We start from the raw sequence: 115,343 nt of genomic DNA, 5'->3' as shown, positions 1-115,343 counted from the left end.
TTCGCGTAGCCATTAAAGGAGAAGATGTGCCTAAGGTCATCTTTCTCAGCGCTCGGAACAATCTGGAGCATACCTATGCCGGTTTGGAAGGGTTGCCGGTCGCTTTCGTCCGTCGTCATGAACCGGACGTTATGGCGGATCTTTCCGGTGATGTGAAGCGCCAATGGGTCGTCAAGCACTACGGGCTCCAGGTGACACCGACCCTTTCTGTCGATGAAAATACGACGATCTATGTCACACCGAAAACGGATTTTTATGACATCCGCGGCGGTGCCTATCTCGATGTGGGCCGCAGGAACAGTGATGACGATGATACCGTTCTCATGGCCCATCTGGGCCGGAAAATCGGCAGTCACCACGAAGTGTACGGCGAGGTCAAATTTATGCCTTCGCAGCTTGAGTGGAATATCATTCCCGGGTACTTCTACCGTTTTACGGCCGGTACCGAGATGGGCTATCAGTTTGAAAGCCTCGACGACAGCCATCACCTGTGGTTTCGGCAGCCCCTTGGCAGCCGTTGGGCCCTGCGGTATGACCGCGATATGACGCATACCGAAAATGAAATAGGTCTTCAGTATCGTGTGGACGATTACGTCGGCTTAGAGTATGTCGTATCCGACCATGATCATTGGCTTCGAATCATAGGTTATTTGTAAGATAAAGGAGATTTTCTATTATGATGTCTGAAATGGGTAAGAAACGCAATATTAAAATTTTCTCGGCAGTCATTGCCGCTATCTTTGTATTCAGTATCGCCGGTCTTGCTATCATGCAGACGGGCAATCCGGTAAATGCAGCGCCTTCGAGCAATATCGGCGTCGTCGATACCAGCAAAATCATTACGCCGGATAACCAGGATGCCGTTGAAGTACAGAAACAGCTCCAGCAGGCCGAAGCAGATATGCAGAAACAGTTTGAACAGCAGTCGGCCAACATGGATGATCAGCAGAAACAGGAACTCTTCCAGAAGATGCAGGGCGAACTGACTACGAAACGTCAGGAACTCTTTAAAGGCCTGAAAGATAAGGTTGATACGGCTGTCGGTAATGTAGCCCAGACGAAAGGCCTCAGCCTGGTTGTTGAAAAGAGCGTCGTTCTCTATGGCGGCACGGATATTACCGATCAGGTTACGAAAGAACTGAACCAGAATTCGAGTGCTTCCTCCAGCAGCACCAGCAACAATCAGTAAGGAGTTCTTATGAAACGGATATATGCGGCAGCCGGTGCCGTGGTTCTCTTCGTTTGCCTCTTGGCCGGCTGGTGGTTTTTCAACCATCGGGATCAATCCGTGCCAGCGGCAGCAGCGACGCCGGTCTATGCCTATGCAGACTTGGAACACGTCGTCATGAGCCATCCGCGCTACAGCGAGTATCACCGGTTAGAACTGGAATACAATGCCATGGTTGCCCAATATCAGTTTGAACAATGGAATTATTCCCGTAAGGCTCAAGCCGAAGGCGTGTCGATGCAGCAGTTTGCGGCTGTCGATGCAGCCGGTACGGCGGCTCTCAATCAGGAATTACAGGCTAAAGTCGCCATCAAGCAGGACGAGCTCAACAACCGTTTAAAACAGCAGTATGACGCCCTCGTCGAAGAAAAGAAAAAGACGACACCGGTCATATCAGATGCCGATGCCTTAAAAATCGTCAATCTCCAGCTGAAGCTGAAGACCTTAGACCTTTCAAAAGAAGAGCGGGCAGCGACGGAAGAACAGCTGCAAGCCCTCTTGAGAGGCAGTAATGCAGAGGTGTTGGTGACTGGCAGTACGGCCAATGAAATCGCTGCGGCTATGGAGCCCTACAAGGCTCAGGCTAAGAAGGAACTCGAAGACTATGCCCAGCAGGTCAAGACCGACCTTGAAGGGCGCAAACTTCAGAGTCAAGCGGTTTTCCAACAGCAAATGGGGGAACTGAAAAATCGGCCCGAACCGGCTGTGTGGAATAAAGAGTGGAAAGATAAGCTCGATGCAAAAGAAAAAGAAATGAACGATGTGAAAGAAGCCATCATGGCAGATATCCGTGATAAGGCGGCTGCCGTTGCTCAGGAACAGGGCATCGACATGATCTTTTCCGACTATGAAGGTGTCGGTACAGCCGCCGATGTGACTGATGATATCATTGCCAAATTGGCATAACAGGAGGCTTTTAGGAATGAAAAAAGTTTGGAAGCGCTTTGGAATCGTCGCCGTCATGGTAGCCCTTACAGGGGCTCTTGCCGGCTGCGGCGGTAAAGATAATGTAGGTGTTGTCGATATGTCGCGCATACAGAAAGAAGCGCCCCTTGTTCAGCAATATAAGCAGAAGACGGAAGATAAGCAGAAGGCTATCGATAAAGAACTGCAGGATGCGAAACAGACCATGTCTGCTGAAGATTTTCAGAAGAAGCAGCAGCAGGCTCAGCAGGAACTCAATATTTTCGGCGCCAGCATGCAGCGTCAATTCATGTCGGATCTTGAAAGCCGGTTAGGTGATATCGCTAAGGATAAAAACGTCGGCATCATCGTCATGAAAGAAGCCGTTCCTTCCGGCGGCATCGATGTTACCGATGATCTTATTGCCAAAATGCAGTAAAAAGGGGTTGTATATAGTGAATAAAACAGTACAGGAATTAGCAGTATTGCTGGGCGGGACGGTCATCGGCAACGGTGATGCCGTCATTGGTGACGTAAAAAGCCTGGAAGAAGCAGGTCAAAACGATATTACCTTTGCCGTTGATCCGTATACGGAATATTTGCCGCAGGTCCATGCCGGCGCCGTCATTGTCGACAAAGAAGTACCGGCCGGTGATAATACACTGGTCATCGTAGAAAATCCCCGTTTGGCTTTTTCGCAGCTCCTGGTCTTGTTTCACCCCCGTCAGTCGATTACGCCCGGTATTCATCCGACGGCTATCGTCGATGAGACTGCTGTCATCGGGGAAGATGTCTCCATCATGCCTTATGCCGTCATCGGCAAAAACGTTGAAATCGGTAAGGGGTCTGTCATTTATCCCTACGTCTTTTTAGGTGACCATGTCAAAATTGGCGAAGGCTCGGTCCTCTATCCCGGCGCCGTCATCCACGAACACTGCGTCCTCGGCAAAAATGCTGTTATCCGGGCTCATGCCGTCATCGGTGGCGAAGGCTTCGGCTTTGCCACGGAAAAAGGGAAGCATACCCGCATTCCGCAGATCGGAAACGTCATCCTCGGTGACGACGTCGAAATTGGCGCCTGCACCTGCTTGGACAATGCGACCCTGGGGGCGACGAAGGTTGGTAGAGGTACTAAAATCGATAACCTGGTCCACCTGGGGCACAACGTTGAAATCGGTGAAGATTGCTTTATCATTGCCCAGTCCGGCATTGCCGGCAGTACCAAGGCCGGCAATCACGTTATCTTTGCCGGACAGACGGGCTGTACGGGCCACGTTACGATTGGCGACAACGCTGTTTTTGCCGGTAAGTCAGGAATTATCGGCAATATCAAAGGCAATCAGACCTATGCCGGGTTCCCGGCACGGCCTCACATGGAATGGAGCCGCACCCAGGTATTTTTGAAGCATTTACCGGAAATGGCCAAGACCATCAAGGACCTGCAGAAAAAGATTGCCCAGTTAGAACAGAAATTAGAACAGCAGTAAGAGGACAAGCTTATGTACACCTTCATGAAATGTCTGAGCTGGATTATCTGCCATCTTCCTGACGGCTGCTGCCGCAGCCTGGGCATTTTTTTAGGTTCTTTTTTCTGGACTTTTGTCCCGAAAAAACGAAAAGTATTGGCTCAGGAGCAAATTTTGAAATGCGGCATTACCGACGATCCGAACGAGGCCATGGCTATTGCCAAAGCCAGTACACTTCGCTTTGGTCCGATGATCATAGAAGTCTTACGGTATCCGGTCTATACGAAGGAAACCCTCGATGAGAAAGTCTCCTTCGTCGGCCGCGAGCATTTAGACGCGCTCAAGGAAAGCGGTGACGGAGCCATCATCATGGCTTCCCATGCCGGAAACTGGGAGCTCCTCGGAGCCGTCCTTGCCATGAACGGCTATCCCCTCATTTCCGTGGCTCAGGAGCAAGACAGTCATAGTGCCGATAAGTTCATCAACGAATATCGGGCTATGATGAAGCAGCACGTTACCTATAAGACGGGCATTCGCGATATGGTGAGGCTCCTCCGGGACGGTCACTATATCGGCCTGCTCATGGATCAGGACCCGGGATATACGGGTATCATGGTTAAATTCTTTGGCCTCGATACGCTGACGGCTGACGGGCCGGCCAAGATGTCCGGTATCGCCAACTATCCCATCGTACCTATCTTTATCCGGGAAGACAGGCCGTACCATCACGTCGTTGAAGTACAGCCGCCGCTGCGCCCTTATACGGCAGATCACAAGCTCTCAAAAGAAGAAAAAGCGCGTATCATGTACGAAACGACACAGGAACTCAATGACCGTTTAGAAGCCCATATCCGTCAATATCCGGAAGACTGGTTCTGGTTGCACAATCGCTGGAAATGGACGAAACGTTATAAAGAAAAGCAAGCTGAAAAAGAAGCTGCCCAATAGTGAACTGACCCTCTGACGTCGGATTTTTGGTCCCACGTTAGGGGGTCAGTTCCCAGGCAGCTTCTTTTTTTGGTAAATATTAACAGAATGACGACAAATGTCCGGGAAATATGGTATGATTAACAAAAGAGAATCTTTATACGGAGGAGGCAATATTATGCGCGTTCTTATGTTTTTTATAGCCCTTCTTTGTTTCGTAACGGCAGGGATCCTGGAAATTACCAATATCCCGGGCATTCTTGCTTTAATCGTCGGTCTTGTTGCCCTTCGGTTTGCCTTTCGGGGGAAGAAGTTCAAGCCTAAAGTCGTCGTTTCCAGCGGCAATGAAGAACTCGATAAACTCAACACAGACCTCTTTAAGCGGGCCGTCGAAGACTTCAATACCCTTGATCGGGAAATGAAGACCTTAAGCGATAAGGAACTGCGTAAGCAGGTTGGCAAGATGCAGGGCATTGCTAAAAATTTTTTGACGTATCTCCAAAGTCATCCGGAACGAATCAGTCTGGCACGCCGCTTCGTCGATTATTACCAAGATCGAGCCATTTTGTTGGTACAAAAGTATAAAGAACTGGAACAGACCGGCCTTGACGCTGCGGAAGTACAGCAGTCTAAGCTTCAGATTAAACGACTCTTGAATAATTTTGATGAAGCCTATGCCGACCAATTTTCTAAGGTCCTCAATGCCCAGCTCATGGACCTCGATGCAGAAATGAAGGTTATGAAGGACAATATGGCTGCCGACGGCTTAAAGCCTGAAATTCCCGAAAGCCGAAAAATTCCGGAACGCAATAATGATTTGGTCAACTCAATCATTGATTTGACGGATAAATTTTTAAATACGAAACGAAAGTAGGGTGTTATTATGGCGGAGATTAATTTGAACGACCTTTTGGATAAAAAACAGTCCGATGAGGGCACTCCCAAAAGCTATGAAAAGAAGGAACTGGTCAATTTTAATCGTCAGGTGGAAACGCTTACAGCCGAAGAACGGAAACAAGTCGATACCATCAAAGAGTCGATAAACTTGGTAACGGCCAATGCCATTGCCCAATACGGCATTGCTGCCCAAAACAATATCGCGTCTTTCTCCAACAGCATCTTATCGACCGTAAAGAGTACTGATCAGACGGCAGCCGGTGACCTTCTCAACGACCTGGTAAAGAAAGTTCACGATTTTGAAGAAGAACAAGATGGCCCTAAGGGATTCTTGGCGAATATCCCTGTCGTCGGGTCCTTATTTAAAAAGGTGCCGGCATTGCAGCAGTCTTATTTGACCTTGTCGGCTCAGATCGACAATATTCAGGCCGGTCTCGACAAGCAGAAGATGATCCTCATGAAGGACGTAGCCATGTTCGACGGGCTGTACGATAAGAATTTGGAATATTTTAAGCAGCTCCAGCTCTACATCCAGGCCGGGGAAGAAAAAATTCAGGAATTGAATGAAACGACGATTCCTCAATTGGAAGCCCAGGCTCAGGCCTCAGACAACCCGATGGCGACACAGGTTGTCCAGGATTTTAAAAATTCTGTCAGCCGCTTTGAAAAGAAGGTTCATGACCTGAAAATCAGTAAGACCATTGCCATTCAGACGGCGCCGCAGATCCGGATCATCCAGGACAATGACAAAATCCTCGTCGATCGGATTCAGAGTGCTATTTATAATACGATCCCCCTGTGGAAGAACCAGATGATCCTGGCCCTCGGTCTTAGTCGGCAGAAGGAAGCCCTCCAGATGCAGCAGGCTGTGTCCAATACGACGAATGACCTCTTAAAGCGCAATGCCGCCATGCTCAAGCAGAATTCTCATGACACGGCCGTTGAAAATGAACGGGCCATCGTCGATATCGAAACGGTAAAACAGGTCAATGACGATTTGATTGCTACCATTGAAGATACGCTTCGCATTCAAAGTGAAGGCCGTCAGAAGCGGCAGGCAGCCGAACAGGAACTGCTTCAGATCGAAGACCGGCTGAAAGATGCACTCCTTAAAGGGGCCGGCCGGAACGATCCCTTATAACCAGCCGAATTTTTTACAGGCCTTTAAAATGCCGCCCTTGTCGTGGTCGTCTGTGATATAGTCGGCTCGCTCTTTGAGGGCCTCCCGGGCTGCCCATGGCGATGGCGAAGAATGGCTTTTCGAACATGGTGATGTCGTTGAATCCGTCACCGAATACGACGGCGTCCTCCGGCTTTCCGCCGACGCGGGACAGCATGCGCAGGATGCCGCGGCGCTTATCCGTCGGTTCGATGAGGTATGTATGGTCGATATATTCCAAGTGAGGCAGACCGTATGAATCGGGTTCATCATCTTTTTTCTCCGGCCGGGCGTACATGATTTTATAGACCGTCGTCAACTCGTCGATATCGATGGGTTTGACGACGGTTTTCATATAGTTGCGCGGGTCGGCGTGAGGAAAGGTCTCATAGGGGGTGTAACGATGGATCGTGTTGTCGGTGACGACGGCCCAGGCAAAGCCGCGCCGATCCAATTCGTGTAAAAGGGATTTGCAGTTTTCAAGGGGAAGGCCGGTCATTTCGAACACGTCTCCGTTTAAGGACAAGCTGTTGCCGCCGTCGGCTACGACGGCCGGTATCCCATAGCGGTCGGCAAAGGTCTGAGCATCGTGCTGTAATCTTCCCGAGGCGATGGATACAAAATGGCCGGCCTTCATGAGGCGGCGCAGGCAATAGAGGCTGTCAGCCGGAATGATGCTTGAAATTCCAAGACCCAGGGTCCCGTCAATGTCAAAGAAAAAGTATTTTTTAGTCATGATCCTATCCTTTCTATGCGAAATATACAGGCCTTTTTATTATAGCATAATTCTTTTTGGCTATCCTAAATGACAGCCAAGCGAATGAATTCATATTCGAAAAGACATTTTGCCATTGACAGGACAGTCCTTTTTTTACATAATAAAGTGTAAATGTTTATTTATATTTAACGAACCTAAAAAGGAGCGATTTGACTAATGAGCACCATTGATACGACTTGTGTAAATGCCATTCGTGTATTGTCGGCGGATGCAATCCAAAAGGCAAATTCCGGCCATCCCGGACTGCCCTTGGGGGCTGCTCCGATTGCCTATGAACTTTGGGCAAATCACATGAACCACAATGCAAAAGACCCGAAATGGGCGAACCGGGACCGCTTTATCCTCTCAGCAGGCCACGGCTCGATGCTGCTGTATTCGCTGCTTCACTTGTATGGCTACGGCCTTACCCTGGATGATATTAAGCAGTTCCGTCAAGACGGCTCCTTGACACCGGGCCATCCGGAATATGCCCATACGACCGGCGTTGAAGCTACGACGGGTCCTCTCGGTGCAGGCCTTGGCATGGCTGTCGGCATGGCTATGGCCGAAGCTCATTTGGCGGCTGTTTTCAATAAACCGGACTATCCCGTCGTCGACCACTACACCTTTGCTCTTTGCGGCGACGGCTGCCTGATGGAAGGCATTTCGTCCGAAGCCCTTTCTTTGGCCGGAACCCTCGGTCTGTCCAAGTTGGTCATCCTCTATGACAGCAACAATATTTCCATTGAAGGCAACACGGATCTGGCCTTCACGGAAAATGTCCAGGCCCGCATGGCTGCTTTCGGCTTCCAGACGATTACTGTCGAAGACGGAACGGACACGGCTGTTATCGGCAAAGCTATCGAAGAAGCAAAAGCCGATAAAGAACATCCGTCGTTCATTACCATTAAGACCCAGATCGGTTACGGCTGCCCGGCTAAACAGGGTTCTGCCGATGCTCATGGCTCGCCTCTCGGCGAAGAAAACGTCGTCGCTATGAAGAAAAACCTCAACTGGCCGAAGCCGGAAGAAACCTTCTACGTTCCCGACGAAGTCTATGCACATTATGAAGAACTGAGCAAAAAAGCAGCAGCTGCTGAAAGTGATTGGCAGAAACTGTTCGACGCTTACGCTGCAGCCTTCCCGGATATGAAGGCTAAATGGGATGCTTACCATTCCGATATCGATGCCAACGCCCTCTTAAACGATGAAGAATTCTGGGCTTATGAAGATAAACCGCAGGCAACGCGCAGCCTGTCCGGCACGATGATCAACCGCTTGAAAGATCGTATGCCGCAGCTCTTTGGCGGCAGTGCTGACCTGGCTCCGTCGAACAAGACGGAAATGAAGGGCGAAGGTTCCTTCAGCAAAGCCGATTACAGCGGCCGCAACATCCACTTCGGTGTCCGCGAACTGGCTATGGGTGCCATGACCAACGGTCTTGCCCTCCACGGCGGCGTTCGCCCCTATGCCGGTACCTTCTTCGTATTCAGTGATTACATGAAACCGATGATCCGCTTGGCTGCCCTCATGGGACTTCCGACGACGTACGTCCTGACCCACGACAGCATCGGCGTCGGCGAAGACGGCCCGACACATGAACCGATTGAACAGCTGGCTATGCTGCGCTCCATTCCCAACGTCAACGTCTTCCGTCCGGCCGATGCTACGGAAACGGCTGCCGGTTGGTATTTGGCTGTTACCAGCCAGAAGACGCCGACGGCTTTGGTCCTCACGCGTCAGAACCTGCCGCAGCTTTCCGGCAGCAGTAAAGATGCTTTGAAGGGTGCTTACGTCATTGCCGACGCTTCGAAAGCCGTTCCCGATGCCATCATCATGGCCAGCGGCTCTGAAGTTGAATTGGCTGTCAACGCTAAAGCAGAACTGGCTAAGGCCGGTATCGATGTCCGCGTCGTCAGCATGCCCTGCCTCGAACTCTTCGAACAGCAGGATGAAGCCTATAAAGAACAGGTACTCCCGAAAGCCGTACGGGCCCGTGTCGCTGTAGAAGCCGCTTCCGATTTCGGTTGGGGCAAATACGTCGGCCTCGACGGTGCTACGGTTTCCATGAAGTCCTTCGGTGCTTCGGCCCCGGCAGGCACACTGTTCAAAAAATTCGGCTTCACGACAGAAAATGTCGTCGAAACGGTTAAAAAGGTTGTAAAATAAGACCGATTTTCATCGGTGTCATAAAGTCGTTAACAGGTCCTTCCGGGCCCTGCTAAGGTCTTGAAAAGGGGATGCTGTATGGGCAGCAGCCCCTTTTCACATTGTCAAGGCTTGATTTTTCTTGAGTATTTTATTATACTATGTACAAGAAGAAACCCTACTGTGTACGTAAATGGTCTCGATGTTTTGAACCAACACTTTTTACATTGGGAGTTCGGTCTCTATATTGCGAGGCAATGCCTTCACTGGACTGTCGACCCATATAGGAGGACACCCACCTGCTTAGGCAGGCTCAAAACTCGGTTTATAAACGGCATGGTGGGGCTCTTTTCTTGTTCACGAATGTATGTATGTTTCCGCCGCTAAGAACCTCTTGGCGGCGTTCTATTTAGTCTGGAGAGCAAACAAATGAGCGGAGACGATTTATTTTCCATGGCCGATGAACGGAGCGGCAGGGAGTATGCGCCGCTGGCCGTCCGCATGCGGCCTGAATCATTGGATGACGTCTATGGACAGGATGAATTGATAGGTCCGGGGAGTTTCCTTCGGATGATGATCGAACGGGATACGATTCCGTCGCTCTTGTTCTATGGCCCGTCCGGCGTCGGTAAGACGACGCTGGCCCATGTCATCGCAACGGAAACGGACAGCCGCTTTGTGACCTTGAATGCCGTAACCGCCGGGACGGCAGAGCTGCGAAAAGTGATTGCAGCTGCCAAGGAAGCGGTTCATTTATATCAAAAGCGGACGATTCTCTTTATCGATGAAATCCACCGCTTCAATAAGAGTCAGCAAGACGTGCTCCTGCCTTATGTCGAAGACGGGACGGTCATTTTGGTCGGGGCCACGACGGAAAATCCTTATTTTGAAGTCAACCGACCTTTATTATCCCGGCTGCGGGTCATTTCCCTTCAGCCCTTGTCAGAACAGGCCGTCGTGTCTGTGCTGCGCAGGGCCCTGACCGATACGGTGAAGGGATTGGGAAACCTCGGCATTGAAGGCAGCGACGAAATGCTGGGAACCATTGCCCGCCTGGCTGATCGCGATGCCCGCGTCGGCCTTAATCTGTTGGAACAGGTTGCCATGGTCGTTCCTGTCGGCGGGAAGTTGACACAGGAAGCCATCGAAAAAGTAGCCGGTCATAAGGTGTATACCTATGATAAGAAAGGCGATGCCCATTATGATACGGTATCGGCCTTTATAAAAAGCATGCGCGGTTCTGATCCCGATGCGGCCCTGCATTACCTGGCCCGCATGATCGAAGCCGGCGAGCAGCCGTCCTTTATTGCCCGCCGCCTGGTCATCTGTGCTGCTGAAGACGTCGGCCTTGCCGATCCCCAGGCCTTGGTCATCGCCAATGCAGCGGCCCAAGCCGTTCAATTTGTCGGCTGGCCTGAAGGACGGATCATCTTGTCGGAAGCCGTCATCTATGTTGCCTGTGCACCCAAGAGCAACAGCGCTTACCTTGCTGTCGATGCGGCCCTCAGCGATGTGCGCCGTAAAGACTGCGGCGACATTCCGGCTCATTTGCGGGACAGTCATTACAGCGGAGCCGCCAAGTTGGGGCACGGTATAAATTATCAGTATCCTCACGATTTTGACGGCGCCTGGGTCGATCAGCAGTATTTGCCGGAGGCCCTGAAAGGTGCGTCGTATTATCAGGAAAGACCTTATGGCCATGAAAAAGATATGGCCGCTGCCTGGCATAAACGCCGCAGTGACAAGTAATCTATTAGTGGAAGGTGAACTATTTTGGCAAACGGAAGGACCCCTAAAAGCCCCCGCCGCAAGCGGACGACCCGGCGGACTCGGACTGCCAAACGGGCAGAGAAGTCGCCCCTTTTAAAATATGAGATTATCGGTATTTTCTGCATCTTATTCGGCGTCTTCGCGACCGTCGGGTTTATGGGCATCGATACCGGTCGTATCGGACATAATGTGGACAATGTCTTATCGTATATCTTTGGCTTGGGACGGATTGTTGTCAGCCTGTCTTTGGTCGTTCTGGGGCTGAAGTATATTGTCGTTCGCAAGGCCTGCCCCGTATCGCGGTCCTGGCTCATCGGCACTTGGATTTATGTGCTCCTTTTGGGGCTTATTCATTTGTTGGTCATTCCGGAAGGGACGGAATTCCTGCCGTCCAGCTTGTCTGTCGGAGGAGGTATCATCGGGGCCGTCGTATCCTCGGTGCTGCAGCAGTTTCTCGGCTTTTTTGGGGCCTTTATGGCCATTGTGGGAGCGGCTATCGTTACCTTTCTGATTTGGAAGAATTGGTCGATTTCTCAACCTGTAGCCGTCGTAGCCGATAAGGCCGGCCAGGAAGCGGCCCGCGTTTCCGGAAAAGCCGTCGAAGGCCTGCAGGATGCCTCCCAGTCCCTGCGCCAATGGCATGAAAAGCGGAAGATTTTCGATTTTCAAGCTCTTGATCAGGCTCCCAAGGAAGAGCCGGACAAGGCACCGACTGCCGTTCCGGAAGCACAGACCGAGGGCATTCAGATTTCCGATGCCCGGGATCTTGGAAACGGTGTGGAAGAAGTCAGCTTTGATTCTCGTCCTATCGAGGAAAACCTGTCTTCAGAAGAGGCAGATGATTATTGGGATAACATCCTTGAACAGGGCGTAGACGATATGGAAGAGGCTCCCGATTACAGTCAGATCCATGAAACCGTCGTTTCCGATGCGGAACCGACGGCGCACGACGTTCAGCCGACCAAGGCTCCGTCCTTAGCCGAAGAACGGGATGTCCTCAGTCACGATATGGACGATATCAAACCGATTGAAGTCGAACAGAGCAGTGTGGCTGTCGAACTCAGTGATGAAGGCAGCAGTGCTGTGCCTAAAGCGGAGGGCAAGAAACTGTACCGCCTGCCGTCTGTTTCCATTCTGAAGCCAGGTCCCCAACATACGGTCGGTCTCAGTGACGAAGTTCGGGAAAATGCTGCTATTTTAAAAGAAACCCTGCAGAGCTTCAACATCGATGCCAAGATTTTAAATGCCAGCCAGGGGCCGTCCATTACACGCTATGAACTGGAACCGGCTGCCGGTGTCAAGGTCAGTAAAATTGTCCACTTGGCCGATGACATTGCCCTTAAATTGGCAGCGACGGATATCCGTATCGAAGCGCCGATTCCCGGCAAGGCTGCCGTTGGCATTGAAGTGCCGAATAAGAAACTGACCGGCGTCAACCTGCGCGACGTCATCGAAAGTGAAACCTTCCAAAAGGCCGCAAGAGGCGTTCCTGTCTGCTTGGGGAAAGATATTGCCGGCAATCCCATCGTAGCCGATTTGACCAAGATGCCGCACCTTCTGGTGGCAGGGTCTACGGGTTCCGGGAAGAGTGTCTGCATCAATACCTTCATTGCCAGCATCCTCTTTAAGCAGCGGCCGGAAGATGTAAAATTGATCCTCATCGATCCGAAAGTCGTTGAATTATCAAACTACAACGGAATTCCTCATTTGCTGACCCCGGTCGTGACCGATCCCAAGAAGGCTGCCAGTGTCCTGCGCTGGGCCGTTCGCGAAATGGATGACCGTTACAAGCGATTTGCCCTCACCCATACGAGGGATATTTCTCGTTATAACGAACTTCATCCTGAGGAAACGATGCCCTTTATCGTCATCATCATCGACGAATTGGCTGACCTCATGATGATGGCCTCCGATGACGTCGAAAAGTCGATCATCCGCCTGGGCCAGAAAGCCCGTGCCTGCGGCATGCACTTAGTCCTGGCCACGCAGCGTCCGTCGGTAGACGTCCTGACCGGCCTTATTAAGGCCAATGTGCCCAGCCGTATTGCCTTTGCCGTATCGAGTCAGGTCGATTCTCGGACGATCCTGGACATGGCCGGCGCCGATAAACTCATCGGTAAAGGGGATATGCTCTTTTATCCGCTCGGTGCTTCCAAACCGCTTCGCGTCCAAGGAGCCTTTATTTCCGATTCGGAAATCGACGAGATGGTCGAATTTATCAAGGGGCAGGACGGACCTCATTACGACGAGTCGGTCCAAAAGGCACAGTCTGAAAACGCCGAAGACAGCGTCGATTTTTTTGAAGATGACCTCATGCGTCAGGCCATCGATATGGTTCTCGAGACCGGCCAGGCTTCAACGTCTATGCTCCAGCGCCGCTTCCGCATCGGCTATACGCGGGCTGCCCGCATGATCGATATGATGGAAGCTATGCACATCGTCGGCCCCAATAACGGCAGTAAGCCGCGGGATATTTTGATGACTGCCGACGAAGTCCAACAGAAGTATTTGGGCTGAACCCCTGTACCCTTTGTCGTATCTGTTATATAATAAAGGATACGATTATAGTAAATAGGGAGAGAAAGACAGTGAAGGAATCTTCGATCGGTGACGTATTACGATTAGCGAGAGAACAACAGGGTCTGACCTTACAAGACGTATCGGAGGCCCTCAATATAAAGCGGGAATACTTGGAAGCCTTGGAAGCCAATGAATATGATGCCATTCCCGGCGCCGTATTCGTCAAAGGCTTTATCCGAAACTACGGCAATTTTTTGGAACTGGACGGCATTGCCTTGGTCCAAGAATATAAGGCCTCCGTTGAAGAACGGACGCCAAGACCCGAAGTGCGGACCATCGTTCCTGCCAAACATCAAAAAAATAGGAAAGACAGTAAGAAGAAAAAGACGCGGCAGGGAAATTGGCCGGAAATTACGATTGTGGCCGGCATCATCATTTTTCTGTTGCTCATCATTTGGATTTTAATGTAAATAAGGAGCCATATGCGCGAGAATTTCTTAGTAACCAGTCGGGAAGATATGAAAAGACGCGGCTGGGATCAACTTGATTTTGTCTACATCAATGGCGACGCCTATGTCGATCACCCCGGTTTTGCCGCAGCCCTTATCGGCCGCGTCCTCGAAAGCCGGGGCTATCGTGTCGGCCTGATTTCCCAGCCTGACTGGCACAGTGCAGACGCCTTTAAAGCCTTAGGCCGTCCGCGGCTGGCCGCTTTGATTACGGCAGGCAACCTCGATTCCATGCTCAATGAAAAGACGGCGGCTCGAAAGTTCCGCAGTCGCGACAGTTATTCACCGGGTGGGGAAACGGGGCATCGGCCGGAACGGGCGACGATTGTCTATGCCAATCGCATGCGCGAGGCCTATAAAGACGTGCCCCTCATCATCGGCGGTATCGAGGCCAGCCTGCGCCGCTTTGCTCATTATGACTACTGGTCCGATAAGGTGCGCCACTCGATACTCCTCGACAGCAAGGCCGATATCCTCAGTTATGGCATGGGGGAACACTCCATTGTAGAAATCGCCGATGCCCTGGCTGAAGGTAAGTCCGTCGCTGAGATGTACGACATCCGCGGCATCTGCTACGTGACCGGGAAACCGCCTATTTCGGACAAGACCGTCGTCTGCCCGTCTTATGAAGAGGTCCGGGCCGATAAAGCGGCTTTTGCCAAGGCTTTTAAAATGCAGTATGAAGAGCAGGATCCTTTTTACGGAAAGACCATCATCCAGCCGTCAGAAAACCGCTTCGTCGTCCAGACGCCGCCGGCACTGCCCCTTTCGACGGAAGAGATGGATGCCATTTACGAGCTGCCCTTTCAGCGTCGCTGGCATCCTGATTACGATGCTGCCGGTGGGGTTCCGGCTTTGCAGGAAGTACAGTTCAGCCTGACCAGTCAGCGCGGCTGTTTCGGCCACTGTCATTTCTGCGCCATTGCCAGCCACCAGGGACGCATCATCCAGCACCGCAGCCAGGAATCCCTCGTTCGCGAGACCGAACGGATGACGAAGCTTCCGGGCTTTAAAGGCTATATCCACGACGTCGGCGGTCCGACGGCCAACTTTCGTCACGTGGCTTGTCAAAAGCAACTGACTGACGGCGTCTGCCGCAATCGCCACTGTATCGGCAGTGAAACCTGTCAGAACCTCAATACGTCCCATGACGATTATCTGCAGCTCCTGCGGAAAATTCGTCATGTAAAAGGCGTGAAGAAGGTCTTCGTTCGCTCCGGCCTTCGCTATGATTACGTATTGGCCGACGGCAACAAAGAATTCGTTAAAGAACTCTGCCAGTATCACGTCAGCGGTCAGCTGAAAGTCGCGCCGGAACACGTCGTCAAACACGTGACCGACCTCATGGGAAAGGCCGATGTCAACGCATTTCTGACCTTTAAGGACTGGTTCGATGAAGCCAATCGGGAACTGGGCAAGAAACAGTACTTGGTCCCCTATTTCATGTCCAGTCATCCGGGCTGTACCTTAAAAGATGCCGTAGCCCTGGCCGAATTTCTGCGGGACATGCATATGCAGCCTGAACAGGTCCAGGATTTTATCCCGACGCCGGGCAGTTTGTCGACGGCCATGTATTATACCGGTATCAATCCCTTGACCGGGCAAAAGGTCTACGTGGCTCGCAGGGCAGAAGAAAAGCAGATGCAGCGGGCCCTTATGCAGTACAAGAACCCGGCGAATTATGATATTGTCTATAAGGCCTTATGCCTGGCGGGCCGTCGTGACCTCATCGGTTACGGGCCGAAGTGCCTCATTGCACCACGGCGTCATCAAAGTCAGTCAGGCCGTCCGCCTGTCCGTTCCGGACAAAGGCGGAAGGATTTGAATCGAACTAGAAAATTCAGGTGAATACAATGAAGAAATACGTGCCTTTTGTCGTGCTCAGCGTCTTCGTCATCTTACTGTTGGGTCTGGCGTGGCCCATCTTGATGAAGCACCAGCAGGAAGAAGCACAACGGGCTTATGAAGCCGGCCGTCATCTCGTCATCTTTTCGGATTTGCCCCAGGATGTCAATGACGGTTTGGCCCGAGAATTTTATAAGCAGAAGCATTTGCGGGTGCAGATTTATTCTAAGACCGACAGCGATATGCGCCAGTCGCTGGGGAATATCAACGGTCCTAAGCCGGATATCCTCATCGCTTCGGAAGATGATTTGCGCACGCAAAAGCAAAATGGCATTCTCCAGCCGTATGAGTCGGCCTATACCGACAATATCCCGTCGTCCATGAAAGATGTCGATGGCATGTGGAGCGGTTTATGGTACAATCCGATGGTCTTTGTCGTCAGTCGATCTTATTATGAACGGCGAGGCCAGCTCCTTTCTACTTGGGATGACCTGTTGACCGATCCTCAGATGCTGCTGGCCTTTCCGGACCTGGCTGCCATGGATATGGCCGGCGAATTCCTCTGTTCTTTCGTAGAGATGAAGGGCCTCGATGAAAGTGAACGCTACCTGCGTGCCTTGCAAAGTCACGTCGCTTCCTATTCGAAATCGATGTCGGTTAACGTCCGCCGCGTTGCCAGCGGGGAAGCCGATATCGGCGTAGCCGATGCTTCGTCTGCCACGCAGTATCGAAATGACGGAGCGCCTATTTATATCATCTATCCCCAAGACGGTACGTCGTACTGGCTGACGGGGATAGCTGTCACTAATTGGTGCGAAGACGGAGAATTAGCCAATGCTTTTGCCGATTGGATCTATTCTCCGGAGGCTAATGCCGTCTTACAGCAAAAGCACATTTTCATGAGCGATGCCCTGCCGCAGGCTCAGCCTGAGCTCGATGCCAACGGACGGGGACTCGTCTTATTCCCGGTAAAAAAATTATATTCTGATGAAGGCCGCCGCAGCTTACAGTCATGGTGGATCAAATCAATTCGCTTCGGAAAGGAAAAATAACGATACATGGAAAAGATCGGATTTGTCAGCTTAGGCTGTTCTAAAAATCTCATCGATACAGAAGTCATGCTGGGCATCCTCCGCGACCGCCACATGGAGATCACAGAGGATCTCTCCCAGTCTGACATTATTATCGTCAATACCTGTACCTTTATTGAAAAGGCAAAGCAGGAATCCATCGATACCATCTTGCAGGCAGCCCGCTATAAAACGGAGGGCAACTGCAAGATTCTCATCGTAACGGGCTGCCTCAGCCAGCAGTATAAAGAAGAACTGATGAAGGAAATGCCGGAAATCGACGCCCTCTTGGGTACCGGTTCATGGGACCGCATCTGGGAAGCCATCGATACCGTCAAAAAGGGCCGTAAAGCCTGCTTCATCGACGATGTCAGTCATTTGTACGATCAGCATACGAGCCGCATGCGGACGACGCCGACGTATAGTGCCTATGTAAAAATCGGCGAAGGCTGCAACAACGGCTGCTCTTTCTGCATTATTCCTCACGTTCGGGGGAAATTGTACAGTCGTCCCATCGAATCGATTGTAGCTGAAGTGCAGCAGCTGGCTGCCGACGGCGTAAAGGAAATCAACCTCATCGCCCAGGATACGACGAGTTACGGCGTCGATATTGCCGGCCATTCCCTGCTGCCGGATCTCCTGCGTAAATTGGTTCCCATCGAAGGCATCCGCTGGATCCGTCTGTTCTATCTCTATCCCCATTACTTTACGGATGAATTGATGGATCTCATCGTGAAGGAAGATAAAATCTGTCCCTATGTCGATTTGCCGCTCCAACACATTGCCGAACCGGTCCTGCGCCGCATGAACCGCCGCGATTCGGAAGACGATGTGCGCCGCCTCATTAAAAAACTGTGCAGTCACGGCCGCAAGCTTACCCTGCGCTCGACCTTTATCGTCGGGTTCCCCGGTGAAACGGAAGCTGAATTCCAAGCTCTCTGCGACTTTGTAAAGGAAACGGAATTTGATGACGTCGGCGTCTTTACCTATTCTCAGGAAGAAGGGACGCCGGCGGCCACCATGGACGGCCAGATCCCGAAAGAGATAAAAGAAGAACGTTATCACCAGCTCATGGCCATCCAGGCCAAGGTGTCGGAAATCCGCAACCAAGAACTGGAAGGTTCGGTGCATACGATGTTAGTCGAAAAAGTAGAACAAGAAAAAGGTGTGACCCAAGCCGTCGGACGCATTGAAATCCAGGCGCCCGATGTCGATGGCCTGACCTATTTGGAAGATGCCGAGGGTGTACAGCCCGGGGACATGATCCCGGTCCGCATTGCCCAGGGCTTTGCCTATGATCTCGTGGCTGAACGGCTCGATTAACCGAGGTGATTGGGAATGATAGTAGAACTTGTTACGACGGGCTCTGAATTATTGCTGGGTGAAATTACCAATTATAATTCGGCCTACTTATCGAAACAGCTCAATGAAATGGGATACTTCGTCGTCTATCATACGACGGTCGGCGATAACCCGAAGCGTATGAAAGACGTCTTGAAGACGGCCCTTTCCCGGGCCGATATCGTCATTACGACGGGCGGTCTCGGGCCGACACAAGGCGACATGACCAAGATTATCGGTGCCGAATTGATGAATTGCCCCCTGGTTTATGACCCGGCCATTGCCGATGCGGTCCAAGCCTGGGTGACAGCCCATCACGGTACGGTGACGATGACCGAAAACCAGAAGCGTCAGGCCATGATTCCTGAAGGCGCTGATGTCTTTGACAACGAGGCCGGCACTGCGCCGGGCGTTGCCATGCAGGGCGGTGGTAAGACATTGGTCCACTTGCCGGGACCGCCCAGTGAAATGCGATGGATGTATGAAAATCGGCTGAAACCATGGCTTCTTCAGACTTTTGGCAGCCAAGGGTCCATCCGCTCTCTCTATATCAAGATTTATGATATGGGTGAAGCTTTTATTGAAGAACGGCTGATGGATCTCGTCAAAGACCAGTCGAATCCGACCTTGGCCATGTACGCCCGCCCGGGATTCGTCGAAGTCCGCCTCACGGCCCGCGCCGACAGTGAAGAACAGGCCGAGGAGCTTCTCTTACCGCTCGAAGAAGAAGTACGCCGCCGTCTCAATGACCAAATCGTCAGTTTTAATGATGAGACGATGGCTGACGTCCTGGGACGAGAAGTCCGTCAGGCGGGCTATATCGTCAGTGCGGCCGAATCCTGTACGGGAGGCTTGGTCGGGTCCCTTATTACCGATGTCCCCGGTGCTTCCGACTATTTTCGTGGTTCGGCCGGAACGTACTGCAATGAAATGAAAGAGAAACTCCTCGGTGTCTCTCATGAGACACTGGAACGATATACGGCCGTCAGCTCGGAAACCGCTGCTGAAATGGCGGACGGAAGCCGCCGCCTTTATGGGAGCGACATCGCTGTCAGCACGACGGGCATTGCCGGACCTGGCGGCGGTACGGAAGAACAGCCTGTAGGCCTTGTCTATACCGGCGTCAGCGGCCCTTGGGGGACTTTGGTCCACCGTGACGTCTATCACGGGGGCCGTGCTGAAATCAAGCGCCGAGCTGCCGTACGGGCCATCTATTATGTAGTGCGCTATCTTGTGAACCATAAAAACAAATAACCGTTAGGAGGAATGATTTTGGACGCGAAACAGACAGCACTTGAAAATGCAATGCGCAAGATTGAAAAAGACTTTGGTAAGGGCGCTATCATGCGCCTCGGCGACATTGCTGACAAGATGAACTTAGAAGTTATCTCCTCGGGTTCCCTGGCCGTCGACTTGGCCGTCGGCGTCGGCGGATATCCCCGGGGACGAGTCATTGAAATCTATGGCCCCGAATCGTCCGGGAAGACGACCCTGGCCCTGCACGCCATTGCGTCAGCCCAGAAGAACGGCGGCATTGCAGCCTTTATCGATGCTGAACACGCCCTCGATCCGGTCTATGCCCGCCATCTCGGCGTCGATACGAACGAGCTGCTCATTTCCCAGCCGGATAACGGCGAACAGGCCCTTGAAATTACGGAAGAACTCGTCCGTAGCGGCGCCGTTGACGTCATCGTCGTCGACTCCGTAGCCGCCTTGGTTCCGAAAGCCGAAATCGAAGGCGAAATGGGCGACTCCCACGTCGGCCTCCAGGCCCGCCTCATGAGCCAGGCTTTGCGTAAATTGACGGGGATCATTTCCAAGTCGAAGGCCATGGTCATCTTCATCAACCAGCTCCGTGAAAAAGTCGGCGTCATGTTCGGCAACCCGGAAACGACGACCGGCGGCCGGGCTTTGAAATTCTATGCCTCTATCCGCATGGAAATTCGTAAAGGGGAAGCTATCAAATCCGGCGGCGATGTCATCGGCAACCGAGCTCGGGTCAAAGTCGTCAAAAATAAAGTGGCACCGCCCTTTAAACACTGCGAATTCGATATCATGTACGGTCAGGGCATTTCCCGTGAAGGGACGGTCCTTGACTTGGGCACGTCCATGGATATTATTGAAAAGAGCGGCACCTGGTACTCTTACAAAGGAGAACGACTGGGACAAGGCAAGGAAAATGTCAAGATTTTCATGAAGGAACATCCGGAAATCACGGACGAAGTCGAAAAGATCATTCGCGATACCCTGGCGGCAGAACCGGAAAAATTCGACGATGTCATGGATGAAGAAATGATGGAATCGGCCGCTGAAGCCGTACCGGAAAGCGACGAAGCGGAATAAATGACCTATAGTGAGGCCTATGAAAAAGCCCTGCAGCTGCTCAATGTCCGCTTCTTAAGTGAAGGCGAACTGCGCACCAAGCTGCGGCGACGGGACGTCAGAGACGACGTCATCGACGAAGTAATGGCTATGCTGAAAGAGGAACACTTCATCGATGATGACCGCCTGGCTCGTCAGGTCTATGCCTATTATGTACGGAAAAAGCAGTACGGCCATCTGTATATCGCCAATTGCCTTCGACGCCGTCAACTGACGGTGCCGGACGATATTGAACGTCCTGATGAATACACCTTGGCAGAAAATCTTGCCGAGCGAAAGTTTTCCCGCCGGTACGATGAAAAGAGAAAGGCGGCGCGATATCTCCAATACCGCGGTTTTTCTCCCTCCGTCATCGCCGAAGTCATCGCTTCCTTTACGGTTGGCGACGAGGGTTGACAATCGGTCAAAATAGGGTCGGAGACGCCAAGTCCATCTTGACATTGATATGAAAAAAAATTACAATTAAAGGAGCCGGTTTGATACACTGGTCCATATTTTGCATAATTGTAGGTTTTTTGAACATGAAGTAAATTTTACATACTCATAAAAAAAGCCGGACGGTAAGTTCGGCTTTTTTTTGTGAAGGGGAGGTGAATTTGTTACTATGCTGACTACTACTATGGCTGCTGTCGTAGCCATTGTTTGTATCCTCATCGGCGTCGGTGCCGGTTATGTCTATCGCAAGAAAATTGCTGAAGGCAAAATCGGCCAGGCTGAAGTCGAAGCGCAGCGGATCATTGCCACAGCCCAGCAGAATGCGGAAGCTCGCAAAAAAGAACTGGTCCTTGAAGGCAAGGAAGAAATCCATAAACTGCGAAGCGATGCCGAGCGGGAGAACAAGGAACGTCGCACGGAATTACAGCGCTTTGAACGGCGTTTGATGCAAAAAGAAGAACATTTAGACAAAAAGTCCGATTCCATGGAAAAGAAGGAAGACGTCTTGCAGCGCAAAGAAGAAGAAGTGACGCGCATGCAGGAAAAAGTCGAAGCCATTCACGAACAGAAGATGGCCGAATTGGAACGGATTTCCGGCTTGACTTATGAAGATGCTAAAGAACTGCTTTTGAACAACGTTCAAAGTGAAGTAAAACATGAAACGGCACAGATGATCAAGATGCTTGAAGAACAGGCTCATGAAGAGGCCGAAAGCAAGGCTAGGGAAATTATTTCCGTGGCTATCCAACGCTGTGCTGCCGACCATGTCGCTGAAACGACGGTGTCTGTCGTGTCCCTGCCGAACGATGAAATGAAGGGCTGTATCATCGGCCGTGAAGGGCGAAACATCCGGGCTATTGAAATGCTCACCGGTGTCGACCTCATCATCGACGATACGCCGGAAGCCGTCATCTTGTCGTGCTTCGATCCGATCCGTCGGGAAATCGCCCGCATTGCCTTAGAAAAACTGATTGCCGACGGCCGTATTCATCCGGCACGGATTGAAGAAATGGTCGAAAAGGCTCGTAAAGAAATCAACCAGAAGATCCGCGAAGCCGGTGAACAGGCGACGTATGAAGCCGGGGTTCACGGACTCCATCCGGAACTCATTAAGATTCTCGGCCGCTTGCGCTACCGCACCAGCTATGGCCAGAATGTACTGCGCCATTCTATCGAAGTTTCCCAGCTGGCAGGCATTATGGCTGCTGAATTGGGGGTCGATGAAAAGCTGGCTAAGCGAGCCGGCTTGATTCACGATATCGGGAAAGCCTTGGACCACGAACTGGAAGGGACACACGTCTCTATCGGTGTCGAAATCGCCAAGAAATACGGCGAATCGAAGCTGGTTGTCAACGGCATTGCCGCCCATCACGGCGATGAAGAAGCACAGAGTGTGGAAGCCGTCTTGGTCGCTGCTGCTGACGCTGTATCGGCCGCTCGCCCGGGCGCCCGTCGGGAAACGTTGGAAAACTATCTGAAACGCTTGACGAAGCTCGAAGAAATTGCTGAGTCCTTTGATGGTGTCGAAGACTGCTTTGCCATCCAGGCCGGACGTGAAATCCGGGTCATGGTCAAACCGGATAAATTGGATGAATCCGATTGTGTCCTCTTGACCCATGACATCATTAAACGTATTGAAGCTGAACTGGAATATCCGGGACAGATTAAAGTTGTCGTCATTCGCGAAACGCGGATGGTCGATTATGCAAAATAACCTTATATGACTTGCAGGGCCGCCGTATAGGCGGCCTTTTGCATGATGCGGCAAGGCGTAGAAGCACGGATCGAAATGTCAGGCCGAATTGTCTCGAGTGTCCTGATTGGTATTGCAATTAATCCTCTGAAAAAATATTATTGAATTTAAAAAATAATACTTGCCAAAGTCATCGTTTTGTAGTAGAATAGTTTTTGTTCGAGGCACTAAGAAATACCGAGACAGCCCCGAAGAATGAAAGCAAATGGCCCCGTGGTGTAGCGGTTTAACATGTCGCCCTGTCACGGCGAAGATCGTCAGTTCAAATCTGATCGGGGTCGCCAAATGCTCAGGTAGCTCAGTCGGTAGAGCAGGGGACTGAAAATCCCCGTGTCGGCGGTTCAATTCCGTCCCTGAGCACCACCAATGCGGAAGTAGCTCAGTGGTAGAGCACCACCTTGCCAAGGTGGGGGTCGCGAGTTCGAGCCTCGTTTTCCGCTCCATATATGGCGGCATAGCCAAGCGGTAAGGCAGAGGTCTGCAAAACCTTCATCCCCAGTTCGATTCTGGGTGCCGCCTCCATATTTTTCTTTCGTCATGCCGAGGTGGCGGAACTGGCAGACGCAACGGACTTAAAATCCGTCGGATAGAAATATCCGTACCGGTTCGATTCCGGTCCCCGGCACCAAATCAACAACGTGTAAGCGGCGTTGGCCGTGGCCGAAGTCCTTGCAAAACAAAGGAGCTGTCTTTGGACAGCTCCTTTTCGCAGTCCGTTTAAATTATCTGAAAAATGGGTTATAATGAATCATGACTGAATACAAGTATAGAGTATCTGATTTTGAAGGACCTTTAGATCTGTTGCTCTATTTGATTGAAAAGAACAAAGTCGACATTTATAACATTCCTATCGTTGACATTGCCGATCAGTTCAATGCTTATGTAGCTGACATCGACGCCTTTGATGTCGACTATGCCAGTAAGTTTTTTGTCATGGCAGCGACCCTTTTGCAGATAAAATCGCGGCTGCTCCTGCCGAAACAGCCTAAAGTGGTTGACGACGAAGAAGACCCGCAGGAAGTCTTGGTCCGGCAGCTCGTAGAGTATAAAAAGATGAAGGCCCTGTCTCAGGCCATGGGCAGTTTGTGGGACGCCCGCAGCCTGATGATGGGACGCCTGCCGGCGCCTATGCCTTATGAAACCCGCTTCGAAGGCCATATCGACACCAAGGCCCTCTACGACGCCTTTCAGCAAGTATGCCAGGCCCTGCCGGAACCAGAAGCCGTAGAGATACGGATTCAGAAAGAAATATACAGCGTCGGCGAATGCATGCGCCGCGTCACCTACGCCCTGCGCCGGGCCAAGGGGACGATGACGGCAGCTGCCATTTTTCAGGCCTGTCGATCCCGCGTCGAACTTGTCGTAACCTTTTTGGCGGTTTTAGAATTGCTCAAGGTCGGTCAATGTATGACCGTCGCTGAGGGAAAGGATGGGAATACCATTGCCTTACGATACACGCCAAAAGGATAACCGCGAGCCGACGGCACTTCTGGAAGCCCTCCTCTTTTTGAGCGGCGACGCCATGACCGAAGCCGATATCAGTGAACACCTGGGATGGCCTTTGGAAGATGTTGAGAAAATTGCCGAGCGCCTGCAGCATCTTTTAGAAGATCAGCGGCGAGGGCTGCGTCTCATCCGCGTTGCCGGCGGCTATCAGTTAGTGACCCGGCCGGATCTTCACGATGCCCTGCAGTGGGTCCGGACGGGGAAGAAGGAACTGTCGCCTATGGCCCTTGAAGTACTGGCCATCATCGCCTTCAAACAGCCTGTGACGCGGGCTGATATTGAAAAGCTGCGCGGCGTTTCGTCAGAAAGGGTCCTGACTTCTTTGGTGCAGCAGGGATTGGTCATCGACCTCGGCCGCAAGGACAGTCCGGGACGGCCGATTTTATACGGGACGTCTGCTTATTTTTTGGAATGTATCGGCATGGATTCCCTTGCTGATTTAGCCGGCCGCTTGTCGGTAGATACTACGGAGGATGGACTTGATGGAAGAACGGTTGCAGAAAGTAATGAGTAACTGCGGAGTCGCTTCACGGCGTGCTTCGGAAAAGCTGATATTAGAAGGACGAGTCCGCGTAAACGGTGTCGTCGTCCGGGAATTAGGCACCAAGGTCAATCCTGATAAGGACCGCATTGCCGTCGACGGCAAGACCCTTGAAATGCAGGCCAAGCATTACTACCTGTTTAATAAGCCCAAGGGCGTCATTACCACATCGAGTGACGATCAAGGACGGACGACGGTCATGGACTACTTCAAGAAGGAAAAAGACCGTATCTATGCCGTCGGCCGTTTGGACCAAAATACAGAAGGCTTGCTGCTCATGACCAATGACGGCGAACTGGCTAATATTCTGATGCATCCCAGCCGCCTCGTCGATAAGACGTATGAAGTCAAGGTCAAAGGGCAAGTTGCCGATTCGATTCTGCAGCATTTAGCCGACGGAGTCGAACTGAAAGACGGGATGACGGCACCGGCTGATGTCGTCTACGTCGACTACGATCCTCGGACGAACCTGACCAGTCTGGAAATCACCATTCACGAAGGCCGCAATCGCCAGGTCCGCCGCATGCTGGAATACTTTGGCTTTCAGGTTCACAACCTGCGCCGTATCCAGTATGCCTTTTTGACCCTGAGCGGCGTCAAGCGCGGAGCCTATCGCTCCTTGACCCGTGAAGAAGTGGCCGAACTCTATAAATATAAATAATAGGAGTCTTTATGAAGGAAATACTCGTCATCGGTGCCGGTGCGGCCGGCATCATGGCTGCGCTGGCTGCTGCTGAATCGGGAGCCAGAGTACATTTATTTGAAAAAAATGATATTGTCGGTAAGAAGATGGGAATCACCGGTAAAGGACGCTGCAACTTGACAAACTCCTGCAGCATGGCCGATTTCATCGCCCATACACCGGGGCACGGAAAATTCCTGTTCAGTGCTTATCAGCAGTTTACGAACCTCGATTTATTGGATAAACTGAACGGCTGGGGCCTTCTGACAAAAGAAGAACGAGGCGGCCGTATTTTCCCCCAGTCTGACAGCGCCATCGAAGTGCGAAAGCTCTTTTATCACAAACTGTGCCGCAAGAGCATCGAACTACATTTGAAGGAAGGCGTTAAAGCCGTTAAATCTTGGGGACATCGCTTTGTCGTCCAAACGGATTCGAGAACTTATGAAGGCGATGCCTGTATCATCACGACAGGCGGCATGTCCTATCCTGTAACCGGTTCTACCGGCGACGGCTACGGCTTTGCAAAATCGCTGGGGCACGAGGTGACGGAACTCAAGCCGTCGCTCATCCCTTTTACGACGGCCGAATCCTGGCCTCATGACTTGTCGGGACTGTCCCTGAAAAATGTCGAAGGGTCACTATGGCGCCGTGGGAAAAAAATCGATGCCCACTTCGGGGAAATGCTGTTTACCCACTTTGGCGTTTCCGGGCCGATTATCCTGATGCTCAGTACGGCAGCGGCCCATAAAAAGAGCGCCGCTTTCCCCTTAGAACTTCGCATCGACTTAAAACCGGCCTTATCGAAGGAAAAACTCGATGCCCGCCTGCGTCGGGATTTTGAAAAATATATCCGCAAAGAAGCTGTAAACGGCTTAAAGGATCTGTTGCCCCAGCGACTCATTCCGGTCATCCTTCATGAAGCCGGGATTGCAAAAGACTGTCCGGTCAATCAGATTTCCCGGGAACAGCGCCAGCACTTGGTCGAAGCCTTTAAGGCCCTGCCCCTTACGGTGACCGGGACGAGGCCCATCAGTGAAGCCATCGTCACCGCCGGCGGCGTATCGGTCAAGGAAATAGACCCTAAGACGATGGAGTCGAAACTCGTTCCGGGCCTTTATTTTGCCGGGGAAGTCATCGATATCGATGCCTTTACGGGCGGATATAATTTACAGGCAGCCTTTTCGACAGGGTTTGTAGCCGGAACGGCCGCTGCTAAGGAGGGCTGACTATGAAAAAATTAACGATTGCCATCGACGGCCCGGCAGGAGCCGGAAAAAGCAGTGTGGCTAAACTTTTGGCCAATAAAGTCGGCTATTTATACATTGATACCGGGGCCATGTACCGAGCCTTTACTTGGGCGGTGCTGGAAAAAGGCGTCGATATCGCCGATGACAAGGCCGTCAAGGCCTTAGTGGACAGCGTGGATATCCGCCTTGAACCAATGGCCGACCTGTGTCGGGTCTACGTCGGAGATACGGAAGTCACCGAGGCCATTCGGACGCAACGCGTATCCTCTCATGTTTCTTCCGTCGCAGCTCTTGCAGTCGTACGGCAAAAACTGGTAAAATTACAAAAGGCCATGGCCAAAGAAGGCGGCGTCATCCTCGACGGCCGCGATATCGGGACCGTCGTCCTTCCCGATGCGGATCTCAAAATATTCCTTACGGCGTCTGTCGCATCCCGGGCTCAGCGCCGCTATTTGGAAGTAAAGGCCAAAGGCGGCAGCGAATCGTATGAGGACATCGCCGCCAGCATCGCCGCTCGCGATGACATGGATTCCCACCGCAAGGTGTCCCCTTTGAAAAAAGCCGATGACGCTGTCGTCGTCGACAACAGTGATCTCGATTTACAACAGACGGCCGATGTCATTCTCGGCCTTATGAAGGAGCGAGGCTGATGCATGAATTTATGTATAATACGATCCGCAGGATCTTCAATGTCGCAACGTACGGCTTCTTGGACATGGAAGTCATCGGCGAAGAAAATATACCTGAAAAAGGGCCTTTTATCGTAGCCTGTAATCATGCCAGCAACTTTGATCCGCCCCTTTTGGGAACGGCTATGCGTCATCATCTCATCCACTTTATGGCCAAGGAGGAACTCTTCCGCAATCCGGTCATGGGCTGGTTCCTGCGTTATGTCCATACCTTTCCGGTCCATCGCGGCCGCATCGACCGCAAGGCGGTTATGGAATCCTTTAAGGTATTGAAAAATGGTGCCGTTTTGGGGATTTTCCCGGAAGGGAAGCGGACCCGAGGCGGCTCGGTCGGCCCCTTTCATGAGGGCTTTGCCGGTATCGCCATTAAGGCCAAGGTGCCTGTGTTGCCGGCAGCCATCGTCAATTCGGAATTTCTGCCGAAAAAGACGGGGCCTGTTCGAGTCATTTTTGGAAAACCCATCATGGCTCCGGCCGGAAAAGCCTCGGATCACGACGTAGTCACGGCCTTTTCCGAAGAAATTCGCGATTCCATCGTGACTATGCAAAATCAGTATAAAGGGGACGAAAAATGAAAGTAACTCTCGCCGCAGCCTGTGGCTTCTGCTATGGTGTCCGACGAGCCGTTGAACTGGCCGGACAGGCTGAAAAAGGAACACACACCTTGGGCCCTATCATCCATAATCCGCAAGTTGTCGGGCGTCTCGCCGAACAGGGCGTGTCGCCGGTAGACTCTTTGGATGAGGTAGAAAAAGGGGCTGTCGTCTTAATTCGGTCTCATGGCGTCGGACCGGAAATCTATGAAAAAGCCGACGATCGAGAACTAAAAGTCATAGATGCCACGTGTCCGCACGTTAAAAAGGCCCAACAAGACGCCAAAAATATCATCGAAAAAGGTGAAAAGCTTATAATCGTAGGCGAAAAGGCCCATCCCGAAGTAATTAGTATTTCACAATGGGGGGCAAATCGTGCTATTATAATAGACAGGGAAGAAGAGGCTCAACAAATTCCCTTTTGCGATTCTATGGGAGTCGTCGTACAAACGACGTTCTCTCAAGAGCAATTCAAGCGTATCGCCGCTATCCTGCAACAAAAGACTAATCATCTCGATGTGCATATGACCATATGCACGGCGACGCAGCAGCGTCAGCAGGCAGCGATAGAATTGGCAGGTCAGGTGGACGCCATGATCGTCATTGGCGGCAAGAACAGCGCCAACACCGGCCGCCTCGCGCAGGTATGCCGTGAACAGGATTGCCCGACATACCACATTGAAACAGCAGCCGAATTGGATACGGACTGGTTCAGTGGTATGAATCATATAGGCATTACAGCCGGCGCTTCTACGCCGGATTGGATAATACAGGAGGTTGTTAAGATTATGGAAAATTTGCAAGCTGAAGGCACAGAAGTAATGAGTGAAGAATTGTTGGACAAGTATGACTATGAAGAAAATCCAAAGAAAGGTGACGTGGTCAAAGGCACGGTTATTTCTGTGAATGATGATGCTGCCTATGTTTCCATCGGTACGAAAGCGGAAGCAATTCTGCCGAAAAAGGAAATGGCTGTTCCCGCTCCGGAAAAAGCAAGTGACTTTGTCAAAGTCGGCGATGAACTGACCGTTGAAATTGCCAACAACATCAAAGAAGAAGGAGCTATTGTCGTTTCCCTCGTCAAGATGAAGAAAGTCGAAGACTGGAAAGAAGTTCGCGAAGCATTCGAAAATGATCAGCTCGTCGAATGTGTTGGTAAAGAAACGAACAAGGCTGGTCTTGTCGTTTCTATCAAATCTCTCCGCGGATTTATCCCCCTCTCTCAGGGCGATATCAAATTCGTGAAGTCTTTGGACTACCTCGTCGGTGAAACCTTCCAGGTCAAAGTCATCGACATTGACGAACACAAAAACCGTCTGGTCCTGTCCCGTAAGGCTGTACTTGAAGCAGAACGCGAAGCAAAACGCGAAGAAGCCCTCAAACACATTGAAGAAGGGGCTGTCATCAAAGGTACTGTCGTTAAGATCATGCCCTATGGCGCATTCATCGATCTCGGCGGCGTAGAAGGCCTGCTTCACATTTCTGATATTTCTTGGAAGCGCATCAATGCTGTCGAAGACGTTCTCCAGGCCGGAGAAGAACTCGAAGTCCTTGTTCAGAAGTTCGATCAGGAACGGAATCGTATTTCCCTCTCCTTGAAAGCACTTCAGAAGAACCCCTGGATTGCAGCTATCGAAAAATTTGAAGTCGGCGATATCGTAAAAGGTGAAGTTAAGAAACTCTTGCCTTTCGGTGCTATCTTAGCTATCGATCCGGAACTGCAGGGCTTGCTCCATATTTCTGAATTAACTGAAAAACGCGGCGTGGCTGTCAAAGACCTGGTCGACATCGGCGATGTCATGAACGTTAAGATCATCGGCATCGATACAGATAAGAAGAAGATTTCTCTCAGCGTTCTGGCTATTCAGAAAGATGAAGAAGAACAGGAAGTTCGCGACTACCTCGCTAACCAGGATAACGAAGAAGAAAACAACTAAGGCTTTGTAAAAAGAGGATAGCCGGGCTGTACCGGTTATCCTTTTTTCGTTTATAGAAAGGATAATGCCATGTATAAACCCTTAGTCGCCGTCGTCGGTCGGCCGAATGTCGGCAAATCGACGCTGTTTAACGCGATTGTCAAGAAACGAATTTCCATCGTTGAAGATATTCCCGGCGTTACGCGCGACAGAATTTATTTTGATGCCGAATGGCTCGGTCGGGAATTTACCATGATCGATACGGGGGGCATTGAATTCGTTGATTCCAATGACCACATCTTCACCAGCATGCGCTATCAGGCAGAACTGGCCATTCACGAAGCCGACGTCATCTTATACGTCGTCGACGGGAAAGTCGGGATCCAGCCTCAGGATGAAGAAATTGCCCATATCCTGCGTTCCTGCGGGAAACCGGTCATCTTGGTCGTCAATAAGATCGACAGTGTCGAACAGGAAATGAACATCTATGAATTTTATAATCTCGGCTTGGGTGACCCCATCGGGATTTCAGCCGTCAACTTGATGAATCTCGGCGACCTCCTCGATGAAGTCCTGAAGAATATCAAAGAAGTACCGGCCCTTGAAGAAGATGACGATACGATTCATATCTCCCTCGTCGGCCGTCCGAACGTCGGCAAGTCGTCGCTCACCAATGCCCTCTTAGGGCAGGATCGGGTCATCGTCAGCAACGTGCCCGGTACGACCCGCGACTCTATCGATACACATTGGTCTTATGAAGGAACGGACTTCGTCCTCATCGATACGGCCGGCATGCGCCGCAAGGCCAAAATCGACATGCCTGTCGAACGGTACAGCGTCGTCCGGGCTCTGCGGGCCGTCGATCGGTCGGACATTGCCGTCCTGGTCATCGATGCGACGGAAGGCGTTACCGAACAGGATACGAAGATCGCAGGCTACGTCCACGAAGCGGGCAAAGGCTGCATCATCGTCGTCAACAAGTGGGACCTCGTCGAAAAGGACAGCAAGACGAGCCATAAGTTTGAAGAAGACATCCGTCGAGAACTGGCCTTCCTCCAGTACGCGCCCATCCTCTTTGCTTCGGCCCTTACGAAGCAGCGTATCAATCGCCTGGCCGATATGGTCAAATTCGTATCGGAACAGCAGCATATGCGCGTATCGACGAGCGTCTTAAATGAACTCATCGAAGATGCCCAGCTTACCAATCCGCCGCCGGCTAAAGGCGGGCGACTGCTGAAAATCTATTATATGACCCAGGCTTCGGTCCAGCCGCCGACCTTCATCCTTTTCGTCAATGAGCCCCAGCTCATGCATTTTTCGTATCTGCGCTTTTTGGAAAACCGACTGCGCGAAACCTTTGGTTTTGAAGGCACTCCCATCCGGCTTATCCTGCGTGGTAAGAAGGATGGTGACCGCTTATGATGACCGGTATCCTCTTCTTGGTTCTGGCTTATCTCGCAGGCTCCATTCCGAGCGGCCTTATCATCGGCAAGGTCCTGTATCATACGGATCCTCGTGAGTACGGCAGCCATAATACGGGAGCGACCAATGCCTACCGGGTCTTCGGCGCTGTCGGCGGCCTTTTGGTCCTCCTCTGCGACGTCGCGAAAGGCATGCTCGGTGTCTACCTGGGGCAGCTTGCTTCCCAGGCCGGCATCGGCACTCCGGCTGATCAGATTTATCTCATGATTGCCGGCGGGCTGCTTTCCATCGTCGGTCATTCGTGCTCTGTTTTTCTGAAATTCAAAGGTGGTAAAGGCGTTGCCACCGGCCTTGGCATCATCTTGTTCTTGGCGCCGTGGGAAACGCTCATCGTCTTTGCCGTCTGGGTCGTCATCGTTGCCATTACGCGCATCGTCTCCCTCGGCTCCATCGTAGCCGCTATTTTGGTGCCGATTCTGATGTACGTCTTTGGCGAGCCGCTGCCGCTGACGATTTTCGGCCTCCTGGCCGCCATTCTCGTCGTCGTTCGTCATAAGGATAATATTATCCGCTTGATACAGGGACGAGAACTGAAGGTCGAACGAATTCAGAAAAAATAGATTGATATGTACTAAAAAACGTGTATAATTGATTATGTACGAGCAGGTGATCTTATGAGAATCATATCGGGTAGTGCCAGAGGGCGAATTTTGAAGTCGCCGAAAGGAATGCTGACCCGGCCGACCTTAGACCGCACGCGGGAAAGTCTTTTTAATATGCTTGAAAGCAGAGGCAGTCTGGCCGGGGCAAGGGTTCTCGATATCTTTGCGGGTACAGGTGCCTTGGGATTAGAAGCCTTGAGCCGCGGTGCCGATTCTGCCGTCTTCATCGACCATTATACGCAGGCCCTCATTCGTCAGAATGCGTCGCTCTGCGGCTTTGATGAACGCGCTGAGGTCCTTCGGCTCCCGTCGGCAAAAGCTTTGGCACGGCTGAAAGGGCGGCAGTTTGATTATATCTTTGCCGACCCGCCGTATAACAAAAATTTGGTGAACGATACAATTGTTTTGATAGGTCAATACGATTTGTTGGCTCCTGGTGGATTGATTCTGATGGAATACAGCCGGAATGAAGGCATAACGGAGAACACATTGTATGAGGTCATCAGAGAAAAATCCTATGGAAATGACACGCGGATTGCTTTTATCCGTCGTCGCCGGGAAGGAGTTTGAAAGAAGTGCGAATCGGTATTTGTCCGGGCAGTTTTGATCCTGTTACCAATGGACACATTGATATTTTTGAACGAGGGAGCAAACTAGTCGATAAACTTATCGTTGCTGTTTTTGAAAATCCCGTAAAGAAGCCGTTGTTTACGATGGCCGAACGAGAAGAGATGCTGAGAGAAACGACGCGGCATATTCCCAATATTGAAGTCGTCAGCTTTCACGGCCTTCTCAATGAATACGCTATCGATCACGGTGCGACCGTCATTATTCGCGGCCTCCGGGCCCTGAGTGATTTTGAATATGAATTCCAACGGGCCCTGCTCATGAAAAAAGTGGAGCCACGCATCGAAACGGTATTCATCATGACGAGTACCCAGTATTCATATATCAGCTCGACGGGCATCCGCGAACTGGCCTGCTTTGGCGGCAAGCTCGATGATATGGTTCCCGATTACGTTGAAAAGAAACTAAAAGTGAAGTTTGCAGACAAGTACAATGCTTAGGAGTGGAGACTACATGAATTCGGATAAACTGTTAGAAGATTTGGAAAGCTTAGTAATGAACGCTTCAAAAGTTCCCTTTACTAACAAAAAAATGGTAGAAGAAGAAGAAATCCTTCAGATCATCGACGATTTGAAAGAATCCATGCCGGCTGAATTGGAACAGTCCAAAAAGATATTGGCCGAAAGAGACAAGGTCATTGCCGATGCCCAGCATCACGCTGACGGCATGGTAGCTCAGGCGAAAGACTACATCGCCAAATTGACCGAAGAAAGTGAACTGGTACGGCAGGCTCAGGAACGTGCCAACCAGGTTATCCAAACTGCCAATGACTCGTCGGAACAGCTGAAAAACAGCTCCATTACCTATGCCGGCGACGTCCTCAAATACGTTGAATCAACATTGGAAAAGACCTTATCCAGCATTCAGCAGAATCGCGAAAGCCTGCTGAAGAACAATGGACATCAGGATACGCCGGATCAGCAGTAGTGATGGCTTATGAGGTCCTGTCGCTCGTGCGGCAGGGCCTTTTTTTCCATGTTGATGACAGGAGGTACTATGAACGAAATTGTGTCCCGCGATAACCAGTGGGTAAAGATGGCCTGCTCCTTGAAGCAGAAAAAAGGCCGTCAAGCTCATCAGCGCGTCTTTGTCGAAGGCCTGCGGGTCATCGGTGATGCCGCTGTTATGGGGATTCCCGATGCCATTTGCTTTGTGTCGCCTAAAGGACGGGAACTTGCCGGCTTTGACGAAGTCTATGCCAGAGGCCTTGAATTAGGATGGACTTTTTATGCCGTTACCGACAGCGTATACGATAAATTAAAGGATACCAAGACGCCTCAAGGGCTGGCTGCTATGCTGCCCTTTTTTGCCTATACCTTTGACGCCTTGCCGGCCGTTGCTCCGGAAAAGGCCGTCCTCTATCTGCGCTCCGTCCAGGATCCGGGTAATTTAGGGACTATCCTCAGGACGGCTGCAGCAGCTAACGTCGGAGCTGTCCTTCTCAGTGAAGGCTGTGTCGACGTCTACAACGATAAGACGGTCCGCAGCGCCATGGGGGCGATTTTTAAAGTGCCTGTCGTCCAAGATGTAACCGATGAACAGCTCGACCAATTCTGCAGCGATGAGGACCGGAACATCTATGGAACGGCAGCCGAAGGGACCGTATCCTATGTCGAAGCCGATTACGACCGGCCGGTTATTCTGGCTTTTGGCAACGAAGGGAACGGCTTGCCCGATGAATTTTTGGAATGCTGTGACGACGTACTGACCATCCCCATGCGGCCTGATACAGAATCACTCAACTTATCTATGGCCGTCGGCATCGTCTTGTATAAGGCCTGGGAAAAAAATGGTTTTCACGTATAGTCTGGAGGCGTAATCATGGAAGAAAATAAGGACACCCTTGATCTTGGTTTTGCAAAACTCGACTTACAGCGTCAAGAGCGCTGCGGCTTTCCGGAAGTCGTCTATTGTGCCGGGAAGACGACGGACCAGTCCGTACGGATTTTAGAAATTTTGATGGAAAAATATGACAATGTCATCGGCACGAGGGCTTCGAAAGAAATTTTTGACATCTTATCGGCTAAGTTTCCGGCTGCCCAATACGACGAGCTGGCCAAGATGGTCTATCAGCACAAGGATAAGACCATCATCAACGGCGATCGCCTCATTTCCGTCATTACGGCCGGTACCAGCGATATTCCCGTCGCTGAAGAAGCGGCGCTTACGGCAGAAATTATGGGAAATCAAGTGGAACGAATCTACGATGTCGGCGTTGCCGGCATCCACCGATTGCTGGCACGAGTCGACGATATCCGAAAAGCCAATGTCAACATCGTCGTTGCCGGCATGGAAGGGGCTCTGGCCAGTGTCGTCGGAGGTTTAGTAGACAAGCCGGTCATCGCGGTACCGACCAGTATCGGATACGGTGCCAATTTCCACGGTCTTTCGGCCCTTCTGGCTATGCTCAACAGCTGCGCTGCCGGGATATCTGTCGTCAACATCGACAATGGTTTCGGCGCCGGCAGACTGGCCGATACGATGAACAGTCTGAGGTGAGCCGATGGAAACCTTATGGCAATTGGAAGCCAATATCGACGATATGAATCCTCAAAATATGGAATACGTCTTTTCACAGATTCTCGACAAGGGGGCCAATGACGTCTGGGCTATGCCGATGATGATGAAAAAAGGGCGGATGGCATCGATGCTCTGTGTTCTTTGCCGAAAAGAACTCCTCGACGATATGATTGAAACGATCGTTAAAGAGACGACATCTATTGGCGTTCGCTTTTTTCCCGTGAGCCGCATGGCCTGTGACCGGATCATTATGACAGTCTGCATTGACGGCAGGGATCTTCACTGTAAAATCTGCCGGTACGGCGGACAGATTGTCAATATTTCCGCCGAATACGACGACTGTCGGGCGGCGGCAGAAGCGACGGGCATCCCTTTGAAAGAATGGCAGCGCAAGGTGAAGGAAGCGGCATACCGCCAATTTGCCGAATAGTCCCGGGGAGGATATTGTCAAAATACGATTGTCCGTGTATAATAGTCATTAAGCCGATGTGCAGTGCATCCTGAAAGGACAGGGAGCGTAAAAGATGAATAGAGTCATTATTAATGCCGATGATTTCGGAATTCATACGGAAGTGAATCATGCCATTATTGAGGCTTGTGAACAGGGCGTTCTGACCAGTACGTCCTTATTGCCAACGGGGCCGGCTTTCGAAGAAGCCGTCTCGCTGGCTCGGACTTGTCCCCGTCTCGGAATCGGGATCCACTTATGCCTCGTCGGGTCGTTGCCCACCGTTTTGTCCCCGCAGGAAGTACCTACCCTGGTGACTGACAGTGGACGGGTACCGGACAGTTATCCTGAAGTCATTAAACGGGCCTGTCAGGGCCGGCTCGATTACGGTCAGGTTTACCGGGAACTCGATGCTCAGATGGAAAAAATCATGGCTACGGGACTTCCCATCGATCACATCGACAGCCATCAGCATCTGCACGTCCTGCCGCAGATCTGGAACATCGTCCAGTCGCTGATGATGAAGTACGGTATCCACCGAGTACGCATTCCGAGAGAAGCTTATTCATATAAGCTGTTTTCGGCCAATCCCGTGCGCATCGCCGGCCGCGACGGCCTGACCTACTTGTCCCAGAAGGCCATGGATGCCGTGAAACGCCTTCATTTTACGACGACAGATTTCTTTTGGGGCATGGTAGACGGCGGCAACATGAACGAAGGCAACTTGAAGTATCTCATCGACCGGCTGCCCTTCGGAGTCCATGAAATCATGATGCATCCGGGACGCAGTACGACGGTTCTTAGCCGGAGCTTTTCCTGGGAGTACCACTGGCAGGATGAATTTCAGGCACTTTTGTCGCCGGCGATCCGCCGTCAAATCGAAAAAAGAGAGATTCAACTCATTACCTACGGCGATTTGCCGTAAGGTCCGGGAGGACTTGCCTTGCATATTTTAGTTACGGGAGGTGCCGGCTTTATCGGGTCCCGCCTTGTCAAAGCCCTGCTTGAAGCAGGCCATGAGGTTACGGCCTTTGATAACCTTTCCAAAGGAACCTTTGCTCAGGTTCCCGACGAAGCCCGCTGCATCGAAGGCGACATCGGTGATGAAAAGGCCGTCGCTTCAGTGTTTTCCGAAAAGCCCATCGATATCGTCTTTCATGAAGCACCGCAGCGGAGGCTTTCCGATTCGCAGGACTTTTCTGAGAACGATGTCATAGGGAGCCTTACAGGTCTTAAGGTTGTCCTTGACCAGTGCTGCCGTCACGGTGTGAAGAAATTCATTTTTTCCTCGTCAGCTGCCGTCTACGGCGAGCCCGTCCGCGTTCCCGTTCGCGAAGAAGATGAGCTTAGCCCCATCAACTTTGACGGACAGGCTAAGGCAGCTGCGGAAGATTGTATCCGCCGGTATCATGAAGCGTACGGCCTGTCATATGTCATTTTGCGCTATGCCAATGTATATGGTGAGGGTGAGGAGAACAGCGTTGTCAGCCGTTTTACCCGGGCTGTGGCTTACGGCGAAGATATGACCATCTATGGCGACGGTGAACAGTCCCGCGATTTCATCTACGTCGACGACGTCGTCCGGGCCAATCTGGCGGCCATGGCGGATGAGGGGCCGGCTGAGACGTATAATATCGGCACGCAGATGGAGACGACGATCAACGCACTGAAAGTCATCCTGCTGTATTTTACCCATGCCGGTATTTCTATCTCTTATGAAGATGCACGCCCAGGTGATGTACACTGTTCGGCACTGCATAGTGAAAAAGCCGAGAAAATACTCAACTGGCGTCCTAAAATGAAACTGATGCCCGGCCTTATGGCGATGTATCAATATTTTTGCGAAAGGGAAGATGCCAAGTGAAAGACGATAAGGAGCACAAGTTTTACTTAGTCCGCGAAGATATTTTGCCTGAAGCGATCAAGAAGACCATCAAGGTCAAGGAAATCCTCAAGCGCCATCAGACGCGGACCATCAATGAAGCCGTCCAGATGATGGATTTGAGCCGCAGTGCGTACTATAAATATAAGGATTACGTCTCTCCTTTTTATGACGTTACGCAGGGCAAAATCGTCACCTTGTCGGTCATGATTTTTGACCGTCCCGGCGAATTATCCCAGGTTCTCAACACGGTTGCTGCCAACAATGGCAGTATCCTGACCATCAATCAGGGCATTCCCCTGCAGGGCATGGCAGCGGTCAGCTTGTCCATTGAAACGAAGGATATGACCGTATCGGTCGAAGACTTGATGAAAACGTTGGAAAAACTGTCCGGTGTCAGCAAGGTAAATATTATCGGACAAGCGTAAGTAAAAAAGAGGGGGTAGGTCCATGAAAAGCGTTTCTATTGCTCTATTAGGCTGCGGTACTGTTGGGAAAGGCGTCGTCGATTTATTGGCGATGAACGGTCCGCTTATTGAAGAACAGCTCGATACGAAAATCAATATCAAGCGTATCCTTATCCGTGATTTGAACAAGTATGAAAAGATGGAAGGCCTGCCCGATTCCATTCGGCTCACGACTGATTTTAACGACATCATCAATGATGATGAAATCGAAATCGTCGTTGAAGTCATGGGCAGCGCCGACTTTGCAAAAGACTGCATCGAACAGTGCTTCCGGCGCGGAAAGAGCGTTATCAGCGCCAATAAAGACCTCATCGCAGACTATGGGATTCCTTTATTGACCTTATCCTATGAGCATGACGTCGACTTCCAGTTTGAAGCCAGCGTCGCCGGCGGTATCCCTATCGTTCGTCCCATGTATTCATCGCTTAACAGCAACCGCATCGAAGAAATCATTGGCATCATGAACGGGACGACCAATTTTATTTTATCGAATATGACCGCCCATGGTTCGTCATATGAAGAAGTATTGAAAGAAGCTCAGGAAAAAGGCTATGCCGAAGCCGACCCGACCAATGACGTCAGCGGCTATGATGCAGCTCGTAAAATCGCTATTTTGGCAACCTTAGGCTTCCATTCAGCCGTTACCTTTGACGACGTTGCCGTTGAAGGCATTGAAAATATCTCCAAGGAAGATATTGAACATGCGACGGAAATGGGATACGTCATCAAGCTTCTGGCCATTGCCCGTCAGGACGACGACGGTATTTCACTCAACGTCCATCCGGCCTTTATTCGTGAAGACCATCCCTTGGCCCATGTCGACGGTGCCTATAATGCCGTTTGCGTCCGCGGCAACGGCGTTGGCAACGTCATGTTCTACGGCCCGGGTGCCGGATCGCTTCCGACGGCCAGTGCTGTCGTCAGCGACGTCATGAACGTCATCCTCCACCGCAATTTGAAGATGACCGGTAAGCGCGGTTATGTATGGCACGAAGCGAAATTGAAGCCTCAGGCTGAAATTTGCTCGCCCTACTATCTGCGAATGATCGTCAACAATGCGCCTGGTGTCTTGTCGTCGGTATCAAAGGTCTTGGCTGAACACAATATCAGTATCCGCTCTCTGATTCAAAAGGATGAAACGACAGAAATTGCTGAAATCGTCATCCTTATCGACAAATCGGCCGATGGTCTGGTCCAGGCATCGCTCCAGAAAATCGAAGGATTGTCATGCGTTCGCGAAATTGAAAATGCCATTCGTGTAATTGAGGTGTAAGAAATGACAAAAACATTGCATGCACAGATTCCTGCAACATCCGCTAACGTCGGCTCCGGTTTCGATGCCGTCGGTATTGCGCTGAACTTGTACAATGACATTTATTTTACGGAAGAACCGGGCAAAGACACGATTACCGTGGAAATTGAAGGACTCGGAGCCAACAAGCTGCCCAAGGTTTTTGACGAAAATATGGTCGGCCATGCTATGAAGGCCGTCGCCGTCAAGAAGCGTCAGTCCCTTCCTAAGGGCGGCACGCTGAAACTGGTCAATGCCATTCCGCCGGCCCGCGGTCTCGGAAGCAGCTCGGCAGCCCTTGTCGGCGGTATCCTCATCGGTGACGCCTTGACCGGCAGTACCATGAGCCGCGACGAAATGCTGTCCCTGGCAACGGTCCTCGAAGGTCATCCGGACAATGTGGCGCCTGCCATTTACGGCGGCTTATCCGTTTCTGTCATGGTCGACGGCAAAACGCTGACCAATTCAATTCCCCTTGATGATGAATTGTCTTTTGTGACGGTCAGCCCGGAAATCGAAATTTCTACAGAAGAAGCGAGAAAAGCCCTGCCCAAGACGATTGATTACCAAAACGCCGTCTTTAACGTCAGTCGCGTCAGCTTCCTGGTATCGTCTTTATTTACGAAGCAATACGACCGCATCGCTTATGGCCTGCAGGATAAGCTCCACGTACCTTATCGGTTGAGCCTCATTCCCAGCGGTGATCTGGTCTTGAAGAAGGCTGTGGAAGCCGGTGCCCTTGGGGCTACGATCAGCGGTTCCGGTTCGACGCTCATCGCTTTTGCTACGGGCAATGAAGGAGCCATCATGGAATCCATGATCAATTGCTTTAACGACCACGGCATTGAGGCAACGGGTCACGTGTTGAAATGCAGCAATGAAGGGGCGAAGCTCGTCTGATGATTCAAGATATCGGAGATCATACGTATCATGTCGAATACCGTCCGGTGCCGTTGGCACGGGATGGTATTCTCTTGTCTTATCGCGGGCGGGAGATATTGGTAAAGCTGACCGGGGAGAAATCTTTCACCTATCCGACTTACAGCGATTATGCCGACATGGGAGAAGACCGGTTCCGCTGGCTCTTTGCCGAAGACCGTCAGCAATTCTATTTGGCTGAGGAAGCCTTGCCGGAAAAAGACGGCTTTGCTTATGTCAATATTTTCTTTATGAGGGGTGCGTCACCGCGGCATCTGGCCTTTGCCGGCGTCGTCGGCCTGTCCCTGTCCGTCTGGTACAGCAACCATCGCTTCTGCGGCCATTGCGGACGCCCGATGAAACATAGCGACAAGGAACGGATGGTTCATTGCGACGCCTGCCATACCATGATTTATCCGCGCATCTGCCCGGCCGTCATCGTAGCCGTCCGCCATGGTGACAAGCTCCTGGTCTCGAAATACGCCGGCCGGGAATACAAGAATGTCGCCCTCTTGGCAGGCTTTGCCGAAGTCGGCGAGTCCATTGAGGATACCGTCCATCGTGAAGTCATGGAAGAAGTGGGCATTAAGGTCAAGAACCTGACCTTCTATAAGAGTCAGCCTTGGTGCTTTACGGATACACTCCTCTTGGGATTTTTCTGTGATCTTGACGGCGATGATACGCTGAAAGTCGATCACAGAGAACTGGCAACGGCTGAATGGATTGACCGACAGGATATTCCTGATGACGTAGAAAAAGCCAGCCTGACCATGGAAATGATGACCCTTTTTAAAAAAGGAATCTATTAATGAGAACCTTGGATGACGATTTTTCCGCCATTCAAGGTTCTTTTTTTGAGGGAGACAGAAACGCTGACATTCCTGTGTTGGCGGGACGTGAGCTATGACGGTCACGTCTTTTTTTGCCTTCAGGGCCTCAGGGATATCGTGTAGAAATCATGTAGGGCTGGTGATGATTCGAATTCCTTAGAAACGTCGGGAACTGTCAGGCAGCGAAAAAATGAAAAGGGAGCGACCGTGGGAATGAGCGCTGTTAGGGGGGAGTAGTGGTTCAAAAATCGACTGTATAGATGCGAAAAGACGGCACGAAATGATTCGTGCCGTCTTTTAATATGAGTAGGCTTTTACATGTCAAAGGGATTTTCGTTGGGATAGAGCATGCCTTTTGGCTGGTTGAAGGCGATGTCTTCAATGCCCAGGTACTGGAAGATGGAGAAGAGGACTTTTCCGATGTGGGCAAAGGCGACGGCGCCGTGATGAGGATACTGCTTGGCGATGAGGACGTGACGGTAGAAGCGGCCCATTTCGGGGATGGCAAAGATGCCGATGCCGCCGAAGGATTGGGTAGCAGCCGGAAGGACTTCACCTTGGGCGATGTAAGCCCGGAGCTGTCCGCCGGCCGTGCTCTGAAGTCGGAAGAAGGTGATCGGGCTTTCGGCAATGTCCCCTTCGAGGGTGCCGCGAGTGATATCAGGTGTGCCGCCGTCTTCTAAGAGACGGTTTTGGATGAGCTGATATTTTACGCCGCCCTTTTTCAACTTGCACAAAGGTGTGTTGCCGCAGTGGAAGCCCATGAAGGTATCTTTCTGGGTATAGTTCGTCGTCGGTTTGATATCCGATTCGTAGAGATCGCGGGGGACGGAGTTGTTGATGTCGAGCAAGGTGACGGTGTCGCCGCTGGCACACATGCCGATGTATTCGCTGACGGCGCCGTAGATGTCGACTTCGCAGGCGACAGGGATGCCGCGGGATACGAGACGGCTGTTGACGTAGCACGGTTCAAAGCCGAACTGGGACGGGAAGGCCGGCCAGCATTTATTGGCAAAAGCTACATACTGACGAGAGCCTTTGTGAGCTTCAGCCCAGTCGAGGAGGGTCAGTTCGTACTGTGCCATGCGGGGCAGGAGGTCCGGCCAGGGGTTGCCGTCTTTGCCGAGTTCTTCCGTCATATCGGCGACGACGTCGGCAATGCGCGGGTCGTCTTTGTGAGCCTGATACGATACGAGAAGGTCGAGTTCGGAGTTTTCTTCGATTTCAATGCCTAAGTCGTAGAGCGGTTTGATCGGTGCGTTGCAGGCAAAGAAGTCCTGAGGACGCGGGCCGAAGGTAATGATTTTTAACTGGCTGAGGCCGATGAGCGTGCGGGCCATGGGCTGGAAGTCGGCAATCATGGAAGCGACTTCTTCAGCGGTTCCTACGGGGTATGACGGGATATAGGCTTTTAATTTGCGAAGGCCTAAGTTATACGAACAGTTGAGCATGCCGCAGTAAGCATCGCCGCGGCCATTGATGAGGTTTTTGCCTGTTTCTTCGGCAGCAGCGGCGTACATGACCGGACCGTCGAAGTATTTAGCGATTAAGGTTTCCGGCGTTTCGGGACCGAAGTTACCTAAGAAGACGACGAGGGCATTGCAGCCGGCGGCTTTAGCTTCTTCAACGGCTTTGAGCATATCTTTTTCGTTTTCTACGACCGTCGGCACTTCGTAGAGGTCGCCATATTTTTTCGTATAGGCATCGACGATGGCCTTGCGACGGTTCTGGGATAAAGAAATAATAAAGCAGTCACGGCTGACAGAAATAATACCACATTTCACTTCGGGAATATTCATAATAAGGTCTCCTTTCCCATGTAAGGGTTACTTGTAATTTTTTTGAGTGCCTAGGCACATTTCGTTAAGGGAATGATAGCACGCTTGTCAAATTTCTGTCAATACATAGTTTGACATTTTTTTACGAAAGGCAGTATTATGCAGAAAAAATACAGGTAAACCCTGAAATATAGCAAAAGTGCATGTATGAAGATTCCCGTTGACCATCTAATTTTGTCATGGTATACTTCAAACGTAGACATGTGCTTAGGCACGCAATAAGGCGCAAGGACCTCGAAATAAATGAGGCACATTAGGGAGGAAGATATATGAAGTATGTAATGGGAATTGATATTGGTACGTCAGCGACCAAAACAGTACTCTTCGACGATACCTGTCAGGCTGTGGCTATGGCGTCCTGTGAGTATCCCTTGTATCAGCCCCAGAACGGTTGGGCTGAACAGAAGCCGGAAGATTGGTATCAGGCTGTTGTACAGACGATACGGGAAATCTTGGCAAAGTGCACCGTAGAAGCGAAAGATATCGTCAGTATCGGCTTATCCGGTCAGATGCACGGCCTGGTCATGTTAAATGAAAAGAACGAAGTCATTCGGCCGGCTATCATCTGGTGTGACCAACGGACGGGGAAAGAATGCATCGAAATCACCCGGACCGTCGGTGCTGAAAAGTTGATGGATATTACGGCCAATCCGGCATTGACCGGTTTTACGGCGTCGAAGCTTCTCTGGGTGCGCAACCATGAAGCGGAACACTATCGCCAGTGCCGCCATATTCTGCTTCCGAAAGATTATGTCCGCCTGCGCATGACCGGTCAGTATGCGACCGACGTTTCTGATGCCAGCGGTATGCAGTTCCTTGACGTACGTCACCGCTGTTGGTCCGATGAAATCCTGGATCTCCTCGACATCGATCCGGCATGGCTGGCTAAGGTCTATGAATCACCGGATGTGACGGGAACACTGACACCGGCCTTTGCCGCAGAAACAGGCCTCCTTCCGCAAACCATCGTCGTCGGCGGTGCCGGCGATAATGCCGCTGCTGCTGTCGGAACCGGCATCGTCAGTGACGGAAAGGCTTTTACAACCATCGGTACCAGCGGCGTCGTCTTCGCCCATACGAGCGATCTCCACATCGACCCTAAAGGCCGCGTCCACTCGTTCTGCTGTGCCGTGCCCGGGTGTTGGCACGTCATGGGTGTAACCCAGGCTGCGGGCTTGTCACTTCGCTGGTTCCGTGATACGCTGGGACATGACTACTTAAAAGAAGCCGAACAGGCCGGTCTTGATCCTTATGTCGTCATGGACCATCACGTTGAACACGTACCCATGGGCAGCCGGCGCCTCCTTTATTTACCTTATCTTATGGGAGAACGGACGCCGCACCTCGACCCGGATTGCCGCGGTGTATTCTTCGGACTATCGGCCATTCATACGCAGGACGATATGCTCCGGGCCGTCATGGAAGGCGTTGGCTATTCTCTGACGGACTGCCAGGATATCCTTCGCGACATGGGAATCGTCGTTCAGGAAATGATGGCCTGCGGCGGCGGCGGACGAAGCCAATTGTGGCGTCAGATGCTGGCCGATATGTATAATTGCGAAGTCAAAACCGTATCTTCTAAGGAAGGCCCTGCCCTGGGGGCAGCTATCCTGGCCGGCGTCGGAGCCGGATTGTTTAAGAGCGTTGTCACGGCTTGCCGCGATTTCATCGATACCAATACCTATTGCCAGCCCGACCCGACAGCTCACGCCTATTATGAAAAAGGCCACGCTTTATATCAGAAATTATATCGGCAATTAGCCGGATGTTATCAAGATTTGGCGACTTTATAAACGCCGTTAGGAGAGATGTGACCATGATGAATCAAGAAGCAGCCATGATTTGTGACGACAAGGCATTAGCAAAGTCTCACGCTTCACGAGTACGAAAGTTCATTTATTTTACGGCTGGTATGGCCGGTTTGTTGTTCGGCCTCGACCAAGGGGTTATCGCCGGTGCCCTGCCTTTTATTACGGCTGAATGGGGGCTCAACAGCGCCGCTCAGGAACGGGTCGTCAGCTGTATGATGGTAGGCGCTGCCATTGGTGCCTTATGTGCCGCTTTTATGACGGCTCGTATCGGCAGAAAGCGCAGTCTCCTTACCGGTGCCGCCCTGTTTATCGTAGGTTCTGTCGGTTCCGGCTTGGCCGTTAACGTCGACATGCTCATCGGTTTTCGTTTGATTTTGGGCCTGTCCGTCGGGATTGCTTCGTATACGGCGCCGCTCTATTTAGCGGAAATGGCCGATAAAGACTCACGAGGTCAGGTTATTTCAGGCTATCAGTTTATGGTTACCGTCGGGATTCTGTCGGCCTTCCTGTCCAATACCTATTTCAGTTACAGTGGTTCCTGGCGGATGATGCTGACGGTCATTGCCATTCCGGCTGTCGTCTTGATTCTAACCGTATTCGTACTGCCCGAAAGCCCGCGCTGGTTGGCTGCCAAGGGGCGTTTTTCGGAAGCCGAAAAGGTTTTGCAGACCCTCCATGCCGATGTTTCCCTAGCAAAATCGGAATTAAATGATATTAAAGATACGCTGAAAGTAAAACAAGCCGGCTGGTCCTTGTTGAAATCGAATAAAAACGTACGTCGTGCCGTATTCCTCGGCGTCCTGTTACAGGCCATGCAGCAGTTTACCGGTTTTAATGTCATCATGTATTATTCGCCGAAAATCCTCAGCCTTGGCGGCTTTTCCAGTACGGAAGATCAGATGATCGGCACGGTCATCAACGGGATTGTCTTCGTCCTGGCAACCCTCATTGCTGTCTATACCGTCGATAAGTCCGGACGTAAGCCGGCGTTAAAAGTCGGTTTTGCCGTCATGGCAGCCGCCATGGTTGTCATGGGGCTTTGCATGGCCGTCATTGAAGGCGGGAATCCCGCTCCTTGGGTTTGCTACCTTTCGGCTATTATGACCATGATCTTCATCGCCGGTTTTGCCATGAGTGCCGGTCCGATCGTTTGGGTTCTTTGCTCGGAAATTCAGCCTTTGAAGATGCGTGAATTCGGCGTTGCCTGCTCGACCATGACCAACTGGATCACCTGTGCTGTCGTCGGTGCTACCTTCCTCAGCCTCATCGATGCCCTCGGTTCTTCCATGACTTTCTGGATGTACGCCGGTTTGAATGCCGTATTCATCGCCCTGACCTTTGCCTTTGTTCCGGAAACGAAGAATGTTTCTCTGGAACAGATTGAGAAGAATTTGATGTCCGGCATGAAGTTGAAAAATATTGGGGTTCACGGAGGTAATCAGTAATGAAACAAGTAACGGATAAAGAATTTGCCGTCTACGGACGGGTCCTCGATGTTGATGTCAAAGAATTTGTGGACGTAATGAAAGAAGTTCCCGTTGTGTCGGAAGGGACGATGTATGAACCCTCTGTCGGGGCATTTGAAGAACTGCCTTTGGCGAAAACCCTGGAAGAGGAATCCTTCGGCTTCCTTCCCATTGAATTTGGCCATTGCAGCGGCTATAATAATAAGCTCAATGCCTTAGAATATCATCGGTCTTCGGAAATTGACATCGCTGCGACAGACCTCATCTTATTAGTCGGCCGACAGCAGGATATCGATTTATCCTCTTATACCTACGATACGGCACGGGTCGAAGCTTTCTTCGTTCCGGCCGGAACGGCAGTCGAACTCTATGCGACGACCCTTCACTTTGCACCGTGCAGTGTCGACGGAAAAGAATTTCGCTGCGGCGTCGTCCTTCCGAAAGGAACCAACGAGGCTTTGCCGGAAACGGTTGACAACAGCGGCGAAAATGCCTTGCTCTTCGCCATCAATAAGTGGCTCATCGCTCATGAAGAGAGCGGGCTGCAAAAGGATGAGGCCTGGATCGGTTTAGTGGGAGAGAATATACAGATTTAAAAGATGAGGAACTATTTATAAAGTGCGAACTTTATCGATAGTTCCTTTTATCATGCCGCGATGTTTGGTACAATAGAGAAGATCAGTTAACCTTGAATATGGGGATAAGTGAGGGAGAAGAATGGTAACGATTAAAAAAATTGCCGAACTTTGCGGTGTTTCACGAGGGACCGTAGACCGGGTCCTCAATGGCCGGGGCCGCGTCAAGCCGGAAACGGCCGAAGCCGTCATGAATATGGTAAAGCAATTAGGATATAAACCGAATCCGGCCGGCAAGGCCTTGGCTGCCAGACGGCACCGTCCTATTGTCGGCGTCATTTTGAATTCAGAAGGCAATGCTTTCTTCGATGAGATCATCCGCGGCATCGAGACGGCAGAAAGCCGCTATCAGATTTACGGCATCCAATTGACGATGCGCTTGATGAAAGGCTATGACGTAGAGGCCCAGCTGAAGCTTATTGCTGAGCTGGAAGCCATCCCTGTCAGCGGTCTCATCATCAGTCCAATCAATGATAAACGAATTTCTGATGCCGTCAATGCTTTAGTCGATAAAGGCGTCTTCGTCGTCACCGTCAATAATGACGTACAAGGCTGCCGCCGCCAGTGTTACGTCGGCAGTGACTATGCTAATGGAGGTGAAACGGCCTGTGCCCTGCTGCAGCTCCTGAGAGGCCAGACGGCTAAAATCGGAGTCGTTACCGGTTCTCGTCAGGCCTGGGGCCATGAACTTCGCCTCGAGGGCTTCCGGCGGCGTATGGAGTCTGTGCCGGGCTTTTCCGTCCTCTCGACAGCCGTTAACAAGGACGATGAAATCATCTCTTATGAAGAGACGAAGAAGATGCTCGAAGAAAATCCGGACATCGATTCCTTGTTCATCGTTGCCGGCGGTGTGTATGGTGCCTGCCGGGCCGTCGTCAGCCTAAAAAAAGAAAAAGACCTGACCATCGTCGCCTTCGACAGTACGCCGACGACGGTTGACATGATGAAGCAGGGCGTCTTAAAGACAATCATCTATCAGCACCCGTACCAACAAGGCTACCGGGCTATGGATTTGGCTTTCCAGTACCTGGTCAATGACCAAAAACCGGAACGGGAGCGCTATATCCTGAAGAACGAAATCAAGCTCCTGGAAAACTTATAAGGTAAGCGTAATATATGAAAAGGCTCTTTCCTATCGTGACCGTGTATACTGTCAGGATAGGGAAGGGCCTTTTGAATGGGGAAGATTTTTAGTTCGAGCTGTAATATAAGTTATGGCCGCAACAATGGCATATAGTGGCTTCTGGTCGACTAAGTTCACCACAGTAAGGACATATATGATACCCTTTTCTAAGCTTTACGGTATCATTCGCGCTGATGCATAAGCTGTGAATGAAGGATATTAGCCAAAAAAGAACGGCGTATATATACCATTTGAAATAATTTCTTCCTTTTGAATAGGCGATGTTAGCTGGAATAAATGCCAATAGTCCTGGTAGCCAATACCAATCCCCGGATGCCATTGATATGTTTTGGGATAATGAGATAGACACAACTATGATGCTGACAAAAGCAAGGAGATTGTTTCTAATATAATGCGTTTTTACTAAAGTATTCAAAATTACCACCTCTTGTTTTAATTATACATATAGTATACAACTAATCGTTACACATATCCATTCTGAGTATCATAAATGGAAGTGAATCGCTTATTTTTTAGTGATAGAGGCATAAGATAAATCGGTTACTCTTCTATGGCGACAAAGCCTTATGACATGTTCAGTAAATTTGAACTTGACAAGCGATTTTGAATCGGTTAAAATTAAAAGGTCGACGGGACGTGGCGCAGCTTGGTAGCGCGCTTCCTTGGGGTGGAAGAGGTCGCGAGTTCAAATCTCGCCGTTCCGACCAAGACATGACCATTCTTTGAATCATGTAATTATGATTCAAAGAATGGTTCTTTTTTTATAGTAAAACCTTGCGGAACTCGATTATGAATAATTTTCCGTAAGGGGAGATATGGATTTCTTTTGAAGACGGGTACATGGTCCGTCTTTTTTTGTGTGCGTTTTTAGAGAACTGGGGAATTTTGCGAAGAACAAGGTGACTTAGGCAATGTCGGTTTTTGACAATCCATTCTTAAAATAGAATTAGAAAATGCTTTTATCTTATTTAAAACTTTCTTTATATGCGATATATTGATATAATATAAATACGAATAGTATAGTTACCGCCGTCGTATTGTTTTTTTGTTGTTCATTGTTAGAGGAGGTTTTTTTATCATGGGTTATATTCTCAATAAGGATCAGCAGGATCTCGTCGCCTTGGCAAGGGACTTTGCGGAAAAGAAAGTAGCTCCCTTTGTGCATGAATTGGATGAAGCCAAAGAACCGGGCCAAAAACTTTTGGATATTTACCAGGAAGCCGTTGATATCGGCTTTTGCGGCTTAGAGATTCCTGAAGAATACGGCGGCATGGGACAGGATTATTACACGGTTGCTGCTGTTTATGAAGAACTGTCTAAAGTCGACGCCGGCGTGGCTACGGCTATTGCAGCTTCGGGTCTCGGTCTCAAACCGGTTCTCCAGCACGGTAACGACGCTCAAAAGAAATTGTATGCCGAATATTTGACCGGTGAAAAAGGCAGCGGTTTCTGCGCATTCTGCCTGACTGAAGCCAACGCAGGTTCCGATGCGGCTGCCGGTACGACGGTTGCTGTCAAAGAAGGCGATGAATACGTCATCAACGGTACGAAATGCTTCATCACCAATGGCGGCGTCGCTTCCGTTTACACCGTATTTGCCATTACCGATAAATCGAAGGGCGTAAAAGGCATTTCGGCCTTCATTGTAGAACGTGACCGTCCGGGCGTTTCTGTCGGTAAAGAAGAAGACAAGATGGGTATCCGCCTGTCGAATACGACGGAAGTCATTTTCCAGGACGTCCGCATTCCGGCCGACCACCTCATCGGTGAAGAAGGCAAAGGCTTCGTCTATGCTATGCAGACCTTGGACCTCGCTCGTCCCATGGTAGCGTCCCTGGCTGTCGGTATTGCGCAAAGAGCTATTAATGAAGCTGTCAAATATGCGAAAGAACGCGTTACCTTTGGCAAACCGATCATCAAACATGAAGTTATTTCCTTTAAACTGGCTGATATGGACATGAAGACGGAAGTTGCACGGTCGGCTATCATCAACTTCCTCAACACGTATTATGCAGAACCGAAACGGAGCTATACTCGTGAAGCGGCTATCGCTAAATGCTTCGCCGGTGACATTTCTGTAGAAGTTGCTTTAGAAGCTGTTCAGATTCTCGGCGGCTTCGGTTACAGCCGTGAATATCCGGTTGAAAAATTGGTTCGTGATGCTAAGATCATGCAGATTTATGAAGGCACTAATGAAGTTCAGCGCATGGTCATCGCCGGTTTCGTAGCGGCTCAAAAATAAGATGCTTTTATAAGAAAAGACTGTTGTACTTGGCCCCGGCTCTCATTTGTGCCGGGGCCATCGTTAAAAATACCGGTGTACGACAGTCTTTTTGTGTTCGAAACGGTGTTTTTGAGGCGCTGTAAGACAGTGTGTTTTTAGGGGAAGCACTGAATTTGTGAAGGGGTGTAAAATCGATGTAAAGCAAGGCTGACGGCGTTGAGAAAGTTTGTTTACAGGAATATAATAGTTTATATGAATAAAAATCATGAAAATGGGGTGAATTGAAGTGGAACAAGACATATATCCATCAGCGAAAGAACTTTATGGCGTTCTTTGCAGGTTACGGAAGGATGTCCTGTCGCGGGGCGATTCTTTATATCGGCAGTGGAAACCATTGATTCAGCGGAGACACTTTACCTATAGTGCCTGGAATTTGGCCTTTTATCTGGCTCTTCGCTGTCATGATTTGCGAAAGATACAGCGCTCGCTCCTTCCCTTTGGTCTGTCGTCTCTCGGACGCGGCGAAGCCAGGGCTATTACCAATCTCGATGCCGTCATGGCTTCCTTGGGGCGTATCTGTCAGGAACCGGAACAGAATCTCGTTCCCTATCCGCAGCAGCGGCGATTTTTCTATGGCGACGGCCTCTTAGCGTACAATACGGGCCGGATTTTTGGGACGGCCAAGACGGGGACGCGCATCATGGTTACCCTGCCCACAGAAGCGGCAGAAGACAACGGAATCCTCATCCGCGACTTAGTGGCAGCCGGCATGGATTGTGCTCGTATCAATTGCGCTCACGACTCTCAGGAGCTTTGGGGGACGATGATTTCCTATATCCGGAGGGCCGAACAGGAAACGGGAAATCATTGTAAGGTTTACATGGATCTGGCCGGACCGAAAGTTTGCATCGAATCAGTTCTGCTGCGCTATGGGGAAGCGAGGGTCATGCCCGGTGAGCAAATCTTTTTGGTATCGGGACCGATTTCCGTCTATCCTGACGACTATAAGGGAAATATCGTCATTTCGTGCAGCATCCCCGAAGCCTTTGAACACATGGAAGCCGGACAACCGGTTCTCATTGATGACGGGAAAATTCGAGCTATCGTTGAAAAAATGACGCCGGAAGGGGCCTATTTGACCATTACCTATACCAAGCCCTTAGGCGGAAAGATAAAGAATGAAAAGAGCCTGAATTTCCCCCAGACGCCGATGAACTTGTCGCCCCTTACGGAAAAAGACAAAGAAGATTTGGACTTTGTCGTACAGTATGCCGATGCCATCGGCTACTCCTTCGTTAAATCGGCGGCTGACGTGTCCCTCCTGCAAGGGGAACTTCAAAAGCGCTGCGGCAAGGCTTACCGCCAAATTGCCCTGGTAGCCAAAATCGAAAACCAAGAGGCCGTCGACAACCTGCCTGAAATCATCGTCCAGGCCGCATCTAAGCAGCCCCTCGGCATCATGATTGCCCGTGGTGACCTGGCCGTTGAAGTCGGCTATCGGCGCCTGGCAGAACTTCAGGAAGAAATCATGTGGATCTGCGAAGCTGCCCACGTGCCGGTCATTTGGGCGACCCAAGTCCTTGAAAACCTGGTCAAAAAAGGCCTCCCGTCGCGAGCTGAAATTACCGACGCCGCCATGGGTGAACGAGCCGAGTGCGTCATGCTCAATAAAGGGCCGTACATCGTAGAAGCCGTCACAGCCTTGACTAACATCCTATTGCGGATGGAACAGCATCAACATAAGAAAACATCCCAGCTCCGGGCCCTGCACATCGCCCAACATATGTTTGAGAACGGGAAACCATAAATAACAATAAAAATAAGAGAAGGAATGGGAAAATTCCTTCTCTTATTTTTTGCTCTAAACGGCGAGGATTTATACGGCTGTTTATTTGTTCATACAAATTTGAGAGGAGTGACAATACAGTTTTTGCATTTTACGAGTCTGATGCAGTTCTATATAATAATTTATGAGATAAAATTTATGCTTGATGCAATGATTGTCATGAAGGGGGTTATTTTAGGATGAGAGCCTTATTTTTATTGGTAAATTCGACAAATTTGGAAAGCAGGTGATTATGCGGTAAATTTTGTTTGTCATATACCATCCACGAGGCTCGCGTGAATTGAGTGCCGTCTTTAAAATGCAGCGGCATAGCAAATAGTTCGGGATCGGCTTGGTGATAATGTCGATCGGAGAAAATTCCATAGCCGAGATTATGCTGAACCATGCGCAGGCATGCGTCTCCGGAGTACACTAAAAAACGGATGTCAGGGGCGTGTCGAAAACGTTCATTCCACCACTGTTCTGTCGCTTTTACCACCGTTTGTTCTTTTGCGTATTCAATACGAGGCATATGACTGATTACGTCTAGGGTTAAAGGAATTTTGGCCAATGCATAGATTGGATCTTCTGATAGGAGTTCTTTCTGGAGTACCGTATGAATATTTCCGCGAACAAAGGCAAAGTCTAATTGTGACGATTCCACACTGTGCAGTAACTCGTGGCTTAAATCGGTATGAATATCGATTTTTATATGGGGAAATAAGGCGCAAAATCCTTCTAATAGTTGTGGGATGACAAATTGAACGTAAGACTTAGGGGCACCGATGCGGAGTAATCCCGAGTTTGTATCAGAAAACTCGGAAATAGACTGTCGTACATCCTGAAACAATTGTACCATGGAGGCGGCTTTTTTTGCGGCATATTCTCCGGCGGGTGTAAAGGATATTCCCTTATTGGACCGCAGTACGAGAACCGCTCCCAGCTCAGATTCGATTTGCTGTAACCGACGCGTTAGTGTCGGCTGCGCTAGAAAAAGTTTGTTAGCTGTTTGAGTAATATTTTTAGTTTCATGCAATACGGCTAGAATTTGCCAATCAGAATCACGCATAGAGAAACCCCTTTCAATGAAAATAAGATTAAGATGGTGTTATGCCCATTCTTTTTGTAATGGGCCTGTTTTTTTGATAGTATAAGTTTTTGTTCTGAGAGAGGAGCCTATAAGATGTTAGAACTTTCATATCCTGTACTTGCACTAGATGCTGATATCAAGATGATGGCATGGGGGGGCGATTATGATGTCATTTTTTCAAAGCTTCAGTCCTGGGGTTATAAAAAGGTGGAATTGCTTATCCGCAATTCCGATACGGTACAGGTTGATTTGTTAACAGAAAAACTCCAGGAATATAACTTGGGATTATCTCAAATAGCTACCGGTCCTATGCAGAGAATGGATCATATTTTTTTAATGAGTCCGGATTCATTAGTTCGTCAGACGGCCGTTAAACAGCTATATGGTTTAATTGAATTGGGCAGCAAATTTAAAGCGCCTGTCGTTATTGCAAAATTTCGCGGGCAAACGGAAGACATCCCCGGATGCCGTATGACTGATTTAGCCGGTGTTTTGCATCAAGCAGAAGATTTTGCGGTTTCTCTTGGTGTTGAGATGCTGATTGAGCCGCAAAGTGCTCCGGGAATTAACAACTTAAATAGCATTGAAGATTCGGTGCAATGGATAGAAGCGAATAACTTTAAACACATAAAACTTTTGATGGATACGTTCCATATGGCGCTGACAGAAGATTCGATAGTTGAGTCAATGAAAAAATATTCAAATTATTTAGGCGGCATCCATTTTGCTGATACAGAACGGCGTATTCCAGGATTGGGGACATTAGATTTTTCTGCTATTTTAGATACGCTTCACAGACTCCAATTCCATGGGCCGGCATCGATGGAAGTTAAACAGATTCCCGATTCAGAATCAGCGGCCTATTTGAGCTACCGTACAATTCGCTACTTAGAAGAATGGAATCGGGCAGTGTCTGTATAAAGTCTATGCTATGATTTGACTTCCCGTCAAGATAGAAGTTGCATTTCAATCCTTTGTGGATGAGAATGCAGGGCGTGACTCATTGTAAGTAAGGCTTTTATTTGTTATTTTACAACTCAATTTATGAAGCGGATAGGGTTGAGGAATCTTGTTTCTGGGAAAGTAGTGTGATTACGACTGCCAACAGGAATGAGATTCTTTTTTTTTGCTTTGTAAATTACCAATTGTTTTTTATACTATCCGGTTTTTGCATGGATGGGAATAGAGGAATCCAATTTTACAGAATATAAACTTATCTCGTATAATTTTTACATAGAGAAGCGATGTGAATAAGTCATCTCTACAGTTCAATCAAGTAATGATAGAGCAATAACTGATTAAAAGATGAGAAAGGTAGATGTTTTTCATGGAAGAAAAAATTTTTACACAAGCACAGTTAACTGATTTGGCAACACGACTTTTGAAAACCGGCGGGCTGACGGATGAAGCGGCGGCCTTGATTTCCGACGACTTAGTAAGCGCCGATATGCGTGGATTGTATAGTCATGGTGTATCGCGTATCCCTATGTATTTGAAACGCATTGACTGCAACTGTGTAAAACCGGTTCCTAATATTCAGATTGAAAAAGTCGGACAGGCCGTACTTAAAGTAAACGGCGATGATGGCATGGGATTCTTAGTTGCCCATAAAGCGATGGAAGAAGGGATGGCCTTGGCTGAAAAAACGGGTATTGCCATGGTCGGATGCACTCACAGTACGCATTATGGTATGGCTGCCCTTTATGTAAAACAGGCGGTAGATAATGGCTTCTGCTGCATTGTCTGCACGAATTCCAGCCCGGCCCTTCCCGTATTTGGCGGACGTACGGCGTTCTTAGGGGCAGCCCCCTTTGCAGCCGGCATGACTGGCGGATATAAAAGTCCGTCTTATATATTGGATATGGCTATGACGAAAACGGCACGCGGTAAAATTCGTGTAGCTATGATCAACAATGAACCGATTGCTGAAGGACTGGCACTCGATAGTGAAGGCAATCCGACGACTGATGCCAAGAAAGCTTTTGAAGGCGTTTGCCTTCCTTTTGGCGGAGCGAAAGGTGCCGGGTTGGCTATGCTGATGGATATGATGGCCGGGATGTATACCGGATCCCACTATGCCGGCGATGTCAGCAGCCTCTATTATCGTTTTGATGAACCTCAACATTTAGGTCATATCATGTTTATCATGAAACCGGATATGTTTATGAGTCTCGATGAGTATAAAAAGCGTATGGATGTTTATTACAGCCGGTTAAAAGAACTTCCGCGTGCTGCCGGATTTAATGAAATTTTGATGCCCGGCGAACCGGAAGACCGCAAAACTGAAGCTGCGAAAAAGAATGGCATTGCACTTAGCGGCAATATTCAGGAAAGCCTGTATTTAGAAGCCCAGAAACGAGGCGTTGATTGTACCGATATCTTGGGTAAGATGGATGTCGATATGGCACACAATGCAGGGGATGTTGTTTTCGCTAAAAAAGAATAAGTTATGTCTGTGTTCGATAGCATTAAGAAGGGGGATGATGACCTCATGACTCAGGATAAAAATAATAAAAGATGTTTCTTATATGGCGGCTTGGATAATATTTTGTTTTGGGATGAACTGGATATCCGTGATATGACGCTGACCAGAGGCGGACAAGTTGATTTGGCGGCGAATATACAATTTGCAGCTCGAAGTGCTGATGGGCGATTTTTATATGTTGTTGTCAGTGACGCCGGTTCAGGGACTACCGGTGCTGCCGGAACCATCCATGGCCTGCAGGTAATGGAAATCGGGGCGGAAGATGGCAGTCTTTCTCTGAAAGGGGAGTATTATCCGCTTCCTGAACGACCTATTCACATCAGTCTTGATCAGACTAGCCGTTACGCGGCTGTTTCCTTCAATAAGTCAGGGCAGATTCGCTTATATCGGCTGGCGGACGACGGAAGCGTTATCGGTGAGGTTGAACAGGATGCTCCTTTAAAGGCCGGTATCTTTACGCATCAAGCTGTTTTTTCTCCGGATCAGAAACACATCATTACGATATCAAGAGGGAATACGCCACAGGAAGGCAAGCCGGAGGAACGAGGCGAAGTAAGTGTATTTTCCTTTTCCTCAGAAAACGGGCGAGCTGTCTTTAAAGGGCGGAAAGAATTTCCTGTAGAATTCGGTCCGCGGCATCTGATTTTCAGTGCTGACCATAAGTGGGGGTATTTAGCCATCGAACGTGGCTCTATGATTTTTACTTATGCGCTGAAAAATGGACTTGTTGACGGTGATCCGATCTTTAGGACGGAAACCCTGCAGTCTCTTTCGAACCGTACGGCGGTACGGCAGCGAGGCGGTGTAGGCGTTCTTCATCCCAATGGAAAATATCTTTATGTATCAAACCGAGCCGATAAAACGGAGACTTACCAGGGGCAAGACCGGCTGGTGGCTGGAGAAAATAATATTGCCATTTTTAAATTGGATGAACAGATGGGAGAACCTAAATTAATGGGCCGCAGCAGCTGCCATGGTGCAGAATCACGGAATATGGTCATTGATCCGACCGGGACTGTATTTATAGCAGTCAATCAAAAATCGATGACGGTTCCTGATGGAGACGGTTGGCGTTTTGAACCGGCCTGCCTTTCAGTATTTCAGATTATGTCGGATGGAACGCTTTCCTTTGTGAGACGCTATGACTTGCATGAACAGGGGAACTGGCTGTCTTGGGCCGAACTCTATCCGCTGGGAGGTGCTCCCAATGAGTGCTAGTGTTGTATCGCTTATTGCATTGCTTTTGGCAATTGTAATCGGGGTAGTGCGCAAGACGAACATCGGAATTCTCTGTATCGGTATGGCTGTTTTGCTGGGGACTTTTTATCAGATTAAGCCAAGCCTGATTATGAAAGGTTTTTCTACATCCCTTTTTCTGACCATCGTAGGCGTAACCTATTTATTTTCGATTTTATCTCAAAATGATTCACTTACCATTTTAGCATCGAAACTCGTTCGCCTCGTCGGATCATGGAAGATGATGGGGTATATCATGATGTTTATCAGCGGAGTTTTGATTTGTGCGGCAGGTCCCGGAGCCATCCCGTCACTGGCCATCATTCCCGTGTTGGCCCTTCCTATTGCCCGCTCATCAGGTTTGAATCCGATATTACTCTGCTTAGTGGGACAGATGGGCGTTCAGGGCGGACGCATGTCTCCCATTACGCCGGAAGCGGCTGTCGTACTACAGTTGATGGAAGACCAAGGGTTGGCGGCGACTACGTATGCGACCGTGCCAATCATGTATTTTATGCTGATCTGCGAAGTTTTTATCTTTATCAGCTGCTTTATTTACTTTAAAGGATGGAAAGTCAGCGAACCTATAGCTGACGTTGAAATGGAAAGTCAATTAACGTTTAATAAAAATCAAATTGTTACGTTAATGGGCTTAGCGGCACTGCTCATCTGTGTTTTGGTATTTAAGATGAATGTAGGTCTTACGGCTTTCTTGATTGGGACGATTTTACTAGCTCTTGGCTATGGAAATGAAAAAGCTGTAATCAAAGCGATCCCTTGGAATATTATCTTGATGGTCCTGGGGGTCGGCATGTTGATGCAAGTCATGTTGATTTCTGGAGGTGTCGATTTCTTGGCTTCTATTTTAACCTCCATGATGACCGTTCAAACGGCACCTTCTATTATGGTTCTCATATCAGGTGTTATGTCCCTGTTTAGCTCCGGTCTTGGCGTCGTATTCCCGACACTGATTCCGACGACAGGTAAGATTGCTGCATCTCTTCCCGGGGTAGATCCTACAGAGCTCGTTGCCATGGTTGTTATTGGCGGAACGATAACCGGCTTCAGTCCTATTTCTACGATAGGCGCTCTGATTATGTCAGCCGTGGCTATGGAAGATGAAGCAGAAGGCATGAAGGGCAGACATAATCAAAACATACTTTTCCGAGATCTTTTTGTGGTAGCTTTTTTTGCGCTGATTATTTCAGCGGCAACAGGGGTCTTGGGACTGTACCGATTATTAGTTTAGGTTCGTATAAGAAGGCCATCCTCTTGACGATTCATTGAAAGGGGATGGCTCAATGAATAGAGAGGCAATATATGAAAATAGGATTAATTCATACGACGATGAATTCTATCGGACCCAGTAATTCCGCATTTCAAACGCTGGGAAAGGAGATTGAATGCATTAACTTTTTAAATGAAGGGGTGATGCCGGAACTTCGATCGAAGGGGGCAACGCCTCGGGTAAGACGTGAGATCTTACAGATGGCATGGAATGCAGAAGCAGCAGGCGCTCAAGGTATCATGCTCAACTGTTCGTTGATGAGTCCATATGCTGAAGAACTGCAGACATATGTCGACGTTCCCTTAATCAGCGCTGACCTGGCTATGTTGGCCTATGTAGTCAAAAAGGCTTCTCGTGTCGGAGTGATTGCGACAGTTCCTGCGGCCGGACCTACGACTAAACGCCTTTTGCTTGAGATGGCTTCGCAGCAGGAAAAGGATATTCAGGTCGAGGTTGCTGTGATTCCGGCAGCTTTTACCGCCTTGAATGACGGGGATGAAGCGAAACATAATAAACTTATCCAAGAGGCTGCCCGGAACTTTGACGGTAAGGTGGACAAGATTGTTTTTGCACAAATTTCTATGGTGCGGGCATTACAGGGCGGATTTACAACAGACACTGAAATCGTTACCAGCCCTACTATTAGTGCCAAAACTTTGATTCAAAGAATTTTATCGAAAAAATAATGATACTATATCGACTGATTGAACGAATGGGAGTGAAGAAGGATGATTCTAGGTTGTATCGCAGATGATTTTACGGGAGCCAGTGATGCAGCTTCCTTTTTGGTAAAAGGAGGGATGCGAACGTTACTGTTTAACGGAATCCCTGAAGACGATATCACAGGAACCGATACAGATGCCGTTGTAATTGCCTTGAAAACAAGGACGCAGGAAAGAGATTCTGCCGTGGTGGATTCATTAGACGCGATTGACTGGCTGGAAAAACAAGGAGCCAAGCATTTTTATGTAAAATATTGCTCTACTTTTGATTCAACGCCCAAGGGGAACATCGGACCTATTTGTGATGCTGTGATGGAAAGGTTACAGGTAGAAAATACCCTCTTATGCCCGTCGCTCCCGGTTAATGGGCGGACGGTAAAAGATGCTGTTCTTTACGTTCATGGTGTTAAACTTGAAGAAAGTCATATGCGTAATCATCCTTTGACGCCCATGAGGGACAGTAATCTTATCCGTCTTATGGGTCCGCAGAGTCGATATGAGAGTCGGCATCTTTCGTGGAAGGATATCGAACTCGCGGCGCACAGTCAGTTGAAAGGCCGGGGATATTTTATTCCCGATTATGAAACCGATGAAGATGGTGAAAAAATTATTTCGTCGTTTGGCGCGATGAAATTGTTGACCGGAGGGTCGGGTATACTTACGGCTTGGGCCGAATATTTGCTGCAACATAAAAGGTATGATCGGAAAGCTCTTCGCGGAAGTGAAGGACGAGGCGTTTTGCTGGCCGGAAGCTGTTCAAAGGCTACGCTGCAGCAAATAGCTTGGTTTCAGGAACGGGGCGGTTTGTCCTATAAACTTTATCCGGATAAGATTTTGAAGAAGGAACAGGGGCTAGACGATATTCGACAATTCCTGCGGGCTCACAAAGACCAGGATGTCCTTATTTACAGTTCAGAAACGCCGCAATATCTGGAGGAAATTCGAGGAGAAACTCTGCTGACCTATTCATTGCTCATTGAAAACATGCTAGCAGCTGCAGCCGTTATTGCTAAAGAAGAAGGGGTACGGCATATCATTGTTGCCGGAGGCGAGACTTCTGGAGCCGTTACTAAGGCGTTAGGATATCAAGCCTATTGGATTGGTCAAAGTATTGCCCCCGGAGTTCCTGTTATGGCACCATTGGAAAACCCTGAAATGAGAATTGTCTTGAAGTCCGGAAATTTTGGGCAAGAAGAATTTTTTGGTCGGGCTTTAACGATGACAGGAGAGATATGAATGGATAAGATTTTAAAACAGAAATTAGAAGATGCGTGCTGGGTAGCGCGATCTTTGTTTAAACGAAATAAAGCAACGGGATCATCGGCTAATATGAGTGTTCGCCATAACAATCAAATTTATATAACGAGTTCAGGAACCTGTTTCGGGCGGCTTAAGCCGACTGACTTTACCCAACTTGATATGGACGGAACCCTTATAGAGGGACGGAAACCCAGTAAGGAATTTCCTCTTCATCAAGCTTTTTATCAAAAAGATAAGGAAATCGGAGCTGTTTTGCATACCCATAGTTTTTATGGGACCTTGTGGTCTTGTATTCAACATGATAACGTGCAGGATATTGTGCCGCGCTATACGCCATATCTTACGATGAAGGTAGGGACCATTGGCTTAGTTCCTTATGCTGAACCGGGGAGTGAAGAGCTTTTTGCTGCTTTTCGAGCTTGTATTTCTTGCAGTGATGCCTTTCTTTTAGCTAATCATGGACCCATCGTTCCTGGAAAAGATATATTGGCCGCTTTTTATGGGCTGGAAGAATTGGAAGAGAGTGTCCGTATTGCCTGGGAACTGCGGAATCATTCAGACGCAGGTGTAATTAAATAAAAGGCAGTTATCGATGAGTTCAGATCTTTGGTTGACCGCCTTCACCATAGTATTGCCAAGGCAATAACCACGCAGTTAGAAGACTGCGTGGTTATTGTTCTTTTATATATGGGGTTTACCCTGTTGAGCAGGCCACGCCTGCGAAACAATAAACTACCCGCTATGCGGGTGTGTTCCAATAGTTATACAAAAAAATCACCTTTCCGTATAATAGAGGTGTCCAAGCCACTATTACATAAAAAGGAAAGGTGATTCATATGGCGAAGAAAGCCAATGACTTAGCACATACGAAATGGTTGTGCAAATATCATATCGTCTTCACACCTAAGTATAGACGAAAAATTATTTTCAATCAATATAGACGTGATCTGGGCGAGATACTCCGGCAATTGTGTAACTATAAAGGAGTTGAGATATTGGAAGGGCATCTCATGCCCGACCATGTGCATATGTTGGTAAGTATTCTTCCGAAATTGAGCGTTTCTACGTTCACGGGATACTTAAAAGGAAAATCAGCGTTAATGATGTTCGACAGGCACGCCAATCTCAAGTATAAATTTGGAAATCGCCATTTCTGGTCAGAAGGGTATTATGTAACTACCGTAGGGATGAACGAAAAAACGATTCGAAAATATATCCAGAACCAAGAAAAGGCAGATATTATGAAGGATAAATTAAGTGTAAAAGAATATGAGGACCCGTTCAAGTCCACGGAGAAGTGATGGGGAAATCCCTTTAGGAATCCGTGACGTGTGAAATGCACAGTGGCTTTCAGCAACAAAGGCTTATAGCCGACCGTCGAGCCACCCGTTTTACGGGTGGAGGCGACTAAATTGATACATAAAATAGATCTTTTGAAATGTGAAACCGATTCATTTTATGTATTGTTTTGCTGCCCATTTTTCATTAGACGCTGATTCCTTTAGCGTCTATACTGGCAGTGACGAAAGGTGCGGCGCCGAATTGCCTCTATCTTTTCATTAATTCCGTTAGATAAGGAGTTCTTTTATGACTACTATTACATATGAAAACAATCTCATTCTTGTTGAAAGACATGAGAATCATGTTGCCGTGGTTACCTTAAATAATCCGCCGATGAATCTTAACTCCGTTCCCTCTATGGAAGAACTGCGCGAAGACTTTCGTAAATTGGAAAAAGATACCGATGTGCGTGTTATCCTTCTCACTGGAAAGGGTAAAAAAGCTTTTAATGCCGGTTCTGATATTTCTGGGTTTAAAGATATGCAGGGGAAATTTAAAATGGGACCAAATGTTTTATCAGCAACTGGGGAGAAGATGAAGGCGAGCATAGCGTCGTAATTGCTATGACAGATCCGGAAAAGCAACTCATGGCGGTATGACCGCCCCCTTTTTTCTCAGTCGTGAAACGACAGGCCTCAGTGCGGGCAAGGAAGAAAATAAGATGGGAATGCGCGGCGCTACCGTATCGGAACTCCTTTTAACGGATTGCTGCGTACCGGAAAGTGCTGTTCTAGGTAAGGTGGGAGACGGCTTTAAAGTCGCCATGAGTGGTCTCGATGGCGGTCGCATTGGTATTGATGCCTAGTCATGCGGCGTGGCCCAAGGGACGCTTGATGCGGGCATTTCCTATGCTAAAGAATGCATGCAGTTTCATCGACCAATCACGGATAATCAGGGCATTCGATGGTATATTGCCGACATCGCTATCAAACTGGAAGCGGCTAGGCTCCTTACGTTACGAGCTGCTGCGTCTCGTATGTTTCTAAACTCGCGGCTATGGCTAAATATTTTGCTTCCGAAGCAGCTATTTTCGTTTGCGACAGGTCCCTACAGTTACATGGCGGCTATGGCTATATGAAAGAATATGCTATTGAACGCATGTATTGTGATGCTCGCATCCTTCGAATTTATGAAGGCACGAGTGAAGTACAAAAATCGCCATTGCCAAAATCGTCCTCGGCTGATGATTTCTGCCAAACAGTAAAAAGCCTTGAAATTAAGGGAGTCCTCATTCCAACGCTTTCGGAGATTTTATCAGTATTTTTGATGTATCAGAAGTATATTATAATATTTTTTAGTAAAGGAGTATATTATGAGATTATATTTTATGCAGGGAGGTACCCTCTACGGTACTAAAAACTTTTTTGTCGCCGGTGCACCGGCAACGGAATTTAACGTTCCCGTTCCTTTCTTTCTTATCCAGTACAAGGGGAAAAATATCCTTTTTGATACGGGGCTGCATGAAGGTGATATGACGGGACATCTTTTATCGCGCATCACGGACGTCCTGGTCTCACACTTTGAAGATGACGGACTCGCCGTGCCGGCTCTTCAAAAACTTGGAATCGAACCAGAGGACATCGATATTATCATCCTGTCGCACTTACACTATGACCACGCCGGTGCGGTGACAAAGTTCCCGAATGCTACGGTCATCGTCCAGCGCAGCGAATTTGACTATGTGCGCCGGCCCGACTACTTCATGAACCACGTTTATTATAATGATGAAGCTCCGGCTGCCGTAACCGGCTTTGACGGCAAAGGTACGGATGCGGAAAAACTATCAAACGTCGATTGGTTTTTCCTCGACGGCTGGCAGGATAATCGCTTTGACCTTTTCCGTGACGGTCGTCTGGTCATTTATTTTACTCCGGGGCATACTGTCGGGCATCAGTCCCTTTATGTACGCACTGATGAAGACGGGGAATTTTTGCTCACTGCTGATGCCAGCTACGTTGAAGAAAATATCGATAAAGTCATTTTGCCCGGACTGGTCCTCGACTGTGCTTCATATCTGCAAAACCTGCGCCTATTCCGACTTATGAAAAAGACTGGCGTAACACTCGTCAGTGGGCACGATCCGGAAGGATGGAAAAAATTTAAAAAGGCACCGGATTACTATCGATAAGCGTTCGCTGTTACAAAGCTCTTGAAGGCATTGTAGGCAAGGCGTTTGACGTGATTTTTATTGAAAGAAAAATAAATGGGCATGATTTTGTCTACCTTGTCTTCTATTTCAATGATGCGGACTTTGTCGTTGTCGACGGCGACATCGCGCAGCACACAGGCGACATCGGTTCCCGAGCAGACGAGGTTTAATATAGACTGATCGTCAGAGACGAAGATTGCAGGAGTAAAATTAAGTCCTAATCCACTGAACATGGCTTTGGTTTTGTAATACATTCCGGAGGTGCCGTCAAAACTGACGATGCGTTCGGACTGGAGGTTTCGCAACGAACAACTTTGCCGTTCTGCCAGCGGATTATCCTTGGCGGCGACAATGACGATTTCTGACTTTTGTACCATATACGATTCGAGATCATCATATTTTCCCATGATTGACGAAGCACAGTGAAAACCGAAATCGGCATCTCCGTCGTGGATTTGCCGGATAACTGTCTGCGATGGCGCTTGTTTTAAATGAAAATAGATATCCGGATACACTTGGTGAAAGTTGCTCAATAAAACCGGTAAATGTGTGTAGGTAAAGCCGTAAACACTGGCCAGAGAAAAATTTCCTTCAACGCGTTGTGCCATGCCGTGTACGGTATCGACGCCATTGTCAAGTGCAGAAAGGGCTGTCTTTACATACTGCAAAAAGGTCACGCCATATGGCGTGATCTTTACATTTCTGCCGGCCTTTTCAAATAAAGGCACTCTGAGCTCGTCTTCCAGCGAAGCTATTGCTCGGCTCAACGTCGGCTGAGTAATAAAGAGTTTTTCCGCTGCCTCATGGATTGTTCGACTTTCGGCAATGACCGTAAAATACCGTAAATGTTGTAAATTCACACGACTCACCTCATCTGTAAGATCTATTATAATTATACCATCATGGACTCAACAAGAAAACAACCGGAATTTTCTAAGGATGACGATGTATGATCGTCCGCTCATGATGAAGTCATCTTTTATAAATGATAAAGGGATGTATCGATGCGTAAGAAGCGGTACATCCCTTTTCATGTTATGGTATGAGAAAACTTTACAATAGAGAAGAAATAGATGATTTATTAGTGAAAAATGTCGTGAAATAATGTATATGGGTGTATAATGAAAATGCATTTTATCTATTTGTAAAAATAAGCATGACAAACAGAGTGAGTGAAAAATGGAAGATTACTATTTATTTTATTACTGGACATCTTACTTATAATTTTCTTGGAGTCAGAACTCCCTAGAAGGATTTGATGTCCAATAATATTGTTGATCGATTTAAACCAATAGATTAGAAAGGCCGTGTATTATGAGTACTTTTGCTGAACGTAGAAATTTTTTTAAATTGTGGATGTTATTAATTATCGTGTTTATAAGCATGATGAGCCATGCTGTGTATGCTGATGATGGGGCTGATCGATGGACGGTACTTCATCAAGATTCATATTGGAAGATGTCGCTTGATACACAGACCGTGAAATATGATAAGGCGGGAGATATCGCTACTTACTGGACAAAGTATGAACGCTCTGTGAATCGAAACGGTATATATACAACAACGCATTTGAATCATGAAATGATTGATTTTAAAAATCGAACCGTTACAAAAATAGGCGAGTCAAAATATATTAATGGTTCACCGAATGCAGAGACTACGGATTTTGAAGCTCCGGAGGGGGTTACATTTAATCTGTTTCCGGGAGATACACTGACTGATATGGTTTCACGACTTTGTGGCAGACAACCACTGTATGCTAAGCCTTTATGGAAGGTCATTTACACGCAAGGTAAATGGGACAAATATTCTATTGATTTGAATAATATTGAAGTCGATAAATTAAATCATAGGGCATTGGTCTATGTCTTAATAGGTAATTCTAATCATCGTAGCTATATCTGTGATTTTGATAAGGGGACTATATCCGGACGTGATGCATACGATCGGTATTGGAGTCGGGGAGAAATACCGGTTCCGGAATCATATCTGGAAGCCATTTATAACGAAGCCTATAGACAATATGAAGCTCAGTTATCAAGAGAGATATAGTTTTTCTGAAATAGAACTAACCACGTGGTACATCACCGCGTGGTTAGTTCTATTTTGGAGAGGATGTTAGGAACAAGATACTCAATCATGGCGATATGTACTGAGGGTATGTTTTGCGGTTCTCTTAGCCGTGTAGGGGTAGAAATAAATCGACTTCGTTGCAAATGCAACGGAGTCCTTTTCATTTTTATCGTATAGTAAAGCTATAGAAAAAGACCCTTATTCTAGCGAAAGGAGATAGATATTATGAAAGCTTTAGTCTTGTACTCCTCCGAAACGGGACGAACGAAAAAATTAGCCGAAGCGGTCCGTTCTGTTTTGCCGGCGGATACGGATTTTTTGCCTATGGAACAGGCTCCGGAACACTTCGATGACTATGATATTGTCTTTGTCGGTGTTTGGTTCCTGAATCTTAGGCTTGATGAAAAGTCTCGGTCCGTTTTGCCGCGCTTGAAGGCAAAGAAGGTCGCCATCTTTGCTACTATGCACCGCGACCTTTTCTCAGACGATATTTCAAAGAACCTGCGCCAGGCCGTCGAACTTCTGCCGCAAGGCGTCTGGGTTGCCGGTACGCACGCCGTCTATGTCGACGAAAGCATGGCGAAGCTTCCCTTAGGCATCGATGAACGGCTCGAGACGGAAAGCGTACAGAACTTCGCTGAAAATACATATAGTCGTCTCGAAAATGATCCGGCAGCTTAAAAATGCTTGACAGGTACCGGCTGTTGATGCTATAATCTCTTTTGTAGCCAATACATGGGGGTATAGCTCAGCTGGGAGAGCGCTTGCATGGCATGCAAGAGGTCAGGAGTTCGATCCTCCTTATCTCCACCATAATGAATGTGATAACCACGCAGTTTATAAGCTGCGTGGTTATTTTTTTGCCTGGCATAAAATCATAAAGAGGGGGCATTTAGGGGGCAATGATAAATCGTTTCCTCTCATGCGGGGCAGCTGCAGTCCTTTATTTTCTGCCGCTAAGGGGAGCTGTGACATCGGAATCGCTCCTGTGTCTGCTGAACCTTTTCGGCGGCGTTTTTGGGCGGATGAGCACGTTTTTCGCTCATAAACCATTTTTTATGAAAATCGGTGAGGCAGGGGCTTGGCCGGGGAGCGAAAGGGACGATGATTGGGGCTATCATCGTTTTGCCGGAAAAGAGACGGCGGAGGGGCTGCGGTCCGGGTCGTCCTTTTGTCCCTTCATTGAGGCATCGGCTTTTTCATGATATAATTATAACTTATGATGAGACTCGATTTTTAGTTCTTGCAGGAGGGTAAGGTTAAGCTATATGGGCAGTATTAAGGTACAGAAGTTGGGAAAATCTTTTGGCGTGCGCACGGTCTTCCAAAACGTCAGTTTTGAAATTCGTCGCGGCAAACGTATCGGTCTGATCGGGGCTAATGGGGCCGGGAAGTCGACCCTTCTCAAGTGTCTGATTGGGGAAGAGGAGTACGATGACGGAGCCTTTATCGTATCGGAAGGGGAGTCCATCGGCTATCTGCAGCAGGATGTGACCTATGCTGATGATATTACCCTGGGGCAGCTGATTACCGAGGCTTGGCAGGACGTCATGCGCCTGGAAAGGGAATTAAAAGGCCTTGAAAAGGAGATGCAGTCCCGTCCCGACGACGAAGGGCTGATGAATCGCTATGCCCGGATGCAGGAGCGGTTTGAATGGCTCGGCGGCTATGAGTACGAATCGATGTCCCGTAAAATTGTCCGCGGCCTCGGTTTTTCCGAAGCCGACATGGATCGGCCGGTCCAGAGTTTTTCCGGCGGCCAGAAGACGCGCATCAACTTAGCTAAGGCCTTAGTGCGTCGGCCGGACTATCTCTTCCTCGACGAACCGACGAACCACCTCGATATGGATATGCTGGAATGGCTCGAAGGCTATCTCTTGTCTTATGGCGGCGGCATTCTCATCGTCTCGCATGACCGCTATTTCCTAGATCGGGTGGCCACGGGCATCTTAGAGCTGTCTCACGGCAAGGTGACCAAGTACAAGGGCAATTATTCGCGCTATGTCGAACAGCATGATCAGCAGCAAATGGCCCTCGAACGGGCGTATAAGAAGCAGCAGGAACATATTCACGAGACGGAAGAATATATCCGCAAGTACAAGGCCGGTATCAAGGCCAAACAGGCCAGGGGCCGTCAGTCTCAGCTTGATCGGTTGGAACGAATCGAATGGCAGCCTGATGAAGCGTCCCTTCGGTTTAATTTTAAGCCTGCTGAAGAATGCGGCCAAAAGGTACTGACCCTCGATAAGGTCAGCGGCGGTTTTGCCGACAGGCAGCTCTTTGACCATTTGTCGCTCCTCCTGCGCCGCGGTGAAGCGGCAGCCCTCATCGGTCCTAACGGGGCCGGAAAGACGACCCTCATTCGCATGATTATGGGCGAAAAAGAACCTACGGACGGCCATATCACGCTCGGCAGCAAGGTCCATATCGGTTACTTTGCCCAGGAGCATACGGAACTGCACGGGGCTTGGACGGTGCTTGATGAAATCATGAATGCCTTCAGTTACGGCGAAGATGAAGCCCGGTCGGCTTTAGGTCACTTCCTCTTCCGCGGCGATGACGTCTTTAAAGTCATCGACAGCCTCAGCGGCGGGGAGCAGGCTCGAGTAGCCCTGCTTAAACTCTTTTTGCAGGGGCCTAATTTCCTCATTCTTGACGAACCGACCAACCATTTGGACATTCCGACGCGAGAAGTCCTCGAACAGGCCCTCCTTGATTTTGGCGGGACCTATCTTGTCATTTCTCATGACCGCTACTTCCTCGATAAAATCACCCGGCGGACCTTGGTCCTCGAACATAAACAGTTGACGGACTACGTCGGTAACTACAGTTATTATCGGGAAAAAGTCCGGGAAGCCGAGGCCTTGGCTGCGGAAAACAATCCGCAGTCCCTGCCGGAGAAAGATACTGCGGCCAAGAAGCCGTCTGCCCCGGTTCAGACCGCAAAGGTACAAAAAGCGCCCGTGTACGGCCAAGGGGCGAAGCTTCAAAAGTTGGAGCTGAAGATTGCCGAACTCGAAGCGACGCTTAAGATGTATGAAGTCAAGATGAACATGCCTGAAAATCAGACTGATGCCGAGGCCATGATGAGCCTGACGGAAGCGTATGAAGCGGCTCAGGCTGAGCTTGACGACGCCTACGAAAAATGGGAAACGCTAGCTGAATCTTAATCAAGCATAGAAGATATAAAAAATAAATATAATCGGTAAAAACGATGCTGCCGTAAAACGTAAAACTTTATGTAAAAATCACGTTCTTTCGTTTCAAGATTAGAAGATAAACCGGGATAATCCTAAGAAATGAAGAAAAAAGTGGCTTTACAAGTCTTTGGGATATGGTATACTATGTTCAACTTCCATGAAGAAGTGAATTTACTATAGCTTTTTGGAATACTTAAATCCAGACTGACAGAGGGGAAGCGTTTATATATGGCAGCATCATTTAATCCTGTTACACCGGAATTATTAGCCGAATTACGAAATGTCCTGGGGGATAAATTCGTCAAGACTGACGAAGATTACTTGGAACGGTATCAGACCGATGAAGAAGGTAACTCTCATTATTTCCACAAACCGGAAGTCGTCGTATTCCCGGGTTCGACGGAAGAAGTGGCTGAAGTCGTTAAACTGGCCAACAAATACCTCGTTCCCATTACGCCGCGTTCGGCCGGTTCCGGCGTTGCCTGCGGCGCTATCCCCGTCTACCATGGCATCGTCGTCGAATTGGAACGGATGAATCAGATTCTGACCTTCGATGCCGACAACATGTATGCCGTCTGCCAGACCGGGGTCATTACCGGCGATTTGCAGCGCGAAGCGGCTAAACACGGCCTCCTTTACGCCGGCGATCCGTCGAGCGCTGACAGCAGCATGATCGGCGGCAACGTAGCTAATAATGCCGGCGGCAATAAGGCTGTCAAGTACGGAACGACGCGCAATCAGATTTACAGCCTGAAAGTCGTTACGCCGACGGGCGACATCCTCGATGCCGGTGCCCGCTTAAAGAAATGCTCTACCGGTCTTTGCCTGGAACAGCTCTTCGCCGGTTCTGAAGGCGTTCTCGGCATCATTACGGAAGTCACGGTCAAGCTTCGCCCCATGCCGCCTTATACCTTCAATATGGTCTGCGTATTCAAGACGGATGAAGAAGCTTTTGCCCTTCCCAATAAAATCTTGAAAGCCGGCATCGATCCGACCAGTATCGAATTCATGGACAATGAAGCCCTTCGCATGACCTGCAAGTTCTTGGATATGAAAATGCCTCATGTCGATGAAGGCTGCGACTACGTCATCGTTACTGTCGAATCGTTCAGCGAAGACGATTCGGACCGTAAGATGGAACAGCTCTGTGATCTTGCTGAAGAAAATGGTTCTATCGATGAATTTGAAGCCGATAAGCGCATTTGGAAGCTGCGCAAGCAGTTTGCCGAAGCGGCCCGCGACGTCGACAAGATGTTCCAGACGGAAGACTTCGTCGTTCCCCTCGATAAGATTCCTGATATCACTAAGCAGATTCCGGAACTTCGCGAAAAGTACGACCTCTACTGCGTCACCGTTGCCCATATCGGCGATGGGAATATCCACGTTCTTCCTTTGAATGCCAAAGGCTTGTCGCCGGAAGAATGGTTTGAAAAGATCAAGGCCTTCCACCGCGACCTCTTCCCGCGGGTCTATGCCCTCGGGGGCAAGATGTCCGGTGAACACGGCGTCGGTTTTAAGAAGCTCGAAGAGTTTGCGCTCTGTACTCCGGAAGCAGAACTAAATGTCATCAAGGCCATCAAGAAGGCTTTAGATCCCAATAATATCATGAATCCGGGTAAATTGGTACAAATTTGTTAAGTATTTCATAAAAGATTGTCTAAATTGCAAAGACGGCAACGATTATGTGCAGATAATCATTGCCGTCTTTTTATATATTTACTATAATAGTATAAAGGACATTACTAATGTACTTCTGGAATACGATAATGATGAAAACAGGTGATGACGTCAACGACTCCTTTTTAGAAACATGGATGCGAAGTTTTATCGTTTTAGTTAGGTCGGACAATTTTTCTCACCTGCCTTTCTAACATTATATGGCTTTCATCAAGACCACCATATCATATATGTTAAAAACTCTAGTATTTAAAGAAAGTGAGGTGAAGCGGGCCTTCCTCCCCGACCTAAGAGGTCGGAGTATCCTGCCCGCATTTAGATGAAATACTACAGCCGTTTGAAGACGCTCCGATTGGAGGCGAGACTTTCTCAAGCTGATGTAGCCAAAATTTTAAAATGTTCTCAAGTTGGATATGGCATGTACGAATTGGGAAAACGAAAGATTCCTGTAGAAAAACTGATTCAGCTGGCAAAGCTGTACCATACGTCCTTAGATTACATTGCCGGTCTGACCGATGAACGGACGCCTCGACCCAATCTGAAGAGCGAAGAAGAAGTACAAGTCTTATGAAAAAGGCTCATCCCATGGCAGTAAGCTGCTGTCACGGGATGAGCTTTTTTCGTATTTCAGAGGTTGTAAGATATTATCGGTTGATCAGACGTTGAAGCGGAAGTAGGTTACATCGCCGTCTTTCATGATGTAATCCTTTCCTTCCAGGCGGACGAGGCCTTTTTCTTTGGCACCTTGTTCGCTGCCGCAGGCGATGAGGTCGTCGTAGGAAACGATTTCAGCGCGGATGAAGCCCCTTTCGATGTCGGTGTGGATCTTGCCGGCAGCCTTCTGGGCTTTCGTGCCGTTGACGATGGTCCAGGCCCGGACTTCGTCGGCACCGGCCGTAAAGAAGTTGATCAGGCCCAAGAGGGCATAGCTGGCTTTGATGAGCTTATCGAGACCCGATTCGGGGAGTCCCAGTTCTTCTAAGAAGACGGCGGCTTCGTCGGCCGGAAGTTCGGCGATTTCGGCTTCGATTTTAGCTGAAACGGCGACGACCTGAGCCCCCTCTTGGGCGGCGTATTCTTCGACGCGCTTGACATTGGGGTTGGCGTCGGGATTGCCGGCTTCATCTTCAGCGACGTTGGCAATGTAGATGATGGGCTTCAAGGTCAGGAGATTGAGGTCTTTAACCTGAGGCAAGTCGTCCTTGGTAAGGCCTGCTTTGCGGGCCGGTTCGCCGTTTTCAAGGCAGGCGAGAACTTTTTTCAGGACGTCGTATTCGACCTTGGCTTCTTTATCGCCGCACTGGGCGACTTTGGCGATGCGGTCGGCTCGTTTCTGCACCGTTTCCAAGTCTGCCAGGCAGAGTTCGGTATTGATCGTTTCGATGTCGCGAATGGGGTCGATGGAGCCGTCGACGTGGGTGATGTTTGAATCTTCAAAGCAGCGGACGACTTCGGCGATGGCGTCGGTTTCACGGATATGGCTGAGAAATTTGTTGCCCAGGCCTTCGCCCTTGGAGGCGCCGGCGACAAGGCCTGCGATATCGACGAAACGCATGACAGCGGGAATCGTTTTCTTCGGGTTATACATGTCGGTCAGGACCTGGATGCGCGGATCCGGTACTTCTACGATACCGACGTTCGGTTCAATCGTGCAGAAGGGATAGTTTGCCGCTTCTGCGCCGGCTTTGGTAATGGCATTGAAAAGGGTGCTCTTACCGACATTCGGCAAGCCGACGATGCCTACTTCCAAATTTGTACTCAATGGTTAAACCACCTTTATTTGAATAAATTTAAATTAGCGATGCGGTTGACGGCTTCGATCGTATTTTCTTTGGTGCCAAAGGCCGTCAGGCGGAGGTAGCCTTCGCCGTGGGGGCCAAAGCCCGAACCCGGTGTCGTTACGACGTGGGCTTTTTCGAGGAGGAGATCAAAGAAGTCCCAGCTCTTCATGCCGTTCGGTGTCTGTACCCAGGCGTACGGCGAGTTGGTAGCGCCGTAGACGGTGAAACCGGCTTTGGTCAGGCCGTCGCGGATGATGTGGGCATTTTCCATGTAGTACTTGACGTCAGCCAAGCACTGTTTCTGGCCTTCCGGGCTGTAGTAAGCTTCGGCAGCGCGCTGGACGATGTACGGTGTGCCGTTGAAGAAGGTGCACTGACGACGGTTCCACAAGGGATTGAGTTCGACGGCCGTGCCGTCTTTTTTATACGCCGTGCAGGCATGGGGAACGACGACGTAGGAGCAGCGGGTGCCCGTGAAGCCGGCACATTTGGAGTAGGAGCGCAGTTCGATGGCGACTTCTTTGGCCCCTTCGACTTCAAAGATGCTGTGAGGAACGTCCGGTTCAGTGATGTACGTTTCATAGGCCGAGTCATAGATGATGATGAAGTTATTTTTCTTTGCCGCTGCGACCCAGTTTGCCAGTTCTTCCTTGCTCATGGCCGTGCCTGTCGGGTTGGAAGGGTTGCAGAGGTAGACGATGTCGACTTTTTCCGTCGGCGGTACGGCTTTGAAACCGTTTTCCGGCGTGCAGGGAAGGTAGACGACGCCGTCATAGATGCCCTTTTCGGCATTCCATTCGCCCGTGTGGCCGCACATGACGTTGGAGTCGAGGTAGACCGGGTAGACCGGATCGGCTACGGCGAATTTGAGGTCACTGCCGAAGATTTCCTGGATGCAGGCAACATCCGTTTTCGCACCGTCACCGACGAAGACTTCGTCAAGATCGAGGTCGATGCCCCGTGTTTTATAGTCACCGTCGATGATGGCCTGGCGGAGGAAGTCATAGCCCTGTTCCGGACCGTAGCCGCGGAAGGTTTCGGCTTTGCCCATTTCGTCGACGGCTTTATGCATGGCGTCGATGATGGCCGATGCCAGGGGACGGGTGACGTCGCCGATGCCGAGACGGATGATATTCGCTTCCGGATGTGCTTTGGAGTAAGCTTCTACTTTCTTTGCAATCGTCGCAAAGAGGTAATTTCCGGGGAGTTTCAAGTAGTTTTCATTTACGTGAGCCATAAATGGACCTCCTTATGTTCGTTGATAGTAAAAATCTGTTAGCTCCTTTATTTTACTACATTATATGGACATTGGAAAGGTAAGGGGAGGGCGGCAGGCATGAGAAAATGAAATGGCTTCCATTTATGATAGTGATTGAACAGCTTATCGTTTTGCCGTATAATGAAATTATAATCAGTATTTTTAGGCCCATCGAGCCGGGAGGAGTGACCTGTCTATGGATTATAAGGGGAAAAAATGTCTCATTGCTTATTTTTCACATGCCGGTATGAATTATGTCAGCGGTAAGATTGTCAATCTTAAGGTTGGTAATACGGAGCAGGCGGCTAAGATGATCGGCCGCATGACCGGCGGGGACCTCTTTCATATCCGGGCAGCAGCCGTCTATCCTCATGAGTATAAAGAAACGGTCTCCCTGGCCCGCCATGAATGGGAAAAGAGGCTTCGGCCGGCCCTGTCAAAGGATCTTGACGATATCAGCGGTTACGATCTCATCTTTCTCGGCTATCCCAATTGGTGCGGAACCATGCCTATGGCCCTGTGGACTTTCTTAGAAAATCACGATTTTTCCGGCAAAACCATCTATCCTTTCTGCACCCATGAAGGGAGTGGTATCGGCCGCAGTCTGGAAGACATCCATGAACTTTGCCCTAAGGCCGTGCTGGGGTCGCACCTGGCTATTTTAGGTTCGACCGTTCAGGACGCCGAAGACGATGTGCGCCGCTGGCTGAACGAATAAGTTTTTGCATATAAAAAGCACTGTTCCTCGGAACAGTGCTTCTTTTTATTCATAGCGCAAGGCTTCGATCGGATCGAGCTTGGCGGCTTTTCGCGCCGGATAGATGCCGAAGAAGAGGCCGATGCCGACGGAGAAGCTGAAGGAAATAATAATCGGTGCTGCCGTAATGACCGTCTCAAAGAGGCCCGACTCGGCGATGGCTAAGGCGATGCCGACGCCGCAGGCGACGCCCAAGAGGCCGCCGATGACGCCGATGACGACGGACTCGATGAGAAACTGCATCATGATGTTCTGGAAGGTAGCTCCCAGGGCTTTGCGAATGCCGATTTCACGGGTTCTTTCGGTAACAGATACCATCATGATGTTCATGATGCCGATCCCGCCGACGACGAGGGAGATGGCGGCGATACTGCCTAAGAACAAGGTCAGCATGGTCGTCGTCTGGGTCATCGTTTCCATGAGGCTGGTCAGGTTGCGGACGTTGAAGTCATCTTCCTTGCCGTTGGTGATGTGATGACGCTGGCGAAGGAGGGCTTCGACTTCCGATTGGACCTGTTCGATTTTATCGGCACTGGAGACCTGGATGTTGATGGACTTGATGTAGGTAATGCCCAGCAATCGTTCTTGGGCCGTCGTCAAGGGTACGATGACCATGTCGTCCTGGTCCTGGCCGACGGAAGACTGGCCCTTGCTTTCGAGGACGCCGATGACTTTGTACGGCTGGTTATTGATGCGGATCGTCTTGCCGACGGGGTTGGTTTCATCAAAGAGGTTGGTGGCGACCGTCGTTCCGATGACGGCAACGCGGTTGCGGGAATTTAAATCGGACTGGGTGATGAAAGAACCTGATTGGACAGTGAGGGACCGGATGTGCAGGTATTCCGGCGTAACGCCGTAGACCGACGTGTTCCAGTTCTGGTTGCCGTTGACGACTTGGTATGAGCTGTTGACCGTCGGCGACACGTAGTCGATGTTCTTAATCTGCTTCTTGATGGCTACGGCATCGTCGTATTTCAACTTTTTATTGGAGCCGGCTGCCGAGCGGACGCCGCCGCTGTTAGCCGATCCCGGCATGACGATGAGCATGTTACTGCCGAGGCTGGCAATGGAGTTGGTGACGTTTTGGCGGACGCCCATGCCGATGGAAATCATGGCGATGACGGCGCCGACACCGATGATGATGCCCAGCATGGTCAGTATGGAACGCAGCTTGTTTGATAAGAGCGCCGTGATGGCAATTTGGACGCTTTCACTAAATAACATCCATGACGACCCCCTTTCCGGCATCTTTGGTAATCTTACCGTCTGACAAGAGGAGCTGACGGGTCGCACAAGCGGCGATTTCCGGTTCGTGGGTGACCAAGATGATCGTCTTGTGGTCTTCGTGGAGCTCTTCAAAGAGGCGCATGATATCTTTGGTCGACTTCGTATCGAGGTTGCCCGTCGGTTCGTCGGCCATGATGATGTGCGGGTTGTTGACCAAGGCTCTGGCGATGGCCACTCGCTGGCGCTGGCCGCCGGAGAGTTCATTCGGCTTGTGATGGGCCCACGTTTCAAGGCCGACGGATTTCAGTTTATCCATGGCCCGTTCGGTCCGCTCTTTGCGGCCGACACCGGCATAGACCAGGGGAAGGGCGACGTTGTCGAGAGCTGTAATTCGCGACAGGAGGTTGAAGTTCTGGAAGACGAAGCCGATGTGCTGGTTGCGGACGACGGCGAGTTCATCGTCGCTCAGGTGGGCAACTTCCTTTCCTCCCAGCTGGTACGAGCCGGCTGTCGGCCTGTCGAGGCAGCCGAGGATGTTCATCAATGTCGACTTTCCCGAGCCGGAAGGGCCCATGAGGGCGGCAAATTCCCCTTCTTCAATGTTGAGGGTAATGCCGGCTAAGGCGGCGAAGTCTTCCCCTCCGGTATGGTATATCTTTTCAATACCTTGGAGTTCAATGATGGGATTCATAGCCAAGACCTCCCTTACATGGGCGGCGGCCCTTGACGGCTGCTGCTCTTCGAGGAAGATGAAGAAGATTTGCTGGCCGTGTAGGAAATGGAAACCTTATCGCCTTCGGTGAGCCCTGACAGGATTTCGACGTAGTCACTGCTGTAGATGCCCGTCTTGACCGGAACCTGTTCGGTCGTGCCGTCATCCTTGACGCGAAGGACGTAAGAGCCGGAATCATTGGTCTTCAAAGCGGCGATGGGGACGACCAGGGCATCTTGTTTTTCCGATGTCGTAATGTCGACGCGGGCCGTCATGCCCAGTTTCAAGACGTCGTCAGGATCACTGACGTCGAGGGTGACGTAATAGTAGATGACGCTGGCCGAAGAGCTGGAGGAACTCGACGAGGACGAAGACGACGAGCTGTTCGTATCCCAGGTGTTGCTGGTATCAGTCTTAGAAATCTTCGAGACGCGGGCCGTAAAGGTGCGGTCTGTATAGGCGTCGACCGTAAAGGTCGCTTCCTGTCCGACTTGGACTTTTCCGATATCCGTTTCGTCGACTTGGGCTAAGATCTGTTTGCTTGACGTATCGGCAATGCGCATGATGACCGTCGGGTTGCTGTTGCCCTGAACGGCCATGGTGCCGACCGTCTTCGGTTCGCCGACGACGACGCCGTCCATGGGGGCCGTAATGACCGTTTCGGCTACGTCTGATTCAGCTTCTGACAAGGTACTGAGGGCCGTATCGTAGTTAAACTTGGCCGTGTCCAGATCCTGTTTTGTTCCGGCGCCGAGCTCATACAGCTTTTCAGCTCGTTCATATTCCACCTTGGTATTGGTGACCTTGTACTGAGCCTGATCGCGCTGGGCTTCATAATCTTTACCGTCTAAGATGGCGACGGTTTGACCGGCCGTGACCGAGTCATTTTCCTTGACCAAGACCTGGCTGATACGGGCTGTGATCTTCGGCGATACTTCGACGGAATCGACGGGACTGATGGTCCCCGTGGCCGATACGGTCGACTTCAGATCTTTACGGACGACTTCAGCCGTTTCAACGGCAGAGGCTTGTTTTGCCTGCTGCTGACCTTGGTAGTAGGTATACCCGCCAAAAGCAAGGGCGGCGATGACGACAGCGGCAATGGCGATTTTCAGGCGCTTGTCTATTCTCATGATATCACTCCAAACGTATAATACTTGAAATTTGCTGCCAATAGTAATTTTTAGTTTATAATCAGTACCAGTATAGCATGGCACTGGTTGAAGGATAAAGAAAAAGCCTATAGTTATCGTAAAGTGAGTTAAAACTGTGATAAATCTTCGCTTCTCCATAGGGTTTTTCAAAAGAATATGGTATACTGAGATAGGTTATTATTTATAACAGTATTTATAATAGAAAGGTTTGATACTATATGGTAAATGAACGAAAGACCTCGGCCTTTTCCAACGGCTTGCTGTGGTTTGGCGCAGGGATTTCCATTGCAGAAATCTTGACCGGCATGCTCTTGGCCCCCTTAGGCTTTGCCCGGGCCTTGGAAGCGATTATCCTCGGTCATATCATAGGCGGCATCATCATGTACCTGGCCGGCCTCATCGGCGGCCGGACGGGAGGCAGTGCCATGGAAACGGTGCGCATCTCCTTTGGTACGCAGGGTGCCAAGCTCTTCGCCGGTTTGAACGTCATCCAGCTTGTCGGCTGGACGGCCGTCATGGTAGGCAGTGCAGCTTTGGCTGCCAACACCATCGCAGCCATCGGTATGTCCTGGTGGAGTATCATTATCGGTGCTTTCATCGCCTTGTGGATCATCATGGGCCTCAAGAATCTCAGCAAGGTCAATGTCGTCGTCATGGCAGCTTTGTTTATTTTGACGATTATGCTCAGTATGGTCGTTTTCCAAAACGGTACGCCAACCGTTCCGGCTGGGGAACTTACCTTCGGCGGTGCCGTCGAACTGGCCGTCGCCATGCCCTTGTCGTGGCTTCCGATTATTTCAGACTATACGCGAACGGCTAAGAAGCCGGTCTTGGCAACAGCCGCCAGCTGCGGTGCTTACTTCGTGGCTAGTTCCTGGATGTTCATCATCGGCATGGGCGCGGCTCTCTTTACGGGGCAGGACGATATTGCCGCCATCATGCTCCAGGCCGGGATGGGAATCGCCGGTATTCTCGTCGTCTTGTTGTCGACGGTTACGACGACTTTCCTCGATGCCTTTTCTGCCGGCGTCAGCTTCCAGAGCTTAGCTCCCAAGGCCTCCGATAAGATCATGGCTCTTGCCGCGACGGTTCTCGGTGTTGTCCTGGCTGTGTTTGCAGCTCCTGAACAATTCCAAGATTTCCTTTACCTCATCGGCTCGGTCTTTGCACCGATGACGGCCATCCTCTTGGCAGATTTCTTTATTTTAAAGAGAGACCATACGGCAGAAAGCGTCAATTGGCTTAACATCGTTTTATGGGTCCTCGGCGTCATCTTGTACCGTTACCTGCTCAGCGTCGACACGCCGGTCGGTATTACCGTTCCCGTCGTCGTCATCATCATGATTCTCAGCACGATCATCCATAAGGTTGTCAAAGTCTGAGTATGAATCCCTTTAGCGAATAGTTAGGTTGCCGAATTAATCTGGCAATTCGGTTGACGCAGGGGAGAGAAACGTGTAAACTTATAATCAACAACTGATAATTGTTATTGAAGTCTTTTGAAGGAGGCTTTCATTATGAATAAAGGATACACGTTCGACGATATGATTAATACCATGATGCCCTTGCCCTTTGACGGCTCGGCAAATGGTGAAGGAATTTACTGCCGCGGTCAGGCCCTCGTCGCTTCGATGAGCGAACAGAAACAGGCCGTCCGTCAGGAAAAAGAAAAACACGGCTTTACTCTCAAGGGAATTTTCTCCCGTTACTGTATCGACTAACATCTCTCCATAATCTCATAAAAAGGTTTGTGTGACTTAAAAGCAGCTCCGTTTGGGGCTGCTTTTTTCTGTTTTAAGGGGCCTTTGGATGAATGACGCCCCCTTTTTTGGGGATAATAAATATAGTCGAGGGAGGCTGCCTTGATTGGCCAATTCGATGTGCCGGCGCTTCCGGAAATGGAAGACGACTTCAGGTATGATTTTGTCAATGGGACGATACTGAAGCTCGTCTCTGATGAGGCAGTTATCGTCGGAGTCATCCGCTATCGGTATGATGGGAGTAGCGTCGACGCGGGCCGATACATCCTGGTCACCGCTGGCGGGGACTGACGGCGAAGCTAATGGCAGCCGTAGATTCAGTCTGTGTGGAAGGACAAGAGCCTATATACGTGTAATAAAAGCGGGCCCCCCTATCAGGTTCTACGAAAAATGGGATATCAGCCGGTTCGGGGGAGGTTACAGAGAAGATGGACCTGTCTCTTGTTTATATATGAAAAAAAGTAAGGTCCGGACAACAGAAAAAGAGCAGCTGCACCGTTTGCGGTGCGGCTGCTCTTTTGGCATTACTGTGCTTTGTTGTTACTGTCTTCCTGCTGTCTTCGTGCTTCTTCCGACGGCTGTCGCGATGTTTCTTCACTTCGGGACTCTGCTTTTTCGTCGGTCTTTTCTTTATCGTCGGAGTCTTTCTTTTCTGTATCCGACGCTTTTTTTGCGTCGTCTGCGACGCGGGCGCTGTTATTGGAGAGGGCTGCCCGGGCGCGAATCCGTTCCATACCTGCCGGAACGGAAAATTCCCGGTCTTGTTCGTCTGATGCAGCAGATGACATGTAGTCTTTCCAGATTTCAGCCGGAATGGTGCCGCCGTAGACTTCGCCAAGGCTGTGCGAACCCGTATCGTCACCGATCCAAACGGCCGTTACGATATCCGGTGTATAGCCGACGAACCAGGCGTCTTTATTGTCGTCTGTCGTACCGGTCTTGCCGGCGGCCGGGCGTCCGAGCGATGCGGCGGTACCGGTGCCGTATTCGATGACGCCTTCTAACATGACGGTCATTTCATAGGCTTCTTTTTCGGACATGACGCGAGTCTTGTTTTCCTCTTTTTCGAGGGTTGATTCATCTTCAAGGACGTTGCCGTTGCGGTCGAGAATTTTGATGATGGCCGTCGGTTTGACGTGAACGCCCTTATTGGCAAAGGTGCCGTAAGCACTGGCCATTTCAAGGGGCGTGACGCCTCGGGTCAGACCGCCGAGAGCCATGGCCAGGTTGTCATCCTTATTGTCGAGGGTGGTGATGCCCATTTTTTTGGCGTTGGCAATGATGTTGCTGGGGCCGACGCGATCGGCGAGCTGGACGGCAATCGTATTGACCGAGTTTGCTAAGGCGACGCTTAACGGCATGGAGCCGCGGTAGGAGCCGCTGGCATTTCTCGGACTCCAACTGCCGTAGGTAACGGGTTTATCTTCCATCGTCGTATCGGGCGTCATATCATGCTGCAGGGCTGTGAGATAGACGAAGGGCTTAAAGGCGGAACCCGGCTGGCGGACGGCTTGGCTGGCGCGGTTGAAGCTGTCTTGACCGCGGCCGCCGACCATAGCCAGGATGTAGCCGGTCTTGGGATCGATGGAGACAATGGCGCCTTGCGGCTGAGTCAGCCCATTTTCATCGGTATAGTTGTCCGGCAGGTTGTGAAGGGCCTGGACAGCGGCATGCTGCTTGTCGACGTCGAGAGTCGTGTAAATCTTCAAACCTTCTTTGTAGAGGGCGTCGTCACCGTATTTTTGAGCAACTTGCTGGGATACGTAATCGATGAAGGATGCATTTTCATCGCTTTCTTGAGCCTGGTGGTTCTTCGAAAGGTCGAGATCCTGGTTCTTGGCCTGTTCGGCTTCCGAGGCGGAGATGTAGCCATACTTGACCATCTGGTCGAGGACGACGTTGGTCCGTTGTTTAGCTTCATTCAGGTTATTGAAAGGAGAGTAGTAGTTCGGGCTCTTGGGAAGGCCGGCCAAGAGGGCACACTGGGTCAGGGTCAATTCACTGACGTCTTTATTAAAGTATGTCTTGGCAGCCGTCTGGATTCCGTAGGCGCCTTGGCCGAAGTAAATCTGGTTCATGTACATTTCGAGGATTTCTTTTTTACTGTACTTCTGTTCGATTTCTAAGGCCAGCATGGCTTCCTGAATCTTTCGCTTCATCGTCTGTTCCTGAGACAGGAAGGCATTTTTTGCGAGCTGCTGCGTAATCGTACTGCCGCCCTGGGCGATACCGCGGTTGGTCAGGTTGGTGAACAAGGCGCGGACGATGCCGATGGGATCGATGCCGATGTGCTGATAAAAACGGTTGTCTTCGGCTGCGATAAAGGCATTCTGCAGATTTTGCGGAACCTTGTTGATATCGATAGGAAGCCGGTTCTGATCGGAATGAAGGGTTGTGATCAGCCGCCCGTGGGCATCGAAGACCTGGGACGATACGGCAGGCCGCATGCTATTGCTTACCGTCGGCAAGCTTTGATAAGCAGCAAAAATATAGCCAAACCCTAAGCCGGCAAAAACGACAAGGCATAAGGCGATAAAAAGGCGGATGCGGCGGAATGGACCGGCCTCTTTGGCTTTTTTTGCTCTGCGTCTGGGTGTATACATTTTTTCCTCCTACATGACGTTTGTACTCATTATAAGGTTATTATATATAAATTGAAATATTACTAGCTTCTTATTATACCACAATCGGCTTTATTATCCTATATATATGGAAGAGGTTGAGAAACTTTAAAGTAACCCCTGTTTTTAAAACGTTTTACGCTACACTGAATCTGAAATATTTATATATATAGTATACTCTTGTAAAGAGAGTATCATGTCTTTTTGAAAAAACTATTGACATTATGACATTATTAGCGTACTATAAACGTATGAAAAAGACAATTTAGCATATACGGTTTAATGAACCGGCAGGAGGTAAAGAAGATGGCAATGGATAGAGAAAAGGCGTATGTATTATGGTTTGATGAATTGCGTAGAGCTGACGTAGCTCTCGTAGGCGGCAAATCGTCGTCTCTCGGTGAATTGACGTCCCAGACGGACGTTCCCGTTCCTTATGGTTTTGCAACGACGGCTGCCGGATACCGTCATTTTATGCATGAAACGGGCATGGATGTGAAGATTCCGGAATTATTAAAAGGGTTGACCGACGTGGAAGATGCCGTTCAGCTTCGCGATGTGACGGCAAAAATCCGTCAGGCTATCTGTGATGCTCAGATGCCGGCCGACTTAGCGGAAGAAATTCGCAAGAGCTATGAAGAATTAGGTAAGAAAGTCGGCGAAGCGCAGCCTTTTGTTGCCGTCCGCTCCAGTGCTACGGCCGAAGACTTGCCCGATGCCAGCTTTGCCGGTCAGCAGGACACGTACCTCAATGTCCAGGGGGCCGATATGGTCATCCAGAAAGTAAAGGAATGCTATGCTTCGACCTTTACCGACCGAGCCACTTATTACCGCACGAAACAGGGTTTTGACCATCTGTCCGTTGCTTTGAGTGCGGCTGTCCAGATGATGGTGTTCTCCAAATCGGCCGGTGTCATGTTCACCGTAGATTTGGTTACCGGTGACGATACGACGATTACCATTGAAGGGGCTTGGGGCCTTGGCGAATACGTCGTTCAAGGGACGGTTACGCCGGATAACTTCAAGATTCGCAAAGACGACTTGTCCATCGTATCGCGGATGGTCAATACGAAACCGGTCGAATTAGTCCGTAAGCCCGGCGGCGACTGTGAAGAACGCCTCGTTCCGCCGGAACTGCAGAAACAGCAGGTCATTACGGATGAACAGATTCGAGAACTGGCTCAATATGCTAAGAAGATTGAAAAACACTACGGCTGCTACATGGATATGGAATGGGGCGTCGATGAACGGACCAATAAGGTATGGCTCCTTCAGGCTCGTCCGGAAACGGTTTGGTCGAAGAAGAATAAAGAAAAGGCCGAAACGGCTGCGGCACCTGCTGCAGTGACGACAGACCGCAAGGTTATCGTAAAAGGCCTTCCGGCAAGTCCGGGCAGTGCTGCCGGCAAAGCTCACGTCATCCTCGATCCGTCGAAGATTGCGGAATTCAAAGACGGCGAAATCCTGGTTACGACCATGACCGCCCCCGACTGGGTTCCGGCTATGAAGAAAGCCAAAGCTATCGTCACTGATGCCGGCGGCATGACCTGCCATGCTTCCATCGTCAGCCGCGAATTGGGCATTCCTTGTATCGTTGGGACCAAGAGCCGCAGCGTCGAAGCGACAACGGCCATTCCCGACGGAGCTGAAATCACTGTCGACGCTACCAATGGCATTGTCTATGAAGGCGTCGTCGCCGACTTGATCAAACCGCAAGGTTCAGAAGCTGCCGGTGGTGCTGGCGGCACGACTGTCGTCGCTGCCGAATCGGTACCGGTTACGGGCACTAAGATTTATATGAATCTCGGCAATCCTGACCTGGCTGAAAAATACGGCGATCTTCCTTGTGACGGCATCGGCCTCATGCGTGAAGAATTTATTTGGACGACCTTCATTCATGAACATCCCTTATATCTCATCGAAACGGGCCGTCCGGACCACGTTGTCGACCAATTGTCCGAAGGGATCCGCAAAGTCTGCCAGGCCTTGGCTCCGCGTCCGGTAACCCTGCGCCTGAGTGACTTTAAATCGAGTGAATACCGCAACCTTAAAGGCGGCGATAAATATGAACCGGAAGAAAGCAGCGCTCTCCTCGGATGGCGCGGTGCATCCCGCTACTACGATCCTAAATACGTAGAAGCCTTTAAACTTGAACTGCAGGCCGTTCGTAAAGTCCGTGAAGAATATGGCTTCAAGAACCTCAACGTCATGATTCCCTTCTGCCGCCGTGTCGATGAAATGCAGAAAGTTGTCGACCTCATGGCACAGGAAGGCCTCCATCGCGGTCCGGACTTTAAAGTATGGCTCATGGCTGAAATTCCGTCGAACATCATCTTAGCTGACCAGTTCAATCAGTTCGTCGACGGCTATTCCATCGGTTCCAATGACTTAACGATGCTGGTCATGGGTTGTGACCGCGACAATGATACCGTAGCGCCTCTCTTTGATGAACGGAATTTGGCCGTCAAACGGGCTATCCGCCATCTCATCGAAGTGGCCCATAAGGACGGTAAGACCGTTTCTATCTGCGGTCAGGCACCGAGCGTTTATCCTGATTTTGCAGAATTCTTGGTCAAGAGCGGCATTGACTCCATTTCCGTCAATCCCGATGCCGTCATCTCGACGCGGAAGCATATTGCCCAGGTCGAACAGCGAATCCTCCTCGATTCCTTGACCGGAAAAGGCCGTGCTGATACAGAAGATTATACGTGGTAATCGTCCCGTGACGAAGTGAGCCGAAGAAAGGCGGTCCAACGAAATGATTGGACCGCCTTTTTCGGGTAGGACTATTCGATATGATGTGACTATAAATAATGTATACTTTATATCGCGGATTATCCCTATATATGATATGATAGTAAGCGAATGAGAGTGCTATTGGTACATAGGAGGTGAAAAGACGCTATGTTATCGGAACGTCAGGAAAAAATTTTACAGATTGTAAAGGAAAACAGTCCGATTACAGGCCAGCATATTGCCAATCGCCTTCATGTGACACGGGCGGCCCTGCGCTCAGACCTGGCCATTTTGACGATGCTGGGACTGATTGATGCGCGTCCGAAGTTAGGCTACTTTTTTACAGGCAATAAGGAAAAAGACCTGCTTTCGCGGGCCATTACGGATATTACCATCGATTCTTGCCTGTCTCAGCCGGTCATCGTCGGCGAGCATACGAGCGCTTATGACGCTATTATCGCCATGTTTACAGAAGATGTGGGGACGGTGTTCGTCGGGACCGACAATATCCTGGCCGGCGTCGTATCGCGAAAGGATTTGTTGAAGACGGCTATGGGCAGCAATGATTTGAGGACGCTGCCGGTGAGGATGGTCATGACGCCGGTGAGTAAGGTGATCTATGTACAGCCTGATGAAAAGGCTATCGTCGCCGCCCAGCGTTTAAATGAATATGAAATCGACTGTCTGCCTGTCGTCAACGTTATCACCAGTGATGAAGATGATAAAAAAGAACTGCAGGTCATCGGAAGAATTTCAAAGACCAATATTAACCGCCTGTTTGTAGAATGTGGGTTAGGGAGGAGATAATCTTGGAAAAGCCGATTATTTACGCTTGCTCCGACTCCCTGGGTGAGACGGCAGAACGCGTCGCCCGGGCAGCGGCAAGTCAATACGACAAACAAGAATTTAATATTATCCGTGTACCGTATATACGCTCGGACCAGCAGATCGAAGAATTGGTCCGTAAGGCAGAAGCCGATAAGGCCATGATTTGCTATACCATCATTTCTCCGGCTTTGCGGCGCAAATTGAAGGACTTGACGGCCGATACGGATGTTACCGTCGTCGACATCATCGGGCCTATGCTGTCCGGTGTCGGCACATTGACCGATACAGAACCGACGTTGAAGGCCGGGATGATTCATCAGCTCGACGAAGAATACTTTAAGCGTGTCGAAGCTATTGAATTTGCCGTAAAATACGATGACGGCAAGAATCCCATGGGCTTTTTGAAGGCCGATATCGTCATTGTCGGGGTATCGCGGACCTCGAAGACGCCCTTGTCCATGTATTTGGCACACAAACGGGTCAAGGCAGCTAACCTTCCTCTCGTACCGGAAGTCAACTTGCCGCCTGAATTGTTCCAGATCCCGGCCCGTAAAATCGTCGGCCTGATTATCGATCCCTTTAAACTGAACTTCATTCGTTCGGAACGGCTGCGCAGTATGGGGCTCGATGCCAATGCCAGCTATGCCAATATCGAGCGGATCAACGAAGAATTAGAATATGCCAGAGGTGTTATGCGGCGCCTCCATTGCCCGATCATCGACGTGTCGTCGAAAGCTATCGAAGAAACGGCTAATTTAGTCATGGAAATCGTTAAACGAAATAAGGAACTATACCCTGATGAGGGATAAGCCCTTCCGGGGAAAATAAAAAAGGATTCGGTCTGAGGACCAATCCTTTTTGTTTTTACTCGTCTCGAGGGCTCGATTCCTTGTGAAGAAGGGCGGCGTTTTCGGTATCTTTTTGGCATTAAAAAAGCGCTGCCTTCGTAGGCAACGCTTTTTCGATAGTCATTAAACATCACGCTGGACTTTGCCGGAACGAAGGCAACGAGTGCAGACGTTAACTCGTTTAATTTCGCCGTCGACGATAGCGCGGACTCGCTGGATATTCGGTTTCCAGGTTTTTTTCGTTTTTACATGGGAATGGCTGACATTCATGCCGCTCATTGTTCCTTTACCACATACTTCGCAAAAGTTTGCCATTAGTTACACCTCCCTGCACCATCACAGTACAACGTATAAATCTTATCATAAATCATAGGGCAACGCAAGTTTTATTTATAAAAAGCCTACAAAGTATGATACAATAAATGAAAGTTCTTGACAAGGAGTTTTTTTATGGAATTTTCTATTCGTGATATTAAAGGCATCGGACCGCGTAAGGAAGCGCTTTTTGCCCGGCTGCATCTTACGACGGTGACCGATCTCCTGCAGTATTTTCCCCGCGATTATGAAGATCGCAGCCACGTTTGGCCAATCGGCCAGGCGCCGTGCGGTACCGGGGAAGCCGTCTTGTTATGCGGTACCGTGGCTTCGGTTCAGGAGGCACGGCCGAGACGGGGACTGTCGCTGTTGAAAGTTGCCCTCAGCGATGGAACCGGAGCTGTCGAGTTGGTTTGGTTCAACCAGGCCTTCAAGAAACGGCTGTTTAAGGTCGGCATGACTCTGACCGCCTTTGGGAAATTAGAATGGGCCTACGGCCGGAGACAGATGAATTCGCCCGATACGGAAGAAGGAAGGGTGGAAGGCTCCGGGTTTGTCCCCGTCTATGGCCTGACGGACGGTTTGCGGCAGCAGGATGTGAGAAAAGCCGTCCGCGGGGCACTCGATATAGCGGCGGTTCATTTGGACATCCTCCCCGGTTGGGAGGCAGGGCGCCGTTCGGATTTTTCACAGATGCCGTCCCTTGCAGCCTATGAAACGATCCATTTTCCACCCTCTATGGAGGCAAAAGAAGGGGCTCGCCGCCAACTGGCCTTTGAAGAACTCTTCGATATGCAGCTCGGCCTCTTATTACGTCGTCACCGTGAAGGGAAGCGGCAGGGCATTAAATGCGGCCCCAACGGCCGTCTGCTTCGCGCTTTCTATGAGCACCTGCCTTTTAGGCTGACCAAAGGACAGACGAGGGCCTTTTTAGATATCCAAAATGATATGGAAAGTGAAGTGGCCATGCAGCGCCTTGTCCAAGGGGATGTCGGCTCGGGGAAAACCGTCGTCGCAGCCCTGGCCCTGGCCAAAATCGTCGAAAACGGCTACCAAGGGGCGCTCATGGCGCCGACGGGGATTTTGGCGGCTCAGCATTATGAAGAATTTCTCCGGCTCTTTGACGGCCTCGATGTCAGCATCGCCCTTTTAACCGGCCGGACGACGGCTAAAGAGCGGCAGCAGCTCTTAGAAGACCTCCAAGAAGGTACGATTGATATCCTCATCGGAACTCATGCCTTGATCCAGGAAGATGTCGTCTTTCGCAGCCTGGGATTGGTCGTCGCTGATGAACAGCATCGCTTCGGCGTTCGTCAACGGTCGGCCCTGGCCCGGAAAGGGCAGGAGCCCCATGCTTTATTCATGACGGCAACGCCCATTCCCCGGACCCTCACGTTGTCGCTGTACGGCGATCTCGACGTGTCGTCCATCCGCGAACTGCCGCCGGGACGAAAGACGGTTAAGACCTACGCTGTCGGTGAAGCCCTGCGCCGGCGGGTCTATACCTTCATGGACAAGCTCATGGAATCCGGCCAGCAGTGCTACGTCGTCTGTCCCTTGGTAGAGGCCTCGGAGTCCGTCGACCTTCAGGCCGCGACCGACCTTTACGAAGAGCTGCGTCATAAATTCTTTAAGAACCGCACGTGCGGCCTCGTTCATGGCCGCATGGCCGGAAAAGAAAAGGAGGCCGTCATGGAGGCCTTTCAAAAGGGAGATATCGACCTCTTGGTAGCGACGAGCGTCATCGAAGTCGGCGTCAACGTTCCCAATGCGACCGTCATGTTCATCGACGGCGCTGAGCGCTTCGGCCTGGCCCAGCTCCATCAGCTTCGCGGCCGTGTCGGACGCGGCGATTTGCAGGCTTACTGCATTCTCATGGCCAAGGGCGGCAGTGACGAGACGAAACAGCGGCTCAAATGGATGGAAACGATTCACGACGGCTTTACCCTGGCGGAAAAGGATTTACTTCTTCGCGGCTCGGGACAGCTTTTTGGCTATCTCCAGCACGGTCTGCCCGACTTAAAGGCTGCCGACATCATAAACGATATAATTATCTTGGAAGCGGCCCGCGATGAAGCACGGCAGTGGTGGCAGACCTCGGGAAATCCGGAGGTGGCAGAAGAAGCGCTGAAGCGGCGTTTTGGCAAGTCCTTTGCCGGACTTTTGAATAACTGACGAGAAAATTGCTCTAAAATTATGTACAGAACAGGTGATTTCAGTTATAATAAGGGATAAGCTATTTAAGGGGATTTACCCCTTTTATTTCTTATATTTTTCAAAACAGAGGTGCAAATATGAGATCTGATAAATTTGGTATGAGAGGTTTGACATTTGATGACGTTCTCTTGGTTCCGGCTAAGTCTGACGTACTTCCGAAAGAAGTGGACGTATCAACGAACCTGACCCGCGATATCAAACTGAATATTCCTATTATGAGTTCTGGTATGGATACGGTAACGGAAGCCCCTATGGCTATTGCCGTTGCCCGCGAAGGCGGCATTGGCGTTATTCATAAGAATATGTCCATTGCAGCTCAGGCCCGTGAAGTCGACAAGGTAAAACGGTCGGAACACGGCATCATCATCGATCCCATTTTCCTTCACCCGGATAATCTTTTGGCAGATGCCAATGAATTGATGGGGAAATATCGCATCTCCGGTGTACCTATTACGGTCGACGGCAAACTCGTCGGGATCATTACCAACCGTGATATGCGCTTTGAAGAAGACATGAGCCGCCGTATCGGTGACATCATGACGCAGGAAAATCTGATTACGGCTCCGGTCGGCACGTCGCTGGCAGAAGCGAAAGAAATTCTCCGCAAGCACCGCATTGAAAAATTACCCCTCGTCGATAAAGAAGGCAACCTGCAGGGGTTGATTACGATTAAGGATATTGAAAAAGCTACGAAATATCCGAATTCGGCGAAAGACGGCAACGGCCGCCTCTTGGTCGCAGCCGCTGTCGGTGTCACCCATGATATGACCGACCGCCTCGATGCTCTCGTCGCTGCCAAAGTCGACGTCGTCGTCATCGATACGGCACACGGCCATTCCTTGGGCGTACTCAATACGTTGAAAGAAATCAAAAAGCTCTATCCGCACCTTCCGGTCATTGCCGGCAACGTCGCAACCGGTGCGGCTACAGAAGCCCTCATTGAATGTGGCGTCGACGCCGTTAAAGTCGGTATCGGACCGGGCTCCATCTGCACGACCCGTATCGTCGCAGGTATCGGCGTACCGCAGATTACGGCCGTTCACGAATGTGCAAAGGTGGCACAGCGCTACGGCATTCCTATCATTGCCGACGGCGGCATCAAATACTCCGGTGATATGGCTAAGGCCATTGCAGCCGGCGGCAACGTCGTCATGATGGGCAATCTCCTTGCCGGTACAGAAGAAAGCCCGGGCGAAACGGTTATTTACCAGGGCCGAAGCTACAAAGAATACCGCGGCATGGGTTCCCTGGCTGCCATGGAATCGGGCAGTAAAGATCGTTACTTCCAGGAAGATTCGAATTCGAAGAAGCTCGTTCCTGAAGGCATTGAAGGCCGTGTACCTTATAAAGGACCTGCTGCCGATACGATTTATCAGATGGTCGGCGGTCTTCGCGCATCCATGGGCTATTGCGGCTGCCACAACATCAAGGAAATGATTGAAAATACGCAGTTCATCCAGATTACCGCAGCCGGTCTTCGTGAAAGCCATCCCCATGATGTCAATATCACGAAAGAAGCTCCGAATTACAGCGTAAACTAAGCAGGGCGGAGGGATACGTTGACTAGTATAATCGATATCTTGTCCATTCCCATCGACAACGTCACCATGAAAGAAGCACAGGCACTGGCCTTCAAATGTATCGACGAAGGCCGTGCTGCTTCCATTGCGACGGCCAATGCGGAGATGGTCATGCGGGCTCAGTCCGATTCCGAACTGGCGCAGATCCTGCAGCAGGCCGACCTGGTAGTTCCCGATGGGGCCGGTGTCTTGTGGGCTGCAGAACAACAGGGCAAGAAATTTAAAGAACGCGTTACAGGTGTCGATTTGGCGTGCAGTCTGCTGCAAGAAGCAGCTGCACGCCAAACGGCTGTCTACCTCTTTGGAGGTGCTCCCGGCATTGCTGAACAGGCTGCAGTCAATATGCAGAAGCAGCTCGGGCCGCTCAATGTCGTCGGGACTCATTCGGGGTTCTTCTCTGATGATGAAGAAAAACAAATTATCGAAGATATCGGCAGCAAAGGGACTCGAATCCTTTTAGTCGCTCTCGGCGTGCCGAAACAAGAGAAATGGATACACGAGCACTTGTATGAACTCGGACCCTGCGTCTGCATGGGTGTCGGCGGGACCTTTGACGTCTTAGCCGGCAAAGCAGCTCGAGCTCCGAAATGGATGCAGGAAAACCGCTTGGAATGGCTCTATCGTCTTCTTAAAGAGCCGACACGCTTTAAGCGCATGCTGGCCCTGCCGCGGTTTGTACTGGCTGTAAAGGGCAGCAAGCGAAGCCAATGAGTTGAGGTGATAAATTGAATAGTGATGTCTTAAACAAACCTTATATTGTAGAAGACGGCTACCCATTTATCATTGTGCCGCTTTTACTGGCCCTGGCGGCAGGCTGGTTCATCAATGCCTATGCGGCAGTCCTGCCGGCTTTGCTGGCCTTGTATTTTATGTATTTTTTCCGGAATCCTCGGCGCAGACCGCCGACGGATGACCATTTATTAGTGTCGCCGGCTGACGGTACCGTTGTCGGTATCGAAGAGGTCGATGAAGACACCTATCTGAATCAAAGGTGTCGGAAAGTCATTATTTTCCTGTCTATTTTCGATGCCCACGTCAATCGGGCACCCCTTCCGGGAACGATTGACTTCCAGCAATATACGTGCGGTCGATTCCGTCCGGCCTATAAAGACGGTGTCGGTTATGAAAATGAACGCTATTCTATCGGTATTCATTCAACTCGTACGGACATTTTAGTCAATATTATTGCCGGTGTCCTGGCCCGGCGCATTGTCTCCTGGGTCACGTTAGGCGATGAATTACAGCACGGCCAGCTGTACGGTATGATAAAATTCGGGTCCTGTGCAGAAATCTATGTACGTGACAACGTTGAAATCACCGTCAAAAAAGGCGATAAAGTTCGCGGCGGTGAATCGGTGATAGGGAGGATTGTTTCATGAAGAAGATAATACCGTGTCTGTTCACCTCAGGTAATCTGAGTTTTGGCGTCCTGAGTATGATGATGACACTCCATGGGGAATACGTTTGGGCCGGGATCTGCATCCTCTTGGCTGTCGTCTGTGATGCCTGTGACGGCCGTTCGGCCCGAGCTCTCGGCGTGGCCGGTGAATTCGGCAAGGAACTGGATTCCCTGTCTGACGTCGTATCTTTTGGGGCTGCCTCGGCGTTCTTGATTTATACCTATTCTTTACAGTCCCTTGGCTGGGTCGGCGCGATTCCTGCTATTATTTACGCTGCTTTGGGCGGCATTCGCCTGGCGCGTTTTAATCTCAATACCGGCGTCGTCCACGGCTATTTTCAAGGCATGCCTATTCCGAACGGCGGCTGCCTCATTGCTACCTTCGTCATTTCCGGGGCCGTGCTTCCGGCTTGGCTGGTCGCGATTTTAGTCGTCCTCTTGGGGTATAATCTGGTCAGCCAGGTTCATCACCCCGACTTTAAAGGTGCCAGTCCCGATGTGCTCCATAAGTCGGCGCTGGCTATTGCTGTGATTATCGGTGCCTTGGTTCTGTACGTCGATTGGCACTTGGTTATTACCCTGCCATTCTTACTGTACATTATCTTCGGGTTAGTCAATACGGCCATGAACGTCGCAGCAGCTCGCTAAGTATTTAGGGAGAGTCGCATATGGAACATATTTTGGATATCGTTATGATACCCATACAAGTCATCATCGTTTTTTATTCACTATATTACTTTACGTTGGCCTGCTTCGGCTTGATGAAGCGGCGCGAGCACAGTACGGCAGCCCCCAAGCATACGTTCGCTGCCGTCATTTGTGCGCATAACGAAGAGCGCGTCATTTGGCAGCTCATCGACAATTTAAAACAGCTTAATTATCCGAAGGATATGTACGACATCTACGTCGTTGCCGACAACTGTACGGATAATACGGCCGATATTTGCCGGGATCACGGCGCTATCGTCAAAGTTCGGACCAATAAGGAAGAAGTCGGGAAGGGATACGCCTTGGACTGGATGTTTTCTCAAATGCTGGCCCAAGAAAAACAGTACGATGCCTTCGTCGTCTTTGATGCCGACAACTTAGTCCATCCTGAATTTTTGCGGGAAATGAACCATCACCTCTTGAAAGGGGAGAAGGTCATCCAAGGCTACATGGATTCTAAGAATCCGACCGATTCCTGGATTGCCGGAACTTTTTCCATCGCTTTTTGGCTGATTAACCACATGTGGCACCTGGCCAAGTACAACATCGGATTGTCGACGGCTTTAGGCGGTACGGGTATGTGCATTGCCACGGAAATCGTCCGCAAGTATGGCTGGGGCTGCGAATGCTTGACGGAAGACATGGAATTCTCCATGAAGGTCCTCCTCGAGGGCGTGCGCACCTGTTGGGCTCATGACGCGATCATTTATGACGAAAAGGTCGTTGGCTTCATGCAGTCCTGCCGTCAGCGAAAGCGCTGGGCTCAAGGGCAGTGTGACTGCGGCGAGCGCTTTATTCCTAAGTTGTTTGCTCGGGGCATCAAGACCGGGAATATTCGCATGCTTGACGGCATCCTTACCTTGTCGCAGCCTTTCTTTATGATGGGCTCGACGGTGTACGCCCTGTTGGCCTGGCTTAATTCTTACTGGCCCTTTTATACCAATATTTTAAATACGATTGTACCTGTTCAAATCTGGTCGATTATTGGCGTCGGGCAGTATCTTATTCCTATTATCGTCTTACTGCAAATCAAGGTTCCTCGTAAATCTTGGCTGTATCTCATCATCTATCCGATTTTTATGTACAGCTGGATTCCCGTCAACTTCCTCGGGTTCAAGGATCGGCATAAGATGAAATGGAGTCACACCCTGCATACACGAGCACTGTCGTATGAAAGCGCAGCCTTGCTGCGGAAGGAAAATAAAAAGTAGGAGGCTTTATTATGCACATTTTGTTGACCAATGATGACGGTTTGAAGGCGTTGGGCCTGCAGACGTTAAAACGAGAACTTTCGGCCCATGACTGCCGGCTGACTGTCGTTGCGCCGAATGGCCAGCGCAGTGCTGCGTCCCATTCGATGACGATTAATAAGGCCCTTTACTGTCAGGAACTCCCCCGTGAAGAAGATGATATCCGGGAAATTGCCGTTTCCGGTACGCCCGTGGACTGTGTCAAGATGGCTATGGAATATTTTCTCAAAGATGACCGGCCGGACCTCATCATTTCCGGCATCAACGACGGTTATAATCTGGGCAGCGATGTCCTTTATTCGGGGACGGTGTCAGCGGCCATGGAAGGGCCGTATTATGGGATTCCGGCCTTTGCCGTATCCATGATCGGGATGACTGAAGAACGCTGTGTGGAAACGGCTCGTTTGATGTGGCAGTTGATTCAGAAAATTACACTCCAAGGTCGTTTTCCGGGGATTGTCAACGTTAACGTACCTCCGAAAGGCGATATCAGCTTAAAAAATGTCTGCATTACGTCCCAGACCGTCCAGATTTACCATAACGTCATCGCTGAAAAACGCGATCTCGACGGCAGTGTCTGCTATCGTATCGTCGGCGACATCGACATGACGACGGCTCCCCCCGACAGTGATGTGGCCTGCGTTCGAGACGGGCACATTGCCTTGACGCCGCTCAAGTGGCAGCAGACGGCAGAACGGGCTTTGGACCACCTGAAGGGAGCCCTCTATTTATGAGTGATGCCGACCTTATCGAACTGGCCCGGGACTATCGCCGTCATTCGTACAGCCCCTATTCCCACTTTCCCGTTGGTGCTGCCGTCCTGATGGAGTCAGGCCGGGTTTTTGGCGGCTGCAACATCGAAAATGCCAGCTATCCCCTGAGTAACTGTGCCGAACGGACGGCCATTTTTAAGGCTCTTTCCGAAGGGGAGAGGGCGTTTAAAGCACTGGCTGTCGTAGCCGATACGGACGGCCCTTGCGCTCCCTGCGGCGCCTGCCGTCAAGTCATGGCCGAGTTCCGCATTCCGCGGATTATCATGGCTAATATGAAGGGCGACACAGCGGTCGTTTCTTGGGAAGAACTCCTTCCTTATGCTTTCTCTGGGGAGTCCTTGTCCCGATAGTATCGTCAATACGGACAAATTTCCACAAAGGGCTTGCATTTTTTGAACAGCCGCGTTATAATAACAGCACATCATACATATTGCGTGAACGAAACACACGGGAGAAGGCACAGCCTACCGACGGAGTCAAACTCTCAGGTGCCCCTAAGGGGGTGGGACCGTGTGTGGACACGACTCTGGAGAGTCCCATTTGGGCGCCGAAGGTGCAAGGATATTGTTTCTAATCTCTCAGGCAAAAGGACAGAGCTAGCGGAAGAAAGCCTTTATTTTTCTGCGACCTTTTAGGACCTATCTCTTCAGAGTGATGATGATAGGTCTTTTTTTATGTTATTATACTAAAATACACTAAAAGGGGAGTATGCAAGATGTTGGAAACATTGAATGCCATTGACAGTTTTATTTGGGGACCGCCTTTATTGATCCTGCTTATCGGGACCGGTATCTTATTGACGGCTCGCCTTCGTCTGCTGCAGATTTCAAAATTGCCGAGAGCCTTGAAGCTCATCTTTACAGCGAAGAATCAGGGCGATGGGGACGTAGACAGCTTCAAAGCTTTGTGCACCGCTTTGGCAGCAACCGTCGGTACGGGCAATATCGTCGGCGTCGCAACGGCTGTTCATGCCGGTGGTCCCGGAGCCATTTTCTGGATGTGGATGGCTGCCTTCGTCGGTATGGCTACGAAATACGCCGAAGGTTGTTTAGCCGTTAAGTATCGGACGGTCGACAAGAACGGCGAAATCGCCGGCGGCCCGATGTACTACATCGAAAATGGGTTGGGTAAAAAATATAAACCCTTGGCTTTCTTGTTTGCCTTCTTCGGCGTCTTGGTCGCCTTCTTCGGTATCGGGACCTTTGCTCAGGTCAACTCTATCGTTGAAATTACGCGGCTGACGACAAGCATTCCTGTCGAATATACGGCAGTCGTCCTGACCGTATTGGTTGCAGCCATTACGATTGGCGGTCTGCAGTCCATCGCCCGCGTAGCGTCTAAAGTCGTTCCGGCTATGGCCATTATCTACATTATTTCGACGGTTGCTTTCTTGGTCATCTTTGCCGACAAGGTTCCGGCAGCTATTGAACAGATCCTCGTCAGCGCCTTCACTCCGACGGCTGCCGCCGGTGGTTTCCTCGGAGCTACGGTATTGGTTGCCATGCGAAATGGGGTAGCCCGCGGCGTCTTCTCCAACGAATCAGGTCTCGGCAGTGCACCGATCGTTGCCGCTGCTGCTAAAACTAAATGGCCGGCTGAACAGGGCCTCATCTCCATGACCGGTACCTTCATCGATACGATCATCATCTGCACCTTGACGGGCCTCGTCTTAGTCGTCAGCGGTGCCTGGATGGGCGACGTCAACGGGGCAGCGCTTACCAATGCCGCCTTTACGATGGCCTTCCCGACGTACGGCAGCATCATCCTCTGCATCGGACTTACCCTCTTTGCTTTCACGACCATCCTCGGCTGGAACTACTATGGTGAACGCTGCGTTGAATACCTGGTCGGCGTTAAAGGCATTATGCCTTACCGCATTATCTTTATCGCCCTCGTCGCCTGCGGCGCCTTCATTAAACTCGACGTCATCTGGATTTTGGCCGATATCGTAAACGGTCTGATGGCTATCCCGAACCTCATTGCCCTCATCGGCTTGAGCGGTGTCGTCGTAGCAGAAACGAAAAAATACTTCGATTACTTGAAAGAAGAAAAGAAAGATGTGTCCGATGATTTGGAAGAAGAAGCAACACCGGGTCACTAAATCTTTCGTAAAAAAATACTTGACGATTCTCTCCATTATGGTATAATTAATCTTGTGCCAAGCACTGAGTAAAATTTCTGCAAGGCACAAGAGATATGCCGGGGTGGCGGAATGGCAGACGCACCTGACTCAAAATCAGGCGGGTAACACCGTGAGGGTTCAAGTCCCTCCCTCGGCACCAGGTTTAATAGGGAAGCCGTATACAGTACATGATAATGTATCGTATACGGCTTTTTCGTGTTTATAATAAGATTTTTATATCAAGCCACGTATTATTAAAAAACGAGGAGATCCCTATTTCTCTCTATAATTTATAGGCAATAAAAAATCAGGGACAACATCTATGGATGCTGTCCCTGCAAAACTTTATTGAAGTTTTTCCTTGTGAATCTATTTTACACAATAGGAAACCATTTGTCAATTAAATTGGACAGGAGATTTAAGGTGGTAGTTAGTATTGGGTTGAAGGAATAGTCATAGTCACGTTGAACTCGTTCTACCCACTGGTGCAGCTGCCGTGCCGTTCGATCGTTAATCCCTTTACTGTTCACGATTTGTTTGTGTGCCCAGAGACAAGTGATGATTTGCTGGACTCGTTCATTTGCCAATTTTCTATCGATAATGACAGTAGATATATCTGCATTACTCATTGCCCGAGTCATGCCCCAATTGGCTTTTTTTCTAACCTCTCTGGACTTGGTTTTTAAATCGTTTAAAATACAGTTATTATGTGCAGCTGCATTACGGATGTATTTCACGGTCAACATAAGGTAGAAATTGTCTTTGTATCTATTGGATTCTTGTCGGGTGAATTGAAAACTAGGGCGCTCTATTGAATTCTTGTAAAAAGAGATAAAGGAACCGAAGGTTATGATTTCAAGAAAGACCCACACTGGTAAATCGTCTTTATATTTTAGATAGGCTTCCCGGCAATAAGGGCTTCGACTATTTTTATTCAGCTCTTGCATTAAGTGAATACGATTATTTTCAGGTAGATTATTTATATAATCAGAAACAATAGTATAACCGTCTTCATTTGGATTATCTGTAATAAGCTTCATCAATTTGACTTTTGCGAAATGCTCTATATTTAAAGCCATTTGTACAATAATTTCTCTAAGATACATGTCCAGTATGGCTAAATCTACGAGATAAGCAAAATCTAGATTTAAGTATTTGCTTCCCGTAATATCTTTATCAAAATTTTTTCGATATGCCAGAAGTTTAAAGAAATTATTATTTTCTTTTAAATAGGTGATCGCTTCTGCTTCATTTATACCGATAAAAGTAATTCCTTTTTTCTTTAAATGATTAATCTGTTCAGGATAGGTAAGTTTACTTCTGTGAGACACCGATTATCATAGCCTTTCTTTGTATATTCTAACCTTGCTATAAACTTTATAAAAGTAAGAGTACCGATATCACGATTATATTACTGCCATAACGTTTTGGATAAAAATAGAAAGATAAACTAACGGAATAGCCTGTATAAAACGGGAAAATATACTTCTTTATAGCAGTATAGCATATCTAATAAAATGAGAGCAAATTGATTAAACTGTATAACTCTTTAGATTGGTCTTTAAAATTCACTGGAAAAAAATCATTCCATAATCAGTATGGGCAGAAACGTGAAGCGGTTTTAGCGTTTTACATTAGTGTTTTTCGGGCCCTTTTATATTTTAGGTATCATATAGAATTATAAAGAGACATGATTCCTCGGTGCCTACTCTTTTTCATTTCGCCACTGTTTTCTTCCTATCTATTTATGTTATAATAAAATAGATATATGATTATAGGGAGGAGTCGATTTACATGAATGAAATCTTTGCCAGACGGAGTATCCGGAAATTTTTGCCTACCATGGTAGAAGATGAAAAGATAGAACAGCTGCTGCGTGCTGCCATGGCCGCTCCATCTGCCGGAAACCAACAACCTTGGGAATTTTATGTCGTCCGCGACAAACGGGTCATTCAGGACTTATCTCAATGCAGTCCGTATGCAGGCTGTGCCAATGGTGCTGCCTTAGCCATTGTCGTCTGTTCTCGTGACGAACACATGCGTTTTCCTGCTTTTACGCCCCTTGATCTCAGTGCGGCCGTTGAAAATATCCTCATCGAAGCGGTACACCTCGATCTCGGTGCTGTTTGGCTTGGCGTTACGCCCTATCGGGCTCGAGAAGTTTTGGTCCGTCGGGCTTTGGGCGCTCCTAAAGGCGTTACCCCCTTTGCTATCGTTGCTCTCGGTTATCCTCAGGCAACAGCAGAAGACAAACCGCATGAAGACCGCTATGATCCATCCCGCATTCATTACGTATAATTCTTGTACGGCCGTGAAAGGGTCCTGTCGCTACTTGGCAGGGCCTTTTCTATTTATCGTTAAAGAAGGGATTTCTATGATTGAAGAAAAAGCACCTATCACCTTCCATCTGGCTGAACTTAGGCGGCGCCTCCTCTTTTCGCTGGCAGCCTGGCTCATAGGTACGATCGTCGCCTATACCTATGTCGAAGATATCATTGCCGTCATCTCGGCGCCGGCCGGAAAGCTTTATTTTCTGAATCCGGCGGAAGTCTTTTTTTCTTACCTGCAAATCGCCGCCGTTACGGGCTTATTTGTGACCTTGCCCATCCACTTTTATGAACTATGGCGGTTTTTAAGGCCGGGACTTCGCGATACCGAGGCCAAGGCCTTCGTCTGGTTTATGCCGGCTGCTCTTGTTTTGTGGTATGGCGGGGCTGCTTTTTCCTTCTTCGTCGTCTTTCCCCAAGCCGTCCAATTTTTTCTGAGTTTTTCTGCCCTCTCTCTACAGCCTATGTTTTCTTTAGCGGCCTATTTGTCTTTTTTCATCGCCTTCGTCCTGCCGTTTGCTATCGGCTTTGAACTTCCACTGGCGCTGATTATCCTGGCGCGTTTGGGCTTGGTGACCGGGAGATCCCTGCGGCAGAAGCGGCGTTTCTTTATCGTAGGGGCTTTCATCTTTGCCGGTGTCGTATCGCCGACGACGGATATGATTACCCAGACGGCCATTGCCGTGCCCTTGATCTTTCTCTATGAGGGAACGATTGTGGTTATGAGATTTATGAAGCCCTAGGTATATTTATTGAAATAAATGATTTTATCTTAACCCACCAGAAGACTCCTTCCTCTTAGGCGGGAGATGAATGGCGGGTAGTTGAGTAGACTCAATTCCCATGAAAACCACAAATCCACGTAGATAGTCTTGTTTGCGTGTTTTTTTAGGATTCATGTATACAGTATTTTTTTGTATACAAAGTGGCCGTCCCTTGTAATGTGTTTCCATTTTGCTATAATAGAGAAAGCGGTGAATGTATGGGCGTCGATTGGCTGTGCGTTTACCGGTCTGATTCAATTTTTATACGCAGGAGGGTATTTTCATGAAAAAAATTCGTTCGGTTTTAGTTGCCAACCGCGGAGAAATTGCCATTCGTGTTTTCCGGGCTTGTAATGAACTGGGAATCCGCACGATTGCGATTTATTCCAAAGAAGATTCGCTGTCGCTGCATCGTTTCCGTGCAGATGAATCGTATCTCGTCGGTGAAGGCAAAAAACCGGTAGATGCATATTTAGATATTGAAGATATTATCCGTATTGCCCATGAGCACGACGTCGATGCCATCCACCCCGGTTACGGATTCTTGTCCGAAAATGCGGACTTAGCGAAACGCTGTGAAGAAGAAGGTATTATCTTTATCGGTCCTAAAGTAGAACACCTCATCATGTTCGGCGATAAGATCAATGCCCGTATTCAGGCAAAAAAGGCCGGTATTCAGTACATTCCCGGCAGTGACGGCCGCGTTGAAAGCTATGAAGAAGTCGAAAATTTTGCCAAGGAAGTCGGACTTCCGATTATGCTGAAAGCTGTAAACGGCGGCGGCGGCCGCGGCATGCGTATGGTCGACTCCATGGAAGAACTGCGCGATGCTTATGAACGGGCAAAATCGGAAGCGCAGCTGGCTTTCGGCAGCGATGAAATTTATCTCGAAAAATGTATCATCAATCCGAAGCACATCGAAGTCCAGATCATGGGCGACGAACACGGCAACGTCATTCACCTCTTTGAACGTGACTGCTCTATCCAGCGCCGTCATCAGAAGGTCGTTGAAACGGCTCCGGCTTCGGCCTTGCCCGTCGAACTTCGTCAGAAAATCTGTGATGCTGCCTTGAAGTTGATGAAAAACGTTCATTACGTCAATGCAGGGACCGTCGAATTCTTGGTTACGCCTGACGGCAACTTCTACTTCATCGAAGTTAACCCCCGTGTCCAGGTAGAACACACGGTCACCGAAATGATTACGGGTATCGACATCGTCCAGACCCAGATTAAAGTCGCTGAAGGTTATGCCCTCGACAGCGATGAAATCGGCATTAAGTCTCAGGATGCTGTCCACTGTCTCGGCAATGCCATCCAGTGCCGTATTACGACCGAAGATCCGCTGAATAACTTCATGCCGGATTCCGGTAAAATCACGGTATACCGCAGTGGCGGCGGCTTTGGTGTCCGTCTCGACAGCGGCAATGCTTATACAGGAGCCATTATTACGCCGTACTATGATTCGCTCTTGGTCAAGTCGACGACTTACGGCCTCGATCATGCCAAAGCCGTCCAGAAGATGCTCCGCGTCCTTCAGGAATTCCGTATCCGCGGCGTCAAGACCAATATCGGCTTCTTGATCAACGTCCTGAAGAGTCCTGAATTCGTCGACGGTTCGTATAATGTCAACTTCATCGACAATCATCCGGAACTGTTTGAACTGCCGGTCGTACAGGACCGCGGCACGAAACTCTTAGAGTACATCAGCGATACGACGATTAACGGCTATGCCGGTGCCGGCCACCAGGAAAAGACTGAATTTGAACCTTTGGAACTGCCGAGTGTTGAAAACGGCCCGTATCCGGACGGCACGAAACAGAAATTTGATGCCATGGGACCGGAAAAATTCTCCCAGTGGATCAAAGAACAGCATAAGGTATTCTTCACCGATACGACCATGCGTGATGCGCACCAGTCCTTGTTTGCTACTCGTGTCCGCACCATCGATATGCTCCGTGTCTTGGAAGCAGCCTCGAAGAAACTCCCGAACCTCTTCTCGTATGAATGCTGGGGCGGGGCGACCTTCGACGTAGCTTATCGCTTCCTTTATGAAGATCCTTGGGTTCGCCTGCGCCAGATGCGTGAAAAGGCTCCTAACATCCTTCTCCAGATGCTCGTCCGTGGTGCTAATGCCGTCGGCTACACCAGCTATCCGGACAATGTCGTCAAAAACTTCATCGACCTCTCGGCCAAGAACGGCATCGACGTCTTCCGTGTTTTTGACAGCCTTAACAGCTTAGACAATATGTACGGCACGATTCAGGCCGTTCGTGAAAACAATAAATTGGCAGAAGTAGCCCTCTGCTACACCGGCGATATCCTCGATCCGTCGCGGAATAAATACGATTTGGCATACTATGTCAACATGGCTAAGGAATTGAAAAATGCCGGTGCCAACATCATCGCCATTAAAGATATGGCAGGTCTCTTGAAACCGGAAGCTTCTTACCGTTTGGTATCGGCTTTGAAAGATGCCGTTGACCTTCCGATTCACCTCCATACCCATGATGGTTCGGGTAATGCCATTACGACGTACAGCAGGGCTATCGATGCCGGTGTCGATATCGTCGACGTTGCTTATTCGGCCTTTGCCGGCGGTACCAGCCAGCCGAGCATGAGCACCTTGTATTACGCTTTGAGCGGCAAGGATCGTCAGCCGGACCTCGACGTCAATGCTATGGAAGAAATGTCCCGCTACTGGGCTACGGTTCGTCCGTATTACAAAGGCGTCGACAAAGCCGAAGCTTATCCGAATACGGAAGTCTACCAGCATGAAATGCCGGGCGGTCAGTTCTCCAATCTCCGCCAGCAGGCTAAGGCTGTAGGCCTCGGCGACCACTGGAATGAAATCAAAAAGATGTACCATGCGGTCAGCATGATGTTCGGCGATATCATCAAAGTTACGCCGTCGTCCAAGGTTGTCGGCGACATGACCTTGTTCATGGTCCAGAACAACCTGACTGAACAGGATATCTACGATAAAGGCGACGTCCTCGACTTCCCGCAGTCCGTCGTCGAATTCTTCGAAGGCCGTATCGGCATTCCGTATCAGGGCTTCCCGGAAAAACTCCAGAAGATTATCCTCAAAGGAAAGAAACCCCTTACGGAACGGCCGGGCAAGAGCCTGGCACCGGTCGACTTCGACGCCGTCCGTGCTAAATTGGCTGAAAACGGCTACAAGCACGAAGCCGAAGACATCAATGCTTACTGCCAGTATCCGAAAGTCTTCGAAGACTACAATGAAAAGGTCAAGAGATTCGGCGATGTCAGCGTCCTCGATACGCCGACCTTCTTCTTCGGCATGAAGAAAAATGAAGAACTTCACGTTGAAATCGAAGAAGGGAAGGATCTCATCATCACCCTGATCAATATCAGCGATCCTGATGAAAGCGGTGTCCGCACGGTTACCTTCATGTTCAACGGTGCCGAACGTGAAATCCGTATCCAGGATAAGAGCGTCGACATGAAGACCGTTTCTCGCCGTAAGGCAGATCCTGATAAGGCCGGTGACATCGGTGCCACCTTGTCCGGTTCGGTCGTCAATGTCCTCGTTTCCAAGGGCCAGAAAGTTAAGAAGGGCGAACCCTTAGTCGTTACCGAAGCCATGAAGATGGAAACGACGATTACGTCGCCTATCGACGGAACTGTCGGTGAAATCTATGCCGTCAAAGGCCAGGCTATCATCAGCGGCGACTGCTTGCTGGAAGTATTGGAATAAGATTACGGTTTATAAAGCAATAAAAGGTGCTGCCGCATGTGCGGCAGCACCTTTTTCATTAAAGGAGAAATAGCTATGAAAATGGTAACCGTCTATTTACTGGGGAAGATGTTTTCGGTTCCTGAAGATTTGACGATTATGCGGGCTATGGAATACTCCGGCTTCCGCCTGGTTCGCGGCTGCGGATGCCGAAGCGGGTTTTGCGGGGCCTGCGCCGTCGTCTACCGTCTGAAAGGGCAGACTGAAACGCATTCGGCCCTGGCCTGTCAAACGAAGGTTGAAGACGGCATGTGTGTCGGCCGGTTGGAATCGTTTCCCATCAAAAAGATGGAATATGACATGGATGATTTGCCTGTTGCCGGAAATGTCGTCGGTCAGCTTTATCCTGAGATTTATAACTGCATTCACTGCAATGCCTGTACGCGGAACTGTCCTCAAGGGATTCAAGTCATGAAATACATCGCCCTGGCCCAGAAAGGTGATTATGCCGGCTGTGCGAAAGAGTCCTTCCGCTGTGTTTGCTGCAATATCTGTGCTGCCAGCTGTCCGGCGAAAATCAGCCACGGACCGGTCGGCCTCTTGGCACGGCGCCTCATGGGTAAGTATATTGCCAAAAAGAGCCGTCATTTGGAAGACCGCGTAAAAGCGATTCAAGAAGGGCAGTATATTGCCGATGTACAGCGGTTGATGGAAGCCGATGACGATGAATTGCGCCGCTTATACGAAGGGCGGACGATTGAAAAATAGGAGGACCTCATGATATATACCGAAGAAATGCGGGCGTCTCAGGCGCGGGTCGAGGCGACGCGCAGTATCCGCTTGTCGGAAACATTGCCGCGGTTTACGGCTGAAGAAAAGGATGCCCTTTTAAAACAATTTCATCCTGATTATCACGAAGACGGTTTTACACGCCTGTCCGTAGGACCCAATAAGGGCGATCAAGTACCGTCTGAACTGGCCGTCCTCTTACAAGGCCAGAGCCGCATGGATGAAGCCGACGTCGATGTCGACCATATCCAGTTTGAGACCGACGTCCTGGTCATCGGCGGCGGCGGGTCCGGTGCTGCCGCAGCTATTGAAGCGGCCCGCCATGGAGCGAAGGTCCTCATGGCTACGAAACTACGATTGGGAGATGCCAATACGGGCATGGCCGAAGGAGGCATACAGGCTGCCGATAAGGAAAATGATTCGCCGGCGGCTCATTATTTGGACGCCATGGGCGGCGGTCATTATAAGAATATTCCCGAACTGCTCTCTGAACTGGTTCTTCATGGGCCGGAAGCCATTCAGTGGCTCAGCTCCTTAGGCGTCCTATTTGACAAAGACCGTGACGGAGCCATGGTAACGACCCACGGCGGCGGGACGTCCTATAAACGGATGCATGCCTGCGGGGATTATACGGGAGCGGAAATCATGCGTGTTCTTCGCGATGAAGTCCGTAACGCCGGCGTCGATGTCATCGAATATTCGCCGGCTGTCGAATTGCTGCTTGACGGGGAAGGCCGGGCTGCCGGTGCCGTCTTGTATGATTTCGATACCCGGGAATACCACGTCGTTCGAGCAAAAAGCGTCATCCTTGCTGCCGGTGGTGCCGGGCGTCTCCACTATCAAGGCTTTCCGACGTCGAATCATTATGGATCGACGGCGGATGGGCTGGTCATGGCCTATCGGGCCGGCGTCCCTCTCCTTTATGCCGGCGCTATTCAATATCACCCGACAGGGGCCGCTTACCCGCCTCAGATTTATGGAGCCTTGGTCACGGAAAAGGTCCGTTCTCTCGATGCCATGCTGGTCAATAAGGACGGCGATGCCTTCCTCCATCCTTTAGAAACGAGAGATGTCGTGGCCGCGGCCATTATTCGCGAGTGCCAAGAACGGAACAAGGGCGTCTATGCCCTGCACGGCCAAGCCGTCTGGCTCGATACGCCTATGGTCGATATTCTTCATGGGGAGGGGACGATGGAAAAAAGACTGCCGGCTATGATTCATATGTATGAAAAATTCGGCATCGATATCCGAAAACAGCCGATTTTAGTCTATCCGACCCTCCATTATCAAAATGGCGGTATCTGTATCGGAGCTAAGAGTGAAACAAAAATCCCCGGCCTCTATGCGGCCGGGGAAGACGTCGGCGGTATTCACGGGAAGAACCGACTCATGGGCAACAGTCTCTTGGATATCATCGTCTTTGGCCGGATTGCCGGGACCGAAGCGGCGGTCTACAGTGAGCAGGCCCATCCCGGAAAGGGGAATCTCGACCACGTTCGTCGCTTTGATGAAGAACGTGCCGCTGCCGGCATTACCGAAAAGGTATTATCGCCGAAACTCCTTCCGGACTACACCCATAATCGGGGTACCCGGGGGTAAGTGTTAATCCGCCAATTTTTCACCGTGCAGATGGTGTACCTTCCAGGTGATGGCCAGACTGAGGCACAAGAGAATCGTGCCGGCTCCCCAAAAGACGTACTTCATTCCGATATAGGTGGCAATGATGCCGCCTAAAATCGGGCCGCCCATGGCGCCGACCTGCTGGGCCGAGAACATGAGCCCGAAGACCCGGCCTTTGATATTGGCACTCGTCTTTTCCGCTAAGATGGCATTGATCGACGGATAGATGCCGGAGAAGAAGAGGCCGACGGCGAATTGGCTGGCCGCGAAGGTGTAAAGCGTATCGGGAAGGGACTGGATGAGGAAGAAAATACCTGCCAGAACCAGTACGATGCGCAGGGTCTTTACGAAACCGTGGCGCTGACCGAAACGGCCCCAGAGGGGAGCCGTAATGGCGCTGGCAAAACCGCCCAGGGAGAAGATAAGGCCGGCTACGAAGACCAGGTTGTCCATGTCTCCGGCAAGGTAAGAAATATAGGTCGTTAAAATCGGCTGGACGATGAGGATGACAGCCTGCACTAAGGCGGCGCTGATGAGCATCAGGCGGATGACAGGCGTCTTCCACAGGCTGACTTGGCCGCTTTTGCTGTCGGCACTGATGGTATCGGCAGACGGTGCCGCGTCCGTCGGCGGTTCTTTAATAAAGAAGACCAAGACTAAAAAGTTAAGGAACAAAGCGGCGGCTGCTAAAAAGAAGGATTGGCGCATGCCGAAGGTTTCGGCTAAGATGCCGCCAAAGAGGGGGCCGATGATGCCGCCGGCTGTGAGGGCCCCTTGCATGACGCCCAGGCAGATGCCCAGTTTTTTGGGTGGAGCATAGGTGGTCATGATGGCCAGTTCCATGGGCCACAGACCCGACGCAAAGCCTTGGAACATCCGCATGAAAGTCAGTTCCAGCGGTGTCGTTACGATACCGCCGAGAAAATAACTGATCGATAAAAGAAAACTGGCGCGAATCGCCATGAGTCGTTTGCCTCTTTTGTCGGCCATCCGGCCCCATATGGGGGCCATGACGGCACTGATGAGAAAGGTCGAGGAAAAGACGATACCGGACCAAATGTTGACCGACGCCGGATCGACGCCGAGGTCTCGGGTAAGATACATAGGCAGGAAGGGGATGAGCATGGTGTAGCTTGAGGACATGAAGACGACGTTACACGTTAGAATTGCTAAACAAAGTTTCCAGTTCACAGCGATCACCTTTCTTTCGATTTGTTAACGTAGTCAATTTACTATTATACGCCGCCGCCAGGATAATAACAACGGCCATTGCCTTGTCATGATAAAGATAGGGCCTTATAATTAATAGTATCTATGTTGGAAAGGAATGATTCTCCTTGGCCATTTATCTCGCAAAGCGCCTCTTTGGCGCCTGTATCGTCCTATGGGCGGTCATTACCATTACTTTTGGTCTGATGCACGCCATTCCCGGCGGTCCTTTTACGCAGGAAAAGAAACTGCCGCCGGCTGTCATGGCGACGGTGGAAGCCCGGTATCACCTCGATGAACCCTTGTGGAACCAGTACGTCGATTACGTCCGCCATGCCGCTGTTCTCGATCTGGGTCCGTCTTACAAATATCCCGGTAAAACGGTCAACGATATCATCGCCGAAACCCTGCCTGTATCGGCTGAGCTCGGGCTTATCAGCCTTCTCCTTGCCATCGGGGCCGGTATTCTTGCCGGCATGGCGGCTGCCTGGTATAAGAATACCTGGGTTGATTACGGGATGATGATCGGCGCTACTCTCGGCGTTTCGGTCCCCAGTTTTATTTTTGCTGCCGTTCTCATACAGCTCTTCGCTTTTACTTGGCCTGTCCTGCCGGCGGCTTTGTGGAAAGGTCCGGCCTATGTCATCCTGCCGGCCTTGGCCCTGGCTGCGCAGCCGACGGCTTTTATTATGCGTCTGACAAGGTCTAGCCTCGTCGATGCCTTGGGACAGGATTATATACGGACGGCTCGCTCTCGAGGCATTGGTTCTTGGTCCTTATTGTACCGTCATGCCCTGCGCAACGCCCTCCTGCCCGTCGTCAGTTATATCGGGCCCTTGGCTGCGGCCTTGATGACCGGGAGCTTTATCGTCGAGACGATTTTTGCCATTCCCGGATTGGGGCGTCACTTCGTTACCAGTATTTATAACCGCGATTACACGGTCATCTTGGGGATTACTATTTTTTACAGTTTTCTTATCATGATGATGAATTTACTCGTCGACCTCATCTATCCGCTCTTAGATCCGCGCATTACCGTCGACAGCCGAAAGGAGGAATAGCCATGGATTTCACACCGATTACGGAGGCGGACCGAAGGGAACCCTATGTGGCACCTCAAACGCTGAGGGACCGCGGTTGGCGTCGGATGAAGAGCAATCCCTTGGCCCTTTGGGGCATGGCTATCGTCATCGTCATGACCCTTTTTGCGGTCATCGGACCTTTTTTATCACCCTATACTTATGCCGATCAGAGTTTTTCTGATGCCAATGCCTGGCCGTCTGCAGCACACTGGTTTGGAACCGACTCACTCGGACGGGACCTCTTTGTCCGCGTCTTGTACGGTGCCCGCATTTCCTTGTCCATCGGCCTGGTGGCCAGCCTTATTAACGTCTTCATCGGCGTTCTCTACGGCGGGATTGCGGCCTTGGCCGGAGGACGGATCGACCGGATCATGATGCACGTCGTCGATATCCTTTACTCCATTCCCATGCTGCTCTACGTCATTTTGCTGATGGTCGTTTTCAAACCGGGGCTGATCAACATTTATTTAGCCTTAGGTATCGCCTATTGGCTCAATATGGCCCGTGTCGTCCGTGGCCAGATCCTCAGCCTGAAACAGCAGGAATACGTCATGGCTGCCCGTTCCTGCGGTACGTCGACCTGGCAGATTTTGCGGCGGCATATGATTCCTAACTGCGTCGGGCCGATCATCGTTACGCTCACCTTATCGATTCCGGAAGCCATCTTTACGGAAGCCTTTTTAAGCTTTATCGGTCTGGGAGTATCGGCACCGATGGCGAGTTGGGGCGTCCTGGCTTCAGAAGGTATTAACAGCATGCGCTCCTTTCCCTTTCAGCTGGCCTTTCCGGCCTTGGCCCTGTGCATTACCATGCTGGGCTTCATGTTCTTAGGCGATGGCCTGCGCGATGCCTTGGATCCGCAGCATCAAAAGGAGGGGAGCCGATGAATCCGTTACTCGAAGTGCGTCATCTGTCTATTTCATTCCACACGTACCGAGGCCTTTTAGAAGCCGTTCACGACGTATCGATTACGGTCCGGCCCGGTGAAACCGTCGGCATTGTCGGCGAATCGGGATGCGGCAAGTCGGTTACGTCCCAGGCGGTTATGAAATTATTGCCCCAGGGAGCTGCGGAATACCGGAACGGCGAGATTTTGTGGGAGGGACGCGATCTCCTGCCCTTGTCAGAATCGGAGATGAATGGCCTTCGCGGCCGCGATATGGCTATGATTTTTCAGGATCCCATGACATCCCTCAATCCGGTTCTCACCATTGGGGCCCAGCTTTGTGAAGGGCTTGCCCTCTATCAGAAACTGTCCAAGCAGGAGCAGCGGACAAAGGCTGTAGAACTGTTAAAAGCCGTCGGTCTGACTTCACCGGAAAAGCGGCTCGACCAATACCCCCATCAATTATCGGGCGGTATGCGTCAGCGCTGTCTCATTGCCATGGCACTATCTTGTTCGCCGAAACTCCTCTTTGCCGATGAGCCGACGACGGCTCTCGACGTTACGACAGAAGCACAGGTCTTGGACGTCTTAAAGAAAATGCAGGCAGAACTCGGTATGGCCGTCGTCCTCATTTCCCATAATCTAGGCGTCATTGCCCAGATGTGCCGCCGCATTTACGTCATGTATGCCGGTACCGTCGTTGAAGAAGGGACGGCAGAGGATATTTTTTACCGACCGGCCCATCCTTATACCAGGGGGCTGTTGGCCTCTCTTCCGGACCCAACGGATCGGGATAAGGTACTGACCGGCATTCCCGGCCAGGCCCCGGATTTATTCCATATGCCAAAAGGCTGCCGGTTCTATCGGCGCTGCCCTCGGGCTATGAAAGTCTGTATGGAAGCAGAACCGCCGCGGGAAGAAGCCGGTCCCGGTCATCACTATACCTGCTGGCTGGCAGCGGCAGAAAGGAGGATGGGCGATGGCACTCATTGAAGCTAAAGGCCTTACCAAACAATTTGTGATTGACCGCAATTGGTTAGGTCGTCCGAAAAAAGTGTTGACCGCTGTCAATCACGTATCCTTTACGATTGAGCCGGGCGAAACGGTTGGCTTGGTTGGCGAATCGGGCTGCGGCAAGTCGACCTTTGCCCGCACCTTATTGGGACTGTATCCTAAAACCGATGGGGATATTTTTTATAAAGGCCGTAATATCGGCGAGCCTGAAATCGGGAAGGACTATCGACGCCAGGTGCAGATGATCTTTCAAGACCCGTATGCCTCCTTGGACCCGCGAATGACCGTCGAAGATATCATTAGCGAACCTCTTCGCAACTATGCGCTCTGTTCCGACGATAGAGAACGGCGTCAACGGGTGGCCGATTTATTGACCCAAGTCGATTTGAGACCGGAAACGGCCCAGCGCTATCCCCACGAATTCAGCGGCGGCCAGCGTCAACGCATCGGAATCGCCCGAGCCCTTGCCGTCGATCCGGAATGCATCTTTTGTGATGAACCGATTTCAGCTCTTGACGTATCGGTCCAGGTTCAAATCGTAAACATGTTAAAGCGCCTCCAGGAAGAACGGCAGTTATCGTATCTCTTTATTGCCCATGACTTGAGTATGGTCCATCATTTGAGTCGTCGCATCGGCGTCATGTATCTGGGAAATCTCGTCGAATTAGGTCCGAGCGACGCCGTCTTTCATAGGCCTCTCCATCCCTACACACAGATGCTCATTGCCTCTGTGCCGCGGCCGGATCCGCATTATCAGAGAACGGCCGTTGTTTCGGGTGAAGTTCCCAGCCCCCTCGATGTACCGTCGGGCTGCGTCTTTCATCCGCGTTGTCCTGATTGTGATGAACGGTGCCGCCGTGAGGTGCCTGCCCTTTGCTCCGTCGGGGAAGGGCGCCTGGTTGCCTGTCACCATGTCAAAGGAGGGACGGACTGATGAAAAAATATATCCTTTTATTCGTGGCCGTCCTCATGGCCGCTTTTCTCAGTGCCTGCGGCGTAGAACAACCGGATACGGTGAGCTACGTCTTAGAAGCGGAGCCGTCTCGCCTCGATCCGGCTATGACGACGGCCTTGGCTGAAAGCAATACAGAATTACAGATTTTTGAAGGCCTGACCCGTCTTGTCGATGATGTTCCTCAGCCGGCCTTGGCTAAGAGCTGGGATATTTCGGCCGATGGCAGGGTTTATACCTTTCACCTCCGCGACGGAATCGAGTGGAGCGACGGTACGCCTATTACGGCCGGCGATATCGAATACTCCTGGAAGCGCGTCGTCAATCCCGACGTTGCTTCGGAAAATGCCTATATGCTCTTTTGCATCGATAAGGCCGAAGATTACTTTAAGAAGAAGGCCTCTTCTGATGAAGTCGGTGTCAAGGCTCTCGATGATAAAACCTTGGAAGTTCGTTTAAAAGAGCCGACATCCTACTTTTTGAATCTGACAGCTTTTCACTGCTATTATCCCGTACCGCGGAAGCTCGTCGAAGCAAAGCCCGATACCTGGGCCGCCGATGCCGAGGGAATGGTTTCCAGCGGGCCTTTTAAGATTGTCAGTTGGAATCATTCCAGTGAAATTAAATTGGTTAAAAATGAACGATATTGGGATGCCGATGCGGTGAAGCTCAGCCACATCGATCTTCCCATCAGCGATTCTCAGGCGACGAGATTGACTTTGGTAGAAAGCAATCAAGCCAATATGACCGTTGAGCCGCCGCCGGCCGACCAAGAACGGCTGGAAAAAATGGGGCTCTATAAAATTGCTCCGTATTTAGGCGCCTATTATTACGTCTTTAACGTCCAGCAAAAACCCTTTGACGACGTCCGCGTCCGCAAGGCCTTTGCCCTCTCGATTCAGCGCCAAGGCCTTATCGACCATATTATCCGGGCTGAAAAGGAACCGGCCTATGCCTGGGTTCCGCCGGGTCTGAAAGATAAGGCCACAGGCCGTGATTTTCGGGAAGAAGGGGGCAATCTCATCAGTGAAGATCCGGAAAGGGCACGAAATCTCCTGCGTGAAGCCGGTTATGATGAAAACCATCCTCTTCCGCCGGTGACCATCCTGTTCAACACGAACGAGATGCACAAGGCCGTGGCGGAAGCAATCCAGGCCATGTGGAAGGATAATCTCGGTGTGTCCGTATCGCTCATGAATCAGGAATCGAAGGTATTCATGGCCTCTCGGGCGCAGGGGGACTACCAGGTCGCCAGGGCTTCGTGGATTGCCGATTATGCCGATCCCATGACCTTCCTCGACGTCTTTGCGGACGAAGAAAACGATGCCCAGTATCACAATACGGCCTATAACGAACTGATTCGCCAGGCTAAGGCGACGAACGATGAAGCCCGGCGCATGGCCTATATGCATGAAGCCGAACAGATGCTCTTTGATGACTGCGTCATCATCCCAATCTACTATACGACCCAGCCTTACGTAGCCCAGCCTTATATTAAAGGATACCATTGGTCACAACTGGGATTGGTAGATTTTAAAAATGCCTATATCGATGAAGGAGAAAGGACGTAACCCTATGGATTATCGTTGTGCCGCCCCTTTGAATCCGGGCGATACGATTGCCGTCGTGGCCCCGTCTGCGGCCCTTGCCGAAGATGATGCGGCCCAAGGCATTGCCTTTTTAAAAGAACTTGGATATCACGTAACGGTGGGACAATCCGTATCGGCTCACGACGGCTATTTGGCCGGCAGCGATGAACTGCGGGCTGCTGACATCAACACCGCTTTTGCCGATGACCATGTAAAGGCTATTATGTGTCTTCGCGGCGGTTACGGGGCAACGCGGATCTTACCGCTTCTCGATTATGAGTTAATCGCCGCCCACCCGAAGATTTTCATCGGCTTTAGCGATATTACGGCGCTCCATACCGTCTTTCTGCAGCGCTGCCATTTTCGGCCCATCCACGGAACGATGGTCATGTCCCTGGCCCGTAAGGCTTCTGACTACACACGGGAAGAATTGCGCTGGGGATTGGCCCATCCTTATGCTGCACGCACATTGCCTTCGGCGCCGGCGATGCATCCCGAGACCCTCGTTCCCGGGACAGCGACGGGACCTCTCTTAGGCGGCAACTTGATGCTGCTGTCGGTTACCATGGGGACGCCTTATGCGTTACAATCGGAAGGGGGCATTCTCTGTTTGGAAGAAGTGGGAGAAGATGCCTATTCTCTCGACAGAATGCTCTGTCATATCGAGCAAGCCGGCCTCATTGACGGCGTGAAAGGCATTGCCTTTGGCGAATTTTACCGATGCAATCCTACGGAAAGGAGCACCTACGAATGGACTGTCGACGAAGTCATTCGTGCTTATGCGAAAAAATGGGGAAAGCCCGCCGTCAAGGGCCTGTCCTTTGGACACGGTGCCGATAACGCTTGGCTTCCCTTAGGTCAGACGGTGCGCCTTGAAGCCGAAACGGATCGGGCGGAACTCGTATTTTTACCCTAACTGTAGGAGGAATCCTGATGGAGTATAAACAATTAAAAGAAGACGCCTGCCGCTATGTCGACGAATTGAAAACCCTCATCTATGATATCGCCGACAAGCTGCATGCCCGTCCGGAACTGGGGCAGGAGGAATTTTTTGCCTCCGCCTTGCTGAAAGACATTTTGACCGATCACGGTTTTACGCTTGATAACCCCGTTTCCGATGCCTTTCCCACGGCCTTTCACGGAACGTTTGGAAGCGGTCCGTTTCAGATGGGCTTTTTAGCAGAGTATGATGCGCTGCCGAAAATTGGACACGGATGCGGGCACAACTTGATCGCTGCCATGAGCATCGGTGCGGCTCTGGCTTTTGCCAAGGCTGCCGGAGAGAAGGCGACGGTCCATGTCTATGGCTGTCCTGCTGAAGAAACGGTGGGCAGCAAAGTCTATATGAGTGAACACGGTGTCTTTGACGACCTTCACGCTGCCGTCATCGTCCATCCCGGCGTTGATAAAACCTATATTGGCGGTACGTCCTATGCGACCCATCCCTTACAATTTACTTTTTTGGGAAAAGCCGCCCATGTCGCTGATACAGAATATCACGGGATCAATGCCCTCGATGCCTTAGTTGATTTCTATGGCCGCCTCAAGGCCTACGAAAAGACGCTGACTGAGCGCCATATCATCGGCGCCATTATCACTGAAGGTGGGACGGCGCCGAATATCGTACCCGACCGAGCCGTTCTGAAAGCGACGATTCGGGCCTTGACTGTCGATTATTTGGAACATAAAATGCTGCCGGATATCAAGAAGATGGCGCAGGATGTCGCAGCGGCTCATCAAGCCTCGGTAGAGATGGTTCACTATGAACCGCTCTATAAAAATATGGTCAACGATCCCAAAATGGATGTATACTTTGCCGATGCCTTTAATCGACTCTATGAAGAATTCGGCCTTCGCAGTGACGACTTTGCCGAAGGTTCTACCGATGTGGGCAACGTCAGTCAAGTGACGAGGGTCAGCCAACCGGAAATCTGTATCGGTTACGGTATGTCCGGTCATACGCCGGAATTTGCAGCGGCGGCCGGCAGTGATTTGGGAAAAATGCAGGCCCTGACCGGAGCCAAAGCGATGGCTATGGTAGGCCTTGACGTCATGGGGGAAGAACATTAAGAAAGACGCCGAGAAAAGTAGTTGACTTTTCTCGGCGTTAATGTTATTATATAAAAACCAGCTGCAACGAGACGTGAGAAAGAAAATGTAAGTTTTTTTTGTTGTGCCTGTTTATGGTTGTCAGGTTTTATGAAAAAATTCAAAAACATGCTTGACAAGCTCTTCGTAGTTTGGTAAGATAAATAAGTCGTCGCTACGGCGACACGATGACCTTTGAAAACTGAACAATGATTGAATGAACGCCAGTAAATAAATCTTTGGATTTGTTTATGCCGAGTTTTACTCGGGAGTGCAGGTCATTTTCGCAAGAAAATAACCGAATCAATTCAAACGTCCGGCGAGAGCCGGACACCAAAAACAATAAGTTGAGCTAGTAAGCTCTTCCATACTATCATGGAGAGTTTGATCCTGGCTCAGGACGAACGCTGGCGGCGTGCTTAACACATGCAAGTCGAACGAGAAGACATGAGAAGCTTGCTTCTT

Annotated in this window: 106 protein-coding genes, 8 tRNA genes, 1 rRNA gene, 1 other RNA gene and 1 riboswitch (1 of these 117 running past the window's edge); of the genes, 103 read left to right on the top strand and 13 right to left on the bottom strand. The window is 50.0% G+C overall.

The window, feature by feature from the left end:
• From UCI88_RS09245 to UCI88_RS09210, 8 genes are all read left to right on the top strand, one after another.
• On the top strand, positions 1-656 hold the 3' portion of the coding sequence (locus tag UCI88_RS09245; RefSeq protein ID WP_330024181.1) for a hypothetical protein. 499 nt of this gene lie to the left of the window's left edge; only the last 656 of its 1,155 coding nucleotides appear in the window; its start codon lies beyond the left edge, outside the window; its stop codon occupies positions 654-656.
• A gap of 20 nt (positions 657-676) precedes the next feature.
• Complete coding sequence (locus UCI88_RS09240) at positions 677-1,189, top strand: OmpH/Skp family outer membrane protein (RefSeq protein WP_044503267.1); 513 nt, start codon at positions 677-679, stop codon at positions 1,187-1,189.
• A gap of 9 nt (positions 1,190-1,198) precedes the next feature.
• Complete coding sequence (locus UCI88_RS09235; RefSeq protein WP_044503266.1) at positions 1,199-2,134, top strand: OmpH/Skp family outer membrane protein; 936 nt, start codon at positions 1,199-1,201, stop codon at positions 2,132-2,134.
• 16 nt (positions 2,135-2,150) lie between these two features.
• Positions 2,151-2,570, top strand: a complete 420-nt coding sequence (locus UCI88_RS09230) for an OmpH/Skp family outer membrane protein (RefSeq protein WP_044503265.1) — start codon at positions 2,151-2,153, stop codon at positions 2,568-2,570.
• A gap of 16 nt (positions 2,571-2,586) precedes the next feature.
• Positions 2,587-3,618: a UDP-3-O-(3-hydroxymyristoyl)glucosamine N-acyltransferase gene (gene lpxD / locus UCI88_RS09225; protein WP_044503264.1), complete on the top strand. Its 1,032-nt coding sequence runs from the start codon at positions 2,587-2,589 to the stop codon at positions 3,616-3,618.
• Positions 3,619-3,630: 12 nt separating this feature from the next.
• Positions 3,631-4,545, top strand: a complete 915-nt coding sequence (locus UCI88_RS09220) for a lysophospholipid acyltransferase family protein (protein ID WP_256179926.1) — start codon at positions 3,631-3,633, stop codon at positions 4,543-4,545.
• A 157-nt stretch (positions 4,546-4,702) separates the two neighbouring features.
• Entirely contained in the window at positions 4,703-5,398 is a 696-nt protein-coding gene (locus UCI88_RS09215) for a 5-bromo-4-chloroindolyl phosphate hydrolysis family protein (RefSeq protein ID WP_044503262.1), read from the top strand.
• Between the two features lie 9 nt (positions 5,399-5,407).
• Positions 5,408-6,562, top strand: coding sequence for a toxic anion resistance protein (locus UCI88_RS09210; protein ID WP_256179925.1), 1,155 nt, complete (start codon positions 5,408-5,410; stop codon positions 6,560-6,562).
• Between the two features lie 13 nt (positions 6,563-6,575).
• Here UCI88_RS09210 and UCI88_RS09205 read toward each other — a convergent pair whose 3' ends face one another.
• The gene (locus UCI88_RS09205; protein WP_256179924.1) at positions 6,576-7,316 is read right to left on the bottom strand and encodes an HAD hydrolase family protein; all 741 of its coding nucleotides are present in this window, start codon (positions 7,314-7,316) and stop codon (positions 6,576-6,578) included.
• 198 nt (positions 7,317-7,514) lie between these two features.
• Here UCI88_RS09205 and tkt point away from each other — a divergent pair, with 198 nt between their 5' ends.
• The 38 genes from tkt (at position 7,515) to nudC (ending at position 41,330) form a co-directional block, all read left to right on the top strand.
• The gene (gene tkt / locus UCI88_RS09200; RefSeq protein WP_256179923.1) at positions 7,515-9,506 is read left to right on the top strand and encodes a transketolase; all 1,992 of its coding nucleotides are present in this window, start codon (positions 7,515-7,517) and stop codon (positions 9,504-9,506) included.
• A gap of 151 nt (positions 9,507-9,657) precedes the next feature.
• Positions 9,658-9,835: non-coding RNA, 6S RNA (ssrS, locus tag UCI88_RS09195), on the top strand.
• 79 nt (positions 9,836-9,914) lie between these two features.
• Entirely contained in the window at positions 9,915-11,234 is a 1,320-nt protein-coding gene (locus UCI88_RS09190; protein WP_044503258.1) for a replication-associated recombination protein A, read from the top strand.
• A gap of 24 nt (positions 11,235-11,258) precedes the next feature.
• The gene (locus UCI88_RS09185) at positions 11,259-13,772 is read left to right on the top strand and encodes an FtsK/SpoIIIE family DNA translocase (RefSeq protein WP_256179922.1); all 2,514 of its coding nucleotides are present in this window, start codon (positions 11,259-11,261) and stop codon (positions 13,770-13,772) included.
• A gap of 71 nt (positions 13,773-13,843) precedes the next feature.
• Complete coding sequence (locus tag UCI88_RS09180; protein ID WP_081651679.1) at positions 13,844-14,245, top strand: helix-turn-helix domain-containing protein; 402 nt, start codon at positions 13,844-13,846, stop codon at positions 14,243-14,245.
• A gap of 12 nt (positions 14,246-14,257) precedes the next feature.
• On the top strand, positions 14,258-16,132 hold the full coding sequence (locus tag UCI88_RS09175) for a YgiQ family radical SAM protein (protein WP_256179921.1): 1,875 nt from the start codon (positions 14,258-14,260) through the stop codon (positions 16,130-16,132).
• Between the two features lie 5 nt (positions 16,133-16,137).
• Positions 16,138-17,181: an ABC transporter substrate-binding protein gene (locus UCI88_RS09170; RefSeq protein WP_256179920.1), complete on the top strand. Its 1,044-nt coding sequence runs from the start codon at positions 16,138-16,140 to the stop codon at positions 17,179-17,181.
• A gap of 6 nt (positions 17,182-17,187) precedes the next feature.
• Positions 17,188-18,522 carry a 30S ribosomal protein S12 methylthiotransferase RimO gene (gene rimO / locus UCI88_RS09165; protein ID WP_256179919.1) on the top strand — a complete coding sequence of 445 codons (1,335 nt, stop codon included), beginning with the start codon at positions 17,188-17,190 and terminating at the stop codon, positions 18,520-18,522.
• 15 nt (positions 18,523-18,537) lie between these two features.
• On the top strand, positions 18,538-19,794 hold the full coding sequence (locus UCI88_RS09160) for a competence/damage-inducible protein A (protein ID WP_065359679.1): 1,257 nt from the start codon (positions 18,538-18,540) through the stop codon (positions 19,792-19,794).
• A gap of 12 nt (positions 19,795-19,806) precedes the next feature.
• Positions 19,807-20,883, top strand: a complete 1,077-nt coding sequence (gene recA, locus UCI88_RS09155; RefSeq protein ID WP_256179917.1) for a recombinase RecA — start codon at positions 19,807-19,809, stop codon at positions 20,881-20,883.
• On the top strand, positions 20,884-21,318 hold the full coding sequence (locus UCI88_RS09150; RefSeq protein WP_044503252.1) for a regulatory protein RecX: 435 nt from the start codon (positions 20,884-20,886) through the stop codon (positions 21,316-21,318).
• 208 nt (positions 21,319-21,526) lie between these two features.
• The gene (gene rny / locus UCI88_RS09145; protein WP_407944389.1) at positions 21,527-23,071 is read left to right on the top strand and encodes a ribonuclease Y; all 1,545 of its coding nucleotides are present in this window, start codon (positions 21,527-21,529) and stop codon (positions 23,069-23,071) included.
• A 246-nt stretch (positions 23,072-23,317) separates the two neighbouring features.
• Positions 23,318-23,394, top strand: a tRNA-Asp gene (locus UCI88_RS09140).
• Positions 23,395-23,397: 3 nt separating this feature from the next.
• Positions 23,398-23,473 (top strand) — tRNA-Phe (locus tag UCI88_RS09135).
• Between the two features lie 5 nt (positions 23,474-23,478).
• Positions 23,479-23,553: transfer RNA gene (locus tag UCI88_RS09130), tRNA-Gly, on the top strand.
• Positions 23,554-23,558: 5 nt separating this feature from the next.
• A tRNA-Cys gene (locus UCI88_RS09125) sits at positions 23,559-23,632 on the top strand.
• 17 nt (positions 23,633-23,649) lie between these two features.
• Positions 23,650-23,738 (top strand) — tRNA-Leu (locus tag UCI88_RS09120).
• 122 nt (positions 23,739-23,860) lie between these two features.
• Positions 23,861-24,580, top strand: a complete 720-nt coding sequence (locus UCI88_RS09115; RefSeq protein WP_044503250.1) for a segregation and condensation protein A — start codon at positions 23,861-23,863, stop codon at positions 24,578-24,580.
• On the top strand, positions 24,552-25,130 hold the full coding sequence (gene scpB, locus UCI88_RS09110; RefSeq protein WP_044503249.1) for an SMC-Scp complex subunit ScpB: 579 nt from the start codon (positions 24,552-24,554) through the stop codon (positions 25,128-25,130). The genes UCI88_RS09115 and scpB overlap by 29 nt, the downstream gene beginning before the upstream one ends.
• A complete protein-coding gene (locus UCI88_RS09105; RefSeq protein ID WP_071822283.1) occupies positions 25,099-25,818 on the top strand; it encodes a pseudouridine synthase in 720 nt (239 codons plus the stop codon). Before scpB ends, UCI88_RS09105 begins: the two co-directional genes overlap by 32 nt.
• Positions 25,819-25,829: 11 nt before the next feature.
• The gene (locus tag UCI88_RS09100; RefSeq protein WP_044503248.1) at positions 25,830-27,065 is read left to right on the top strand and encodes a BaiN/RdsA family NAD(P)/FAD-dependent oxidoreductase; all 1,236 of its coding nucleotides are present in this window, start codon (positions 25,830-25,832) and stop codon (positions 27,063-27,065) included.
• A 2-nt stretch (positions 27,066-27,067) separates the two neighbouring features.
• The gene (gene cmk / locus UCI88_RS09095; RefSeq protein ID WP_256179916.1) at positions 27,068-27,736 is read left to right on the top strand and encodes a (d)CMP kinase; all 669 of its coding nucleotides are present in this window, start codon (positions 27,068-27,070) and stop codon (positions 27,734-27,736) included.
• On the top strand, positions 27,736-28,350 hold the full coding sequence (locus tag UCI88_RS09090; protein WP_044503246.1) for a lysophospholipid acyltransferase family protein: 615 nt from the start codon (positions 27,736-27,738) through the stop codon (positions 28,348-28,350). The genes cmk and UCI88_RS09090 overlap by 1 nt, the downstream gene beginning before the upstream one ends.
• A complete protein-coding gene (locus UCI88_RS09085) occupies positions 28,347-30,305 on the top strand; it encodes a bifunctional 4-hydroxy-3-methylbut-2-enyl diphosphate reductase/30S ribosomal protein S1 (protein ID WP_302357205.1) in 1,959 nt (652 codons plus the stop codon). Before UCI88_RS09090 ends, UCI88_RS09085 begins: the two co-directional genes overlap by 4 nt.
• Before the next feature lie 69 nt (positions 30,306-30,374).
• A complete protein-coding gene (gene der, locus UCI88_RS09080) occupies positions 30,375-31,706 on the top strand; it encodes a ribosome biogenesis GTPase Der (RefSeq protein ID WP_256179914.1) in 1,332 nt (443 codons plus the stop codon).
• Positions 31,703-32,326 carry a glycerol-3-phosphate 1-O-acyltransferase PlsY gene (gene plsY, locus UCI88_RS09075; RefSeq protein WP_044503243.1) on the top strand — a complete coding sequence of 208 codons (624 nt, stop codon included), beginning with the start codon at positions 31,703-31,705 and terminating at the stop codon, positions 32,324-32,326. The genes der and plsY overlap by 4 nt, the downstream gene beginning before the upstream one ends.
• A gap of 54 nt (positions 32,327-32,380) precedes the next feature.
• Positions 32,381-32,938 (top strand): 16S rRNA (guanine(966)-N(2))-methyltransferase RsmD, encoded by a 558-nt coding sequence (rsmD, locus tag UCI88_RS09070; protein WP_044503242.1) that lies wholly within the window; start codon positions 32,381-32,383, stop codon positions 32,936-32,938.
• Between the two features lie 5 nt (positions 32,939-32,943).
• On the top strand, positions 32,944-33,435 hold the full coding sequence (gene coaD / locus UCI88_RS09065) for a pantetheine-phosphate adenylyltransferase (protein ID WP_044503241.1): 492 nt from the start codon (positions 32,944-32,946) through the stop codon (positions 33,433-33,435).
• Positions 33,436-33,448: 13 nt separating this feature from the next.
• Complete coding sequence (locus UCI88_RS09060; protein WP_044503240.1) at positions 33,449-33,922, top strand: ATP synthase subunit B family protein; 474 nt, start codon at positions 33,449-33,451, stop codon at positions 33,920-33,922.
• Positions 33,923-33,991: 69 nt separating this feature from the next.
• A complete protein-coding gene (locus tag UCI88_RS09055; protein WP_256179913.1) occupies positions 33,992-34,801 on the top strand; it encodes a TrmH family RNA methyltransferase in 810 nt (269 codons plus the stop codon).
• 15 nt (positions 34,802-34,816) lie between these two features.
• Positions 34,817-35,494, top strand: a complete 678-nt coding sequence (larB, locus tag UCI88_RS09050; RefSeq protein ID WP_044503238.1) for a nickel pincer cofactor biosynthesis protein LarB — start codon at positions 34,817-34,819, stop codon at positions 35,492-35,494.
• Positions 35,495-35,498: 4 nt separating this feature from the next.
• Positions 35,499-35,945, top strand: a complete 447-nt coding sequence (larC2, locus tag UCI88_RS09045) for a nickel pincer cofactor biosynthesis protein LarC2 (protein WP_256179912.1) — start codon at positions 35,499-35,501, stop codon at positions 35,943-35,945.
• 94 nt (positions 35,946-36,039) lie between these two features.
• Entirely contained in the window at positions 36,040-36,888 is an 849-nt protein-coding gene (locus tag UCI88_RS09040) for a ChbG/HpnK family deacetylase (RefSeq protein WP_065359666.1), read from the top strand.
• An 18-nt stretch (positions 36,889-36,906) separates the two neighbouring features.
• A complete protein-coding gene (locus UCI88_RS09035; protein WP_256179911.1) occupies positions 36,907-37,827 on the top strand; it encodes an NAD-dependent epimerase/dehydratase family protein in 921 nt (306 codons plus the stop codon).
• A complete protein-coding gene (locus UCI88_RS09030; RefSeq protein WP_044503234.1) occupies positions 37,824-38,273 on the top strand; it encodes an ACT domain-containing protein in 450 nt (149 codons plus the stop codon). Before UCI88_RS09035 ends, UCI88_RS09030 begins: the two co-directional genes overlap by 4 nt.
• A gap of 22 nt (positions 38,274-38,295) precedes the next feature.
• Positions 38,296-39,585 (top strand): homoserine dehydrogenase, encoded by a 1,290-nt coding sequence (locus tag UCI88_RS09025; RefSeq protein ID WP_256179910.1) that lies wholly within the window; start codon positions 38,296-38,298, stop codon positions 39,583-39,585.
• 3 nt (positions 39,586-39,588) lie between these two features.
• Entirely contained in the window at positions 39,589-40,503 is a 915-nt protein-coding gene (thrB, locus tag UCI88_RS09020; protein ID WP_044503232.1) for a homoserine kinase, read from the top strand.
• Positions 40,503-41,330: an NAD(+) diphosphatase gene (gene nudC / locus UCI88_RS09015; RefSeq protein ID WP_256179909.1), complete on the top strand. Its 828-nt coding sequence runs from the start codon at positions 40,503-40,505 to the stop codon at positions 41,328-41,330. The genes thrB and nudC overlap by 1 nt, the downstream gene beginning before the upstream one ends.
• A gap of 335 nt (positions 41,331-41,665) precedes the next feature.
• On the opposite strand, the gene UCI88_RS09010 is transcribed toward nudC, so the two are convergent.
• A complete protein-coding gene (locus tag UCI88_RS09010) occupies positions 41,666-43,150 on the bottom strand; it encodes an L-fucose/L-arabinose isomerase family protein (RefSeq protein WP_256179908.1) in 1,485 nt (494 codons plus the stop codon).
• A gap of 308 nt (positions 43,151-43,458) precedes the next feature.
• Between UCI88_RS09010 and xylB the strand changes: the two genes are divergently transcribed.
• The 7 genes from xylB to UCI88_RS08975 all read left to right on the top strand — a co-directional run bounded on the left by xylB (position 43,459) and on the right by UCI88_RS08975 (position 52,276).
• On the top strand, positions 43,459-44,982 hold the full coding sequence (gene xylB, locus UCI88_RS09005; RefSeq protein WP_256179907.1) for a xylulokinase: 1,524 nt from the start codon (positions 43,459-43,461) through the stop codon (positions 44,980-44,982).
• Between the two features lie 23 nt (positions 44,983-45,005).
• The gene (locus UCI88_RS09000; RefSeq protein ID WP_276535356.1) at positions 45,006-46,445 is read left to right on the top strand and encodes a sugar porter family MFS transporter; all 1,440 of its coding nucleotides are present in this window, start codon (positions 45,006-45,008) and stop codon (positions 46,443-46,445) included.
• The gene (locus UCI88_RS08995) at positions 46,445-47,062 is read left to right on the top strand and encodes a DUF4867 family protein (RefSeq protein ID WP_256179906.1); all 618 of its coding nucleotides are present in this window, start codon (positions 46,445-46,447) and stop codon (positions 47,060-47,062) included. Before UCI88_RS09000 ends, UCI88_RS08995 begins: the two co-directional genes overlap by 1 nt.
• 121 nt (positions 47,063-47,183) lie before the next feature.
• Positions 47,184-48,203, top strand: coding sequence for a LacI family DNA-binding transcriptional regulator (locus tag UCI88_RS08990; protein ID WP_256179905.1), 1,020 nt, complete (start codon positions 47,184-47,186; stop codon positions 48,201-48,203).
• Between the two features lie 672 nt (positions 48,204-48,875).
• Positions 48,876-48,952, top strand: a tRNA-Pro gene (locus tag UCI88_RS08985).
• A 371-nt stretch (positions 48,953-49,323) separates the two neighbouring features.
• On the top strand, positions 49,324-50,487 hold the full coding sequence (locus UCI88_RS08980) for an acyl-CoA dehydrogenase family protein (protein WP_225068932.1): 1,164 nt from the start codon (positions 49,324-49,326) through the stop codon (positions 50,485-50,487).
• Between the two features lie 268 nt (positions 50,488-50,755).
• Entirely contained in the window at positions 50,756-52,276 is a 1,521-nt protein-coding gene (locus UCI88_RS08975) for a pyruvate kinase (protein ID WP_330024180.1), read from the top strand.
• A 208-nt stretch (positions 52,277-52,484) separates the two neighbouring features.
• On the opposite strand, the gene UCI88_RS08970 is transcribed toward UCI88_RS08975, so the two are convergent.
• Positions 52,485-53,363: a LysR family transcriptional regulator gene (locus UCI88_RS08970; RefSeq protein ID WP_256179903.1), complete on the bottom strand. Its 879-nt coding sequence runs from the start codon at positions 53,361-53,363 to the stop codon at positions 52,485-52,487.
• A gap of 114 nt (positions 53,364-53,477) precedes the next feature.
• Here UCI88_RS08970 and UCI88_RS08965 point away from each other — a divergent pair, with 114 nt between their 5' ends.
• From UCI88_RS08965 to UCI88_RS08915, 13 genes are all read left to right on the top strand, one after another.
• Positions 53,478-54,305 carry a sugar phosphate isomerase/epimerase family protein gene (locus UCI88_RS08965; RefSeq protein ID WP_256179902.1) on the top strand — a complete coding sequence of 276 codons (828 nt, stop codon included), beginning with the start codon at positions 53,478-53,480 and terminating at the stop codon, positions 54,303-54,305.
• Between the two features lie 397 nt (positions 54,306-54,702).
• Positions 54,703-55,830 (top strand): Ldh family oxidoreductase, encoded by a 1,128-nt coding sequence (locus UCI88_RS08960; RefSeq protein WP_330024179.1) that lies wholly within the window; start codon positions 54,703-54,705, stop codon positions 55,828-55,830.
• Between the two features lie 45 nt (positions 55,831-55,875).
• Complete coding sequence (locus UCI88_RS08955) at positions 55,876-57,087, top strand: lactonase family protein (RefSeq protein WP_256179899.1); 1,212 nt, start codon at positions 55,876-55,878, stop codon at positions 57,085-57,087.
• Positions 57,077-58,354 (top strand): SLC13 family permease, encoded by a 1,278-nt coding sequence (locus tag UCI88_RS08950; protein WP_256179898.1) that lies wholly within the window; start codon positions 57,077-57,079, stop codon positions 58,352-58,354. The genes UCI88_RS08955 and UCI88_RS08950 overlap by 11 nt, the downstream gene beginning before the upstream one ends.
• A 71-nt stretch (positions 58,355-58,425) precedes the next feature.
• On the top strand, positions 58,426-59,079 hold the full coding sequence (locus UCI88_RS08945; RefSeq protein WP_256179897.1) for an aspartate/glutamate racemase family protein: 654 nt from the start codon (positions 58,426-58,428) through the stop codon (positions 59,077-59,079).
• 42 nt (positions 59,080-59,121) lie between these two features.
• Positions 59,122-60,351 (top strand): 3-oxo-tetronate kinase, encoded by a 1,230-nt coding sequence (gene otnK / locus UCI88_RS08940; RefSeq protein ID WP_256179896.1) that lies wholly within the window; start codon positions 59,122-59,124, stop codon positions 60,349-60,351.
• Entirely contained in the window at positions 60,352-60,954 is a 603-nt protein-coding gene (locus UCI88_RS08935; protein ID WP_256179895.1) for a class II aldolase/adducin family protein, read from the top strand.
• A gap of 257 nt (positions 60,955-61,211) precedes the next feature.
• Complete coding sequence (gene tnpA, locus UCI88_RS08930; RefSeq protein WP_256179894.1) at positions 61,212-61,676, top strand: IS200/IS605 family transposase; 465 nt, start codon at positions 61,212-61,214, stop codon at positions 61,674-61,676.
• A 286-nt stretch (positions 61,677-61,962) separates the two neighbouring features.
• The gene (locus UCI88_RS08925) at positions 61,963-62,274 is read left to right on the top strand and encodes an enoyl-CoA hydratase/isomerase family protein (RefSeq protein WP_256179893.1); all 312 of its coding nucleotides are present in this window, start codon (positions 61,963-61,965) and stop codon (positions 62,272-62,274) included.
• A 37-nt stretch (positions 62,275-62,311) separates the two neighbouring features.
• On the top strand, positions 62,312-62,521 hold the full coding sequence (locus UCI88_RS08920) for a hypothetical protein (protein WP_302357317.1): 210 nt from the start codon (positions 62,312-62,314) through the stop codon (positions 62,519-62,521).
• 9 nt (positions 62,522-62,530) lie between these two features.
• On the top strand, positions 62,531-62,794 hold the full coding sequence (locus tag UCI88_RS11460) for an acyl-CoA dehydrogenase family protein (RefSeq protein WP_368042870.1): 264 nt from the start codon (positions 62,531-62,533) through the stop codon (positions 62,792-62,794).
• Positions 62,713-63,072, top strand: a complete 360-nt coding sequence (locus UCI88_RS11455; protein ID WP_368042871.1) for an acyl-CoA dehydrogenase family protein — start codon at positions 62,713-62,715, stop codon at positions 63,070-63,072. The genes UCI88_RS11460 and UCI88_RS11455 overlap by 82 nt, the downstream gene beginning before the upstream one ends.
• Positions 63,029-63,844: an N-acyl homoserine lactonase family protein gene (locus tag UCI88_RS08915; RefSeq protein ID WP_256179891.1), complete on the top strand. Its 816-nt coding sequence runs from the start codon at positions 63,029-63,031 to the stop codon at positions 63,842-63,844. The genes UCI88_RS11455 and UCI88_RS08915 overlap by 44 nt, the downstream gene beginning before the upstream one ends.
• Here the strand turns inward: UCI88_RS08915 and UCI88_RS08910 are convergent.
• Entirely contained in the window at positions 63,835-64,725 is an 891-nt protein-coding gene (locus UCI88_RS08910; RefSeq protein WP_256179889.1) for a LysR family transcriptional regulator, read from the bottom strand. The genes UCI88_RS08915 and UCI88_RS08910 overlap by 10 nt on opposite strands.
• A 496-nt stretch (positions 64,726-65,221) precedes the next feature.
• Between UCI88_RS08910 and UCI88_RS08905 the strand changes: the two genes are divergently transcribed.
• From UCI88_RS08905 to UCI88_RS08875, 7 genes are all read left to right on the top strand, one after another.
• The gene (locus UCI88_RS08905; RefSeq protein ID WP_302357318.1) at positions 65,222-65,917 is read left to right on the top strand and encodes a hypothetical protein; all 696 of its coding nucleotides are present in this window, start codon (positions 65,222-65,224) and stop codon (positions 65,915-65,917) included.
• Between the two features lie 246 nt (positions 65,918-66,163).
• Positions 66,164-66,619 carry a flavodoxin family protein gene (locus UCI88_RS08900; protein WP_256179887.1) on the top strand — a complete coding sequence of 152 codons (456 nt, stop codon included), beginning with the start codon at positions 66,164-66,166 and terminating at the stop codon, positions 66,617-66,619.
• A gap of 56 nt (positions 66,620-66,675) precedes the next feature.
• Positions 66,676-66,751, top strand: a tRNA-Ala gene (locus UCI88_RS08895).
• A gap of 245 nt (positions 66,752-66,996) precedes the next feature.
• Positions 66,997-67,143 carry a hypothetical protein gene (locus UCI88_RS08890; RefSeq protein WP_154651847.1) on the top strand — a complete coding sequence of 49 codons (147 nt, stop codon included), beginning with the start codon at positions 66,997-66,999 and terminating at the stop codon, positions 67,141-67,143.
• Positions 67,144-67,206: 63 nt separating this feature from the next.
• Positions 67,207-69,108: an ABC-F family ATP-binding cassette domain-containing protein gene (locus UCI88_RS08885; RefSeq protein WP_330024178.1), complete on the top strand. Its 1,902-nt coding sequence runs from the start codon at positions 67,207-67,209 to the stop codon at positions 69,106-69,108.
• A gap of 258 nt (positions 69,109-69,366) precedes the next feature.
• Positions 69,367-70,776: an FAD-binding oxidoreductase gene (locus UCI88_RS08880; RefSeq protein ID WP_044503220.1), complete on the top strand. Its 1,410-nt coding sequence runs from the start codon at positions 69,367-69,369 to the stop codon at positions 70,774-70,776.
• A gap of 358 nt (positions 70,777-71,134) precedes the next feature.
• Positions 71,135-71,386: a helix-turn-helix domain-containing protein gene (locus UCI88_RS08875; protein ID WP_044503218.1), complete on the top strand. Its 252-nt coding sequence runs from the start codon at positions 71,135-71,137 to the stop codon at positions 71,384-71,386.
• Positions 71,387-71,470: 84 nt separating this feature from the next.
• On the opposite strand, the gene ychF is transcribed toward UCI88_RS08875, so the two are convergent.
• Both ychF and UCI88_RS08865 read right to left on the bottom strand, forming a co-directional pair.
• Entirely contained in the window at positions 71,471-72,577 is a 1,107-nt protein-coding gene (ychF, locus tag UCI88_RS08870; RefSeq protein WP_044503217.1) for a redox-regulated ATPase YchF, read from the bottom strand.
• 14 nt (positions 72,578-72,591) lie between these two features.
• Positions 72,592-73,833, bottom strand: coding sequence for an LL-diaminopimelate aminotransferase (locus UCI88_RS08865; protein WP_065360923.1), 1,242 nt, complete (start codon positions 73,831-73,833; stop codon positions 72,592-72,594).
• A gap of 268 nt (positions 73,834-74,101) precedes the next feature.
• Here UCI88_RS08865 and UCI88_RS08860 point away from each other — a divergent pair, with 268 nt between their 5' ends.
• The gene (locus UCI88_RS08860) at positions 74,102-74,572 is read left to right on the top strand and encodes a flavodoxin (protein WP_330024177.1); all 471 of its coding nucleotides are present in this window, start codon (positions 74,102-74,104) and stop codon (positions 74,570-74,572) included.
• Between the two features lie 45 nt (positions 74,573-74,617).
• Here the strand turns inward: UCI88_RS08860 and UCI88_RS08855 are convergent, their stop codons facing one another.
• From UCI88_RS08855 to UCI88_RS08845, 3 genes are read right to left on the bottom strand one after another with little or no spacing between them, the layout of a single operon-like run.
• Positions 74,618-75,835 (bottom strand): ABC transporter permease, encoded by a 1,218-nt coding sequence (locus tag UCI88_RS08855; protein WP_044503215.1) that lies wholly within the window; start codon positions 75,833-75,835, stop codon positions 74,618-74,620.
• Entirely contained in the window at positions 75,825-76,529 is a 705-nt protein-coding gene (locus UCI88_RS08850; RefSeq protein WP_256180331.1) for an ABC transporter ATP-binding protein, read from the bottom strand. The genes UCI88_RS08855 and UCI88_RS08850 overlap by 11 nt, the downstream gene beginning before the upstream one ends.
• Positions 76,530-76,543: 14 nt before the next feature.
• Positions 76,544-77,683 carry an efflux RND transporter periplasmic adaptor subunit gene (locus UCI88_RS08845; protein ID WP_225068942.1) on the bottom strand — a complete coding sequence of 380 codons (1,140 nt, stop codon included), beginning with the start codon at positions 77,681-77,683 and terminating at the stop codon, positions 76,544-76,546.
• A gap of 239 nt (positions 77,684-77,922) precedes the next feature.
• Between UCI88_RS08845 and cytX the strand changes: the two genes are divergently transcribed.
• From cytX to UCI88_RS08830, 3 genes are all read left to right on the top strand, one after another.
• Positions 77,923-79,086 (top strand): putative hydroxymethylpyrimidine transporter CytX, encoded by a 1,164-nt coding sequence (gene cytX, locus UCI88_RS08840; protein WP_044503212.1) that lies wholly within the window; start codon positions 77,923-77,925, stop codon positions 79,084-79,086.
• A 135-nt stretch (positions 79,087-79,221) separates the two neighbouring features.
• Entirely contained in the window at positions 79,222-79,425 is a 204-nt protein-coding gene (locus UCI88_RS08835) for a hypothetical protein (RefSeq protein ID WP_044503211.1), read from the top strand.
• Positions 79,426-79,566: 141 nt separating this feature from the next.
• Positions 79,567-79,755, top strand: a complete 189-nt coding sequence (locus UCI88_RS08830; protein ID WP_044503210.1) for a hypothetical protein — start codon at positions 79,567-79,569, stop codon at positions 79,753-79,755.
• Positions 79,756-79,988: 233 nt separating this feature from the next.
• On the opposite strand, the gene UCI88_RS08825 is transcribed toward UCI88_RS08830, so the two are convergent.
• Entirely contained in the window at positions 79,989-82,067 is a 2,079-nt protein-coding gene (locus tag UCI88_RS08825) for a transglycosylase domain-containing protein (RefSeq protein WP_256180330.1), read from the bottom strand.
• A 330-nt stretch (positions 82,068-82,397) separates the two neighbouring features.
• Here UCI88_RS08825 and ppsA point away from each other — a divergent pair, with 330 nt between their 5' ends.
• The 3 genes from ppsA to UCI88_RS08810 all read left to right on the top strand — a co-directional run bounded on the left by ppsA (position 82,398) and on the right by UCI88_RS08810 (position 86,458).
• A complete protein-coding gene (gene ppsA / locus UCI88_RS08820) occupies positions 82,398-84,800 on the top strand; it encodes a phosphoenolpyruvate synthase (protein ID WP_256180332.1) in 2,403 nt (800 codons plus the stop codon).
• 189 nt (positions 84,801-84,989) lie between these two features.
• A complete protein-coding gene (locus tag UCI88_RS08815) occupies positions 84,990-85,628 on the top strand; it encodes a helix-turn-helix transcriptional regulator (RefSeq protein ID WP_044503208.1) in 639 nt (212 codons plus the stop codon).
• Between the two features lie 2 nt (positions 85,629-85,630).
• On the top strand, positions 85,631-86,458 hold the full coding sequence (locus UCI88_RS08810) for a pyruvate, water dikinase regulatory protein (protein ID WP_044503207.1): 828 nt from the start codon (positions 85,631-85,633) through the stop codon (positions 86,456-86,458).
• Between the two features lie 162 nt (positions 86,459-86,620).
• On the opposite strand, the gene rpmB is transcribed toward UCI88_RS08810, so the two are convergent.
• The gene (gene rpmB, locus UCI88_RS08805) at positions 86,621-86,812 is read right to left on the bottom strand and encodes a 50S ribosomal protein L28 (RefSeq protein WP_044503206.1); all 192 of its coding nucleotides are present in this window, start codon (positions 86,810-86,812) and stop codon (positions 86,621-86,623) included.
• Between the two features lie 135 nt (positions 86,813-86,947).
• Between rpmB and recG the strand changes: the two genes are divergently transcribed.
• From recG to UCI88_RS08755, 10 genes are all read left to right on the top strand, one after another.
• Positions 86,948-88,987 (top strand): ATP-dependent DNA helicase RecG, encoded by a 2,040-nt coding sequence (gene recG, locus UCI88_RS08800; protein WP_256180329.1) that lies wholly within the window; start codon positions 86,948-86,950, stop codon positions 88,985-88,987.
• A gap of 119 nt (positions 88,988-89,106) precedes the next feature.
• Positions 89,107-90,570, top strand: a complete 1,464-nt coding sequence (gene guaB / locus UCI88_RS08795; protein ID WP_044503204.1) for an IMP dehydrogenase — start codon at positions 89,107-89,109, stop codon at positions 90,568-90,570.
• 18 nt (positions 90,571-90,588) lie between these two features.
• Positions 90,589-91,320 carry a WecB/TagA/CpsF family glycosyltransferase gene (locus tag UCI88_RS08790; protein WP_176698831.1) on the top strand — a complete coding sequence of 244 codons (732 nt, stop codon included), beginning with the start codon at positions 90,589-90,591 and terminating at the stop codon, positions 91,318-91,320.
• 14 nt (positions 91,321-91,334) lie between these two features.
• Positions 91,335-91,988, top strand: a complete 654-nt coding sequence (locus tag UCI88_RS08785; protein ID WP_256180328.1) for a phosphatidylserine decarboxylase — start codon at positions 91,335-91,337, stop codon at positions 91,986-91,988.
• Entirely contained in the window at positions 91,985-92,656 is a 672-nt protein-coding gene (locus UCI88_RS08780) for a CDP-alcohol phosphatidyltransferase family protein (RefSeq protein WP_225068948.1), read from the top strand. The genes UCI88_RS08785 and UCI88_RS08780 overlap by 4 nt, the downstream gene beginning before the upstream one ends.
• A 20-nt stretch (positions 92,657-92,676) precedes the next feature.
• Entirely contained in the window at positions 92,677-93,927 is a 1,251-nt protein-coding gene (locus tag UCI88_RS08775) for a glycosyltransferase family 2 protein (RefSeq protein WP_044503201.1), read from the top strand.
• A gap of 11 nt (positions 93,928-93,938) precedes the next feature.
• Positions 93,939-94,700, top strand: coding sequence for a 5'/3'-nucleotidase SurE (surE, locus tag UCI88_RS08770; RefSeq protein WP_044503200.1), 762 nt, complete (start codon positions 93,939-93,941; stop codon positions 94,698-94,700).
• Positions 94,697-95,089 carry a cytidine deaminase gene (locus UCI88_RS08765; RefSeq protein ID WP_044503199.1) on the top strand — a complete coding sequence of 131 codons (393 nt, stop codon included), beginning with the start codon at positions 94,697-94,699 and terminating at the stop codon, positions 95,087-95,089. Before surE ends, UCI88_RS08765 begins: the two co-directional genes overlap by 4 nt.
• A gap of 166 nt (positions 95,090-95,255) precedes the next feature.
• A riboswitch (glycine riboswitch) is annotated at positions 95,256-95,343 on the top strand.
• Positions 95,344-95,454: 111 nt separating this feature from the next.
• Positions 95,455-96,840, top strand: a complete 1,386-nt coding sequence (locus tag UCI88_RS08760) for an alanine/glycine:cation symporter family protein (protein ID WP_044503198.1) — start codon at positions 95,455-95,457, stop codon at positions 96,838-96,840.
• A gap of 97 nt (positions 96,841-96,937) precedes the next feature.
• A tRNA-Leu gene (locus UCI88_RS08755) sits at positions 96,938-97,021 on the top strand.
• A 214-nt stretch (positions 97,022-97,235) separates the two neighbouring features.
• Here UCI88_RS08755 and UCI88_RS08750 read toward each other — a convergent pair.
• Positions 97,236-98,192 carry an Abi family protein gene (locus UCI88_RS08750; protein ID WP_256180327.1) on the bottom strand — a complete coding sequence of 319 codons (957 nt, stop codon included), beginning with the start codon at positions 98,190-98,192 and terminating at the stop codon, positions 97,236-97,238.
• Between the two features lie 463 nt (positions 98,193-98,655).
• Between UCI88_RS08750 and UCI88_RS08745 the strand changes: the two genes are divergently transcribed.
• From UCI88_RS08745 to UCI88_RS08725, 5 genes are all read left to right on the top strand, one after another.
• Positions 98,656-99,159 carry a nitroreductase family protein gene (locus UCI88_RS08745; protein ID WP_044503157.1) on the top strand — a complete coding sequence of 168 codons (504 nt, stop codon included), beginning with the start codon at positions 98,656-98,658 and terminating at the stop codon, positions 99,157-99,159.
• 76 nt (positions 99,160-99,235) lie between these two features.
• The gene (tatC, locus tag UCI88_RS08740) at positions 99,236-99,931 is read left to right on the top strand and encodes a twin-arginine translocase subunit TatC (protein ID WP_256180326.1); all 696 of its coding nucleotides are present in this window, start codon (positions 99,236-99,238) and stop codon (positions 99,929-99,931) included.
• 304 nt (positions 99,932-100,235) lie between these two features.
• Positions 100,236-103,670 (top strand): pyruvate carboxylase, encoded by a 3,435-nt coding sequence (locus UCI88_RS08735; RefSeq protein ID WP_256180325.1) that lies wholly within the window; start codon positions 100,236-100,238, stop codon positions 103,668-103,670.
• Positions 103,671-103,745: 75 nt separating this feature from the next.
• Positions 103,746-104,417 (top strand): 2Fe-2S iron-sulfur cluster-binding protein, encoded by a 672-nt coding sequence (locus UCI88_RS08730; RefSeq protein ID WP_044503154.1) that lies wholly within the window; start codon positions 103,746-103,748, stop codon positions 104,415-104,417.
• Between the two features lie 9 nt (positions 104,418-104,426).
• Positions 104,427-106,037, top strand: a complete 1,611-nt coding sequence (locus tag UCI88_RS08725) for an FAD-dependent oxidoreductase (protein ID WP_044503153.1) — start codon at positions 104,427-104,429, stop codon at positions 106,035-106,037.
• A gap of 3 nt (positions 106,038-106,040) precedes the next feature.
• On the opposite strand, the gene UCI88_RS08720 is transcribed toward UCI88_RS08725, so the two are convergent.
• Positions 106,041-107,249 (bottom strand): MFS transporter, encoded by a 1,209-nt coding sequence (locus UCI88_RS08720; RefSeq protein ID WP_256180324.1) that lies wholly within the window; start codon positions 107,247-107,249, stop codon positions 106,041-106,043.
• 146 nt (positions 107,250-107,395) lie between these two features.
• Here UCI88_RS08720 and UCI88_RS08715 point away from each other — a divergent pair, with 146 nt between their 5' ends.
• The 8 genes from UCI88_RS08715 to UCI88_RS08680 form a co-directional block, all read left to right on the top strand.
• Positions 107,396-108,328 carry an ABC transporter permease gene (locus tag UCI88_RS08715; protein ID WP_256180323.1) on the top strand — a complete coding sequence of 311 codons (933 nt, stop codon included), beginning with the start codon at positions 107,396-107,398 and terminating at the stop codon, positions 108,326-108,328.
• 2 nt (positions 108,329-108,330) lie between these two features.
• Positions 108,331-109,236 (top strand): ABC transporter permease, encoded by a 906-nt coding sequence (locus UCI88_RS08710; protein ID WP_256180322.1) that lies wholly within the window; start codon positions 108,331-108,333, stop codon positions 109,234-109,236.
• Entirely contained in the window at positions 109,233-110,228 is a 996-nt protein-coding gene (locus UCI88_RS08705; RefSeq protein WP_256180321.1) for an ABC transporter ATP-binding protein, read from the top strand. Before UCI88_RS08710 ends, UCI88_RS08705 begins: the two co-directional genes overlap by 4 nt.
• On the top strand, positions 110,215-111,183 hold the full coding sequence (locus UCI88_RS08700) for an ABC transporter ATP-binding protein (protein ID WP_044503148.1): 969 nt from the start codon (positions 110,215-110,217) through the stop codon (positions 111,181-111,183). The genes UCI88_RS08705 and UCI88_RS08700 overlap by 14 nt, the downstream gene beginning before the upstream one ends.
• Positions 111,183-112,772: a peptide ABC transporter substrate-binding protein gene (locus UCI88_RS08695; protein ID WP_256180320.1), complete on the top strand. Its 1,590-nt coding sequence runs from the start codon at positions 111,183-111,185 to the stop codon at positions 112,770-112,772. The genes UCI88_RS08700 and UCI88_RS08695 overlap by 1 nt, the downstream gene beginning before the upstream one ends.
• A gap of 4 nt (positions 112,773-112,776) precedes the next feature.
• Complete coding sequence (locus UCI88_RS08690; RefSeq protein WP_044503146.1) at positions 112,777-113,706, top strand: S66 peptidase family protein; 930 nt, start codon at positions 112,777-112,779, stop codon at positions 113,704-113,706.
• Positions 113,707-113,723: 17 nt separating this feature from the next.
• Positions 113,724-114,860, top strand: a complete 1,137-nt coding sequence (locus UCI88_RS08685) for an amidohydrolase (RefSeq protein WP_256180319.1) — start codon at positions 113,724-113,726, stop codon at positions 114,858-114,860.
• A 390-nt stretch (positions 114,861-115,250) separates the two neighbouring features.
• Positions 115,251-115,343: ribosomal RNA gene (locus UCI88_RS08680) — 16S ribosomal RNA — on the top strand; the annotation flags it as partial.

It is taken from the genome of Megasphaera massiliensis (genome assembly GCF_036305205.1).
Classification (GTDB): domain Bacteria; phylum Bacillota; class Negativicutes; order Veillonellales; family Megasphaeraceae; genus Megasphaera; species Megasphaera massiliensis.
Note: the sequence above shows the minus strand (reverse complement) of the source record. Positions and strands in the feature narration are given on the sequence as shown.

Excerpts from the sequence above, each read along its gene's own strand:
- UCI88_RS08835 (WP_044503211.1), top strand. The coding sequence starts at position 79,222 with ATGAATAAAGGATACACGTTCGACGATATGATTAATACCATGATGCCC.
- recA (WP_256179917.1), top strand. The coding sequence starts at position 19,807 with ATGATTTTGGACGCGAAACAGACAGCACTTGAAAATGCAATGCGCAAG.
- UCI88_RS09175 (WP_256179921.1), top strand. The coding sequence starts at position 14,258 with ATGCGCGAGAATTTCTTAGTAACCAGTCGGGAAGATATGAAAAGACGC.
- UCI88_RS08980 (WP_225068932.1), top strand. The coding sequence starts at position 49,324 with ATGGGTTATATTCTCAATAAGGATCAGCAGGATCTCGTCGCCTTGGCA.
- UCI88_RS08850 (WP_256180331.1), bottom strand. The coding sequence starts at position 76,529 with ATGAATCCCATCATTGAACTCCAAGGTATTGAAAAGATATACCATACC.
- UCI88_RS08915 (WP_256179891.1), top strand. The coding sequence starts at position 63,029 with ATGAGATTATATTTTATGCAGGGAGGTACCCTCTACGGTACTAAAAAC.
- nudC (WP_256179909.1), top strand. The coding sequence starts at position 40,503 with ATGATTCAAGATATCGGAGATCATACGTATCATGTCGAATACCGTCCG.
- UCI88_RS08900 (WP_256179887.1), top strand. The coding sequence starts at position 66,164 with ATGAAAGCTTTAGTCTTGTACTCCTCCGAAACGGGACGAACGAAAAAA.
- rpmB (WP_044503206.1), bottom strand. The coding sequence starts at position 86,812 with ATGGCAAACTTTTGCGAAGTATGTGGTAAAGGAACAATGAGCGGCATG.
- cytX (WP_044503212.1), top strand. The coding sequence starts at position 77,923 with ATGGTAAATGAACGAAAGACCTCGGCCTTTTCCAACGGCTTGCTGTGG.
- cmk (WP_256179916.1), top strand. The coding sequence starts at position 27,068 with ATGAAAAAATTAACGATTGCCATCGACGGCCCGGCAGGAGCCGGAAAA.
- tatC (WP_256180326.1), top strand. The coding sequence starts at position 99,236 with ATGATTGAAGAAAAAGCACCTATCACCTTCCATCTGGCTGAACTTAGG.
- UCI88_RS08730 (WP_044503154.1), top strand. The coding sequence starts at position 103,746 with ATGAAAATGGTAACCGTCTATTTACTGGGGAAGATGTTTTCGGTTCCT.
- UCI88_RS09170 (WP_256179920.1), top strand. The coding sequence starts at position 16,138 with ATGAAGAAATACGTGCCTTTTGTCGTGCTCAGCGTCTTCGTCATCTTA.
- UCI88_RS08735 (WP_256180325.1), top strand. The coding sequence starts at position 100,236 with ATGAAAAAAATTCGTTCGGTTTTAGTTGCCAACCGCGGAGAAATTGCC.
- UCI88_RS09210 (WP_256179925.1), top strand. The coding sequence starts at position 5,408 with ATGGCGGAGATTAATTTGAACGACCTTTTGGATAAAAAACAGTCCGAT.
- UCI88_RS09010 (WP_256179908.1), bottom strand. The coding sequence starts at position 43,150 with ATGAATATTCCCGAAGTGAAATGTGGTATTATTTCTGTCAGCCGTGAC.
- UCI88_RS08990 (WP_256179905.1), top strand. The coding sequence starts at position 47,184 with ATGGTAACGATTAAAAAAATTGCCGAACTTTGCGGTGTTTCACGAGGG.
- UCI88_RS08815 (WP_044503208.1), top strand. The coding sequence starts at position 84,990 with ATGTTATCGGAACGTCAGGAAAAAATTTTACAGATTGTAAAGGAAAAC.
- UCI88_RS08725 (WP_044503153.1), top strand. The coding sequence starts at position 104,427 with ATGATATATACCGAAGAAATGCGGGCGTCTCAGGCGCGGGTCGAGGCG.
- UCI88_RS09160 (WP_065359679.1), top strand. The coding sequence starts at position 18,538 with ATGATAGTAGAACTTGTTACGACGGGCTCTGAATTATTGCTGGGTGAA.
- UCI88_RS08700 (WP_044503148.1), top strand. The coding sequence starts at position 110,215 with ATGGCACTCATTGAAGCTAAAGGCCTTACCAAACAATTTGTGATTGAC.
- UCI88_RS09060 (WP_044503240.1), top strand. The coding sequence starts at position 33,449 with ATGAATTCGGATAAACTGTTAGAAGATTTGGAAAGCTTAGTAATGAAC.
- UCI88_RS09220 (WP_256179926.1), top strand. The coding sequence starts at position 3,631 with ATGTACACCTTCATGAAATGTCTGAGCTGGATTATCTGCCATCTTCCT.
- UCI88_RS08775 (WP_044503201.1), top strand. The coding sequence starts at position 92,677 with ATGGAACATATTTTGGATATCGTTATGATACCCATACAAGTCATCATC.
- UCI88_RS08865 (WP_065360923.1), bottom strand. The coding sequence starts at position 73,833 with ATGGCTCACGTAAATGAAAACTACTTGAAACTCCCCGGAAATTACCTC.
- UCI88_RS08690 (WP_044503146.1), top strand. The coding sequence starts at position 112,777 with ATGGATTATCGTTGTGCCGCCCCTTTGAATCCGGGCGATACGATTGCC.
- plsY (WP_044503243.1), top strand. The coding sequence starts at position 31,703 with ATGATGACCGGTATCCTCTTCTTGGTTCTGGCTTATCTCGCAGGCTCC.
- UCI88_RS08855 (WP_044503215.1), bottom strand. The coding sequence starts at position 75,835 with ATGTTATTTAGTGAAAGCGTCCAAATTGCCATCACGGCGCTCTTATCA.
- UCI88_RS08765 (WP_044503199.1), top strand. The coding sequence starts at position 94,697 with ATGAGTGATGCCGACCTTATCGAACTGGCCCGGGACTATCGCCGTCAT.
- UCI88_RS08745 (WP_044503157.1), top strand. The coding sequence starts at position 98,656 with ATGAATGAAATCTTTGCCAGACGGAGTATCCGGAAATTTTTGCCTACC.
- xylB (WP_256179907.1), top strand. The coding sequence starts at position 43,459 with ATGAAGTATGTAATGGGAATTGATATTGGTACGTCAGCGACCAAAACA.
- UCI88_RS08925 (WP_256179893.1), top strand. The coding sequence starts at position 61,963 with ATGACTACTATTACATATGAAAACAATCTCATTCTTGTTGAAAGACAT.
- UCI88_RS08935 (WP_256179895.1), top strand. The coding sequence starts at position 60,352 with ATGGATAAGATTTTAAAACAGAAATTAGAAGATGCGTGCTGGGTAGCG.
- UCI88_RS08960 (WP_330024179.1), top strand. The coding sequence starts at position 54,703 with ATGTTTTTCATGGAAGAAAAAATTTTTACACAAGCACAGTTAACTGAT.
- UCI88_RS09085 (WP_302357205.1), top strand. The coding sequence starts at position 28,347 with ATGAAAGTAACTCTCGCCGCAGCCTGTGGCTTCTGCTATGGTGTCCGA.
- UCI88_RS08950 (WP_256179898.1), top strand. The coding sequence starts at position 57,077 with ATGAGTGCTAGTGTTGTATCGCTTATTGCATTGCTTTTGGCAATTGTA.
- recG (WP_256180329.1), top strand. The coding sequence starts at position 86,948 with ATGGAATTTTCTATTCGTGATATTAAAGGCATCGGACCGCGTAAGGAA.
- UCI88_RS08890 (WP_154651847.1), top strand. The coding sequence starts at position 66,997 with ATGAAAATCGGTGAGGCAGGGGCTTGGCCGGGGAGCGAAAGGGACGAT.
- UCI88_RS08995 (WP_256179906.1), top strand. The coding sequence starts at position 46,445 with ATGAAACAAGTAACGGATAAAGAATTTGCCGTCTACGGACGGGTCCTC.
- UCI88_RS09100 (WP_044503248.1), top strand. The coding sequence starts at position 25,830 with ATGAAGGAAATACTCGTCATCGGTGCCGGTGCGGCCGGCATCATGGCT.
- UCI88_RS11455 (WP_368042871.1), top strand. The coding sequence starts at position 62,713 with ATGGCTAAATATTTTGCTTCCGAAGCAGCTATTTTCGTTTGCGACAGG.
- UCI88_RS08945 (WP_256179897.1), top strand. The coding sequence starts at position 58,426 with ATGAAAATAGGATTAATTCATACGACGATGAATTCTATCGGACCCAGT.
- tnpA (WP_256179894.1), top strand. The coding sequence starts at position 61,212 with ATGGCGAAGAAAGCCAATGACTTAGCACATACGAAATGGTTGTGCAAA.
- UCI88_RS08780 (WP_225068948.1), top strand. The coding sequence starts at position 91,985 with ATGAAGAAGATAATACCGTGTCTGTTCACCTCAGGTAATCTGAGTTTT.
- UCI88_RS08885 (WP_330024178.1), top strand. The coding sequence starts at position 67,207 with ATGGGCAGTATTAAGGTACAGAAGTTGGGAAAATCTTTTGGCGTGCGC.
- UCI88_RS08760 (WP_044503198.1), top strand. The coding sequence starts at position 95,455 with ATGTTGGAAACATTGAATGCCATTGACAGTTTTATTTGGGGACCGCCT.
- UCI88_RS09230 (WP_044503265.1), top strand. The coding sequence starts at position 2,151 with ATGAAAAAAGTTTGGAAGCGCTTTGGAATCGTCGCCGTCATGGTAGCC.
- ppsA (WP_256180332.1), top strand. The coding sequence starts at position 82,398 with ATGGATAGAGAAAAGGCGTATGTATTATGGTTTGATGAATTGCGTAGA.
- UCI88_RS08860 (WP_330024177.1), top strand. The coding sequence starts at position 74,102 with ATGAATTATGTCAGCGGTAAGATTGTCAATCTTAAGGTTGGTAATACG.
- rny (WP_407944389.1), top strand. The coding sequence starts at position 21,527 with ATGCTGACTACTACTATGGCTGCTGTCGTAGCCATTGTTTGTATCCTC.
- tkt (WP_256179923.1), top strand. The coding sequence starts at position 7,515 with ATGAGCACCATTGATACGACTTGTGTAAATGCCATTCGTGTATTGTCG.
- UCI88_RS08845 (WP_225068942.1), bottom strand. The coding sequence starts at position 77,683 with ATGAGAATAGACAAGCGCCTGAAAATCGCCATTGCCGCTGTCGTCATC.
- UCI88_RS08955 (WP_256179899.1), top strand. The coding sequence starts at position 55,876 with ATGACTCAGGATAAAAATAATAAAAGATGTTTCTTATATGGCGGCTTG.
- UCI88_RS09105 (WP_071822283.1), top strand. The coding sequence starts at position 25,099 with ATGGAAGAACGGTTGCAGAAAGTAATGAGTAACTGCGGAGTCGCTTCA.
- UCI88_RS09215 (WP_044503262.1), top strand. The coding sequence starts at position 4,703 with ATGCGCGTTCTTATGTTTTTTATAGCCCTTCTTTGTTTCGTAACGGCA.
- UCI88_RS09150 (WP_044503252.1), top strand. The coding sequence starts at position 20,884 with ATGACCTATAGTGAGGCCTATGAAAAAGCCCTGCAGCTGCTCAATGTC.
- UCI88_RS09000 (WP_276535356.1), top strand. The coding sequence starts at position 45,006 with ATGATGAATCAAGAAGCAGCCATGATTTGTGACGACAAGGCATTAGCA.
- UCI88_RS09115 (WP_044503250.1), top strand. The coding sequence starts at position 23,861 with ATGACTGAATACAAGTATAGAGTATCTGATTTTGAAGGACCTTTAGAT.
- larC2 (WP_256179912.1), top strand. The coding sequence starts at position 35,499 with ATGGAAACCTTATGGCAATTGGAAGCCAATATCGACGATATGAATCCT.
- UCI88_RS08695 (WP_256180320.1), top strand. The coding sequence starts at position 111,183 with ATGAAAAAATATATCCTTTTATTCGTGGCCGTCCTCATGGCCGCTTTT.
- thrB (WP_044503232.1), top strand. The coding sequence starts at position 39,589 with ATGACAAAAACATTGCATGCACAGATTCCTGCAACATCCGCTAACGTC.
- UCI88_RS09190 (WP_044503258.1), top strand. The coding sequence starts at position 9,915 with ATGAGCGGAGACGATTTATTTTCCATGGCCGATGAACGGAGCGGCAGG.
- UCI88_RS08875 (WP_044503218.1), top strand. The coding sequence starts at position 71,135 with ATGAAATACTACAGCCGTTTGAAGACGCTCCGATTGGAGGCGAGACTT.
- UCI88_RS08905 (WP_302357318.1), top strand. The coding sequence starts at position 65,222 with ATGTTATTAATTATCGTGTTTATAAGCATGATGAGCCATGCTGTGTAT.
- UCI88_RS08920 (WP_302357317.1), top strand. The coding sequence starts at position 62,312 with ATGACCGCCCCCTTTTTTCTCAGTCGTGAAACGACAGGCCTCAGTGCG.
- UCI88_RS08685 (WP_256180319.1), top strand. The coding sequence starts at position 113,724 with ATGGAGTATAAACAATTAAAAGAAGACGCCTGCCGCTATGTCGACGAA.
- UCI88_RS09055 (WP_256179913.1), top strand. The coding sequence starts at position 33,992 with ATGAACGAAATTGTGTCCCGCGATAACCAGTGGGTAAAGATGGCCTGC.
- UCI88_RS08710 (WP_256180322.1), top strand. The coding sequence starts at position 108,331 with ATGGATTTCACACCGATTACGGAGGCGGACCGAAGGGAACCCTATGTG.
- UCI88_RS09025 (WP_256179910.1), top strand. The coding sequence starts at position 38,296 with ATGAAAAGCGTTTCTATTGCTCTATTAGGCTGCGGTACTGTTGGGAAA.
- UCI88_RS09235 (WP_044503266.1), top strand. The coding sequence starts at position 1,199 with ATGAAACGGATATATGCGGCAGCCGGTGCCGTGGTTCTCTTCGTTTGC.
- UCI88_RS09040 (WP_065359666.1), top strand. The coding sequence starts at position 36,040 with ATGAATAGAGTCATTATTAATGCCGATGATTTCGGAATTCATACGGAA.
- UCI88_RS08970 (WP_256179903.1), bottom strand. The coding sequence starts at position 53,363 with ATGCGTGATTCTGATTGGCAAATTCTAGCCGTATTGCATGAAACTAAA.
- surE (WP_044503200.1), top strand. The coding sequence starts at position 93,939 with ATGCACATTTTGTTGACCAATGATGACGGTTTGAAGGCGTTGGGCCTG.
- UCI88_RS08825 (WP_256180330.1), bottom strand. The coding sequence starts at position 82,067 with ATGTATACACCCAGACGCAGAGCAAAAAAAGCCAAAGAGGCCGGTCCA.
- UCI88_RS08965 (WP_256179902.1), top strand. The coding sequence starts at position 53,478 with ATGTTAGAACTTTCATATCCTGTACTTGCACTAGATGCTGATATCAAG.
- der (WP_256179914.1), top strand. The coding sequence starts at position 30,375 with ATGTATAAACCCTTAGTCGCCGTCGTCGGTCGGCCGAATGTCGGCAAA.
- UCI88_RS09090 (WP_044503246.1), top strand. The coding sequence starts at position 27,736 with ATGCATGAATTTATGTATAATACGATCCGCAGGATCTTCAATGTCGCA.
- otnK (WP_256179896.1), top strand. The coding sequence starts at position 59,122 with ATGATTCTAGGTTGTATCGCAGATGATTTTACGGGAGCCAGTGATGCA.
- UCI88_RS08705 (WP_256180321.1), top strand. The coding sequence starts at position 109,233 with ATGAATCCGTTACTCGAAGTGCGTCATCTGTCTATTTCATTCCACACG.
- UCI88_RS09240 (WP_044503267.1), top strand. The coding sequence starts at position 677 with ATGATGTCTGAAATGGGTAAGAAACGCAATATTAAAATTTTCTCGGCA.
- UCI88_RS09205 (WP_256179924.1), bottom strand. The coding sequence starts at position 7,316 with ATGACTAAAAAATACTTTTTCTTTGACATTGACGGGACCCTGGGTCTT.
- UCI88_RS08880 (WP_044503220.1), top strand. The coding sequence starts at position 69,367 with ATGGCAGCATCATTTAATCCTGTTACACCGGAATTATTAGCCGAATTA.
- rimO (WP_256179919.1), top strand. The coding sequence starts at position 17,188 with ATGGAAAAGATCGGATTTGTCAGCTTAGGCTGTTCTAAAAATCTCATC.
- larB (WP_044503238.1), top strand. The coding sequence starts at position 34,817 with ATGGAAGAAAATAAGGACACCCTTGATCTTGGTTTTGCAAAACTCGAC.
- guaB (WP_044503204.1), top strand. The coding sequence starts at position 89,107 with ATGAGATCTGATAAATTTGGTATGAGAGGTTTGACATTTGATGACGTT.
- rsmD (WP_044503242.1), top strand. The coding sequence starts at position 32,381 with ATGAGAATCATATCGGGTAGTGCCAGAGGGCGAATTTTGAAGTCGCCG.